This is a genomic window from Noviherbaspirillum agri (genome assembly GCF_054780595.1).
In genome coordinates this window covers 513555-625758 of record NZ_BAAGWA010000001.1, presented here as the reverse complement: position 1 = coordinate 625758, position 112204 = coordinate 513555, and the positions used below count along the sequence as shown (strand labels likewise).

The window sequence follows — 112204 nt, the reverse complement described above, 5'->3', positions numbered from 1 at the left end:
AGAGCCTGTTCAGTATCTTTTTGGCATGCGCGTTCGAGCGAGAAGGGATGCAGTGCAAGGCGCGGCGCGCCGCTCAAGGTCGTCCCTTGAGCAAGCGACGCAACGCCGCAATGCGCACTTCTCGCTCGAACCCTTCGGGCAACCCCGGAAACCGGCCGCCTGCGGTGTTGCGACTCCTTGCCGTGGCCCGGGGGCGCCGAGCCCGCCACGACGCGTCGCCACGCCTTGCATTCGACCGGTTTCCGGGGTTGCGCGCATGTCAAAAAGATACTGAACAGGCTCTTAGTTCACAGGTCTTGTATTTCGCCCTGCCCGCATGGGCAGCCTGGCGCGTGCCGTGCAGGCTCGAGGCGATGATGTACACGCGGGATGAAGCACATCCCTGCGCATGGCCGAAATGAGAATCAGGCCTTGGGCGGAGGTTCCAGCCCGGGGAGATCAATGGATGCCAGGCGAGCCGGCAGGAATGACGACACGGCAGCCTGGAAGCGGCTTGCAGATGCCGGAAACTCGAAGGGTACGTAGTCGGACAGCTCTTCGATCGTCGGAACGACGTCGGACTCACCAGCATCACTGCATTCCGTAGACGCAGCCTGGTCCTGGAACTGCAAGGACTGTGCACGTGCAACGGTATCGTCGCCCAGAACGGCGACAGTCGCCTGGGCGGTAAAGATTGCAAGCAGGAATGCGATGAGGAGCTTTTTCATCGTTACATGAAGGTCGCGGTTCTTGGACGCCCGCGATGCAATGACCCCGTCATTAGACCACAAAGAGGGAATAAAGAGACCGCCGAGTGAGGCGGCATCCCTCCCGCCAAGCGCGTCAAGCACTCGAATGACCGAAACCTCGCGCCCTGGACTGCCGACGGCCGTATCGCCAAGCCACCAAGCGGATGCCCCGAGCCGCGACACTGTTCGCGCCCGACCGCACATCGGTTTCTCTGCCTTCCGTTATGTCTGACTTCCGTTGCCCCGAACCCTCACGCGCCGTTCCTGTCTATCTTGACAATCAGGCAGCGGCCGCTCCATGCCCGAAATGAACACCGGCACTGTTGCGGCGCGGGTGGATGCTGCCGTCTGCAACAGGAGTCACGCAATCAAGAACAAGGAGCATATGCATGCACTTCGATCCCGGACCCGCCAGCCTACCGTTGATTGCAGTCATCCCTCCCTTCCGGCGGGCTATCCATGTTTTGCGAGAGCACGCAGGACCCGCCCTCGTCCTGCATGCGCATCGCTGCGCAGGTGGCGTCAAGGCAACGCGCCCGCAATGAAGACGCGCGCATTTTTCCTGCGCGCGCTTTTTTATGGCGCCGTCTGGTGGGTGCTGACGGAAGGCGCACCGGATGCATGGGCGCTTGGCATCGTCTGCGCCACACTCGCTGCCCTGCTGAGCCTTTACCTGCATCCGCCGACACCACGCCGCGTCATGCTCGCGGGAATACCCGGCTTTGTCCGGTTCTTCCTCACGCACTCGCTCCGTGGCGGAGTGCAAGTGGCCGCGGTAGCGCTCAGGCCGCGCCTTGCGTTGCGGCCCGCCATCGTCGACATCCCGCTGCGCCTGCGCGACGAACCTGATCAACTCTTTCTCGCCGGCGTGCTCAACCTCATGCCGGGCACGCTCTCAGCCGGCCTGGACGGCGGACACCTGCAGTTGCATGTGCTGGACCGGCGCATGCCGATCGAGGAAGAGGTGCGCAATGCGGAGGCGAGTGTTGCACGACTGTTCGGAGTGCCATTGCAATGAGCGCGCTGAGCCTGATGCTGGCGCTGTTCCTCCTCGCCAACCTGCTCGTCGCGCTGGTGCTGGTGGTGCGCGGCCCGACCTCGGCCGACCGGCTTCTGGCAGCGCTACTGTTCGGCACGACCGGGGTGGCAGTGCTCTTGCTGCTGGCACAGGGAAACGGACCGCTGGTGGATGTGGCGCTGGTATTCGCACTGCTGGCAGCCATCACCGGGGCGGCCTTTGCGCAACGTGCTTGGCGCCGGGAATCGGGAGCAAATGAGGATGAGCGTCATTGACTGGATCAGTGCGGCCTGCCTGCTGGCGGGCGCCGCCTTCTTTTTCGCCGGAACCGTGGCGCTGCTGCGTTTCCCGGATGTCTACACCCGCCTGCACGCGCTTGCCAAGGCAGACAACCTCGGACTCGGTTTCATGCTGCTCGGGCTGCTTCCGCGTGCAGACGGTGCGGCAGAGGCACTCAAGCTCGTGCTGGTCTGGCTGCTGGTGCTGGCCGCCAGCGCCTCGGTCGGCTTCCTCGTCGCCCGGCGAGCGCGGCGGCGCAAGATACCTCCATGGACCGGCAAGGAGCATGCATGATTGCACTCGCATTTGACCTGATGCTGGCGGCGTCGCTGCTCTGGGCAGCGTTCCGTGCCCTGACCACACCGGACCTGTTTCGGGCAGTGGTGATGTTCATCGTCTTCGGGCTACTCATGGCGCTGGCCTGGGCGCGGCTGGATGCGCCGGACCTTGCGCTGGCCGAAGCCGCCATCGGCGCGGGGCTTTCCGGTGCGCTCCTGTTCGATTCGGTCGGCCACTTGCGCGCACGTTCCCGGAGGCGGCAATGACGGCCGGGCAGAAGCGGATTCGCAACCTGCTTGTGCTTGTCCCCTGCGCCTTGTTCGCCTGGTTTGCCGTGGATGCCGTGCTGGCGCTGCCGGAGCCTGCCATCCGGCTCGCCGGCCTGGTCGATGCCGCAATGGACAGGAGCGGCGTGAAGCATCCCGTCACCGCGGTCCTGCTCAACTTTCGCGGTTACGACACGCTGCTCGAGATCGCGGTCCTGCTGCTCGCCCTGCTGGGCGTGATTGCCGCCTCCGGCAGCGACAGCAGTCACAGCAGCGACGGCAACGACGGGAGCGGAAATGCAGGACTGCGCCGGCTGCCGTCGCCGGCGCACTCCTTTCTGCAATCGCTCACGCGGCTGATGGCGCCGCTGATGGTCCTTGCCGCCGGCTACCTGCTATGGGCGGGCGCGCATCGCCCGGGCGGCGCCTTTCAAGCCGCTGCCGTTCTTGCCGCCGGCATCGTGCTGCTCTATCTCGCCGGCTTGCTGCCCCGGCCACCGGGATCGGGACGGCTGCTCCGGGTCGGGGTCATTGGTGGTTTCCTCATCTTCCTGGCCGTGGCGGCTTTTCCCCTTGCCGGCGGCGCCCTGCTCCAGTATCCACCACAGCTTGCCGGCGCACTGATCCTGCTGATCGAATGCGGGCTGACGATCTCGCTGGCGCTGATCCTCTCCGGCCTCTTCCTGCGCCTGCCGGATGAATTCGAAGAGGAGGAAGAGTGACGCCCGGACTGCTCTTTGCGCTGACAGGAATCGCGTTGTTCTCCGCCGGTGCTGCCGGCCTCGTCCTGCAAACGCATCTGCTGCGCAAGGTCATTGCCTTCAACGTGATGGGCAGCGGCGCCTTCCTGGTCCTGGTCGGCCTGGGCCAGCGCAGCGGGCAAGCTGATCCCGTCTCGCAAGCGATGGTGCTCACGGGAATCGTCGTGTCGATCGCGGCAACCGCACTGGCACTCGCCCTCGCGCGCCGCCTGCTCAACCTGACAGGCGAAATGCGTTTCCCGGCGGAGAACCGGGATGATTGAGCTCATTCCTCTGCTCATCCTCGTGCCGCTGGCGTGGGCCAGCCTGGCGTTTCTCCTGCGGCCGGCGCACGGCTGGATACTGGCGCTGGGCGGCGTGAGCCTGCAGCTGGTCCTGGCCTGGCGGCTTGCCGCGCAGGTGACGGGCGGCGCACTGCTGCAGCACGCACCGGGAGGCTGGGACGCGCCGCTGGGCATCGCGCTCTCGGCCGACGGGCTGTCCGCGACAATGCTGCTGCTGGCGCAAGGCGTTGCCTTGCCGCTGGTGCTGTATGCCCGCGCCTATTTCGGCTGCCATCCCGAGGGCGTGCGCACGTTCTGGCCGCTGATGGGTTTCCTGCTGGCTGCGATGAACGCACTCTTCCTGTCGGCCGACATCTTCAACCTGTATGTCACGCTGGAACTGGTCGGGCTGGCAGCCGTCGGCCTGGTGGCATCGGGCGGCCCCGGATCCATCGCCGCGGCATTGCGATATCTGCTCGTGACGCTGCTCGGATCGGGCGCCTATTTGTTCGGCGTCGCGCTGCTTTATGGCTCCTACGGCACCGTCACGCTGTCGGAGCTGGCACCCTTGCTCGAGGAGTCGTCGCCGCCGACAGTCGCACTGGCCGCCGGGCTGATGCTGGCCGGCATGGCGATCAAGACGGCGCTGTTTCCCTTCCACTTCTGGCTGCCGCCTGCGCACGGCGGCGCTCCCTCGCCCGTGTCGGCCCTGCTCTCTGCGCTGGTGATCAAGTCTTCCTTCTATCTCGCGGCCAGGCTGTGGCTGTCGCTATTCCTGCCGATGGCCGCACCGGCGTGGGGACAGCTGATCGGCGTGCTTGGGGCCGCGGCCATCTTCTGGGGTTCGGCCATGGCCTTGCGGCAAGCCAGATTGAAAATGCTGATTGTGTATTCCACCGTCGCGCAGGTGGGCTACCTGTTCCTGTTCTTTCCGCTCGCCGCGCAGACAGAACCGTCGGCCGCGCAGAGCGCGCTCCAGGGCGTGACGCTGCAAGCCCTGGCCCATGGCCTGGCGAAAGCGGCGATGTTCGCGGCGGCAGGTGCTGTCATCCTGTCCACCGGGCATGATCGCATCATGCAGCTCGGCGGCATCACGGGCCGTATGCCGATGACGGTTTTCACGCTGGCGATGGCCGGCGTATCGCTCATGGGCTTGCCGCCCTCGGCAGGCTTTCTTGCCAAGTGGCTGCTGATCGACAGCGCCATCACGAGCGGCCAGTGGTGGTGGATCGTCGTCCTGATTGCTGGCGGCCTGCTGACGGCTGCCTATGTGTTCAAGATCTTGCGCTACGCCTTCGTGCGCGCGGAACAAAGCGAGGTCTACAAGCCCGTGCCGCGCCTCGTCGAGTGGCCGGGCTTCCTGCTGGCCGTGGCGAGCCTGGTGCTGGGCCTGCGTGCGACGGAACTGATGAACGTGCTGGGGGCGCCATGACCTGGAATGAAGCGCTCCCCCTGCTGGTGCTGTGCAGTTCCCTGGTTCCCGGCTTCATCATCTTCACGCTACCCGAGGAGCGCCGGGGCCTGCGTACCGCCCTCAACCTGGCAGGTGCCGGCCTCAAGCTGGTTTTCATTGCCTTCATGCTGTGGGGCGTCGCGCGCGGCGAGCGCTACGAATTCCGCCACACCATTGTGCCGGGACTGGAACTGGTGCTGCATGCCGACGCGCTGGCAATGCTGTTTGTCACCCTGTCCGCTGCGCTGTGGTTCCTGACGACGCTGTATGCGATCGGCTACCTCGAGGGATCGCCGCACCGCAGCCGCTTTTTCGGCTTCTTCAGCCTGTGCGTGACGGCGACGGTGGGTGTGGCCATGGCCGGCAACCTGTTCAGCTTTTTCTTTTTCTACGAGCTGCTGACGCTGTCAACCTATCCGCTCGTCGTCCATCGCGGCAAGGAGTCGACGATGAAGGCGGGGAACATTTATCTCGCATACACCCTGACCGGCGGCGCGGTGCTGCTGACAGGCGTGGTCTGGCTGTACGGCCTGCTTGGGCGCGTGGAGTTCGTCCCGGGCGGATCCGTCTCCGTGCTCGGCCCCGCCTATGCGGACCAGCTTCGGCTGGTGTTCGTACTGCTCGTAGCCGGGCTGGGCGTCAAGGCGGCACTGGTGCCGCTGCATGGCTGGCTGCCGAAGGCAATGGTCGCGCCGGCTCCGGTGTCGGCGCTGCTGCACGCGGTCGCCGTCGTGAAAGCCGGCGCCTTCGGCATCGTGCGTATCGTGTACGAGGTCTACGGCGCCGACTTCGCGCATGGTCTGGGTGTGTCCACGCCGCTTGCGGTGCTTGCCTGCATCACCATTCTGTGGGGTTCGCTGCGCGCGCTTTTCCAGGATGACCTTAAGCGCCGGCTGGCCTATTCGACAGTAAGCCAAGTGTCCTACATCGTGCTGGGGGTTGCGCTTGTCGGTCCGGTGGGAACGATCGGCGGACTGGTTCATCTCGTCCACCAGGGCATCATGAAGATCACCTTGTTCTTCTGCGCCGGCAATTACGCGGAAACGCTCGGCATTCACAAGGTCAGCGAAATGAACGGTGCCGGCCGGCGCATGCCGCTGACGACACTCGCTTTCAGCATTGGGGCGCTCGGCATGATGAGCGCCCCGCTCACCGCCGGCTACGTCAGCAAGCATTATCTGTCCGAGGGCGCGGCGGCCGCGAACGCGCCTTGGGCGGGATGGGTCCTGCTGGTGTCGAGCGTGCTGAACGCCGCCTACTTCCTGCCCATCCTGTACCGCGCGTGGTTCAGGCGCCCCGAGGCTGGCTGGCCGGAAGAGTCGATCCCGCGGCGCGGGTGGCTGGAAACAAACGGCTTGCTGCTTGCCCCGCCGCTGGTCAGTGCCATTGCGGTACTCGTTGCCGGCACCTTCGCCGAGCACTCGTGGAGCCCGTTATCGTGGGCAAAGCTGATTGCCGAGCGGCAGTATCTGAAGGTGGAAGACTGACGCGAATCGCCGCAGCGACGAGGGTCGGCCCGCACAGTAATTTTTGCAAAAGTTGGCTAAAAACCGATCTTTCGCCTGCCCGGCTCCTGCTTCACGCGCAGGTCTTCCGGCGCGAGCGCGCTGCGCCCGGCCGCAACGGCGAATCCCAGCCCGTCGAGCAAGGCCTTGCGCATCTCTCGCGGCGAAACACTTGACAGCTTGTCGAGCACACCCTCGGAAAGCGTGTCGTCCATGTTCTGCAGCTTGAGCTCCCGTAACAGCCCTAAATACACATTCTTCGCAATGCCTGCCGCCTGGTCCGGCGACGGCGCGGGCACTTCATACACTGCCATGCGCGACAGCAATGCCGGCGGAATGCCGTCGAGGCTGTTCGCCGTCAGCACCCAGAAGACATGGCTGGCGTCGAGATCGACATCGATGAACTCGTCATGGAATGCGCGCGATGTTTCCGGCTCCAGCAACTGGTACAGCGCCGCCATCGGATCGGACTGCGTGGAGCCTGTGGCCTTCTCGACTTCATCGAGCAAGACGACGGGATTGGCGAACTTGCCGCGCACCAGCCGCTCCGCCACCTTGCCGCATTTCGCGCCTCTCCAGGTGGAAGAACTGCCGGTGATGACAAAGCCCGCCGACAGCGCATTCATGCTGATGAATTCAAACTCGGTGCCGAGCACCGCCGCCAGCCGTTTGCCAAAATGCGTCTTGCCCACGCCCGGATCACCGAGCAACAGGATCGGCATCACATTGAAGCCGGCACCACCGATGATCGACAGCCCGAGGTACCGCGTCAGGTCGTCCAGCACCTCGTCGAAGTTCGGACAATCGTCGTAGAGCGGCTTGAGCGCTTCGGTGCTGGAAGGTGTCGTGACGAAGCGTTCCGCACCAAATTCCAGCATGTCGTCATAGAAGGCTTCCAGCTCGGGGGATTTCAGTGCACGCGCTTTTTCCTGCGCGTTTTCCACTGCTTGCATGCTGTAAATAGGATGAGAGCGGGCCAGCGTAAGCGTCATTTGTAGGTCTCCTCCAATGCATACTTTGTGACATCGGTATTGATGCAAAGTTTATTCCACGCATTAGGGATTGCCAGCAATTCATGACGCGGTGTTGCGTAAATGTCGCTGTAGAAATATCTAACCGTTAATTGGCAATATGGCCATCAGCTCCACCGCCGCAACAGCGACCTCATCACTGAGGTCGATGTGATTGCTCGCGTGCGCAATGGTATTGCAGCTCACGATGCGATCAACACCGGCCGCCTGCAGATCCTCGTAGGCATTTCCGGCAAAGATCGGATGCACGGTCACGCATACCGGTGGCGGCAGGCCGGCTTCCTTCAAGCGCTTCACCGCCGCAATCATCGTCTGCGCAGTCGATGTAATGTCGTCCACGAGCACCGGCGTGCCGCCCTTCCATGCGCTGGTATCGGGCTTCGACACCGACACGCTGCGGTCGCCGGTGCGGGTCTTGTCGAGTATCGTGTACGGGCAACCGACGGACTTTGCGACCTTCGCAGCCCACTGTTCACTCTCTGAGTCGGGGCCGACGATCACCGGCTGCTCGACATTGGCAGCGATCCAGTCCCCGATGACCGGCGCCGCGCGCACCACTTTGGTCGGGATGCTGTAGATCTCGTTGAGTTTGTGGTGGCGGTGCAGGTGCGGATCGACCGTCACAAGCCAGTCGCAGAAATCGGACACGAAGCGTGCAAAGTGCGCCGACGTCACGCCCTCGCCTTCCCGGAAGCGCGCATCCTGTCGCATGTACGCAAGATACGGCGCCACCAGCCCGACGCGGCGCGCGCCCAGCTCGCGCGCAATGCTGGCGGCCAGGTACAGCGACATCATCTTTTCGTCGGGGCGGTCCAGCGTGCAGACAAAGATCACATCCCGCCCGTGTACCGGCGACAACAGACGGATGTAGGACTCGCCGTCGGGAAAGCGGCGCGTTTCCATCTGTCCCACCTCGCAGGAAATGGCACGGTCGAGATGCAGCGCGAAGGCTTCATTGCCGGGCATCGGAAAAAGAATCGGGATCATCGTTGCACTCCAGGTTTGTTTCTTCGAGATTGGTTCAAGGGTTGTATCGTGCAGCAATCGTGGTTATGCAAAGACGCCTGTCCACTCGTAGTGTGCGGCAAGCGCCGTGCGACGTTGATTTGCCCTGCGTCATTCACTGTCATGCCAGTCATGGGCAAAGCCGTTTGCCTGCACCAGGATCAGGTCTTCCTGCGCATCCGCGTAGGTGCGTGCATAGGCAAGTTCGCCGGGTGACTCCGCATGGATGGTCAGCAGCGGCTGGCCGACCTCGACAATCGTTCCCAGCGGCGCGTGGAACACGATGCCCGCAGCGGTGGCCTTCGGCGCGCCGGCGAGTTTTGCAATCCGGGCAAGACGCCGGTTGTCGATACTCATCACCCGCCCTTTGTGCTTGGACGTCACCACATGCGTATGGGCGGCGCGCGGCGGAACGCGCATGCCGCCTTGGGCATCGCAAATCGCCTGGAACTTGTTCCACGCCAGTCCGCTGTCGAGAATACCGCGCGCCATGGCAAGCCCCGCCCCCTGCTGCGCCTTGCCACCGATTTCCAGCACGCGGCCGGCGAGCATCAGCGCCCGCTCGCGCAAATCAACCGGGGCATCCGGCGCATTCTGCAGCACGGAGAGCACATCCAGCGCTTCCAGCGCGGGGCCAACGCCGCGCCCGATCGGCTGTCTGCCGTCCGTGATCACGGTCTGCAGCGTAATGCCCAGGTCGCGGCCGACCGTGACGAGCCGATCGCTGAGCGACTGCGCCGCTTCCTGCGAGCGCACCTTGGCCGTCGGCCCCACCGGGATGTCGATCAATACATGGGTCGAACCTGCCGCCACTTTTTTTGACAGCACCGATGCGACCAGCTGCCCGTCGCTGTCGAGCCCGAGCGGGCGCTCCACGCGGATCAGGATATCGTCGGCCGGGCTCAGGCTCACCCCGCCGCCCCAGGCAATGCAGCCATGCTCGCGTTCAACCACCTTGCGTATCTGGGGAATATCGAGCGCTACCGGCGCCAGCGTCTCCATCGTATCCGCGCTGCCTGCAGGCGACGTGATTGCGCGCGACGAGGTCTTGGGAATCGTGAGGCCGGCTGCGGCAACGATCGGCACGACGATCAGTGTCGTGCGGTTGCCCGGCAGGCCGCCCACGCAGTGCTTGTCGACCACGGGATGCGTGCTCCACTGCAGGCGCTTGCCGACATGGATCATGGCGCGGGTAAATGCCGTGGTTTCCGCCACGTCCATGCGGTTGCCGGCGCAGGTGGAGACAAAGGCCGCCATCTCGATGTCCGAATAGCGGCCGTCGACGATGTCGCGCATGATTTCGTTTGCGCCCTCCGAGGTGATCGGCTTGCCATAGATCTTTGCCCGCACATGCGAGAACGACTGCACCGGCGCCGGATGAAACACCTTGATGTGGTCGCCATCCTGCCCGCCCAACGCATGCCATGCAGCTTCCGACAAGCCCGCTTCGTCATGCCTGATCAGGGGCGTATCGACGACGTTGAGCGTGGCGATGATGCGTTTCTTGCCGCGCCACACCTCAACACGGGAGTACGCTTCGAAACCTTCGGATCGGCAGATGTGGCAATCGCTGCGCATGTAGATGACCGGCTCCAGATAGGTATCGATGCCGATGCGCCGCATGCGCAGCTGGTTGGCGTGTCCGTTAGCTGGCGTTGCCGGATGGCCTGCGTGCTTGCTCATGTTATTTCAGCTCCACGGTTTCCAGATAATCCGGCACGGTGCAGCGCCACTTCATGCCTTCTTCGATGCGCCTGCGCAAGGCGTCGGCGGCATCCGGTTCGCCATGGGTGATGAAGGTACGGCGCGGTGGCGACTTGAAATGCGACAGCCAGTCCATGATCTCGTCGCCATCCGCATGGGCGGAAAGGTTTTCGATCTGCACTACTTGCGCGCGTACCGGCACGTACTCGCCATGGATCTTGATGGCGTCCACGCCGGCCAGCATGGCCGCACCGCGTGTACCACCTGCCTGGAACCCGGCAAACAGGATCGTGTTGCGCGAGTCGGATGCAAACGCCTTGAGATGGTGCAGCACACGCCCGCCGGTGGCCATGCCGCTGGCCGCAATAATGACCATCGGCATGCGTTGCTGGTTGAGCGCCTTGGACTCTTCCACCGAGTTGACGAATCTCGCCGCATGGCACATCGCCCTGCACTGCTCGTCATCGAGCCTGTGGTCCTTGCGGTGCTCGCGGTACAACGCTGTCGCGTCGGCCGCCATCGGGCTGTTGAGATACACCGGAAGCACCTGCGAAATCGCGCCGCTTTCTTTCAGCAGGTGCATGTAATACAGGAGATTCTGCGCACGACCGACGGCAAATGAGGGAATCACCACGATGCCGCCGCGATTGACCGTCTCCTGGATCGTCTTGCCGAGGAGGATCATCGGGTCGGCCGGATCATGGCGGCGATTGCCATAGGTCGATTCCACGACAAGATAGTCTGTGCGCTCGATCTGCGCCGGCGGCAGCATCACCGGGTCTTCGCTGCGGCCGAGGTCGCCGGAGAACGTCAGCGTGGTTTCGGTGTCGTCGATCGACACAATCGCCGCGCCGAGGATATGACCGGCATGTGCCAGCTGCGCATGCAGTGTTCCGGCAACTTTGAAGCGCTTGCCGAACTTGACCGGCACAAACTGCCTGAGCGACGCAATCGCTTCCTCTTCGGTATACAAAGGCAGCGCCGGGCTGTGCTTGGAAAATCCATGGCGGTTGGCGTATCCGGCCTCTTCCTCCAGCAGATGCCCGCTGTCCGGCAAAAGAATCTTGCACAAGTCGAAGGTCGCTTCGCTGCAGTAAATTTTTCCGCGGAAGCCGTTCTTTACCAACAGTGGGATATAGCCACTATGGTCGAGATGCGCATGCGTCAGCACGATGGCGTCGACTGCGGACGGATGCAGCGGCAAGGTCGACCAGTTGCGCAGGCGAAGCTGTTTGTACCCCTGGAACAGTCCGCAGTCCACCAGTATCCGGGTGCGTCCTGCCGTGACGAGGTACTTCGATCCGGTGACCGTTCCTGTGGCTCCTAAAAACTGCAGATGCATGTCAGTCGTCCTTCCTTGGTGCAAAGCCATATTATGAGCCTTCCGCCGGAGAATTAAACGGTGGAAATACTTGGCCCACTATCGCGAATATTCCTTTCTTCGCCAATGATGCAGGTCAATCATTCCGGACAGCGCGACAGTAGAGATTTGGCAGACGTTGCATAGATATCCGCAGAGTGCCAAACCACGGCCGCAAAGCGACTACGCGTCGTCAAACGACGGGCTCCGTGTTGCTCACTGTGCCGTCTTGCATCCGCTGTAAATTTTTCAAAAACGCATTTTTGCAGCACGGCAGCGTCGTCTCTGCCGCGATACCAACCTGCTTGCCTGGTATCCGGAAGCACCATCACGCTGATTTGTTCCATGCACTCTGGTCTGCGCACGCACGGATTCGACGCAACGGCTCGTCACACGTACGCAAAAGCCTCAACCGCTCCCCGCCCCGACAACGCTCCGCCGAAGGCACGCCATGCTTGCATGCATCTTGCTATCACTCCGTGCATGCGCATGAATCGTGCATGCATGCGCAGACGAGACGACATTCGTTCATTGACCGGCCTCATCATTCGCTTTTTTTTGAGCGCCCTATACTTAACTTGAGCGTGCGAGAAACGTAATCTCAAATCGAATGTCCATCATGTACATCGATAACCCGAGGGGGAGCAAACGCAATGAGCACTCAGAGCGACATCAATCGTACCGAGAAGCAAGAGGACCTTCTGAGAAGCCTGGAGGCCTTCACCAAGGATCATCGCGCCGTCTATTGGTCCGGGACACTGTCGCAATTCCTTGAGAGAGTGATGACGGCTGACCCTCAGGGTGCCGCACGTACTTCGCATCAATACATGTGGGACATGATCCGCTGGATGGGATGCGAAGACGGCGACGGCAAGTTCCGTTGCAAGCTCTTCGACCAGGAACTGTTCGGTGTCGACGAGGCGATCGATCGCGTCGTGGATTACTTCAAGGCAGCAGCAGCCGGCTCGGAAGTCGGACGCCGCCTGCTCCTGCTGCTCGGTCCACCGTCCGGCGGCAAATCGACGCTCGTCATCCTGTTGAAGCGTGGCCTCGAGGAATACAGCCACACCGATGCCGGTGCCATCTATGCTATCCAGGGCTGCCCGGTGCACGAATCGCCGCTGCACCTTGTTCCGCATTCACTGCGCCCGCGCTTCCGTGAAACCTATGGGGTCGAGATCACCGGCGAGGTCTGCCCGCACTGCCGCGTGCGCCTCGAGAACGAGCACAACGGCGACTTCCTGCGCATGCCGGTGGAGCGCGTGTTCATCTCCGAAGCAGGACGTGTCGGCATCGGCACTTATGCGCCGCACGATCCGACCACGGCAGACCTTGCCGATCTCGTGGGTTCCGTCGACCTGTCCAAGGTGGCCGAGTACGGCGACGAAGGCGACCCGCGCGCATGGTCCTGGTCAGGTGCCGTGTATGCGGCTTCCCGCGGCATGCTGGAGATGATCGAGATCCTGAAGGTCAAGCGCGAATTCCTTTACCTGCTGCTGACGCTAACGCAGGAAAAGAACGTGAAGGTGTCGCGCTTCCCGCTGATCTATCTCGACGAGACCATCCTCGCGCACACCAATCTTGCCGAATTCCGCAAGTTCCTGCAGGAGAGCGAGAACGAAGCGCTGCTCGACCGGATGGTGATCATCCAGGTGCCTTATACGCTGAATTACAAGGACGAGGCGCGAATTTACAAGAAACTGATTTCGTCAGCCGCGCCCGCCTTCCGTGAAGTGCACCTCGACCCACACGTCCTGCACGCCGCAGCAGTGTTCGCGATCTTCACCCGCCTGCATGAAGGCGAGGACAAGGATCTGGAACTAAGCAAGAAAGTGCGTCTCTACGCCAACGAAGAGGTAGAAGGCTATTCCCATGTCGAAGCCGACCGGATGAAGCAGCGGATGCCCGACGAAGGACTGGCCGGCATTTCGCCCCGCTTTGTGATCAATGCGTTGTCGAATGCCATCATCCAGACCAACGTGAAGAGCCTGACCACGATGGATGTGCTGCTCGCGCTCAAGGATGCGATCGACAACGATGCGCGCATCGACCCGAAGCGCAAGCGTAAGTGGATCGATTACCTGGTGCTCTCGCGCAAGGATTTCTACAACCGCTGGGTCAAGGAAGACGTGCACAAGGCACTGTTCGTTTCTTTCGAACAGGAAGCGCAGGACCTTCTGGACAAGTATCTGGACGAAGTCGAAGCAACGCTCGACAACCGTCAGATCAAGGATCCGATCACCAACGAGGAACGCAAGCCGGACGAACGCTTCCTGCGCGCGGTGGAAGAAAAGATCCACATCTCCGACTCCGGCAAGCAGTCCTTCCGCCAGGAGGTGGTGCGCAAGGCGATGGGTGCGTTCAAGCGTGGCGAGAAATTTACGCTGGACAGCCATGCGCAATTGCACAACGCGGTGCAACAGTATTTGTTCGAGCAGCGGCGCGAAGTCCTGCGAATGGTGAGTTCCACCACCCGCCCGGATGAAGACGTCCGTCAGAAGATCTCGGTGGTCGAAAAACGCCTGGTCGACGAATACGGATATGACAGCCACAGCGCACGCGAGGCACTCAATTACGTGACTACGCTGATGGCACAGGAATGAGGCGACTAGCTATATGACTGAGCACATTACGATTTCTGCTGAAACACCCTGGTACGACCTGTTCTCACGAGGGTCGCGCGATTGGCTTCGCCACAATGAAAAGGTGCGCGAGGCGGTGCAGCAGAATCTGCCCAACCTGGTGGCCGGCCCGGATGTCATCACCGGCCCACAGGACCGCACCGTGCAGGTGCCGGTGCGCCTGCTCGAACATGCCCGGTTCCGCCTGGCCGATTCGCCCTCGCAGACTTACACCAGCGCCGGCCAGGGCAAGGGCAAGCCGGGCGATGTATTGCGCCAAGCCCAACCGGATATGGGCGGCGACGAAGGCGAAGGCGGCAACAACGAGGGCGAAGTCAAGCTGCTGCTGGAGTTCAAGGTCGAAGACATCATCGACTGGCTGTGGGAAGAATTGCAGTTGCCGGACCTGCAGCCCAAGCGCAATACCGCCGTCACTGACGACGAATATGTGCGCGAGGGCTGGGACAAGCATGGCGCACGCGCACGGCTCGACCGCCGGCGCACCGTAAAGGAAGCGGTCAAGCGGCGTGCGACGCAGGAGAAGACGACTGACAACCCGATCCCGTTCACCAATGAGGATCTGCGCTTCAAGCAACTCGTGCAGCGTCGCAAGCCGGCAACGAATGCGGTGGTCATCTTCGCGCTGGACGTGTCGGCCAGCATGACCGATGCGGAGCGCAAGCTGGCGAAGAGCTTTTTCTTCTTCGTGCTGCAAGGCATACGGCGCCGCTACGGCAAGGTCGAAACGCGCTTCATCGCGCACACGACGCAGGCATGGGAATTCTCCGAGCATGAATTCTTCAATGTCAGCGGCTCCGGCGGCACCGGTGCATCGACGGCGTTCAAGCTGGCGCTGGAACTGGTCGAGACGGAGTACGACCCGTCGCAGTACAACGGCTACCTGTTCTATGCATCGGACGGCGAGAACTTCACCGAGGACCGCGCGGCAGCGACTGACTATCTGTCCCGCCTCGGCAAGCTGCTGAACTACATCGGCTATGTCGAAACCGTGCCGGGCTCGCCGCGCACCAGCGAGACGGAAATGAAGATGCTTTGCGGCGAAATCGAGCGCACCGGCGCGCCGATCGGCAGCAGCATCCTGACACGCCATGAAGATGTGTGGAAGGCAATCCGCAAGTTCTTCGTCGCGCAACAGACCGAGTAACAGTCGGAATAAGGGAAGGCCAATGTGCACCACCACCAACTCCGCAGAAGCCATTGAAAATCTGAAGCAGTACTCGACGCGGATCGAGAAGCTCGCGCGCGACCTCGGCCTCGACTACTATCCGGTCGATTTCGAGCTGGTGCCGAACAACTTCATGATGGAGATCTCCGTCTACGGCCTGCCGGTTCGGATGCACCACTGGTCCTTCGGCGTGCGCTACATCCACCAGTTGATCCGCCAGGGCATGGGCCATTCGCGCATCTTCGAGGTGATGTTCCCGGGTGATCCCTGCCGCGCTTATCTGGTCAACGGCAACACACTGCCGGAAAACACGCTGGTCACCGCGCACGTGCTCGGCCACGCCGATTTTGCGAAGAACAACCACCTGTTCGCGCACTTCATGGAGATGGCCGGCGGCCACATTCTGGAGCAGGCAGCCGCGCGCGCTCACCGCATCGAAACCGCGATCCAGGAACACGGCCAGGAACGCGTTGAAGCCGTGCTCGATGCAGCACTCGCGCTGGAGCCGCACATCGACATCAACCGCGAGCTGCATCGCCCGCTCTATCCCGAACATGCACCGAAGGTGGAGGAAGAGCTTCCACCCGCGGACTCGTTCCTGCAGCGCTTCCGCGCCCTGCCCGGCGAAAAACCGCCTCCCGAGGTTTCGCATGGCCCCTTAAAGCGCGCACCGATCCCCCCACAACCGGAATACGACCTGCTCTGGTTCATCGCCCACTACGCGCCCGAACTGGAAGACTGGGAGCGCGACATCTTCCTTGCCGTGCGCGAAGAGTCCTACTATTTTTATCCGGTATTCGCCTGCCAGATTATGAACGAAGGCTGGGCGTCGTACTGGCATGCACGCCTGCTGCGCGAGGCGGACTTCCTGCCGCAGGACCTGTATCTGTCTGCGATCAAGGCGCATTCCGACGTGGTGCGTCCCTACGCCGCCGAGCGCCAGCTGGCCCTTGCCGTCAACCCATACCACCTCGGCTTCTCGATGTGGGAAGACATCATCGAGAAGCATGGCCTGGAAGCGGCCCGCCGCATTGTCAAGGAAGAGGACGACTTCGGCTTCATCCGCAACTACCTGACGCGGGAGCTGATCGACAAGCTGGAACTCTTCGTCTACGAAGCGCGCGACGACGGCGATATCCGGATCGCGGAGAACAATGTGCACGCCGTGCACGAAGCCATCCTTGCACCGAAATTCAACTACGGCGCACCGCGCATCGCCGCAAACAACTTGCATGTGGACGGCAGCCTGCAACTGGTGCACGACCATCAGAGTGATGGTCGAGGCGTCGACCTGAGCCGCGCCGAACGCGTTCTGGAATACATCGGAAAGATCTGGCGCCGTCCGGTAACACTGCACACCGTCGGCGACCGGGGCGAGGCCCGGGTAGTGACCAGTAAGCGCCTCTAAAAAAGCGGCTTCTGGAAAAACAGCGCGGCATACTCTCCGCGATTGACGAACCTCGGCCGGAGCTCACACGTCTCCGCCGCGGGCCCCGGGATGCGTTTGGCAGGTATACAGCCTGGCCGGGTCCCGCGCGGAGGAGCACGCGCAAATACATGGCACGCCAAGTACCACGGTTGCCGATACCTCCTGCGCCCTGACCTTTCACACAGCTTTTCAAACGCAAGCTAGCTGAACATCCAGGGAAGGATGGGTATGGCTGCTTCACTGAATATCGTCAGCAGCAGGTACGCGCAGATCAGCGCATAAAGAACCAGAATCGCTGCAACCCAAACCGGATGTTTCATCATTCTGACTGACTTGCCTGAATGACAAGCCAGCCTCACCTCATGACACTCGCGTTACTCCCTGTTAGAAAAAGATTAGACGACGTCCGAGTGCAGGTAAAGAAGCGACGTTCTGTTTCCCGGCACCCGGCGGCCTATTGCAATTTTCGTTATCGTCTGCACAAAGGTGTCCATCGCTCGTCATAACATATATAATGGGTCGATCTTATTGGCTTTGGACATCAAGGCTCATTTCAAGTTGACGTGGATCGAACCACCATGCGCCTGACCGACTACACCGACTATTCCTTGCGCACTCTCATGTATTTGGGCATGCAAGGGGACCGCCTGGTAACGATCCAGGATATTGCCGATGCATATAGCATCTCGAAGAGTCACTTGATGAAGGTGGTGCACCAGCTCGGCTTGGCCGGCTTGGTAGAAACAATCCGTGGCCGCAGCGGCGGCTTGCGTCTTGGCAAAAAACCGGAAGAGATCAACATCGGTGACGTCGTGCGCCGCACGGAACCCGACTTCATGATGGTCGAGTGCTTCAATCGGGAGGTCAACGACTGTGTGCTCGCCCCTTCCTGCGCACTGCAAGGCGTACTCGCCAAGGCTACTCAGGCTTACCTGAACGAGCTTAGCAAGGCGACGCTGGCCGACCTCCTGCAGAACAGTCATAGCCTGCACAAGATCATCAAGGTCAACCTCCCATCGAAGGAAAAACCAAAGGCCGCCTGAACATTGCCGCATCGGCAAACAGGACACGACAACGGCTCAATATGGCACACAAAAAAAGCGGTCTTCATTGACCGCTTTTTTATTTATCTCGGTCGTTTGTACCGAGATCAGATCAGCTCGCACCGGATCGTCGCCGGCTCGCTCCGCAACTGGTCCAGCAAGTCCTTCGAAATCACCGCATCCACGTCGGTGATCACGTAACCGATCGGCCCGCGCGTCTGCAGGTGCTGGGCCACGATATTGAGCCCGGCCTGCGCGAAATCCGCATTCATCCGGGCGATCACGCCCGGCTCGTTCCGGTGCACATGCAGGATCCGGCTTTTCGCCTCCTTCTCGACATGAGAAATCTCCGGGAAGTTCACCGCCCAGCGGGTCGTCCCGGCCTTGAGGAAGCGCGCCAGTTTCTCCGCCACTTCCCGCCCGATATTCTCCTGCGCTTCTTCCGTACTGCCGCCGATATGCGGTGTGAGGATCACGTTATCGAGGTCGCGCAACGGTGACACGAATTCCTCCTTGTCGTTTTTCGGCTCGACCGGGAAGACGTCCAGCGCCGCGCCGGCCAGGCGCTTCTCACGCAACGCTGCATTGAGTGCATCAATGTCAACCACGCCACCGCGCGACGCATTGATCAGCACGGCAGTCGGCTTCATCAGTGCAAGGCGTTCTGCTGTCATCATGTTGGTGGTTGCGCTCCCGCCCGGCACATGCAAGGTCACCACGTCCGACTGCTCGAGCAGCGCTTCGAGCGACGGCATGGGTTTCGCATTTCCGAGAGGTAGCTTGCTCTCCACATCGAAGTAGCAGACGCGCATGCCGACGCTTTCGGACAGGATGCCAACCTGTGCGCCGATATTGCCGTAGCCGATAATGCCCAGTACCTTGTTGCGCACCTCGTATGCGCCCTGCGCAGTCTTGTCCCATTTTCCACGGTGCGTGCGCGCATTTTTCTCGGGGATGCGCCGCAATAGCAGGATTGCCTGGGCAATGACCAGTTCAGCGACGGAGCGCGTATTCGAGAACGGAGCGTTAAAAACCGGGATACCCAGAGCCTGCGCCGCAGTCAAATCGATCTGGTTGGTCCCGATGCAGAAAGCGCCGATCGCCTTGAGTTTCGGCAATGCCTTCAGCGCCTCGCCGGAAATTTGCGTCGCCGAGCGAATGCCGACCGCATCCGCGTCGGCCAGCGCCACTTTCAGTTCATCCGGTTTTAAAGCCGTCGGGAGTTGAACGATGTCGTTAAATCCTTCTGCCTTCAGGAGCTCTGTAGCGCTTGCGTGTATCTTTTCGAGAAGAACGATCTTTGCCATTGCCGATCCTTATTTAAAGATTCATCTACAATATATATTAATTCACCCGTCCTTGCCGAAAGCCACGCGGGACATCACCCAGATGGATGCCACATGCTGACAGATCCGAAACTTGCCGAAAAAGCGACCCTGGAAACTATCATCCGGATTCGCTGGTGGAACGAGAAGCTGCTGACGTTTACGACCACACGGCCGTCGAATTATTCCTTCGTTGCCGGCCAGTACGCCCGACTTGGACTCCCCGACGGCGACAGCGTGATCTGGCGCGCCTATTCGATGACATCCGCTCCGTCGCAACAGGAACTGGAGTTCTACGGCATCATCGTGCCCGGCGGCTTATTCACGACACGCCTGCAGTCGATCAAGCCGGGTGACAGCCTGCTGCTGGACAAGCAGAGCTTCGGCTTCATGACGCCGGACCGATTCAAGGATGGTGAAGACTTGTGGATGCTATCGACAGGCACCGGCATTGGCCCGTACATCTCGATGCTGCGGGACGCGTACGTCTGGCAAAAATTCCGCAACCTGATACTCGTCCATTGCGTCCGCCATGCAGACGAGTTCGCCTATACGGACGAACTGGAGCAGCTGTCCCGCCAATCGTTTGCCCCTTCGTCGGCGCGACTGCAAGTGATTCGCTCGACAACGCGGGAAGCTGCTACCGCAAGCAGCACTGCGCACCTGAACGGACGAATCACAACCCTGCTGGAAAACGGCGAACTTGAAAGAGCCGCCGGACTCCCTTTGAATGAAACTACCTCTCGAATCATGATGTGCGGAAATCCCGACATGATCGAGGACATGCGAAAACTCCTGCACCAGCGGGGCTTGCGGCCGGATCGCCGCGCCAATCCGGGCCAGTTTGTGACGGAGAACTACTGGTAACGGCATAAAGCGCGCAAGAACAGCCACCACCAAAACCAAAAAGCCCGGGCAATTCCGGGCTTTTTCCATGGACGTCTGATCAGTTGAAGGTCTTGCCTTCCGCCGCCAGCTTCGCCAGCAGCGGGGCCGGCTTCCATGCATCGCCATGACGGCCCTTGGCGTACTTTTCCATTGCCATCACGACGTTCTGCAGGCCGATAGTATCGGCATAGAACATCGGGCCACCTCGGAACAGCGGGAAGCCGTAGCCGGTCAGGTACACCATGTCGATGTCCGAAGCACGCATCGCGATGCCTTCTTCCAGGATGTAGGCGGCTTCGTTCACCAGTGCATACACCAGGCGCTCGACGATTTCCTGGTCGCTGATCTTGCGGCGCTCGATGCCAAGATCGGCGGAGTGTTTGATGATCATGTCGTTGACGACTTGCGACGGATACGGCTTGCGGTCGCCCAGTTTGTAGTCGTACCAGCCGGCGGAGGTCTTCTGGCCGAAGCGCCCCATTTCGCACAGCAGGTCGGCCGTCTTCGAATAGGTCACATCCGGCTTCTCGACATAGCGGCGCTTGCGGATGTACCAGCCGATGTCGTTGCCTGCGAGGTCGCCCATGCGGAACGGGCCCATTGCAAAACCGAACTTCTCGATCGCCTTGTCGACCTGCTCCGGCAGGCAGCCCTCTTCCAGCAGGAAGCCGGCCTGGCGGCTGTATTGCTCGATCATGCGGTTGCCGATAAAGCCGTCGCACACGCCGGACACGACACCGGTCTTCTTGATCTTTTTCGACAGTGCCATCGCGGTTGCCAGTACGTCCTTGGCGGTCTTCTCGCCGCGCACGATCTCCAGCAGCTTCATCACGTTGGCCGGGCTGAAGAAGTGAAGGCCGATCACATCCTGTGGACGCTTGGTGAAGCTGGCGATCTTGTTCAGGTCCAGTGTCGATGTATTCGATGCCAGGATCGCGCCCTGCTTCATCACTTCGTCGAGCTTCTTGAACACCTGCTCCTTCACGCCGATATCTTCGAACACGGCTTCGATGACGATGTCAGCTTGGCCGATCTCCTCGTATGACAACGTGCCCTTGATCAGGCCGACGCGCTGCTCGAACTTCTCGGGCGTGAGCTTGCCCTTCTTCATCGTGTTTTCGTAGTTCTTGCGGATCGTGGCCAAACCCTTGTCCAGCGCTTCCTGCTTCATTTCCAGGATCGTGACCGGGATGCCGGCGTTAGCGAAGTTCATCGCAATGCCGCCGCCCATCGTGCCCGCGCCGATGACTGCTGCAGACTTGATCGCGCGTGTCGGGGTATCTTCCGGCACATCCGGGATCTTGCTGGCTGCGCGTTCGCCAAAGAACGCATGGCGCAATGCCTTGGACTCGGTGGTCTGCACCAGTTCCACAAACAGCTCGCGCTCAAACTTGATGCCGTCGTCGAACTTCTTGGTCACGGCAGCACCAACGGCTTCCACGCACTTCAACGGTGCCGGGAACGGGCCGGCCATTGCCTTGACGGTATTGCGAGAGAACTGCAGGAAGGCTTCGTAGTTCGGGTAATCGATCTTGATGTCGCGCACCTTCGGCAACGGGCGCGCATCGGCCACCTTGTTCGCAAATGCGATGGCTGCTTCCATCAGGTCGCCGTCCACCACTTCGTTGAACAGCGCGGTTTTTGCCAGTTTTTCGGACGGAACCGGATTGCCGGAAACGATCATGTTCAGCCCCATCTCCAGCCCGAGCACGCGCGGCAGACGCTGCGTACCGCCGGCGCCAGGCAGGATGCCCAGCTTTACTTCGGGCAGGGCAATCTGCGCGCCCTTCGAGGCAATACGGTAGTTGCAGCCGAGCGCGAGCTCAAGGCCGCCGCCCATGCACACCGAGTGAATCGCCGCGATGACCGGCTTGGTCGAATTCTCGACGACGTTGATGACCGTATGGAGCGTCGGCTCCTGCATTGCCTTCGGCGAATTGAATTCCTTGATATCGGCACCGCCGGAAAAGGCCTTGCCGGCACCTGTGATCACGACTGCCTTGACGGCGGCGTCGTCCAGCGCCTTCTTCATTCCTTCGACAATCGCCGCGCGGGTGGAATGGCCCAAACCATTCACTGGCGGATTATTGAGCGTAATGACGGCAACCGCGCCGTTGACCTTGTATTCGGCAGTCATATCTCTTCCTTTTAAATTAGATGTCCTTGGGGGAGCTTGAAACCACTTTCTTGTTCTGGAGCCGCGACTCTTTTCCTGTTTCATCAACGCCCGCATGCACAAGTTGAGCGACGAAGCAGCCGGTATAGTGCAATGCTACCTGCCACCGCGCATCCAGGCGCGAATTGATAAAACAAGCACCTACTATATCGCAAAATAGAACGGTCGTATTATTTTCAAGCAAAAAAATGCGGCAGGCCGTTTCGCGCCTGCCGCTGGGCACATTGCAATAATGTCTACCGCGATTTCAAGCGGAGCAAGGCACCCCGTTTCTGGTCCTCTGCATAGGCATAATCGACCCGCCCATTCGCCACAACGCCCATCAGCAGCATGTTATGCGTGATGGCATCATGGTCTTCCCGGGAAAAAGGGCGGTGATAGCTGGTAATAACGCCCTGATACCTGCTTTTCAGGTTCTCGAACGCCTCCCTGATCCTGGGGCCATCGTCGGAATTGGCCTGACGAAGTGCCAGATACAGCAGGTGCATGCCGTCATAGCCTTGTGCTGCGCTCATCGGCGATGCGATCCGGTCGGTATTGAACGCCCGCTTGTAGGCCAGCAGGAAGCTGTTCTTGCTGCTGGAACCCACATCCTGGATGAAGGTCTGCGGCATCAGCGCCCCCTCCCCGGCGCGGCCGGCACCCTCAATGAAGTTGCGCATGGAAAAAGTCCAGCTGCCGAGCATCGGCACCTTCCACCCGAGCGCGGCCTTGTTCTTCGCAATCACCGCCAGTTCAGGCCCAATCCCCCATACGACGAGCGCTTGCGCTCCGCTTGCCTTTGCCTTACCCACTTGCGATGCCATGTCCTGGTCGCCGATATTGAAACGCTCGCCCGAACTCACCTCCAGCCCGGCGAGCCTGCACTGTTCCTCAAAGGCCTTCAGACCCGCCTCTCCATAAGCGGTCGTGTCGGCAAGAATCGCGACCTTGGTCAGTCCCTTGCGCTTCAGATCGGCAACAACGACTTTTGCCTCCAGGTCAAGCGTTGGCGAGATGCGGAAGATGTAGTTTTCCGAGGCGGCCGGCGGCGCGTACTTTCTCGTCAGCGATGTGCCCGTCGACACGGCAACAACGAGAGGCATTTTGGCTTTCTGATACGCATCGATTGACGCCAGGCCGACCCCGGTGTTCACGATGCCGATCGCCGCAACCAGTTTCATTTGCGTAAACTCTTCCGCGATCTTCGCACCGACGTCATTCTTCGCTTCGTCATCACGCTCGATCAGCTCGATTTTCCGACCGTTGATGCCACCGATGTTATTGATCTCGTCTACCGCGAGGCGAATGCCGTTGCGCATGCTCAACCCCATTGGACTCGATCCCCCGGTGAACGGGCCTGAGACGCCGATCCGGATTGTTTCGTTATTGATGTTCTGTGCCAGTGCGAACGACTGCACAAAGGAAAGCGCGCCGACCAGCAGCGCGCAACGGCCATGCCGAATCCACATGAGTTGTCTCCTCGAAGGACTGTGTATTTACCGCAGTAGCTTCCTCTGATGAAGGAAAACCGCCTGCGAATATCCGTTTTGTTATTTCGACTACCGGGCCGCCCTAGTGTAACGAGGCAACAAGATTCATTAAGGAAATAAATTGATTCACGTCATGAATATTTTTCAGACGGCTTGACTTAATCGCCATCCGAAAGCTGCGCACTCAGCCGCTGCATTTCGGCCATCATCTCAGCCGGGAAGTTGGACGCATCCCACGCACGAAAGCTGCCGGCCGCATAAGCGAGCGCATTTTGAAAGTAGGCGTAGGCATTCAGGCGATTGCGTACAAAGTTGTTCTGCGTGCGAATGACTTTTCCGGGTGTGCCGATCACCACGGAGTTGGGCGGGATGATTGTCCCTTCCTTCAGGTAGGTATGCGCACCGATGATGCAGTTGTCGCCGACGACACACCCGTCGGCGATCGTGGAATTAATCCCGATCAGGCAGTTGTCGCCGATGGTGCAGCCATGGATCGTGCAGTGGTGGGTGATCGAGCAATGGCTGCCGATGATGGTATCGGTCCGGTCACCGATGTGCAGCATCACGAAATCCTGGATATTCGTGTACGGACCGATCACGATTTGCTTGTGCTCGGCCCGCGCAACGACATTCACCCAGATCGACGCGTTCTCCCCGACAAGCACCTTGCCGTAGAGATGCGCCGTTTCATGGACATATGCAGGCTTGTCGAGAACGACATCCGGACCGATGAATGGCATCAGACCTCCAGCCACTCTTTGCGAATGCCGGCGTTTGCCTTCAGGTCTTGCGGCGTTCCCTCGAAGACGATGGAGCCATGGCCCATCACATAGACACGCTGCGAGATTTCCAGTGCGATGGCAAGCTTCTGTTCCACCAACAGCACCGAGATGCCGCGGTTCTTCAGTTCCTTGAGGTACTCGCCCACCAGTTCGACGATCTTTGGTGCCAAGCCCTCCGTCGGTTCATCGATCATGATCAAGTCAGGATCGCCCATCAACGTGCGGCAGAGCGTGAGCATCTGCTGCTCGCCGCCGGACAGCACACCCGCCGCGGTATGCTGCCGCTCCTTCAGGCGCGGGAACATCCGGTACATGTCGCCAATGTTCCAGCGCGATTTCTTGCCTTTTTTCTCGCCGAGAATGAGGTTCTGCTCCACTGTCAGCGTCGGAAAGATGTCGCGGTTCTCGGGCACGTATCCCAGGCCCTTGTGCGCGATCTCGAAGGCTTTCAACCCGCTGATTTCCTGCCCCTTGAAGCGGATGGAGCCCGTGACATCCACCTGTCCCATGGCGGCCTTCACCGTTGTCGAGCGCCCTACGCCGTTACGGCCCAGGAGGCTGACAATCTCGCCCTCCTTGACGTTGAGGTCGACGCCATGCAGCACATGGCTTTTGCCGTAGAAAGCATTGAGATCCTTAATCTCGAGTAATGCCGATGTCGTCATCCTTATGCCACCTCTGCCGGCGCATGGCCGCCCAAATACGCTTCCTGAACTTTTTGGTTGCCGCGAATATTCGCCGGCGTATCGCATGCGATCACTTCTCCGTACACAACCACTGCAATTTTGTCGGCCAGGCCGAATACGACACTCATGTCGTGCTCAACCATCAGCAACGTCTTGCCGACTGTCACCTTACGAATCAATTCGACCGCGGCATCGGATTCCGAACGGCTCATGCCGGCTGTCGGTTCGTCGAGCAGAACGACATCCGCACCGCCGGCAATGGTGATGCCGATTTCGAGTGCGCGCTGCTCCGCATAGGTCAACAGGCCGGCGACCGTATCGCGACGTCGCTTGAGTCCGATCTGCTCCAGCACCTGCTCAGCACGCTCGTGCGCATCCTTGAGCCCGTTCAGGCGATGCCAGAACGAGTACTTGTAGCCGAGTGACCACAGCACCGCACAGCGCAGGTTCTCGTACACCGACAGGCGGTGGAAGATATTGGTGATCTGAAAGCTGCGCGACAAGCCGCGGCGGTTGATCTCGAACGGACGGAGCCCGACGATACTTTCACCATTGAGCAAAATGTCGCCGGACGTGATCGGGAAGCGCCCCGACACCAGATTGAACAACGTCGATTTACCGGCACCGTTCGGCCCGATGATGGCAAACCGTTCGCCCTTCGGCACCCTCAGGCTTGCACCGCGAATGATTTCGGCGCGGCCAAAGCTCTTGCGCACATCCTTGAGTTCCAGTGACAGTTCGCTCATGCGCCAGCCCTCCTGATCTGTTCTTCGATTTCAGCATTCGCTTCGCCCCACACCTGGGAGAACCCCCTTTTCATCCGCCAGAATGCGATGCCGCCGACTACCAGCAGTGCCGCGGCAACCAGCCAACCGGACGGCGCTGCGGTATCCACCATGAATCCGAACAGCTTCATCGTCGTGCCGTTGACTGCCTCTAGTGTGAGGTGATAAAGCATTTCGATCATCATCACGATACCCACCAATGCGACAAGCGCCGACAAGCATGTCTTCCACAAATGCGGCCATACGCGACTGAACTTGCCGTATTTGGCCACACGCAGGTTCAACATGATCAGGCTCGCGATCCCGCCCGGTGCATACATGACCATGAGAATGAAGAAGACGCCGAGATAAAGCTGCCATGCCTTGGTAAAGTCGGACAGCATGACTGTCAGGAAGACGCCGATGATCGCGCCGATCATCGGACCAAAGAAGAAGCCGACGCCGCCGATGAAGGTGAACAGCAGCACGCCGCCGGAGCGCAGTGCGCTGACGTTTTCCGCAGTGACGATTTCAAAGTTGATGGCCGACAGTCCGCCCGAAATCCCGGCAAAAAAGCCGGAAAGGATCAACGTGAGGTAACGCGCCCATTGCGTGTCGTAGCCGACAAACTCTACTCGCTCCGGGTTGTCGCGCACCGCATTGATGATCCTCCCCAGCGGCGTCTGGGTGAAGGCATACATCCCGATCGTGCTGACGAACAGCCAGAAGGCGATCAGGTAATACACCTCGATCTGCGGGCCGTATGTGATACCGAAGAGCGGCTCGCCGTATACGCGGTTCGTCGAAATACCTCCCTCGCCACCGAAGAATTCCGGGAACATCAGCGAGCAGGCAAACACCAGTTCGACGATGCCCAGCGTGATCATCGCGAATGTCGTGCCCGACTTTTTGGTCGTGACATAGCCGAACAGCACGCCAAAGAACATTCCGGCGACGCCGCCCACCAGGGGAATCATCGCCACCGGCATCCACATACTTCCTGCACTCGCCAGATTCATTGCATGGATTGCAAAGAATGCGCCCAGCCCTGAATACACCGCGTGACCGAAAGACAGCATGCCCCCCTGCCCCAGCAGCATGTTGTAGGACAGGCCGAAGATCATCACGGTGCCGATTTGCGAAAGGATCGACAACGATGCCCCCTTGTTGAAGATCATCGGTGCAACGATCAGGACCAGGGCAAACACGCCCCAGATGATCCATCGGGCAAGGTTGATCGGCTTGTAACGCAGTGTAGTTTGCATAGTCATGGTATTCATCCGGTCAGCCCTCCCTCGTACCCATCAAACCACGCGGCCTGAAGATCAAAATTAGCACCAGCAGCATGTAGGGCAGGATTGGTGCTACCTGGGAAATCGTAAGCTTCAGCACCGGATAACCAAAGGTATCCGGCTCGATGCTGGTGCCGAGCCCGGCGAACAAGGTTACGAACGAATAGTCCAGCGCAACGGCGAAAGTCTGCAGCACGCCGATCAGCAGGGACGCGAGCAGTGCCCCCACCAATGAACCCATGCCGCCGACGACGACCACCACGAAGATGATGCTGCCCACGGTTGCTGCCATCCCTGGCTCCGTCACGAACGCATTGCCGCCGATGACGCCGGCTAGGCCGGCCAATGCGCATCCGCCGCCAAAGACCAGCATGAAAACACGCGGGACGTTATGGCCCAGCGCCTCCACCATCTCCGGATGGGTCAACGCGGCCTGGATCACGAGGCCGATTCGGGTCCTGGTCAACACAAGGAAAATCGACACCAGCATCAGCACCGCGATCAGCATCATGAATCCGCGATAGATCGGAAAGGTTGTCGTAAACAAGGTGAACAGCGGCCCGTCAAGTTCGGGTGGAATCGGATATGGCACGGCAGCGCGGCCCCATATCAGTTGCACCAGCTCGACCATCACATAGGACAGACCGAAGGTAAACAGCAATTCGGGAATATGGCCGTATTTATGCACGGAGCGTAGCCCGTAGCGCTCCACAAATGCCCCGATGACGCCGACAAGCAGCGGTGCGATGAACAATGCCGGCCAGAAGCCGAGTTTGCCGCTGACGGCATAGGCGAAATATGCGCCGAGCATGTAGAAACTCGCATGGGCAAAATTGAGCACGCCCATCATGCTGAAGATAAGCGTCAGGCCGGACGACAGCATGAACAGCAGAAGTCCGTAGCTCAATCCGTTCAGCAAGGTAATTAACGTAAACTCCACGAGGCAACCCCTATCTTGAAATCAATGTACGACCGTACTTTTTTCTGCGGGTAAAAAAGCAGCGTGACGTTTCGAAGCTCACGCTGCAGGGGGAACTGCTATCGCGACGGCCGCTTCATCTGGCACGACGTCGGCTGCGTAGCGACATACGAATCAAACTTCTGGTCGGTCTTCCATCCATATCCTGTGTTCTCCTGGTCAAATTTCACATCCTTGCCGTTGACCTTCGTCCAAGTCGCGATATACAGCGGCTGCTGCAACTGGTGGTCCGTCTTGCGCATCTCGACTTCGCCATTGAGACTCTGCGCCTTCATGCCTTCCAGCGCAAAAGCGACCTTGGCGGGATCTGTCGACTTCGCATCCTTGATCGCCTTGCCCATCATGGCGATCCCGGTGTATGTCGCCATCGCGTAGTAATCATCGTTGTACTTCTTCTTGAAGCCTTCGACGATTTCCTTGCCGACGAACTTTTCGTTATTGACGTTCCAGTAACCCGCATATTTCACACGGTCCGCGCCGGCCGCACCCATCGCGGTCGGCACACCGGTCGTGCTGCCATAGTAGGTATAGAAATTGGCGCGCAGGTCTGCATCCTTGGCGGCCTTGATCAGTAGCGCAAGGTCTGCGCCCCAATTGCCGGTGATGACCGTATCCGCACCGGAGGCCTTGATCTTTGCAACGTAAGGCGAAAAATCTTTCACCTGCCCGATCGGATGCAGGTCATCGCCGACAATTTCGATATCGGGCCGCTTGCGCTTGAGATACTCCTTCGCCGCGCGGCTAACCTGGTGCCCGTGCGCGTAATTCTGGCCAATGATGTAGACCTTCTTGATGTTCGGATCCTTGGCCAGGAATGTGGTCATGGCCTCCATCTTCTGGTCGGAATTGGCGTCAAAACGGAAATGCCAGAAGCTGCACTTGCTGTTGGTGAGATCCGGATCGACCGCCGCGTAGTTCAGGAACAGGACTTCCTTGCCCGGATTGCGCTCATTGTGCTTGTTGATTGCATCGATCAGCGCCAGTGCGACGCCCGAGCCGTTACCCTGAATGATGTACCGATACCCTTGGTCGATTGCGCTCTTGAGTTGCGACAGCGACTCCTGCGGGCTCGCCTTGTTGTCGAAGCCGACAATCTCGAAGGTGTGCTCACCAGCCCATTTTTCTGCGTTTGCCATATCGGCGATGTACTGCCAGCTTTTCAGGATGCCCTGCCCGACCGGCGCAAACGGGCCTGATAGAGGATCGATGAATGCCATCTTTACCACCTCCGCATTTGCCGTCAATGGCATGGCAAATGCGGCGGCGACAGAAAGCGGGATGAGAAGTGTCTTGAATCGGGTAGCCATGTTCTTCCTTATACGTATAGTTTTTCCTTACTGCGTATAGATGCTCAGATCCTGCGCAAAGCGCAGGAAGCGAAGGATTTTCAGCCGGTATTTGACATGTCCTTTTCCTTTCACGATAAAAGTAAAAATCAGTGAATGGCAATGACGTGAATCGTTTCGAGCGGATGTCGTCGACTCGCCCAGCGGCTGTCTATTTTTTATGCGATGCAGTGCGGTGCGGTGACGCGTCGACCGCATGCAACGCATGCAATATAAGGTTTGATCGGCTTTGAAGGAGCGGTATGGCGCGCTTATTGCCATACCGCCGGTACTTCAGGTTAAGACGGACGTGCCGGGCGCTTCATCTCGCAAGAGGTCGGCTGGGTGGCAACATAGCTGTCGATCTTCTGATCCATGCTCCAGCCATAACCGGTATTTTCCTGGTCATACTTGACCTTCTTGCCGTCGACTTTCTGCCAGGTGGCGATATACAGCGGCTGCTGCAGCTGATGGTCGGCCGCACGCATTTCCACTTCACCGTTGATTGCCTTGGTTTTCATGCCTTCAAGGGCGAAGGCAATCTTCACCGGATCAACGGAGTTCGTGTCCTTGGCAGCCTTTGTCACCATCTGGACGACGGTGTAGATGTCCTGCACATAGAAGTCGTCGTTGTACTTCTTCTTGAAGGCTTCGACGATGTCTTTTCCGGAGAAGGATTCATTGTTCGGAATCCAGTAGGCAACCTGCTTTACCTGGCCGGCAACGGAGCCGCCCATTGCGGTCGGCACGCCGGAGGTGCCGCCGTAATACGTGTAGAACTTGGCATCGAGGCCGGCGTCCTTGCCCGCCTTCACGAGCAGCGCCAGGTCGGCGCCCCAGTTACCGGTGATGACGGTGTCGGCGCCCGATGCCTTGATCTTGGCGATATAGGGCGAGAAGTCTTTCACAGTAGCAATAGGATGCAGGTCGTCACCGACGATCTGGACATCCGGGCGTTTGCGCTTCAGATACTCCTTCGCTGCACGCGTGACCTGGTGTCCGTGCGCGTAGTTCTGCCCGATGATGTAGACCTTCTTGATGTTCGGATCCTTGGCCATGTACGTGGTCATGGCCTCCATCTTCATGTCGGAGTTGGCATCGAAGCGGAAATGCCAGAAGCTGCACTTGCTGTTGGTCAGGTCCGGGTCAATCGCCGAGTAGTTCAGGAACACCAGTTCCTTTCCGGGATTGCGTTGATTATGCTTGTTGATCGCATCGATGAGTGCAAGCGCCACGCCGGAGCCGTTACCCTGTGCAATATAGCGATAACCCTGGTCGATTGCGGTCTTGAGCTGGTTCAGCGACTCCTGCGGGCTGCCCTTGCCGTCAAATGCAGTGACCTCGATCGTATGGTTGCCGGCCCACTTCTTCTCGTTCGCCATTTCAGTGAACATGCGGAAGGTGTTCAACTGGTTTTGCCCGATCGGTGCAAATGCGCCCGACATGGTTTCGATCATGGCGATCTTGATGGTATCGGCGTGGACGGACGGTGCGGAGAATGCAGCGGCAACCGAAAATGCCAGCACGAGGGGGCGAATCTTTTTCATCATTGGTCTCTTCCTTATTTATATATGTGCTTCTGATGGAAAAAATGCAGATTTGCTTCTCACTTGCAGGCGCCCGGTGCGGGCGCCTTTATTTCAATTCACTCATGCAGTCGGCAGTTTGTACTCCTTGAATTGTTCACGAATCCTGTTTTTCAACACCTTGCCGGTTGCACCGATCGGCAGTGCATCGACGAAGGTCACGTCATCCGGTGTCCACCACTTGGCGATCTTGCCGTCATAGAACTTGATCAGTTCTTCCTTCGACACTTCGACGCCCGGCTTCTTCACCACAACCAGCAAGGGACGCTCGTCCCACTTGGGATGGAAGACGCCGATGCAGGCAGCCTGTTGTACGGAAGGATGCGCCATCGCGATATTCTCGAGATCGATGGTTCCGATCCACTCGCCACCCGATTTGATCACGTCCTTGCTGCGGTCCGTGATCTGCATGTAACCATCCGGGCTGATGGTCGCAACATCACCAGTGGGGAACCAGCCGTCCTGCAGCACGTCGCCGCCTTCGCCCTTGAAGTAGCTGTTGATGATCCACGGCCCTTTGACGAGCAGGTTACCGTACGTCTTGCCGTCCCACGGCAATTCCTTGCCGTCGTCGCCGACGATCTTCATGTCCACGCCAAAGATCGCATGTCCCTGCTTCTCGAGTATGGCCTGCTTCTGTTCTTCCGGCAGCATCATGTGGCGCGTTTGCAGCGTACATGCGGTCCCGAGCGGAGACATTTCTGTCATGCCCCACGCATGGACCACGTCGACGCCGTATTGATGACGGAATGCCTTCATCATGGCTGGCGGGCATGCCGAGCCGCCGATGACGGTCCGTTTGAACGTGGAGAACTGAAGATTGTTCTGGCCGACGTAGGTCAACAAGCCAAGCCATACTGTCGGCACGCCTGCGGAGAAGGTCACGCCCTCCTGCTCGAACAACTCATACAGCGACTTGCCGTCGAGCGCCGCGCCGGGAAACACCATCTTTGCGCCGACGAGAGGCACGGAGTACGGCAGGCCCCACGCATTAACGTGAAACATCGGCACTACCGGCAGCACGGCATCACGCGCAGACACGTTCAAGGCATCGGGCATCGCGGATGCGTAGGAATGGAGCACCGTCGAGCGATGTGAATACAGCGCCCCTTTCGGGTTGCCGGTCGTGCCCGAGGTGTAGCAAAGGCTTGATGCCGAGTTTTCGTCGAACAACGGCCATTCATACTGATCGGAATTCTTGTCGATCAGATCTTCATAGCACATCAGGTTGGCAATCTTGGTTTCCTGCGGCATGCGATCACGATCGCACATCATCACGAAACCCTTGGTCGTCTTGCAGTGAGCTGCGAATGCCTCGACCAGCGGCAGGAAAGTCATGTCGAAAAACAGATACTGGTCTTCGGCGTGATTGACGATATAGGCAATCTGCTCGGGATGCAGGCGAGGATTGATGGTATGCATCACTGCACCGGAGCCGGAGATTGCGTAATACAACTCCATGTGGCGATAACCGTTCCAGGCCAGCGTCGCAACGCGATCTCCCATCTTTACGCCGAGTCCAGCAAGCGCATTGGCCATCTGACGAGCGCGCTTGTGGCATTCGCGGTAGGTGTATCGGTGAATATCTCCCTCGACGCGGCGCGAGACAATTTCGTTCTCACCGAAATAGCGGTCCGCGTGCTGAATGATGCTGGAGATGAGCAAAGGCTGGCTCATCATCTGGCCCATCAATGGGCTCTTGGGATACTGCGACATCGTGCCTCCTGTGCGTGTTATGAAGAGTCGTTGCCGAGAGCCCGTGTTGAAATTGCTTTTTGGTTCCCGACACGCTCTAGAGCCTTGCTTCTAAATTACAGCATGATTTTTGAACGACCGTACTAAAACCGTCAATGACTTTCGATGACGCATTGCACCAATGTCGAAGTGGCGACTTTTACTTCGCCTGCGTTCTCTGTTTCAACCATATATCCGCAACCAATTATGCGATGCAAGCAATAGCACCTGTACGTCACAGAGCTTGAAAACGGTGGCATCGTCCGAACTTTTCTCTGCATTACCGGAGAACCGTAACACCCACCTCGAATATATACACTCGGGCAAGAAGTCCGCAATTGTCTTGCCTACGGTAATTAAATTTTGATTGCGTAACATCAAACGCACGCTGCACGCTCCGGCTGCACGAATGCAGTTTGATTTTCTCTGTCAGAATAAGCAGCGCACACAATGACTCGCATGTACTCAGGGTCTAGCGTGCATAGTTGCACATATCGCTTGGCGAAACTGTCCTCTATTTCACATTTGTCGCCTCAGTTTCAATCCTCCTTCAAGATCATCGTTTGATGACGGCCCATCAAGGAATCAACATGTCTGCACGCTTAGCGGCCGGCGAGCGTCATCGTCTCGATGCGCTCCCGCTAGATAACTCGTTTGCCTCCCTACCCGCGACGTTCTACACGCGCCTGCACCCCACACCTGTGCCGGCACCCTATCTCGTGTGCACGAGCGAGTCCGCTGCGGAATTGATCAACCTGGATCCGGGGGAGTTTGATAAAGAGGAATGCATCCAGACCTTTGCCGGTAACCGGACGCTGCCGGGGTCAGTGCCGCTAGCCTCCGTCTATTCCGGGCATCAGTTTGGCGTGTGGGCAGGCCAGCTCGGCGACGGTCGTGCGATCCTGCTGGGCGATGTCCCTGCCAACAAAGTATCGTTCAGCGAATCACCGGATTCACATGGCCGCATTGAGCTGCAATTGAAGGGCTCGGGACTGACACCCTATTCCCGCATGGGCGACGGGCGGGCTGTTCTGCGGTCGTCGATTCGGGAATTCCTGTGTTCAGAAGCTATGGCTGCACTGGGTATTCCGACTTCCCGGGCGCTATGCGTAATCGGTTCCGACATGCGCGTCATGCGCGAAACGCCGGAGACCAGCGCGATCGCGACGCGCATGGCACCGAGTTTTATCCGTTTCGGTTCTTTCGAACACTGGTCCTACAACGACCGAAAAGAGGAGTTGAAGACGCTTGCGGATTTCGTAATCGATCGATTTTATCCAGGTCTTCGCTCTGTGCCGAACCCTTATCAGGCGATGCTGGCCGAGGTAACCCGCCGCACCGCAGAGCTGATGGCGCAATGGCAGGCGGTAGGTTTCATGCATGGCGTCATGAATACGGACAATATGTCCATCCTTGGCCTTACCATCGATTATGGTCCGTTCGGATTCATGGAAGCGTTCAATGCCACACACATCTGCAACCATACCGACAGACAGGGCCGCTACGCGTATCACATGCAGCCACAGATCGGCCAGTGGAACTGTTTTGCCCTCGGCCAGGCGCTGCTGCCCTTGATCGGCGAAGTCGACGATGCCCAGGCGGCGCTCGAAGGATACAAGAGCGCATACGAGAACAAGCTCGACGCACTGCTTCACGCCAAGCTCGGATTGCAGACGAAGCAGCCGGAAGACGCCAAACTGATTGATGACATGTTCGCGCTTCTCCAGAAGAACCACGCGGACTTCACCCTGTTCTTCCGCCGGCTCGGAGACCTGCAACTCGACAATCCGTCGGCAGACTCGCCTCTGCGCGACTTGTTCATCGATCGCCCTGCATTCGATGCGTGGGCACGACAATACCGTGCACGGTTACAGCAGGAGAATAGCCAAGATCTGGCGCGCAAGCATGTAATGCATGCCGTCAACCCGAAATATGTACTTCGCAACTACCTGGCACAAATCGCTATCGAAAGAGCGCAAAATAAGGACTTCACCGAAGTTGCAAAACTGCTCAGCATTCTCGAACATCCGTTCGACGAGCAGCCGGAAAATGATAAATACGCGGCACTACCGCCCGACTGGGCGAGCGAACTGGAAGTGAGTTGCTCATCATGACAAACAAGGTTGTCAAAAGCGACGCCGACTGGCGTGCGAGACTGGATCCGATCGAATACCAGGTGACGCGGCACGGCGCGACCGAACGCGCATTTACGGGCCGTTACTGGGATCACCATGAGCACGGCATCTATACATGCGTATGCTGCGGCACGCCCCTCTTCGAATCGGATGCAAAATTCGACTCGGGCTGCGGCTGGCCGAGTTACTTCCGGCCGCTTGATCCGGAAAATGTTACTGAGCGCATCGACCGCAGTCATGGCATGATACGCACCGAAATTCTGTGCAACGTATGCGATGCGCACCTTGGCCACGTGTTTCCGGATGGCCCTCCACCGACGGGATTACGGTATTGCATCAATTCCGCATCATTACGCTTTGAACCCAAGTAGACAAGGACAACCGCCAATATGAAGTTTTTGTTCGACCTGTTCCCGGTCATTCTGTTTTTTGCGATGTTCAAGTGGGGGGAAGGCAACCCGGAAGCTGCACAGGCGCTCGCCCAGCAATACATGTCCGGCCTCGTATCAGGCGGAGTCGTGACAGGAGCCCAGGCGCCGATCATGCTTGCCACGGCAATCGCCATCCTCGCCACGTTCGGGCAGATTGCCTACCTGAAGATCAGGGGACGCAAGGTGGACACCATGCTGTGGATCTCGCTGGCGATCATTACGCTGTTTGGCGGCGCCACGATCTATTTCCATAACGAGACCTTCATCAAGTGGAAGCCGACAGTGCTTTACTGGTGCTTCGGGGCTGCACTGCTCGTCAGCCAGGCGCTGATCGGGAAAAACCTGATTCGCCTGATGATGGAAAAACAGATTGCGCTGCCCGATGCGGTGTGGCAGCGCCTGAGCCTGTCGTGGGCCGGCTTCTTTGGAGCAATGGGCTTAATCAACCTGTACGTCGCCTACAATTTCCCCACGGCGTTCTGGGTCAACTTCAAACTGTTTGGCTTCATGGGATTGATGTTTGCCTTCGTGATCGGGCAAAGCCTGTTTCTGTCGAAATATGTAAAGGACTCGCAATGACTGACCGTGTTAAACAGATCCGCGCCCGGCTGACTGCAACTTTCGCACCGGTGGAATGTCAACTCGTGGACGACTCCCATCTGCATGCAGGCCATGCAGGCGCCGCTTCGGGCGCCGGACACTTCAGCGTACGCCTGGTTTCCGATCGATTCGATGGGCTAAATCGGCTTGCCCGGCATCGGCTGGTGTATGATTGCCTTCGCGACATGATGCACAGCGATATACACGCTCTTAACATCGTCGCGCTAGCACCGTCTGAAGTCATGTAACAGACGGGCCCGGTATTTATTTTTATCCCTTCGCAATCTAGGAATACATAATGATTCTAAAACCCGCTCGCTTGTTGATGGCACTTATCGCTGCTGCCGCGCTGCCCGCGATGGCGCAAAACCTCGCTGTCGTGAATGGCAAGCCCGTTCCTTCATCGCGCGCTGATGTCATGATCAAACAATTGGCGGCACAGGGTCAGCCGGACACGCCGCAACTGCGTGCAATGGTCAAGGAAGAGCTGATCAACCGCGAAATCCTGATCCAGGAAGCGGACAAGCGCGGCCTGAGCAACACTCCCGATGTCAAGAACCAGGTTGAGATTGCCCGTCAGTCGATCACCATTCGGGCACTGGTTCAAGACTACCTGAAGAAGAACCCGGTTTCAGACGCCGAGATTCAGGCCGAGTACGACAAGTTCAAGGCCCAGGCTGGTGACAAGGAATACCACGCACGCCACATCCTCGTGGACAAGGAAGATGAAGCCAAGGCAATCATCACCAAGCTGAAAGGCGGCGCCAAGTTTGAGGAGCTGGCCAAGCAGTCCAAGGATCCAGGATCGGCTCAGAATGGCGGCGACCTCGACTGGGCTTCCCCGGCTTCCTTCGTAAAGCCATTCTCCGATGCGATGGTTGGCCTGCAAAAAGGCCAGATCACGGAAACTCCGGTCAAGACGCAGTTCGGTTACCACGTGATCAAGCTAGAGGACGTCCGCGCCGCCAAGATCCCGTCGCTGGAAGAAGTGAAACCGCAGATTGCCGAGTCGCTGCAGCAGAAGAAACTGCAGGCATTCCAGGAAGACCTGCGCAAAAAGGCGAAGATTCAGTAATCCCGAATCAGGCTACCAATGAAAAAGCGCTCCGTTTGGAGCGCTTTTTTTATACTTGTGATTCGACGACGGCGCGGAGGGACGTAACGCCCCTCCCTGCTGCGATCAGCCAACCCACTTGCGTGCGTTACGGAACATGCGCATCCATGGTGAATACTCTCCCCACGAATCCGGTGCCCAGGAATGCTGCACCGTACGGAACACCCGTTCTGCATGGGGCATCAGCACAGTAAAGCGGCCATCCGCCGTCGTCACTGAAGTGATACCTTGCGGTGATCCATTCGGGTTGTACGGATAAGCTTCCGTCACCTGCCCCTTGTTGTCGATCCAGCGCATTGCCACGATCGCGTCCTTGAAGTCGCCCGTCTGCGAGAAGTCAGCATGCCCTTCGCCATGCGCCACCGCGATCGGGCTCTGCGTCCCAGCCATGTCGCTGAAGAAGATCGACGGCGAATCAGCCACCTCCACCATGGCAAAACGCGCCTCGAACTGTTCCGACTTGTTGCGCGTGAACTTCGGCCATGCGTGCGCGCCTGGAATGATCGACTTCAGGTTGCTCATCATCTGGCAGCCGTTGCAGATGCCAAGCGCGAAGGTGTCGTTGCGATTGAAGAAACCGGCAAACTGCTCAGCCAGCTTGGCGTTGAACAGAATCGTCTTCGCCCATCCTTCCCCTGCGCCCAGCACGTCGCCATAGGAGAAGCCTCCGACAGCGATAAAACCCGTGAAGTCGTCGAGCCGCGCTCGTCCCGTAATCAAGTCGCTCATGTGGACATCCACCGCGGCAAAACCCGACTTGTGCATCACATATGCGGTTTCAATGTGCGAGTTGACGCCCTGCTCACGCAAAATCGCCACTTTTGGACGAGCCCCTGTTGCAATGAACGGCGCTGCCACGTCGATCTGCGGATCAAAGGTCAGCTTGGGCGTAATACCAGGGTCGGCAACATCAAGAATACGGTCGTACTCTGCATCCGCGCACGCAGGATTGTCACGCAAGCGCGCGATACGCCAGCTCGTCTCGCTCCACAGGCGCTGCAGCTCGATGCGCGGCTGGTTATAAATCACCCTTGCATCACGCGTAAATTCAATAACGTCACGGTCGTTCAGCTTGCCGATGATATGGCTGCAGGCGCCGAGGTTATGCGAGCGCAGCACATTCATGACGTCCGACCTTTCCTCTGCTCGCACCTGGATCACCGCACCGAGTTCTTCATTGAACAGTGCGCGCAGGGTCATGTCATTGCGCCGTTCGGCAATCTGGCGAGCCCAGTATTTCGCCTCGCCGGAGTCGGAGGCATGCTCGCCTTCCATCGTTAGGATATCGAGGTTCACCGACACGCCACTGCGGCCGGCGAATGCCATTTCACACAGCGTTGCATACAGGCCGCCGTCGGAACGGTCATGGTAGGCGAGCAACTTGCGTTCGATATTCAGTTGCTGGATCGCGGAGAAGAATGCCTTCAGGTCTTCCGGATTATCGACGTCCGGTGTGCTGTCACCGATCTGCTGCATGACTTGTGTCAACGCAGAAGCGCCCATACGGTTTTTGCCCCGGCCAAGATCGATCAGGATCAGCGCAGTATCACCGCAATCCTTACGCAGCTGCGGCGTCAGTGACAGGCGCACGTCCTGCACCGGCGCAAAAGCCGACACGATCAGCGACACGGGCGAAGTAACTTCCTTGCTCCCTTCCGCATCCTTCCAGGTGGTACGCATCGACAAGGAGTCTTTTCCGACCGGGATGCTGATGCCCAGCGCCGGGCAAAGCTCCATGCCGACCGCCTTCACCGTGTCGAACAGTGCCGCATCCTGCCCCGGCTGCCCGCATGCCGCCATCCAGTTCGCGGAAAGCTTGATATCCGAGATATCCGCGATCGGGGCTGCAACGATGTTCGTTAACACCTCGCCGACCGCCATGCGGCCAGAAGCTGGTGCATCGATCACCGCCAACGGCGTACGCTCGCCCATTGCCATCGCCTCGCCGCGATAGCCTTCCAGGCTCATTGCGGTCACGGCACAATCCGCAACCGGCACCTGCCACGGACCGACCATCTGGTCGCGCACTGTCATCGCGCCGACAGAACGGTCGCCGATGGTGATCAGGAAGGACTTGTCGGCCACTGTCGGCAGGCGCAAAACGCGCTGTGCGACGTCAACAAGGTCCATGCCGGTGAGGTCAACGGGCGGATACTCGTTCTTCACATGCTGTACATCGCGATGCATCTTCGGCGGTTTGCCGAGCAACACATCCATCGGCATATCCACCGGATTGTTCCCGTGTTCCGGGTCAATGACTTTCAGCTGACGCTCTTCGGTTGCGGTACCGACCACTGCAAACGGTGCGCGTTCGCGGTCGCATAGGTATTGGAATAACGGAAGGCTTTCCGGTGCGATCGCCAGGACGTAGCGCTCCTGCGATTCATTGCTCCAGATTTCTTTCGGCGCCATGCCACTTTCTTCGAGCGGGACTTTGCGCAGATCGAAAATTGCGCCGCGCTTTGCATCATTAGTCAGTTCCGGGAAGGCATTCGACAAGCCGCCGGCACCGACGTCGTGGATGGACAGGATGGGATTGTCGTCCCCCATGGCCCAGCACGCATTGATGACTTCCTGCGCACGTCGCTCCATCTCCGGATTGCCACGCTGAACCGAATCGAAATCCAGGTCGGCGGTGTTGGTGCCGGTCGCCATCGAGGAAGCAGCACCGCCGCCCATACCAATGCGCATGCCGGGACCACCCAACTGAATCAACAGGCTGCCAACGGGCAGGTCATTCTTCTTGGTGTGCTTGGCGGAGATATTGCCCATGCCGCCGGCGATCATGATCGGCTTGTGATATCCCCAAACCTTGTCGGCAATCTTTTGCTCGTAGGTTCGGAAATAACCGCCGAGGTTGGGCCGGCCGAATTCATTATTGAAGGCCGCTCCACCGATCGGGCCATCGATCATGATCTGCAATGGTGATGCAATGCGGTCCGGCTTGCCGTAAATGCCGCACTGGCCGTGCGATACGCGTTGTTCCATCGGCTCGGTTGCATCCCGCGCATTCTCCCAAGGCTGGACGGAATGCGTGAGCATCAGGTTTGAAACGGTGAAGCCGGTAAGGCCTGCCTTCGGCTTGGCGCCGCGACCGGTAGCACCCTCGTCGCGGATTTCACCGCCCGCGCCGGTGGATGCGCCGGGGAACGGCGAGATGGCGGTCGGATGGTTGTGCGTTTCCACCTTCATCAGGATGTGCGTCAGCTCGTCCGATGCTTCGTACACATTGCCGCTTGCTGCGCCACGCGGATAGAAGCGCGACACGGTCGCACCTTCGATGACCGACGAGTTGTCGCTGTATGCGACCACCGTACCCTTCGGCTGCAACTGGTGCGTGTTTTTGATCATCGCAAACAGCGACTTGTCCTGTGTCACGCCATCGATCGTCCAGTCGGCGTTGAAAATCTTGTGGCGGCAGTGCTCGCTGTTTGCCTGTGCAAACATCATCAGTTCGACATCGGTGGGGTTGCGCTTCGCTTGCGTGAAAGCGTTGTGGAGATAGTCGATTTCATCCTCGGAAAGCGCCAGGCCCAATTCACCGTTCGCGCGTACGAGAGCCTCTTTGCCGCCACCCAGGATATCGACAAACTCCAGTGGTTTCGCATCGAGCTCGCGGAACAGACCGGAAGCATCGTTCGCACTCCGCAAAACGGTTTCCGTCATCCGGTCATGCAGGAGCGCCGCGACTTCCTGTGCGGCGGCATCGCTGAGCTTCTTGCTCCCGCCAAGCAGGCCCGACTTCAGTTGTACGTGATAGGAGATTCCGCGTTCGACGCGCTTGATATGCGTCATTCCGCAATTGTGGACGATGTCAGTTGCCTTGCTCGCCCATGGAGAAATCGTGCCGAAACGCGGAATGACTACGAACTTTTCGCCGTCGGCCGCGCCGCTAAATGGCTCGCCATAGGTCAGGAGTGCATTCAACCGGCCCCGCTCGTCATCGCTTGGAGTGGCAGCCGCATCGATGAAATGCAAGAAGCGTCCTGTTACGCCGACAACGGCGGGCTCGACTGCTTGCAATTGTGACAAAAGACGTTGGGTGCGGAAGGCAGACAGGGCATTGGAGCCCGGCAAAATCAACATGGCGACGAGAGGTGTGAAGCAGCATCACTGCCGTCCAGGACAGTTCAACTGCAGGTTAAATCGGAAACCGTGATTATACCGCGACGCCGCATCATGGCAGCTTGTCAATCACGCCAAGTCTCCACACTCGCAACCCGCGATCTCGGTGCTTCCAGATGAAACCGGAAAGAGCAATCTGGCAGCAGACTGCTGGCCATCCCGACTCGTCGTGAGGTGCGTAATCCCTGGTCGGTATGCTATTTTGCTACCTCCAAACACCTACGGTCCTCCCGCACATGACACTGCCGATTTCTCAACCAATCCATCATCTTGCCGGTCAATCCCGTCGTGCACTGGTCGACACGTGCTTGGATGAGGCGGCGCGGTCACGATCTGTCTTCACCCGGCTATCTCCTGTATCCGCACGTGCGGCGGCCGATTACGCAGATGCGCTGCACTCCGCAGGCGCGGCTTTACCCGCAATTGCGGGCTTGCCGGTTTCGGTCAAAGACCTCTTTGATACTGCTGGCGAATCGACATGGGCCGGCTCCGTTGTCCTCAAGTCTGCCCCTCCGGCTCTTGCAGACGCTCCCGCAGTGCAGAGGCTACGCGAGGCAGGAGCCGCAATCATCGGCAAAACCAACATGACGGAATTCGCTTTCTCGGGAGTTGGACTCAATCCGCACTTTGGCACACCGGCCAATCCGGCGGACCAAGCCGTTGCACGCATTCCCGGCGGCTCCTCGTCGGGCGCCGCTGTCTCGGTTGCTGCGGGCATGTGCGTCGCCGGGCTGGGATCGGATACCGGAGGCTCGATCCGAATTCCCGCCGCGCTTTGCGGCCTGGTCGGTTTCAAGCCGACAGCTCGCCGCGTACCGACAACGGGTGCAATTCCCCTGTCAACCACGCTCGACTCGATTGGCGCCATTACGCGCTCGGTCGATGACTGCATCCTGATCGACAGCATCATTGCAGATGAACCGCTTTCAATTCCGGATCTGCCCGTCAGGGATCTGCGCCTAGCCGTCCCGCAGACCTTGATGCTCGATGCGCTGGAGCCGCATGTGGCAGCATCCTTTTCGTCTGCACTGTCGCGCCTGTCCAAAGCCGGTGCGCGGATCAGCGATGCGCCCTTCACCATGCTTGCCGAGAGTGCCGCTCTCAACAAGTTCTCGGGAGCGGAAGCGTTTGCCTGGCATCGGAGGCTGCTGGCTGCTCATGAATCCTCCTACGATCCGCGGGTTGCAAAACGCATCATGCTTGGCGCGGTCATGAGCGCGGCAGATTACATCGATCTGCATCGCGCCCGGCGCGACTGGATCAGCAGGATGGAAAAGGAGATGGAACGATTCGATGCCCTGCTCATGCCGACAGTGCCGATCGTTGCTCCTCCGATTGCAGAACTGGAAGCATCGGACGACACCTTCTTCAAAGTCAACGCTCAACTCCTCAGGAATCCGTCCACAATCAACCTGCTCGACGGCTGCGCCGTCTCGCTTCCGTGTCATGCAGCGGGTACCCTGCCTGTAGGCCTAATGATCGCTGGCGCTGCAATGACAGACCATCACGTCCTTGCCATCGCGCGCGCTATCGAAAGGACAATGCAAAGTGCATAACGTCGCAATCCGGCATCAGTCGATTTTTGCTGCGAAGTTCAAGCGGACACCGGTAACCGCAACGACTAGAATGATGCCCTCGAACTGGAAATGTTTCGTATGGTCTACCACTCCGTATCGTTTCCTGAGTAATGCATTGACAGGTTAAATAAGTGACACAGAAGCAGATTGCGGTAGTCGGCGGAGGCGTTGTAGGCGTTTGCACGGCCTATTTCCTTGCAGCCGCGGGACATGAGGTCGTCGTCATCGAACGGCATCAGAACGTGGCCCAGGAGGCCAGCTTTGCCAATGCTGGCATCGTCGCCCCGGGATATGCGACACCATGGGCTGCTCCTGGCATGCCGCGCAAGATCCTCTCCCGCCTCCTCCGTTCGGAGGCTCCTGTGATGCTGAAGCCGACCATGGATCGTGCGACCTGGCGCTGGGTGCGCAGATGGCTGTCGGAATGCGAGCTCGACCGCTACCGCATCAACAAGGCCAGGATGCAGCGCATTGCTTTCTACAGTCGCGATGTCCTCCGCGAGTTGCGGGAGTTTCATCAGATCGAATACGAGCAAACCCAGGGTGTGCTTCAATTGTTTCGCACCGAAAAAGACAAGCGGATGGCGTCCCACAGCATTGCGCTGCTTGAGGAGAATGGCGTTCCGCATCAGGTTCTCGACGCTGACGGCGCGCGCGCCATTGAACCCGCATTGTCTTCGCATTCCTCTTTAGCGGGTGCGCTGTATCTGCCGCAGGATGAAGCCGGCAATTGCCCGCTATTCGCAAAGCGGCTGAAGCAGATTGCGAGCTCCCTCGGCGTGCAGTTCCATTTCGCCTCTACCGTCCATGCCATCGAGCCCGAAACGCATGGTGTGGGACTGCGCATTGACAACAACCGTTTTTCTGCAGACGCCGTTGTTGTGGCCGCAGGCGTAGAGAGTGCTCAACTGCTCAGGCCATTGGGAATTGACATTCCCCTCTATCCTGTCAAAGGTTACTCAGCTACGGCATCGCTCAGGAACTTCGAGCATGCGCCTCAGGCGGCCCTTCTTGATGAAGCATACAAAGTCGCGATTACGCGGCTGGGCAGCCGGATCCGGATTGCAGGCACGGCGGAGATCGGCTCCTCCGGCACAGAGTTGAATGAACGCGCGATACGCACACTGATCAAGGTCGGCAGCGACTGGTTTCCCGATGCGGCAAATTACGCGAAAGCGAACTTCTGGTGCGGTGCACGCCCCATGTTGCCGGACGGTGCGCCACTGCTGGGCGCGACACCGGTGCGCAACGTCTATGTCAACATCGGCCACGGTTCGAACGGCTGGGCGATGGCAGCCGGCTCTGGCAAAGTGGTCGCAGACATCGTTTCCGGTGTGACGCCCGAAATCGACATGGATGGACTGACGATGTCGCGCTATGGATAAGGTCGACTGCGTGGTCATCGGCGCGGGCGTGGTCGGCCTCGCCGTCGCTCGCTCCCTTGCCCTCGCTGGGCGCGAAGTGCTCGTTCTCGAAAAACATCCCGCGATCGGTATGGAGACCAGCTCCCGCAATAGCGAAGTGATCCATGCCGGACTCTACTATCCGGCGGGAAGCCTGAAGGCGAAGCTTTGTATAAAGGGGCGCGATGCCCTCTACGATTACTGCGAGCGGAGAGCGATCTCCTATCGTCGTTGCGGCAAACTCATCGTCGCCACATCGGATTCGCAGCTGGACAAGCTGTCAGCCATTCATGCACAAGCACTGACAAACGGTTGCCATGAAGTGAGTTGGATCAGCGGGCAGGAGGCAAAAGCACTGGAACCCGCCCTCAACTGCGTTGCCGCGCTCCACTCCCCGAATACCGGCATTTTCGACACTCACGCCTACATGCTCGCGTTGCAGTCCGATGCGGAGCATGTCGGCGCCCTCTTCGCTTTTAACAGCGAGGTGGGTGAAGGGTGCGTAACTGTGGAAGGGCTCGCCATGCAGGTACGATCACCTGATGGGAGCGAGACGGAAGTATTGGCAAACACTGTCATCAATTGCGGCGGATTGTGGGCACCGCAGCTTGCCGCGGCAATTCGGGGCCTGGACCGGAAGAGTATTCCGACGCCACATTTCGTGAAGGGCAACTATTACACACTCGCAGGCAAGGCGCCCTTTTCGCACCTTGTGTACCCGGTGCCCGAAGTCGGTGGTCTTGGCGTACATCTCACACTCGATCTTGGCGGGCAGGCTCGTTTTGGCCCTGACGTCGAGTGGCTGAAGCATGACGGCGGCGAGCTTGACTACACCGTCGATCCGCGACGTGCTGACAGGTTTTACCAGGAGATACGTGCCTATTGGCCGGACTTGGCCGACGGTGCATTGCAGCCGGCTTATTCCGGCGTACGCCCGAAAATCAGCGGCCCGGATTCACCAGCTGCCGATTTCCTGTTTTCCTCACATGGAACGCACCATTACCTCGGCTTGTATGGAATCGAATCCCCCGGCCTGACGGCTTCCCTCGCTATCGCCGAACATGCTACGGCGATGGTAATTCCAGAATAAAAACGGGCACACCATTATTTGGCATGCCCGCAATACTACGAACTCAATTGTTAGCTGGACGGCTTAAGCTGTAACCAGGAAGTCGATCACGATTTCACCCGGCTCACGCTGCACGTAGGCGATCTTCACGCGAGAACCGAAGTAACCATTGATCTGTGAAAGCAACGGGAGTGGATCATGGTCGTTGCAGAACCGCATTGTCTCACCCGGCTCAAGCGCATCAAGGGCGCCGAAGATCGCGGCATGCCTGAACCGTTTCGCGATTCCGCGCGCATCGAACGGGTAAATTCCGCCTGCCATCTGTGGATGAGAACAATCATGTGCCATGTCAAAAGCTCCTTCGCATAAAAAACGTCGTGGGATCGCAGGTCGTTCTGCCGAATCCAGTGGTATCGGATCCGCAACCAACTTAAGATTCATTTTAAATGAAGCTTTTAATTGATGCAAACCAAATCCATCTTTGGCGCAAGTCGTGGCATTGGTCGCAACAGCTCGCATATATTCGCGGTGAATGAGTTGGCATAGAATGCAATACCATTGCGCCAACACTTCTGCATATGGAATCCGCCTCGATGCTCTCCTCTACCACGCTATATCAGGTTGCCGAAATTCGTGCGATTGAAGAGTCAGCACGGGTACAGCTACCTGCAGGTACATTGATGCAGCGAGCGGGAGACGCTGCTGCTCGTGTTGCGTTGAAGTTGCATTCCGAGTCGCGACAAGGAGCGCCGGTGCTCGTACTCGCCGGCCCGGGCAATAACGGCGGCGATGCGCTGGAAACGGCCTTTCATCTCGCGAATTCCGGCGTGGAGGTCGTAATCCTGTTATGTGCAGACGCGAAGCGTCAGCCGGAGGACTTGCAGCGCGCGCTTGCCAGGGCGAGAAGCACTACCGCTCGCTTTCTTGAACCGACCATCGACGCAGTAAATGCTCAACAGTGGTCCCTCGTCATCGACGGCCTTTTCGGGATTGGTCTTGCGCGCCCCATCTCCGGGGAGATCCGCTCTTTGGTCACAACCATCAATCGCCTATCCTGCCCTGTCCTTGCGCTTGATGTCCCGAGCGGGCTCGATGCCGATACGGGGAACATCGTAGGAGACGCAGGTGTGGGGGTTCGTGCGACACATACGATCACATTCATCGGCGACAAGCCTGGTTTGCATACTTGCAATGGGCGTGATTACGCGGGAGAGGTTGAAGTCGCTGATCTGGAAATCGCCCCAGAGCTGCTCCCATCAGCGACGGCATTTTTGAACAGTCCGGACGCCTTTTCTCCTTTTTTGCGCCGTCGTCCGCACAATTCCCACAAGGGCAGCTTCGGAGACATCATCATTGTCGGCGGTGCGCATGGCATGGCCGGTGCGCCGATTCTGGCGGCACGTGCGGCCGCAATGAGCGGCGCAGGACGGGTATTTGCAGCGTTTATCGATCAGCCCCCGCCCTATGACAGCGCCCAGCCGGAACTGATGTGCCGCTATGCGCCCGACATGGAATTCTCTGGCGCAACAATCGCCGCCGGCCCGGGGCTCGGCACCTCACAGATGGCCCGTGACATCCTCTCGAAGGTTTTGCATACGCTTTCGCCGATTGTGCTGGATGCTGACGCCCTAAACCTGATTGCGGTCGATCCTGGACTTCAGCAGGAACTTGTGCAACGTCGCGCTGAAACGATCATTACGCCGCATCCACTTGAAGCGGCACGACTGCTGGGTGCGACATCCAAAGAGGTACAGGCGAACCGGCCTCGTGCAGCGGTGAATCTAGCACGTAGATTGAATGCAATCACTGTATTAAAAGGATCGGGAAGCATCATCGCAAAACCCGATGGCACCATATACATCAACCCCACGGGCAATCCGGCATTGGCAACCGCCGGCACCGGCGACGTTCTTGCCGGTATTTGCGGTGCCTTGGTTGCGCAATCATTTCCTGCCTGGAACGCCGCACTCGCAGCTACCTGGCTACACGGACAAGCTGCGGACACATTGACGGCTCAAGGAACAGGCCCAATCGGCATGACCGCCAGCGAACTCCTCCCCTGTGTCAGGACGATTTTGAACCAGCTCACATCGCGATACGCGCCGTACCGGCCACTACCTGACTGACCTGCGCCCTCACGACTTGGCCGGCATAACAGCAATTCTCCACACGAGGTCGAAGCGCTCACCATAGTTCTGGATCAGACCTCAGGCCATCAGGCGACCCGCGGCAATCGTAATAACACGCTTGCAGCGGGCTGCAATGGAAGAATCATGGGTGACGAGCACCAAGGTTGAGCTACGTTCCTCATTCAGCTCAAACATTAGTTTGATAACCGCCTCCCCGGTAGCCGCATCAAGGCTGCCAGTCGGTTCGTCGGCAAACAGCAGCGGAGGTTCCGTCACAAACGCGCGCGCCAGGGCGACCCGCTGCTGCTCCCCGCCTGAGAGGTATTTGGGGTAGTGCCGCAGGCGACTGGAAAGACCAACGCGGCCGAGCATTGCCTCCGCCTTCTCCCTGGCCCGCTCGTCTCGCCTTAATTCGAGCGGGAGCATGACGTTCTCCAGAGCGGTCAGGTGTGCAAGCAACTGAAAGGACTGAAACACAAAACCAAGCTTCGCTTGACGCAAACCGGCGCGGCCGTCTTCATCCAGTGCAAAAATATCGACTCCATCGAGCTTCACCGTGCCCTCGGAAGGAGTATCAAGGCCAGCGAGAAGGCCTAGCAAGGTTGATTTGCCCGAGCCCGATGCACCGACAACTGCAAGCGTCTCGCCGGGCTGCACGGTAAAATCAATGTCACGCAAAATCGTCAGTTCACCGGTCGCATCCGCAACGCGTTTACTCAGGTGAATGACTTCAATGGCCGCTGGTAAGGAGGAAGGTGAACTCATGCAGAATGACGTTAAGCGATCGACAAAGGGATCTTGGTACTGGAGGCGAATGCTGCGGCAGCTGACGGCGTTCACGCTCTTCTTGTTAGCAACAACCGCCTATTCTGCATCAAATACAGTGCTTGTGCTCGGCGACAGCCTTTCCGCGGAATACGGCCTTACCCGGGGAAGCGGATGGGTTCCTCTTCTCGAAAAGCGCCTGAAAGACGAAAGAATCAATGCATCGATCGTCAACGCCAGCATCAGCGGTGAAACGACTGGTGGCGGCAGGGTCCGCCTCCCCGCGCTGTTGGAGCGCCATCAGCCCGATGTGGTGATCATCGAGCTTGGGGCAAACGACGGCCTGCGCGGTCTGCCGCTTAGTGCAGCGGAGGCCAATCTCCGCACCATGATTACGGAATCACGTAGCGCGAAAGCCAAGGTCCTCCTTGTTGGAATGCAACTTCCTCCAAACTACGGAAAGGAATATACCGAGAAGTTCATTACCCTCTTTTCGAGCCTTGCCCGCTCAACCGGGACGCCTTTAGTACCTTTTCTCCTGCATGGAATCGCTGACCAGCCACACATGTTTCAGTCTGATCGGATTCATCCCGCTGCGGAAGCGCAGCCAATCATGCTGGAGAACATCTGGCCGTTCCTGAAACCACTCTTGGCCAAATAAAAGCAGGAACAGATTGACCCGTCCTGCTATAGGTTGACGGTTAAGCAGGGTAAATTGTCTGTCTGATCGCTCCTTTGAAACGCCCGATGCACTGCATCGGGCGTTTTGTATTGGAGGGCCAGGTGCGGACGCTCCCGGTTGTAAATCTGTACCGACTGGCTCACCATTAGCCGGGCCTGCTCCAGGTTATCAGGACGGTGGAGCAGGAACTCACCCTTGAGAATGCCGTTGACCCGCTCTGCCAGCGCATTCTGATAGCAGTCGTAGCCATCGGTCATGGAACAGGTCAGCCCGTGCTGCGCATGCAATCGCTGATACGCGCTCGCGCAGTACTGAATGCCGCGGTCGGAATGATGGATGAGCTGCGCCCGGCTCTGCCTGGCGCGCAAAGCCATTTTCAATGCCCGCGCCACTTCCTCGGTTTGCAGGGTTGCGTGCACATGGTAGCCGACGATCTTTCGAGAGTACGCGTCAGTGACCAAACTCAGATACACGCATTTCTCGCGGGTAGGCAGATAGGTGATGTCGGCCACCCAGACCTGCTCAGGACGTTGCGCCACGGATTTGCACGACTTCAAGAGATTGGGGTGCTTGTGGAATCGATGGAAGCTGTTGCGGAACCAGCAGATGAGCCCGCTTGAGAACCCGGAACAGCGCATCCCGGCCCATCTTGATTCCCGCGCAGGCCAATGGCTGCTTGAGCAAATAGTGTAATTTGCGACCGCCAATGCGGGGTTGACGCCGCCGCGTCTGGCGCACCAACTCAACCTGCCGATCCCGCGCCTGCTGGGCGGCCTCTGCCTGACACTGCTGATAATAGGCTGACGGCTCATACCAATGTAACGACACGCTGTGGCGAGACTCAAGCCGGCTATCTGCCTTTGCTCGATGACCCGTCGGAATGCTTTTTTGGCAACTTCACCCCATATTCTTTGCGAATGACGTCGAGCATGGCTTCCAGCAACTGGGCCTTCTCGTTGGCTTGCTTGAGCTCCGTTTCCAGCTGCTTGATTCGCTGCTCCGGGCTCATCGGCTGCTCTGGCTTGCTCATCGGATCACTCCTGCGCTTGCTGGTTCCTGCCAGCCTACTCCAGTCTTGCCGTCCGTGCTTGCGCAACCAGACCAATACCGTCGAGCGGCCTTGAATTCCGTACCGCCGCTGCGCCTGCTTGTACGTCAGCTCGCCTTTTTCCACCTCGTCAACTACCGCCAACTTAAAAGCCAGCGCGTAGTCCCGCTGCGTACGCTTGATCCCTCTGTCCATTTGACACCTCCAAAAAAGTGTCAACGCATTTCAGGACGGGTCACGTCCATGGAAAAAGCCCGGAATTGCCCGGGCTTTTTTCTGCATCCCAATCAAACAAGCGGGAGAAGCTCGATTTATTTCTCGCCAGGCTCCGACTCGGGCTTAGTCGCAATTGGCTTGACGATCTCTACCTTGGCCTTCTTCTTCAACGCATCGAGATATGCGGCAGTCTCCAGCTGGGCCAGTGCATCGGCAATCTGCTGCTGTTCTGCCTGGCGACGCGCCAAATCAGGATCTGCTGGCTGACCAACCTTATTGATCCGATAAATGGCATATCCTTGCTCACCGAGATCAACCCCGACAAGACCTGGCAACTTATTTACATCGGCCTTCATCACCGCGAGCAGAGCTTCCCGCTGAAGTCCCTGATTCTTCGTGCGTGAGACGGTTTTCGGTGCACCGAACTCAGCAGCCTCACCGTTTGATTGGAGAGCAGCCAGTTTTGCCTTGCCAGCCTGTTTCGCGAGTTTTGCCGCCTCAATCCTGGTTACGCGCTCTGCAATAATCGCTTTAACCTCGTCGAACGGGCGCTTTGTCACAGGTTTGTACTCGATAACCCGGCCTGAAATCAACGTGCTCGGCGCAACCTCAACTGCCTCCGTATTGCGTTTGTTCTTGATTGCATCATCCGAAAACAGAGCACTCAGGAATTTCGGATGGTTGAATGGAGCGTTCGGCGACACGTCCGGGTTTGGCGTGCGGGTCAAACCGCCGGCCGTCTCAACTTTCAGACCGAGTTTTTCTGCAGCTGGTTTCAGGCTCTCGGATTGCTCATAGACCAAGTTTGTAAACTGTTCGGCCATTTCGGCAAACTTCTTTGCCGCCAGCTGCTTCTTGATCTCCGCAGCAATTTGTCCTTTGACTTCCTCCAGGTTTTTTGCTGTCGCAGGTTTAATTCCGGTCAATTGAATGATATGGAAACCGAAGTCCGACTCTACGACATTGCTGATCTCGCCTTCTTTTAGCGCAAACGCAGCGTCTTCGAATGGCTTGACCATCATTCCTCGTCCAAAGAAATCAAGATCACCACCTCGTTCTGCCGAACCAGGATCATCTGAATTCTCCTTCGCGACCTTGGCAAAGTCTGCGGGATTCTTCCGCACTTGGGTCAGCAATTTTTCCGCCTTTTCCTTGGCTGCGGCCTTTTCGGCGGCTGATGCATCCTTTCCAGCCTTGATCAGGATATGGCTTGCACGACGTTGCTCCTCCTCGGCAAACCGCTTTGCATTCTGCTCATAGTAGGATTTGATGTCGGCGTCACTCACAGAAATCTGGGCCGCAACCACATCGCTACTCAGCACCACATACTCAGCCCTGACCTGCTCAGGGATTTCGAACTGACTACTCTGCTTCTCGTAATACGCGCGCAGCATCTCCTCCGTGACTTTCACTTGAGGCACATAGTCAGCCGACTTGAACGGGAGCTCCTGAATGTCCCTCTCCTGGTCGTTCAGCTCCGAGAGTCGCAGTGCCACACTTTTCGGAGCAAACGCTGTTGTCTGCACCGCCTCGCTAACCTGCTGCAACGCCAAGTCGTGCCGCAACCGGGCCTCATACATTGCGGGAGTCATGCCCTGCGCTGCGAGTAGTGATTTATAGCGCTCGACATCGAATTTCCCATCCGGGCCAACCAGGCCAGGCACATTAAGAATTGTTTGCTGCAAGGCCTGATCACTGACCGAAAGCCGGTTACGTGCTGCCTCAAGCGCAACGGCACGCTGTGTAATCAAACCGTCGAGAATGCTCTGCTTGGCTTCCGGCGTATCAAGCATTGCCGGATCAAACTGACCGCCGAACATCTGACGAAAACGTTCCATTTGCTCGCGCTGTGCGGCATCCAACTCTTGTTGCGTAATGGACTGCCCCGCAACTTTTGCGACGGCATTGTCCCCTTCCCGAAATCGGGTATAGCCCTCAAGCCCAAAGAATGCAAATGAAGGAAAAATGAACAGCAGTAGCAAGAACTGCATCAAGCGACGATGCGTGCGGATAAATTCAAACATGGTCAGTCCACAGAATTACAAATTGCGAGAACGCAGTTTCAGCATTGTCTTTCTCAGAGCAGCTAGCTCATCAATTTAGCCGCGCCTGAAGCGAAAAACGTCGCCACATATGAAAAAAGGCGAACTTACGTTCGCCTTTTTCGTTTTTTGGCGGAGTGGACGGGACTCGAACCCGCGACCCCCGGCGTGACAGGCCGGTATTCTAACCGACTGAACTACCACTCCTGAAACTTCACCTGCATGCTTGGCTGCTTGGTGGGTGCTGAGAGGCTCGAACTCCCGACCTACGCCTTGTAAGGGCGCCGCTCTACCAACTGAGCTAAGCACCCTGATCCACACTTAGTCAGCCAAACTTTACGGCGTTTGTCACCACGCCGTAAAAAATATGATTCTACAACATCCTCCTAAAAGATGCACTAGCTAACTGCATCTTTTAGCACCTTGTCCGGTCGGAATATGACCACCTTCACGGCCTTGACTTGGGTTGCATCGCCGGTACGCGAATTACCGTCTGCGCGCGTGGCATACATACGAAGAGAAAATGTGCCGAAACTGACAAGCATCACCGTTCCTTTCTGCGTTAATGCCGCCTTCACAGCCCCTGTCAACGATGCAAGTGCCGGAGGAACCGCAGCACTGGAAACTTCCTTTGCATTGGCAATGTGTTCAACCAAATCATTTTTGTTCAGTAGCGCATGCTCTTCCACAGAATTGGATTGAACAACCGGCATTATCACCTTTACAGTCCATGTCCGTTGAAAAATGCTGACAAAACGTTTCTTCAGCCGGTATTGGACAGGCCGGATAGACCAGGGTGAAGCGCTCATCAGTGGTACAAGAAGGAAGTCAGTCGACGGGCACTCCTATTAGCACCGCCCCTTTCAGATTGGCACACCGAAAAAAATGTAAAAAAAGCGCCCGAACAGTCTGTGTAAAAAGTCTGTAAACAGGCGCCCAACAAATTGCCCCGCGTGTGCGGGGCAATTTTTGTTTGGGAGGGCAAAAAGGAGCAGGCGCGCATCGCCTGCAGGAATTGGCGGGCTCTGATCATATTTATGACCCGTTTGACAAGTATCTCTCCAGCCACTTCCTGCTGGTGCTTGCGCAGCCGCTCGATGGCGCGTGTGACGGCCCCTGCGGCAGGGCCATCCTGCCCATCCTCCCTGTCGACCTCATCGAGTCGTTGCAGGTAAGCCGTTATTTCCTGCTCCATCCGCTGCTGCTCGGCAGCCAGTCCCGGCGGCTCGCCTACCACCTTGCGCGATGATCCGATGACATTCGCGCTCCAGCTCCCGAGACGACCTTATCCCGCTTAGAGCCTGTTTGAAAACTGTAGCGAGCGGTCCGAGTTTGGTTGGAGAAGCGCAGTCGTACGTGAGGTACGACGAGCATCGCAGAGCCAAAATCGGGCTGCGCAGTAAGTTTTCAAACAGGCTCTTAGATAACCGCAGAGACACAGCTTGAGCAGATCGGCCGGATCGTACGGCGGGCGGCCAAGCCTTGCCGCCTTGGCCTTGCCAAAGACCAGTTCGAACAAGTCCAGCTACTCTACCCAGGCGTCAATGACGCCCACTTCCGTCTCTTGAGCCATCAGATCATCCAGCATCACTGGAAACAATGTCGACTGCCCTGACTCTCTCCTCGCCGATGCCCCATCCCTCATCCTCCACAAAGGAAAATCCCCGCCCAACTCAAGCCCCTCGCTTAACCTGTTGAAGGTTTTGGGATAGCCAAAGGCTGATTGAAGGGCCGCATTCGCAAGGATGCGGCCTTTTTTCATTGGTCGGGGTCGCCAAGGTGCTGCGGCGAATGCAGGGGTATAAGCGAACTGCAGGAACCTTCCGACCGGCCAAAACGATAATCTGTGCCTTGGAAATCAGCGGGGCTCGCTGAACTTTATCCGCAACAGACGCCGTGCGCCTGCTGTGAGTTCAGCGTCGACCCTTTTGAGCACCATTGGAGCCGGGCTAGGTTCAGCATCCTCTGGCGTGATTGAGTTCGACAAACAGAAAGCCCCGTAAGTCGTTGAACTTACGGGGCTATTTGCCCGGTCAATCAACCGCTTTCAACAGGTTAAGCGAGAGGCTTGCGCCCAACTCTCATTGGACGGGGATTTCTTGCTTTGGTTTACCACGATGGCCTGTTTTTACACAGCCTGCGAAGGGCGCTTTTCAATCCACGGATTCCCGTTAATGCTTTACGACATTCGGGTCGGCTTGAGGAGTGGCTTGCGCAACCGCCGTGTCAACAGGTGAATCCACATCGGTTAGAGGGGTGGGCTGCCGCTCCAATGCCACCTCCAGTACCTTGTCGATCCACCGCACCGGGATAATTTCCAGTTTGTTCTTCACGTTATCCGGAATCTCCGCAAGGTCCTTGACGTTCTGCTCAGGTATCAAGGCAGTCTTGATTCCGCCACGATGCGCTGCCAGCAGCTTTTCCTTCAAGCCTCCGATCGGCAGGACCTCACCACGAAGGGTGATCTCGCCAGTCATCGCCACGTCAGCCCGCACCGGAATACCCGTCAGTACCGACACGAGAGCAGTAGTCATCGCGATACCGGCAGAAGGACCATCCTTCGGCGTCGCACCTTCCGGTACGTGGATGTGGATATCGGTCTTTGAAAAGAGTTCAGTCTTGATGCCCAAACGCTTCGCACGGCTGCGCACCACGGTGCGGGCTGCCTCGATCGACTCCTTCATCACATCACCCAAGGTGCCCGTACGGATGATGTCGCCTTTGCCCGGCATGGTCATGGCCTCAATGGTGAGGAGATCACCACCAACTTCCGTCCATGCCAATCCGACGACCTGGCCGATCTGATTCTCTTTTTCCGCCATCCCGAAATCGTAACGACGCACACCAAGGAACTTGTCAAGGTTCTTCGGCGTGACGGCAATCTTGCGATCCTGCTTCTTCAACAAAAGCATCTTCACGACCTTACGGCAAATCTTGGAGATTTCCCGCTCCAGCGAACGCACACCAGCTTCACGCGTGTAATAGCGAATGATGTCGCGAATCGCGGATTCCGAGACGGCAATTTCATCCTCTTTCAATCCGTTGTTCGCAATCTGCTTCGGCAACAGGTAGCGCAATGCGATATTCGTCTTTTCGTCCTCCGTGTAACCGGACAAGCGGATAACCTCCATCCGGTCCAACAGTGCCGGCGGGATGTTGTACGAGTTCGACGTCGCGACAAACATCACATCAGACAAGTCAAAGTCAACCTCGATGTAATGATCCGAAAAGGTATGGTTCTGCTCGGGGTCGAGCACCTCAAGCAAGGCAGACGCAGGATCACCCCGGAAATCCATGCCGAGTTTGTCGACCTCATCTAGCAGGAATAGCGGATTGCGCACACCTGTCTTTGCCAAGCTCTGCAGTATCTTGCCGGGCATCGAGCCAATATAAGTCCTGCGGTGACCACGTATCTCGGCTTCATCACGTACACCACCCAACGCCATGCGAACGAACTTACGGTTTGTGGCGCGAGCAATCGACTGACCTAGCGAGGTTTTACCAACACCGGGCGGGCCAACGAGGCACAAGATCGGTGCCTTTACCTTGTCCACACGCTGCTGCACGGCGAGATACTCGAGAATACGTTCTTTGACCTTCTCCAGGCCGTAGTGCTCATCTTCCAGCACCTTCTCGGCATTGGTGAGGTCGTTGTTGATCTTGGACTTCTTTCTCCATGGGAGGCTCAACAACGTATCGATATAATTTCGCACCACTGTCGCCTCGGCAGACATCGGAGACATGAGCTTGAGCTTCTTGAGTTCCGACTGAGCCTTCTCGCGCGCCTCTTTCGGCATCTTTGCCGCAATGATTTTCTTTTCCAGCTCTTCGAGGTCCGCTCCCTCTTCGCCCTCGCCGAGTTCCTTCTGGATTGCTTTCACCTGTTCATTCAGATAGTACTCGCGTTGCGATTTCTCCATCTGCCGCTTTACACGTCCGCGGATGCGTTTCTCTACTTGGAGAATATCTAGTTCACCTTCAAGCTGACCGAGGAGATGCTCATGGCGCTTCGCGACATTGAAGATTTCGAGAATCACCTGTTTTTGCTCAAGCTTCAATGGCAGGTGCGCTGCTATGGTGTCGGCTAGGCGCCCTGCATCATCAATACCGGCCAACGAAGTGAGAATCTCCGGCGGGATTTTCTTGTTCAGTTTTACGTACTGGTCAAACTGCTGAACAATCGCGCGCCGCATCGCCTCGACCTCGGACTCATCCCCTGGCTCGGACTCCACCGGAGTCAGTTCGGCGACAAAGTGCGTCTCCAGTTCGCTGATGTGGTGAATGCGCGCGCGTTGAGCGCCTTCAACCAGCACTTTAACGGTGCCGTCAGGTAGCTTTAGCATCTGCAAAATATTGGCAACACAACCGATTTCGTAAATATCGGATGCGGAGGGCTCGTCCTTGGCAGCTGCTTTCTGCGCAGCGAGCATAATGCTCTTGCCTTGCTCCATTGCGGCCTCAAGAGCCTTGATCGACTTAGGTCTGCCGACGAATAACGGAATCACCATATGCGGGAAGACAACAACGTCCCGCAACGGCAACAACGGCAACTGGGTTTGTTCAGAAAGTGTTGTAGAAGTCGTCATGGCGAACCTTATTTAAGAGCTTGTTAATGATGTAGGCACGGCAGCCTAAAACTCAAGTCCAAGCAGAAACAAAATCACTGCTGCAAGCTTTGCAATAAAAAAAGCCACACACGAAGTCGCCCTCGGGTGGCTTTGCACTGGAAGCCTGAAGTGATTCCTGTAATTCAAATTGTAATGCTGTTGGGAAAAAAGACGTCTGTATCCATGTTCATCAAATGCAATCACCAATCAGCCACCTTGAGCTACTTTGCACCAGACACCTTCGGCTGCTCATGATAAATCAAAAGGGGTTTTGCCCCATTGATAATCGTATTCTCGTCTATCACGACCTTTGCGACGTTCTGCTGGCTCGGCAACTCGAACATTACTTCTAGCAAGGCGTGTTCCAAAATCGAACGCAAACCGCGGGCACCAGTTTTTCGTTCAAGAGCTTTTCTGGCGATTGCATGCAATGCTGCGGGCCGAACTTCCAGTTCAGCGCCTTCCATTTGAAGCAGTTTTGCATACTGCTTGATCAGCGCATTCTTGGGTTCAAGCAAGATTTGGATCAAGGCCTCTTCGTTTAGTTCACTCAGGGTCGCGACCACAGGCAAGCGTCCGACCAGCTCTGGAATCAAGCCGAATTTAATTAAATCCTCAGGCTCGGCATCCAATAATACTTCGCTGGCATTACGCTCCTGTTGACTCTTCACGCTGGCCGAAAACCCGATACCACTCTTCTCTGAGCGATTGGAGATAATCTTGGCAAGGCCGTCGAAAGCACCACCACAAATAAACATGATATTGGTGGTGTCGATCTGGACGAAATCCTGGTTTGGATGTTTGCGCCCACCTTGAGGTGGCACCGACGCCATCGTTCCCTCGATAAGCTTCAGCAAGGCCTGCTGCACACCCTCGCCCGACACATCACGTGTAATTGAAGGGTTGTCGGATTTCCGAGAGATCTTGTCGATCTCGTCAATATAGACGATGCCTTTCTGTGCCTTCTCAACCTCGTAATTACAGTTTTGCAATAGCTTCTGGATGATGTTTTCAACGTCCTCTCCTACGTAGCCCGCTTCTGTCAACGTCGTGGCATCAGCGATGACGAATGGAACGTTCAGCATCCGCGCAAGCGTTTGTGCGAGCAGCGTTTTGCCAGAACCGGTCGGACCGACGAGCAAGATATTGCTCTTTGCCAATTCAACGTCATCTTTCTTTCCCAAGTGTTTCAACCGCTTGTAGTGGTTGTACACAGCGACCGACAAGATACGCTTGGCAGTCTCCTGTCCAATGACATATTGCCCGAGGAGCTCGAAGATTTCTTGCGGCGTCGGAAGGTCGGATTTCGGCCCTGAAACCGGCTCAGCGCTCGATGCTTCGTCACGAATAATATCGTTGCACAAATCGATACACTCGTCGCAGATGAACACGGATGGTCCTGCGATAAGCTTTTTTACCTCGTGCTGGCTCTTTCCGCAAAAGGAGCAGTAAAGAAGTTTTTCGCCGCTGGAGGATTTTTTGTCAGACATAGAGCAAAGTATGGATAGAGATTGAGTTGATCTTACCTGCGAAATTCAGATTCGTCACGACACCGCTCAAGAAACGCGGCAAACGGCCAAGAATCGTCGTCCGAAAACAAACGCCCGGACGGGCGAACGTCCGGGCGTTTTTCCGCTTGGACAGCCCATTAAACGCGGGAGGTCAGCACCTTGTCAATCATGCCATATTCGGCAGCTTCCGCAGCAGACATGAAATTATCTCTGTCTGTATCCCTGCTGATTTGTTCCACGGTCCGCCCAGTTTTTTCTGCGAGGATGTGGTTCAGGCGATCGCGTAAGTAGAGGATCTCGCGTGCCTGGATCTCAATGTCCGCAGCCTGGCCCTGGGCCCCACCCAGAGGCTGATGAATCATGATGCGCGAGTTCGGCAACGAGAAGCGCTTCCCTTTTGCTCCTGCTGCAAGCAGGAAGGCGCCCATCGATGCAGCCAAGCCAGTGCACAAAGTTGAGACGTCGGGCTTAATAAACTGCATCGTGTCATAGATTGCCATCCCCGCAGAAACCGATCCACCCGGGGAATTGATGTACAGAGATATATCCTTGTCCGGATTTTCGCTCTCGAGGAAAAGCAACTGCGCAACAATCAGGTTGGCGGAATGGTCATTAACCGGGCCGACCAGAAAAATGACGCGCTCCTTCAGCAAACGCGAGTAAATATCGTACGCTCGCTCACCACGGCCACTCTGTTCAATCACCATCGGCACCATACCGAGCATTTCGGTATCGAGTGCTGCATTTCTAATCATGCCTGACATGTGCTTTCCTTAAGGATGACGCACTCGCGACTTAGGCTTGTGCGTTGTTGCCCATCAACTCGTCAAACGAAACCGCCTTTTCAGCGACCTTGGCCTTGTCCAGAACATACTTAACGACGTTTTCTTCCAATACAAGTGCTTCCACCTCCGCCAGACGACGACGATCGCTGTAGTAATACTTCATCACTTGCTGAGGATCTTCATAGCTCTGTGCAAACTCCTCGATCTGTGCCTTCACCTGCTCCGGGGTTGCTTCAAGGTTGTTTGCCTTCACTACTTCTGCAAGGATCAAGCCAAGGCGAACGCGGCGCTCTGCCTGCGCGGTAAAGAGCTCAGGCGGGAACGGCATATCCTTCACGTTCATGCCACGCTGAGCCATGTCCTGACGGGCCATTTCGGTGAGACGCTCGACGTCCTGATCAATCAGCGCTTTCGGCACATCCAGTTCCGACGCTTTGATCAATGCGTTCATCACGCCGTCTTTGGTCTTGGCTTTGACGCGACCGTTGACTTCGCGTTCCAGATTGACCTTGATGTCTTGACGCATCTTGACGAGATCACCATCGGCGATGCCGAGCGACTTCGCAAACTCTGCGTCCACTTCCGGCATGTGTGCCCATTCGATCTTCTTCATCGTGATCGTGAACTCTGCCGTTTTGCCGGCGACATCCTTTCCGTGGTAATCAGCCGGGAACGGCAACGGGAAGGTTTTGGATTCACCAACCTTCAACCCGATTGCCGCAGCCTCGAATTCTGGCAGCATACGGCCCTCGCCGAGTACGAACGGATAGTTCTCTGCTTTACCGCCCTGGAATTCGACGCCGTCGATCTTGCCGACGAAATCGACAGTTACGCGATCGCCGTTCTGCGCAGCCTGATCGGCGCCGCCGTCACCGTGAGCACTCTGCTCGCCTTTGACGTGATAATGCACGCGCTGCTTGCGCAGGATATCGATCGTCTTGTCGATCTCGGCTTCGGTGACGTCGCACTTGACCTTTTCGACTTCTGCACCGGACAGGTCGCCGATCTTAACTTCCGGATAAACTTCAAACGTCGCATCAAATGTGACTACATCTTCCGCCACACCGTCGCCGCTCTTCGGCTCGATCTTCGGATAGCCGGCAACACGAAGATTGTTTTCACTGGCAGCCTCGCTGAATGCACGGCCAACCTTGTCATTCAATACCTCGTTCTCGACCTGAAAGCCATACTGCTGAGCGACCATCTTCATCGGCACTTTACCCGGACGGAAGCCCGGAGCTTTAGCGGTGCGCGCACGAATCTTCAAGCGCTTTTCAACTTCCGCTTTCACATCTGCCAGCGGCACAGTAATGGTGATGCGGCGCTCGAGTTTTTCCAAGGTTTCGACTGCAGTTGCCATGTGAATCGTCCAAAAAATTAAGTATTCTATGGTGCGAGGAGGGGGACTCGAACCCCCACACCATTGCTGGCGTCAGGACCTAAACCTGGTGCGTCTACCAATTTCGCCATCCTCGCGGGAATGTAGCATTGCTCTTTTACGTTGATTTTGCACAAAAGCAAAGGGCGACCATGAAGTGAATATTTGGTCGCCCTACAAAGCTCTTGTTAGTAGCTCTTCAACTTCAACCTGGCATTTTACTGGATTTTTATTTCAGCTGTCCCGCTTTTTATGCATGGGAGCCTCTCGTCCGATGAAGCGGAGAAGCCCCCACTCCTGCTACGGGATGGTCGCCACTTCCGGCCCCGGCTTCTTGACGCGGAACCACGCGGCATAGAGCGCGGGCAGAAATAACAGCGTCAAGGCCGTCGCAATGACTAGACCGCCCATGATTGCAACGGCCATCGGCCCCCAGAACACCGACCGGGACAGCGGAATCATCGCTAGCACCGCTGCAGCGGCTGTGAGAATGATCGGCCGGAAGCGGCGCACTGCCGATTCGACAATCGCATTCCACGGTGCGGCTCCCTCGCGAATATCGTGCTCGATCTGGTCGACGAGAATCACCGAATTCCGGATGATCATGCCGAACAGCGCAATCACGCCAAGCTGGGCGACGAAGCCGAAGGGCCGTTGCAGAAGCAGGAGTGCAAGCGCTGCTCCTGCAATACCCAGCGGCCCGGTGAGGAACACCATCAACGCTCGCGAGAAGCTGTGAAGCTGAAGCATCAGCAAGGTGAAGATGATGAATATCACCAACGGCACGTTTGCGGCAATCGATTGCTGCGCCTTGCCGCTGTCGGCTGCTGCTCCGGCCAGCTCGATCTTGTATCCAGCGGGCAGACTTGCACGCAGCTTGTCCAACTGCGGACTGATCTGGCTCGACACCGTCGGCCCCTGGATACCGTCCGCGACATCCGACTGGACCGTCACTGCCCATTCCCGCCTTTCACGCCAGATTACGCCGGGCTCCCAGACAAACTGGGCGCGGGCGACCTGTGCCATGGGAACGGCCCTGCCACTCGATGTCTGAATATTCGCCTCGTTCAATGCAGTGATGGTAGATCGCTCTTCCACCGGTTGGCGCATCACGATATCAATAAGCTTGTTGTTGTCGCGGTACTGGCCAATCGTTGTCCCGGTCAGGATCGTATTCGCGGTACGCATGACGGTTTGCGAGCTGATGCCAAGAGCACGCAACTTGTCCTGATCCAAATCCAGACGTAGCACTTTGATAGACTCGTTCCAGTTGTCGTTGACGCCGACCGTGTTGGGATTGGTGCGCATGATTTCTTTTACCTCATCGGCAATCGCACGCACCTTCTCCACTTCGTATCCTGTCACACGGAACTGGACCGGGTACGGTACGGGCGGCCCGTTGGGCAGGAGTTTTACCCTCCCCCTGACCTCAGGAAAATCGTTCTTGAACGCGTCGATGATCTTCAGGCGCAATGCTTCCCGCGCGTTCAGGTCGGACGGCAAGATCACGAATTGTGCAACGTTACTTTGAGGGAAAATCTGATCAAGTGGCAAATAAAAGCGAGGACTGCCAGTTCCCACATAGCTGGTGATGCTTTCGACGCCCTCGTGTTTGCGTACGAACGTTTCAAACTTCTTGGCTTGCGCTTCAGTGGCCGCGAAGGCAGTCCCTTCCGGCATCCAGAGTTCCACCATCAACTCTGGCCGGCTAGAGTCCGGAAAGAACTGCTGCTCGATAAAGCGGAAGCCGATCACACCAAGCACAAAGACAGCCAAGGTCAACGCAATCGTGGTCTTGCGCCACTCCACACACCAGTTCACGAGGGAACGGAAGCGTGAATAGAACGGCCCATCGAAAAGCTCATGGTGGCCATCAGCGTTCGCCGCAGGTTTCACCTTGAGCAAAACATAGCCAATATAGGGAGTGAACAATACGGCCACGAACCAAGAAATAACCAATGCCAGCGCATTCACCGAGAACATCGAGAATGTGTACTCGCCTGCAGCGGACTTGGCGAGCCCGATCGGGAGGAAACCCGCAGCCGTGATCAGCGTCCCGGTCAGCATTGGCATTGCCGTCGACGTATAAGCAAAGGTCGCCGCATCAAATCGCGAAAAGCCTTCTTCCATCTTCCGCACCATCATCTCTACGGCGATGATTGCGTCGTCGACAAGCAGGCCGAGCGCAATAATCAGCGCGCCGAGCGAGATCTTATGCAAGTCGATATTCAAGATCCGCATGAAGAGGAAGGTCACTGCCAGCACCAACGGAATCGTCAGCGCGACGACCAGCCCCGGCCAGATATCCAGGCGAAAGGGTTTGGTGTGAAGACCGAGCGAAAGAAAACTCACGGCGAGCACGATGAGCACGGCTTCTGCAAGCGTCTTCAGGAATTCGTTGACCGATGAAGCGACGGCTTTGGGCTGGTCCGAGACGCGCTCAAGCTCGATGCCGACGGGGAGTTTGCTCTTGATATCGCTGACCGTTGCTTCGAGGTTGCGCCCCATCTGGATGATGTCGCCACCCTTTTCCATGGAAATCCCCAAGCCAATGACTTCCTTGCCATTGAAGCGCATCTTGTCTTGTGGGGGATCCTTGTATTCGCGCTTGACTGCCGCAAAATCTCCGAGGCGGAAGGTCGTGTTATTGGCTCGCAATTCCAGGTTCTCGAGGTCTTTTACGGAGCGCATCGCACCGGTTACCCGGACCTGCAGATTGTCGGTGGCAGTCACCAGCACACCGGTCGACTCAACCGTGTTCTGTGCGTTGAGCTGTGCGACGATTGCCTCGAACGGTATCCCTAGCTGTGCGAACTTCTTGTTCGAAAACTCGATATTGATCTTCTCGTCTTGCACACCAAATAGTTCGACCTTGGCCACTGAAGGTACCTGCAGGAGCTGCTGGCGCACCAGATCGGCATAGTCCTTCACTTCCGCCGGAGTGAATCCATCCCCGGACAGTGCGAAGATCGATCCGTACGTATCGCCGAATTCATCATTGAAGAACGGCCCGATGACCCCGGCAGGCAACGTGCCACGGATATCCCCGATCTTCTTGCGCACCTGGTACCACGCTTGAGGCGTTTCCTTCGGCGGGGTTGATTCGCGCAACTGAAGGATGATGACGGTCTCGCCCGGCTTGGAATAGCTGCGGATCTTGTCGATGTACGGCGTTTCCTGCAGCTTCTTTTCCAGCTTGTCTGTTACCTGTTCGGCCATCTGCAATGCGGTCGCCCCGGGCCACACTGCCCGCACAACCATCGCACGGAAGGTGAATGGCGGATCTTCGTCCTGGCCAAGCTGGCTATAACTCAGCACGCCGCCAATCAGCAAAGCAACAATCAGGTAACGAGTCAGCGGGATATGTTCGAGTGCCCAGCGGGAAAGGTTAAAGCCGCCCTTCATTTGACCGCCCCATTAACGGGCCCGGCATTCATCGCCTGGGCCGCAATGTCCGCTCCCGGCGTCGGCGCGCCATCGGTATTGGCAAGGGTTTCGCCGCCGAGAATTTTCACTTTTTGACCATCTTTAAGCAGGTTGACGCCAGCAGTAACGATCGTCTGACCGGGAGACAAGCCATTGGCGACCAGGATGTCGTTGCCGGTCGCACCTGCTATCTGGACAGGAACGAGCTTTACCTTGTCGTTTTCCACCACCCAGACTGAAGTCGACGACTTTTGCTGGAACAATGCGTTCAGCGGAAGCTTGATCATGGCATCGGAGGTTTTGGCCACGAACGTGACATAGGCAGTCATTCCCAGCTTCACGCTCTCCGGCGCGTCGGGGATGGAAATCTTTGCCGTATAAGTGCGGGTCGCCGGGTCCGCAACGGGAGATACTTCGCGCAGCTTGCCCGGAATACTCTCGTTCGGGCGCGCCCAGGTCCGTACGCGTACGTCCTTCATGCGGCGCAAGGTATCAACCTTGTCCTCCGGGAGACCGATGACGATCTCCTTTTCTCCCGCCCGGGCAACGCGGACGACTGGACTTCCGGCCCCGACCACCTGGCCCACCTCTGCATCCACGCTGGTAACCACGCCGTCGATATCGGCGACCAGTGTCGTATAGCCGGCCTGATTCGATTGATTCCGGTAGGCGGCAAGCGCCTGTTCATAACTCGCCTGGGCGGCCTTGAAAGCTGTTTCCTTGCCGTCAAGGACCGCCTGGCTGACGAAGTTTTTCTCGCGCAGCTCCTGGTAGCGCTTCATTTCTGCATTGGCAAGGTCGCGGTTGCTTTCAGCCGCTTTCAGCCCCGCATTTGCCTGCGCCTGAGCCAGTTGAAGGTCTTGGGGATCGAGTTGCATCAGCACCTGGCCGCGTTTCACGATAGAGCCGACATCAACTTTTCTTGAAACGATTTTTCCGCCGACACGAAAACCGAGCCGGGATTCGACCCTTGCACGAACCTCACCTGAGAATTCGGCGGCTACATCGACATTGTCCGCGGCGAGGCGAATGACACGAACCGGACGGATCTCTTCCACCTTCTCGGCCGGTTTGGAACACGCGGCAAGCATCAATGGCGCCACAATAGCCAAAGTAGCAACAAGGCGGAAGCGTATTTCGTTTGGCACATTCATACGGGAAACTATCAGGGCGGTCACTTTTTTTCCTTTACTATGCGATCTGACAACGCGCGCCCTTGGCTCTTTTTACGAGCCCGGCGACAGTTACTGACTGACTGGTTAGTAATTATAAGCAGCCTATCTGTGAATTGCATATGACTTTTTGGTCATTAACAAACAATGTCAGTTGATCACTACGAAAATTTCCCGGTAGCCTCGATTCTCCTGCCCGCCCGGCTGCGGCCGGCGGTAGAGGCAATCTATGCCTTTGCGCGAAGTGCCGATGACCTGGCCGATGAAGGAAATGCGGCGCCATCGGAGCGCCTACAGGCGCTCGCAGCGTATGAAGAACAGCTAAGCAGGATTGAGCACGCCGCCGCCACGGACGGATCGATGTTTGCCTCGCTCGCCAAAGTCATCGCTGTCTATCGCCTCCCGCTCCAGCCGCTGCGGGACCTGCTCTCGGCTTTCAAGCAGGATGTAGTGAAAAAGCGTTACGCCACGTTCGATCAGCTGCTGGATTACTGCCGCCGCTCCGCCAATCCGGTTGGCGCGATGATGCTCCACCTTTATGGCTCGGCCGACGATCGGAATACGCGCGATTCGGACGCCATTTGTTCCGCACTTCAGTTGATCAACTTCTGGCAGGACGTGGCCATCGACTGGAGGAAGGAGCGGATCTACCTTCCCCAGGAAGATCTGGGGCACTTCGGCGTTACCGAACTCCATCTGACAAGCGAATGCGCTGATGACGCCTGGCGCAACCTGATGCGCTTTCAGATTGAGCGGGCGCGGAACATGATGCTGTCCGGGGCTCCGCTGGCACTGCGCCTGCCCGGCCGCATCGGCTGGGAGTTGCGACTGGTGATCCACGGCGGGCTGCGCATACTGGAGAAAATCGAGCGCGTCGACTACGACGTATTCCGTCGCCGCCCTACGCTCGGACCAGTGGACTGGCTCGTCCTTCTTTACCGTGCTGCGACAATGAAATACAGTTTGGCGCGCCCCGCGCATGTCGGCTAGCATAGCGGCTTTGCCTCAACCCCGACGTCCCCTTCCATGTCGCCCGACGAATACTGCCAACAAAAAGCCGTCCAAAGCGGCTCGAGTTTCTATTACAGCTTCCTGTTCCTGCCTGCCGAGCGCCGCAGGGCGATTACCGCACTCTATGCGTTTTGTCGTGAAGTGGATGACACCGTCGACGAATGCATCGATCCCACCGTTGCGCGCAACAAATTGAATTGGTGGCGGAAAGAAATCAACGCGATGATCGCCGGAGCTCCCACCCATCCGGTCACACAGGCGCTTCAGCCGCATGTCACCACCTACGGCCTCGAAGCCACGCACCTGCAGGCCATCATCGACGGCATGGAGATGGACCTCGACCAGACGCGCTACCTTGATTTTGTGGGTCTGAAGAAATACTGCTGGCATGTCGCCAGCGTCGTCGGGATCCTGTCGGCAAGCATCTTTGGCGTGACCCGTGCCGAAACCCTGCAATACGCTGAAAAGCTCGGCCTGGCGTTTCAGCTCACAAACATTATTCGTGACGTGGGCGAGGATGCGCGCAAGGGACGCATCTACTTGCCGGTCAATGAGTTACAACAGTTCAACGTTACCGCCGCGGATATCCTGAATGCCCGCCACAGCGACAGGTTCGAGGCATTGATGCGCTTCCAGACCGAGCGCGCGCAAGCGATGTATGACGAAGCATTTGCGCTGCTGCCCAAAGAGGATCGCCGCGCCCAACGTCCCGGGCTGATGATGGCTGCCATCTACCGCGCACTCCTGGACGAAATCCAGCGCGATGGTTTTCATGTCCTCAACCACAAGGTCTCACTGACGCCGATCCGCAAGCTCTGGCTTGCATGGAAGACCTACATCCGCGGATAGGAAATGCCATTCTCAGTGCATCAGTCGTTTCGCAGGGAAGCGTGCTCGTGACAGCATCTGCAAGAAGAGTGGCTGTCATTGGCGGCGGCTGGGCCGGCTGTGCAGCGGCAGTGGAACTCGCGCAGCGAGGTGACGTGGTCACGCTCTTTGAGGCTGCCCGGACGCTGGGGGGGCGTGCGCGCAGAGTAGAACTGGCTGGGAAGCTTCTCGACAACGGCCAGCATATCCTGCTGGGCGCATACAGCGAGACATTGCGCCTGATGCAGGCGGTCGGCATTCGTCCTGAAGATGCCCTCCTTCGGCTGCCGTTGCAGATGCGCTATCCAGGCACCGACGGAATGGATTTTGTCACGCCACGTTTGCCTGCCCCCCTTCACATGCTGGTCGGCCTCATGCGCGCCAAGGGACTGTCGCGGGAAGACAAACTCTCGCTGGCCCGGTTTAGCACCACGGCCCGCTGGATGGACTGGCAACTGAACAACGACTGCAGCGTGACCGAATTGCTGGAACACTTCGACCAGACGCAGCGTCTGATCCGTCTGATGTGGCGACCACTCTGCATTGCGGCGCTCAATACACCACCGGAGCGTGCGTCTGCCAAGGTATTTCTTAACGTACTGCGTGACAGCCTCGGTGCACGGCGCCATGCTTCCGACATGCTGCTGCCACGCGTCGACCTTTCGATGCTCTTTCCGGACCATGCGGGCCACTTCATCCAGCAACGTGGCGGTGAAGTCCGGTTAGGCACCTCGGTGAAATCCATCCATACTGCGTCATCCGGCTGGGACGTCTTGTGCAAGAGCGATCGTGAAGACGCCGCCGAGCGCTTCGATGCGGTCATCGTGGCAACCTCGCCTGCGCATGCGGCGAATGTACTGGAGGGACTTGGCAATGCCGCGCAGATCCCGGCGTTTACTTTCGAGCCGATCACCACCTGTTACCTGCAGTACGACGCGTCGGTACGGCTATCCAACCCGTTCTTTGCACTGAACGACAATGGTAATAACCGCGAATGGGGGCAGTTCGTTTTTGACCGCGGCTGGCTCGACAAAGAACAAGCCGGGCTCCTGGCGGTCGTCGTCAGCGCAGCCAAAGAATTGCTGGCGAGCTCGCATGATGAATTGACCTTTGCTATCGGCGCCCAGCTCGCACGCGCACTTCAACGGCCGGACCTGACGACGCCGCACTGGACCAAGGTCATCACCGAAAAGCGCGCAACCTTCTCATGCACGCCGGGCCTGCTCCGGCCGGCGAACGCCACGGCCCTTCCCGGCCTCGCACTCGCCGGCGACTACACAGAATGCGACTATCCGGCCACGCTGGAATCAGCCACAAGAAGCGGCGTACTTGCGGCGCGATGCATCTGATCTGTCAGGCTGCTGAAGACTTAATGAGCAGCCCAAGTCTTGTTGGGGCCTCCAGTCCGAGAGTCACAATCGGGCCGCGTGGCAAGTCTTCAGACAGGCTCTCAGAATCGACCTGTGCAACGCTCTTTCAATAGCGAGCTAGGGCGGCGATGCCTCGTAAGGCACCTCCACAGCATCGGCACCGATGAAGCCGCCATTGTCGTCATGGTAAGCAATGACACATTGCAGTTTCTGCCACGCGGCAATGTCGAGTGCGGACAACCCGCACTGCTGGGACAGTTCCTTGGGGCTTACCGGCTCTGCGGAAGAACGTCGATGCTTGTTATGAAAGCGCAAGTACTCCGATAAAGCCCATAGCAGCAGGATGCTGCCGAGTGCGGCGACGACGATCGAGTACACGCCTAGGAGCCGTTTGAGCTCCGCGACCTGTTGATCCCAGTGGAATTGCGCATGGGCCTGGTAGAGACCAAAGCTCCATGCCGCGAGCGTGATCAGCGGCAGCCAGAGGTAAAACCAGATCGCCCAGAACGCTGTGGTAATCGCTCCCCAGCCAAGACGGCTGACCATGGGAACCAGTGATGGCTCGTCGATGATCAATGGCAGTTTCTTCTTTTCGCTCATGACTCAATGCTCCATGTAGCCCCCGGCGTTGCGGTCGTCACTGTCTTTACGCCACGCGGTTGTGCCGTTGCCGCGGCACTCTCGTACTCGATTTCCACTGCGCGTATCCCACGGTCCGGGCTGACCCAGACGGCTCGCTTTCCCGGCCGGCGGAGGAAGGCCTTGGGCACGGCAACAACTGACGTCACCATATTGAGCACCCAGTACGCGAGCGGATACCAGATCATCCAGTAGAACTGCCGCAGCATCGGCCGGTCATACGAACGGTCCAGCATCATCGCCACGAGAACCTGGATGAGGCAGGTCGTCCCGATCAGGACACCATGCCAACCGGGCACGATCGACACTTGCCAACGCTCCGGGAGCGGAAATGCGAGGCCGAGAAGCCACGCCCCGAACACAACGGCCATCGAATACGCCCAGCAGACCGAAGCGATGTACTCGAGATAGATCACCCACATGCGCCGGGAATGCCAGTGTCCGAAGATGAAGGCGTATTTGCGCAGCGCCTGGCAGCCCCCCATCGCCCAGCGAAGGCGTTGCTTCCAGAGCCCCTTCAGGGTTTCCGGCATGAGAATCCAGCATAGCGCGTGCGGCTCGAAGCGGATGTCCCAATGGTTGATCTGCAACTTCCAGCTGATGTCGATGTCTTCCGTCAGCATGTCCGGACTCCAGAAGCCGCACTGAACGATCGCGCGGCGGCGGAACATGGTCGCCACACCGGAGACGGTAAAGAGGCGTCCGTACACCCGCTGCGCACGCTTGATCACACCGATGATCGACGAAAATTCGCCAACTTGCAGCCTGCCGAGCAGCGTGGAGCGGGTGCGGATGCGGGGATTTCCTGTCACGGCACCAACACGCGGACTTGCTTCGAAATGACGCAGCATCCACGAAATCGCATCGCGATCAAGGATGGCATCGCCGTCGATACACAGCAGGAACTCCCCAGCCGCCATCAGCGCTGCGGTATTCAGCGCAACCGCCTTGCCCTGGTTCTTCGCCTGATGCACGACCCGCAGTCGGGTATGGCTCGTCAGCAGCGCGTTGAGAATCTTCCCGGTGTCATCCGTACTGCCGTCATTGACGCAAATGATTTCATAGTTCGGATAGTTCAGCTCCGACAAGGCGTCCACCACGTCGCGGATATTGTCTGCCTCGTTAAAGCACGGCACGACGATGGTCACCATTGGCGTGGACGACAGCAGGCTCATCGGATCCTTGGTCTTGAGACCCTTCCGCTCGTAGTGGAAGTAGTACGCGATCGCGCCGATCATCCACACATACGCCATGAACAGCGGATAGTAGAAAGTGAAATCGAACAAGAACGTATCGAATCGCATTTAGCGCCTCACTGGGAAGGTCTCTACCGAAATCGCGGGCTTGATCACCGCCTCGTCCGGCTGGTTCTGGTGGAAATCGTCCGGGTAATATCCCCAATGGCGAGCGCCGGACAAGCGCAGCTGACGCGAATGTGCGACAAGCGTCTTTGCCGGAATCGGTTTGCCCGTCTTCCAGTCGCGGCTCTGCAGTTCGAAGATCGTCTTCCGCAGCCCGTCAGGCTGCGCCTTCACCTTGGCCAACAACTGTGCGTACCACTTCGCGGGATTGGGTGCGCCCTCCATGAACGGCATTGCCATGACGGCCGTGTAGTCATATGCCGCAAGAAAATCCCGCAGGCGCTGGGCATACCACTCTTCCGAGGCGGGTTCCAGGACCGGTTGTGCATACAGGTTGCGTGCGGTCAGCAGCTGCGGCTGGTATTCGCGCAACACGCGCGCCAGTTCCAATGTGAAGTCGGTCAGATATTCAGCTTTCTTTTCCGTCCACAAACGGCGTCTGGCCGGATCGCTGCGCAAGGTTTCGAGCGGCTCGGCCATCTGCCATTGCTCCCGATAATGCTGCAAGGCGGCCGTGCTGCTGTCTTCATAGTCGGAGAGCGTGGCGTCATCGTGGAACAGGACGCCGTCGAACCGGGCATGCTTGCCGAGGTCCTCATAGATCTCGGTAACTGTCTGGCGCGCCAGCGCGTCAAACGGCGATAGGCGGTGATAGCGGCCGTCGCTTGCGGCAGCAGGTGCACCCGGCATGACCTGCACCAGGCGCCCGGATGCCGGGTGCTGCTTGTCCAGTCTGAATGCGAGCACCGGCATCCACGCATACACCCTCACTGCAGCGCGAGTCGAAAGCTGCCAGGCGACGCGAGAGAACAAGTCGGCGCGCATGGGCAGGTGCCGGCTCGGAAAATACAACTCCTCGGCCACGCCGTCCCCATCCGGATCGGCATATGCCTGCAGATAGACGGTGCTCGGGCGCAGGCGGACTATCCGGTCAAGCAGCAAGGAGAGATTTGCTTCCTGCTTTTGCGGATCCGCGTCATAGATATAGTCGAGGTCGACATGGATGACCCGCTCCGGGCGGACTTGGGTACCGGCTTGCGGCGCAGGTTCACGCAGCAGCCGTGCAAGATCGGAGATCTTCGTGTCGTAGGTAATCAGTGCGCGCCGTACGCGCTGCAGTGAGTCGGACGGCGCATTTGGCCCCGGTTCCAGGTTGAACGCAACCGGCATGCCGGCTTCTGCCGCAAACCTGACAACGGGATGGTTGTATGCGCCATACGGCCAGACCATGACGCGTGGCTTGAGAGACAGTTCGCGCAGGAGCAGCTCGTTATTTTTCTGCAAGTCGCCCCTGACACGCGCAGCATACTGATCGTCGCTTTCGTAGCCCTGCCCCGAATAGGGACGCGAAACTGCCGCAGGAATCTCGTTGCCCTGCGGATTGGCCTTGATCCCCTTGTGCAATGCATAGGAATGCGACGCAATCTCCACGAGGCCGGACGCAGCGATCTCCCGCACCTCGTCCCAGCTCATGAACTCCGTGCGAGGCATCAGGCGCTCGCCGTATTGAACCTGCTCCCCCGGCTGCGCGTCCATCCATTCCCCGACCAGCGCCACGACTGCCGGGTAATTGAACAGTTTCAACAAAGGAAAGACCTTGGTGTAGAAGCTCTTGTATCCGTCGTCGAAAGTCAGCAGGACAGCCTTGTCGGGAAGCACCGCACCTCCGGCACGTGCATCAATGACTTGCTGGAGGCTGACAGGTTGGTAGCCGTTTTCGGCAAGCCAGGAAAAGTGCTCAACCAGGTCGCGCGTATCGATCGCAGTTGGTTCGGGCCAGGTACGGAAGGATTCACGCACATTGTCGCGAACGTCGTGGTAGCACAGCGCGCGGAAGCTCTGTGGGGGATCGACCACCTCCTTTGCCATTACGGGCAACACCAAGGCGCCGGTAGGTTCCCGCGCGATCGCAGCACTGGAAGTCACTGCGAGCACGAGCCAGACGCAGGTCATGCCGAACGCCGCGACAAGCCGCTGCAACGACAGCCAGCCCTTCCGTTTTTCAATTGCTGAATTCGCGTGCATGCTCATTTCATCCGCCAATAGAGACTCAGGTACGCATAGTTGCGATGTTCGCGCTCGCCGTCATAGGGATGGAGCGCGTGCCCGATTCCGTAAAGCAGATACAGGGCCGGATCCATGCGCCACTCATGCTCGTAGCGCAGGTCTCCCACCGCTCCGCCGGAAAAGCCTTTTTGCGAATAATGTCCGGCTGTCAGCGAGACACGCTGCCGGAAGGCGTTCTCATAACGCCGCCAGCCCAGCCACTCGCCAACGACTGTCACAGCCGCCTCGCGATCGCGCTCCGGGTTGAAGTAACTGGTGCCGGCCTCGCTGTTTCGCGAAGCCGAAAGTGCAGCGGTGGTCGACAATTTGAAGGATGGGCCGGAGATCCAGCGCTCGGTCCACCAAATGCGGGTGGCTTCGCGCCGGTTATCGTCGGAAAAGCGTGTTTGCGCGATCTCGGCACCGACCATGCGCGACTCGTGTTCCGTCCAGGTCGAACCGAGGGCTAATGAACGCCCAGTGATGTCGTCACGGTACGCCGCAGCGGCAAGATCGTTCACATTGCTGTCGAACTCGGCGTAGCTGCGCCACTGATCGGACCAGCCGATGGAAACATTGGCAGCAACACCGTTGCGATCCGCGTCGCCGGCAGCATGATTCAACTCCACTGCTGCACCGATGCCGTTCAACCTGTAATCGATACCGACGCCATATCGCGTGCGCGACACCGACTCCTCGTCCGCGTCGCCTTCCGCACGATTCAGTCGCACAAATCCACGGTACGGCGTGCCAATCGATTGAGTCAGCGGCGGTGAGTACAGGACGGCATCGAACACGGATTCGGCCCCGGCAGTTTCTGCTCCTCGCCCGATCACGGTATCGACCTGCAGGTGATATGTGTTTTGACTGTCCAGCTCACGCTTGAAACCCTGCACCGCCATTCGATCCGGATAGTTCGTCAGCAGTGGTGCGAACACCGTGCCGGCATCATCCAGCCTGTTCATTGCCATCAAGGCTTCCGCATACCCGAGGCCAGCCTCGGCAGACTCGGGATAATCCGCCTGCAGCAATCCATATTCCTCCAGCGAAGCGCGCGGGTGCGCCCTCCTCAACTGCAGCAATGCCCAGGCGGAACGGATGTCGTGATTGAATGGCGCCAGTCGGCGTAATTCTGCAAGGCGCTGCTCTGCAAGTTCGGTGCGGTCGGAATACAAACGGACGAGTGCAGCCATCAAGGCGGCACGCGAATATTCGTTGTTCGGTGTCTCGACAGCGGCTGTCCCCTTGTTCACATAGGTAGGGATACCGGCAAGAAGACGGTCTGCCAGCTTATCCGCTTCGTGATACTGTTCCGCCTCGCCGTAGGCGTAAATGAGTGCGATCTGCCAATCGAATGCCTCGGCCATCTTTGCGCTTTGTGCATCGTTCAATACCTCCAGATACAGGTCTCGCGCACGCTCCGGCTGCCTCTGTTCCAGATACGCATCGGCCGCTGCCGCTTTGACATACGGTGGTACTGCTTCCTTCTTCCCGGGCAACGCTTCGTAAAGCTCAACCGCTTCACGTGTGCGAGCGCGGTTGCGCAATGCGACAACCCGGTCGAATGCGGTCCGGCTCGCAGGCCCGAATTGTCTTTCATTGGTTTCGTTCTGTTGCAGGGCGAGGTCCGCAGTGAAGAAGCGGCCAGGCGTGTCATCCGCATCCAGTTGCGCCTTCCCGAACAGCACGGTGCGCGCGGCAGCGTCATCCGCGAGTCGACGACGCTCTTCGGAGGTAAATGCATCGGGGTGACTTTCTGCCAGCCGACGGGCCAGGTGGAAAGCGCCTGCGTTATTCAGTGCGAATACGCGACCACGCAACGCGTAGCGGAAGTTCGGCGCAACCCGCAGCACCTCCTGATATGCAGCTGCAGCAGGAATCCACTCCTTGCGCGCCTCATGCATCTCGGCCAATGCTACGATCAGCGGCGCGTCCTGCCGCGTATAAGCAGAAGGTGCTGTCGGCAGCCGGGATCTGATGTGATCAAGCGCTGCTTGCTCCTGCCCCTGTGCCAGCAAGGAATACGCGAGGCCGGCGTGCGCTTCCGCGTCGTCGGGTGTCTTGGTGAGGAGTAGTCGATATGCGGACTCGGCGTCTTTTGCCTTTCCCGCGATCCGTGCCGAGCGTGCTACGGACTTGATGGCGTACGCCGGCGCTTCCGGATTGACGATCTGCTCGTAGTAGCCCAGCGCGGCCTCATGTTGACCCGCCATGTCGTGTACGGCCGCAAGGTCATAGACAATCCTGAGGTCTCTGGAGTCGTCGCGATGCCATTCATTGAGTCTGGCAAGGGCGCTCGCTGTGTCGCCCCTACGTGCGGCCTGGATTGCGGCATCGTATTCTGCAGCAGGCACGGCTGCATGCGCCGAGGCCATGAGCAGCCACGCACCCGATGCAATATAGATGGAATACGGCCGACAAAAACGCATTGCGGTTCCCCCTGAGGACGAAAAGTGCCAAAGAACACTTTGCCGCAACGCCAATTTCTACTTGGAACTTAATGCACCACGGCATGTTTCCAAAGTAGCATTTCCATCAATCCACTGTAAGAATTTGTAAAGACGGTTGAGTTGCATCAACTACAATTTCTCTAGAGAAATTTTCCTATTCCTGATCCCGGACGCGATTCAATGCTTCATCAATCCGTTCGACGCCAATCACCGTCAGTCCCTCGATCTTCTGCTTCGGCGCATTCGATTTGGGGATAAGTGCAATTGAAAAGCCGAGCTTGGCCGCTTCGCGAAGCCGTTCCTGCCCACGCGGCGCTGGCCGGATTTCACCAGCCAGCCCGACCTCCCCGAACACAACTAGTCCGCGAGGAAGCGGCTTGTTTCGCATCGATGAGTGAATGGCCAGCAACACCGCAAGGTCCGCGGCGGGCTCGCTGATTTTTACCCCGCCCACCGCATTGATGAAGACATCCTGATCGAATGCTGCAATCGCCGCATGTCGGTGCAATACGGCAAGCAACATAGCCAGCCGGTTCTGCTCCAAGCCGACCGAAAGCCGCCTGGCGTTCGGAACGTGAGAAGTATCCACAAGCGCCTGGATCTCCACGAGCAATGGACGTGTTCCCTCCTGTGTCACCATCACGCAGGAACCTGGAACCTGGCTGTCGTGCTGCGACAGGAACAAGGCGGAAGGATTGGACACGCCTTTCAAACCCTTCTCTGTCATGGCGAACACGCCAAGTTCGTTCACAGCGCCGAAACGGTTCTTGAAGGCGCGCACCAGCCGGAAACTGGAATGGGTATCGCCTTCGAAATACAGCACCGTATCAACGATGTGTTCCAGCACACGCGGTCCGGCCAGCGCCCCCTCCTTCGTCACATGGCCGACCATGATGATGGTGATGCCGGATTGTTTTGCAACGCGCGTCAGTTGTGCGGCGCATTCGCGCACCTGCGCCACGGAGCCCGGGGCCGAAGTCAGCGCCTCTGAATAGACCGTCTGGATGGAATCAATCACCGCTACCTGCGGTTTGTGCTCGGCAAGCGTATTGAGGATCTTTTCGAGCTGGATTTCTGCCTGGAGCTGGAGCTCCTTCGCATCAATCGCCAGGCGTTTTGCACGCAGGGCAATCTGTGCGCCGGATTCCTCACCGCTGACATAAAGCACTTTCTTGACACGCGACATGTTTGCCAAGGCTTGCAACAGCAAGGTCGATTTGCCGATGCCCGGGTCGCCGCCGATCAGGACGACACCGCCAGCAACCAGTCCGCCGCCCAACACACGGTCGAATTCTTCTATACCCGTGCCGAAGCGCGGCACATCGATCGCTTCGATATCCGCAAGGCTCAGCACTGGAGCAGTTTGGGCCAAACCTTGATATTGCGTAGAGAAGCGGTTAGCTGCCGGTTCGATGACGGTTTCAACCAGTGTATTCCACTGCCCGCACGAAGGGCATTGTCCCGCCCACTTGCTCACAACGCCACCGCATTCGGTGCAGGTGTAATTTGTCTTCTGTTTTGCCATGAGAGTTAAATATCTGAGTGCCGCATGAAGACCGGGCTGTCAGCGCTCCACGATCGCGACGCGCGGCGCAAGCGCGCACATCAGTTCATAGCCGATGGTACCGGCAGCGCTCGCCACCTCGTCGATCGGGAGACCTTCACCCCATAGAACAACTTTGCTGCCGACATGGGCGTTGGGCACCTCCGTGAGGTCGACCGTGATCATGTCCATTGAAACCCTGCCAACAATCCGGGTCTTGATGCCGTGAACAATCACGGGCGTACCGTTGGGCGCATGACGGGGATAACCATCGGCATATCCGCAGGCGACCACGCCCGTCGTCATTGGCCGATCGGCAATGAAGCGGCTGCCGTATCCGACCGCATCACCTGCCCGGACATGCTGCATGCCGATGATTTCGCTGGCAAGCGTCATGGCAGGCTTCAGCCCAAATTCGTCCGCCGTGCGTCCCCCCGGTGTGCCGCCGTACAGCATGATCCCCGGACGCACCCAGTCAGACAAGATATCCGGACGCGTCAGGACAGCTGCCGAATTGGATACGCTGCGTACGCCCGGCAGCCCCTCGGTCGCAGCATGAAAGCGATGAAGCTGCTCCGCCATCGGCATGCCGGCATTGCTCGGGTCATCGGCATTGGCGAAATGGGTCATCATTGAAATGCTTGCGACCGAAGCAGTCGCACGCAGGCGCTCGTAGGCCGCCCGGAACTCTTCCGGCCGGAATCCCAGCCGGTTCATACCGCTGTTCATCTTCAGATGGACGTCGATCCGCAAACCTGGCTTTGCCTGCGCGAGCATGTCAATCTGTTCATTGCAATGCACCGCGACCTGGATATCATGCGCGGCGACTACCGGCAGATCCGCCTGATCAAAGAAACCCTCGAGCAAAAGGATAGGTTTTTGCCAACCCATTTCACGCAGCCTTACCGCACTGTCAACCTCGATCAGCGCCAAGCCATCCGCATCGGAGAAGGCACGCATTCCACGCGCCAGTCCATGGCCGTACGCATTTGCCTTCACCACTGCCCAGACATTTGAGCGGGGCGTAGCGGCTCTTGCAATGTTGAGGTTGTGCCGCATTGCGGCGATGTTGACGGTAGCAACAAGGGGTCTAGGCATGAAACAAAGTAGATGGTGGACAACAATAAGGAGCCGTTCATTTTACCGGACGCAGTACTTTCGCTCTTGGCAAAACCTGCGGTTACCCCAACTTTTCATGGTATAAAGCAAGCCGGATACAGATGAGAGACATTGGTACGGCTCAATATGCGGATGAATCGCGGTTTTTATACCATTATGGCGGCGCAGTTCTTTTCGTCGCTCGCAGACAATGCTCTCCTCATCGCAGCCATCGCACTCTTGACCACAATGCAGGCACCAGCGTGGATGACCCCGCTGCTCAAGCTGTTCTTCGTGCTGTCTTATGTGCTACTGGCTGCATTTGTCGGCGCCTTTGCAGATTCGCTGCCCAAGGGCCGCGTCATGTTCATCACCAACCTGATCAAGATAGCCGGTTGCGTGATGATGTTTGTCAGCGTCCACCCCCTCATCGCCTATGGCGTCGTCGGCTTTGGTGCTGCAGCGTATTCTCCTGCCAAGTACGGCATCCTCACCGAACTGCTTCCCCCGGAAAAACTGGTCGCGGCAAATGGATGGATCGAAGGACTGACAGTAATTTCAATTATCCTTGGCACCGTGATGGGGGGCGCCCTCGTCAATTCACAGGTGGCGGCGACATTGCTGAGCTTCGATTTCCCGGTTATTGACCTGGGCATTGATACGCCGGCCGAAGCGGCACTCTCCGTCATCATGCTCGCCTATTTCGCCGCGTCCGCATTCAACCTGCGAATTCCGGACACAGGTGCCCGATATCCTCACCAGGAACGCAATCCGATCAAGCTGGTTGCTGATTTCGCCGGTTGTTTCACCACGCTGTGGAAGGACAAGCTGGGCCAGATTTCACTCGCCGTCACCACACTGTTCTGGGGTGCCGGCGCGACGCTGCAGTTCATCGTGCTCAAGTGGGCAGAGAAATCGCTCAATATGCCGCTCGACAAGGCTGCAATCCTGCAAGGGGTCTTTGCCGTCGGTGTGGCAGTTGGTGCAACTGCTGCAGCGCGCTTCGTCCCCTTGAAGAAGGCGCTGACCGTGATGCCGCTCGGGGTCGGAATGGGCCTGATCGTGACCACCATGACCATGGTGCATACCGTCTGGCTTGCTTATGTGCTGCTGATATTGATCGGCGCCCTCGCCGGCTATTTTGTCGTACCAATGAATGCCTTGCTCCAGCATCGCGGCCATGTGCTGCTTTCTGCAGGCCACTCGATCGCGGTCCAGAACTTCAACGAGAATCTTTCAGTGTTGACCATGCTGATGCTGTATGCACTGATGGTCAAAATGAACCTGGACATCAATGTCGTTATCATCCTGTTCGGTCTGTTCGTCGCCGGCACCATGATTCTTGCCATGCGCAAGCATGCTGCCAACCAGCGTGTATATGACTCGTTGTCGTTGATCGGCGAGCACAAGCACTGATGCCATAGCGGCAACACGTTCGCTGAATAAAAGCCGTCAGCCGTGAGCCCGTCTCAAGCAGAATATGTGATGCTCGACTCGGCGCGGCTGCGCCAATCGTCAGGCACGATAAAGCCGCGATCCGTCTCCAGCATGTCGTTTCCGTGTCGCTCGACAATTGCGATCAGCACCGGGGTATGGTGTTGCTCAAAATGATTCGTCAGTGACGAATTCAAAGCAGCGGCGTCCAAGGCGTTCTCGATCGATGTTTTGGCAGGAGCCAGCCAACTGAGTCGCGGCAGCATCACAAATCGCCCTGCTCCGCTTTCACTGAGTCTCCCGAACTCCTTTTGCTCCAGCCAGAAGCCGCGGCAATGCGCAAGCGCAACTCCCTGCGGCAGCTCAGGCACGGGCGTTCGTCCGTGATAAAACAGCCAACCTTTGACAAGGGCTTGTGCACGCGCGATCTGCTCGGTAAGGAGTTGCTGCGCAGCCGGATGCTGTGACAAGGACAACTGGCGGTCCATGATCTTCCGGATTTTTGCTCCCAAGGTATCGGCCAGGTTCGGACCGACGAAATAGTCGGCATGGCGCCCGTGGCCGCTCGACTCCAGCAGATAGAGCTTCGTTGCGAACTCCCAATGCACAAGGTCTTGTCCATGACGCACCAGGAAATCGAATTCGCCGACGGTTTCGTTCTTCCCGGCGCGCACCTGCACTCCATGGGCGACAAGGGTGCCGCAATGCTCGAGGTAGAACGCCATCAGTTTTTCAGCATAGCGGCCGAGGCGGGTGAAGGGTTGCAGGTCGAGGAAGGCGTGCAGATCGGCCGGTGCACGGTCAATCGCGTTTAGCCAGACTAGCGCATCGTCATCAAGCGGACCAAGTGTGGCAATGCGGCCACGCCACAGCTCGGCAGAAGAATCAAGCAAGTCCGGCGCATCGAGCAGCCATGCCAGGGTCCGGACGTGCGGGTCGATCAGGTGATTCCAGCGCCGGTGGAACTGTGCCTGAAACGACTGGAGCGTGTTGTCACTCGGCGCCTGCATAGGTCGCCATCGCGAGGCACAGATCGGCCCACGTTTTCTTTTTGTCGACCAGATTGCGCAGCAGATAAGCTGGGTGGTAGGTAACGACCAGCGGTTTTCCGGCATAGCGATGCACCGTCCCGCGCAATTTGGAAACCGGCGTCTCGGCATCGAGTCCCAGCAACGAAATGGCGGCCGTCTTGCCAAGCGCGACAAGAACAGTCGGCTGGATCAGATCGATCTGCCGTCGCAGATACGGCAGGCATGCCGCGGCTTCGGCCGGTGTCGGCGGACGATCGCGTCCGCTGTCATCAGTGGGGCGGCATTTGACGATGTTGGCGATATAGGCGTTCTCTCCGCGTTTGACGCCCATCGCGAGCAGCATGTTATCGAGCAGCTTGCCCGCCGGGCCAACGAAAGGCTCGCCCTTGAGGTCCTCATTGCGCCCCGGTCCCTCGCCAATGAAGAGCCACTTTGCCGTCTCGTCGCCAACGCCGAACACCGTATTGGTTCTGCCACGGCACAGTCCGCACCTGGTGCAGCTGGCCACGGTCTTCCTGAGTTGCTCCCAGCCCATTCCGGCGACCTCATCCTGCGCCATCCCATCGTCAAGAACAAGACTGTCTTGCGGGAAGAACGGTTCCGGCATGTCGATCGGTGGCGCATCAGCTGCGGCACCAGCCTGCGTGGATTCATTCGCAACCGTTTCGACAGTGAAGGTGTCCGGGGTTGCTGGAGTGGCGCGGCGCTGCCATACAGGCCCGATACCGATCTCCTGCAGAAATGCAAGCCGGCGTTCATCCATCGACATCGTCATATATGAAACCTCATCACGATTGCGTCCTCCCGGGTGTTGCCGACGGCCGGGTAATAGCCCTTGCGTACCCCGATCTGCATGAAGCCGTAGCGCTGGTACACAGCTAGCGCGCGGATATTGGATGGCCGCACCTCAAGCAGCACTGAGCTCATGCCGTTTTCCTTGGCAATGGCAACGATCCTGTCCAGCTGCAGTCGCCCGACTCCATGCCCATGCAGGTCGCGCCGAACGCTGATATTCAGCAGGTGCGCCTCGTCCACTGCAAGCATCAACAGGAAATATCCAGCCAGCGCACCGGACGTCTCGCGCACAGTCCAGGCCTGGTATCCGCTATACAGCGAGTCGAGGAAATTGCCGCGCGTCCACGGATGCGGATAGACGCTGTTCTCGATATTCATTACTTCCGGCAGATCGTTGACCTGCATCGGCGCAAAACGCAGCCCGGACGACTCTCCCGCGCATGCGATGTCCTGGTACACAGCACTCACGCAGCCACCTTGGCCAAACGCTCGACCGTCGTGAGCGCCACCTTGTTGCGCAGGTAAATCGGCTGCGCCTCGCGTGCGCTGACCGTCCGCCCGCTTGCCAGTGCGTGTTGTGCAAGCTGGGCCACCTGGCGCGCATGCGGCATCACGTCCGTTTTTGCATCCTTTGCGAACGGCATGGCATCAAACGTCGAGGCGTAGGAAATCAATCCATTGCCGCAGGCGACTACCGGTCCGCGGGCGACGACCTCTTCGGGAGAGGACAACGCAGGTGGCGTCACCACTTGCCATCCGTCTTCATAACGGTACTGCGCCCAGTACACTTCTTCCATGCGGGCGTCGAGGACAACCAAAACGTCGGTCGCAGTACAACGATCGCGGCAAGCCTGGGCCATTGCCTCAAGCGTAACGACCGGTACAACGGGCAAATCAAGGCCGAACGCCAGCCCTTGCGCCGCACCGCAGGCCGTGCGCACTCCGGTGAATGCTCCCGGCCCGGCGCCAAACGCGATGGCGTCGCATTGTGCCAATCCTATCCCCGCTTGGGCAAGCAAGGCCTGCACCATCGGCAACAATGTCTGGGAATGGGTTTGCACGCCCTCCGCTTCATGCGCAATGAGGTCTCCGCGATGCAGCAGCGCGACGGAGGCAAGTTCGGAGGAGGTTTCAATGGCGAGAATCGTAGGCATGCCGATATTTTACCGTGCCCTCTCCGTTGGGCGTGATGACAAATTACGGGAGAAACCGTGCATGTCGGCTTGGCAAGCGAGGCCGAACTGTCAAGGCTGCGAGGAGAGTTGCAGGCACAGAAGCAATTGGCATCCCGTACAATATGCACCCACGCCAACCTGATGCTTACCATGCAACAATCCGCGATCACACTGGAAAGCCATAACATGGCACAACTGGCCGAGTGGCTCGACGAAGACACCTGGGTCGTTGCCTGCCTTTGTGCCGCTTGGTGCGACACATGCCGCGCCTACCGCAGCAGCTTTGACAATTTGGCCACCCAACATCCGGACAAGCGCTTTGTGTGGATCGATATCGAGGACCAGGCGGACTTCATCGGCGATATCGACGTCGAGAACTTCCCGACCTTGTTGATACAGCGCCGAGACCGTGTGGCGTTCTTCGGTACCGTGTTGCCAGAAGCAAAACTTGCTGACCGCCTGATTCAGGCACAGGCAGAAAAAAGCGATGCTGAATTGCGTTCCGAGGCAGCCAGCTCGCCGGAGCGTGCCGCGTGGCAGCGCGACTGTAATTTGCGCAGCTTGCTGGATGAAGCCGGCATTTAGCTCAAGCCAGGCGTAACGGCAAGCTGCGCAGGCGTTTGCCGGTCAGTGTAAACACTGCATTTGCCACTGCAGGCGCAATTGGAGGCGTGCCCGGCTCTCCGACGCCTTCTGGCGGCTCCGCATTCCTGATCATGACCGTCTCTACCACCGGTGCCTGGTTCATTCGCAATACCGGGTAGTCGTGGAAATTCTGCTGCTGTACCTTGCCATCCTTGAGCGTCACTTCGCCGAACAAGGCTGCACTCAGGCCGAAAATCACGGAGGACTCCATCTGCTGGGCGATGATGTTGGGATTGACCGCAATTCCGCAGTCAATGGCGCACGTCACCTTGTGCACGCGGATTTCGCTACCCTCCAGAGACACTTCTGCGACCTGGGCGACAATGGAACCGAACGACTGGTGCAGCGCGACACCATGCGCGTGTCCGGACGCCGGCTTTCCCGCCTTTGCCACTGCAGCGTCGAGCACCGCACGATGGCGTGGATGCTTCTTGAGGTAGCTGCGTCGAAACTCGACCGGATCCTTGCCCGCGGCATGCGCCATCTCGTCGATGAAGCTTTCCTTGAAAAATGCGTTGTGCGAATGCCCCACGGAGCGCCAGTAACCGAGCGGTACCGGCGTCGGCACCGTCACATGCGCAATGCGCTGGTGCGCAAATTCGTAAGGCATGTCGAATGCCCCCTCGGCCGTCGTCTTGTCCGGCCCCGCACCCATCAACCCGAATGTGCGCTCCAGGACCTGATGCGTAATGGAGCCTGACGCAAGCTTGTTGTCATAGGCGACAACGTTGCCCTCTGCGTCCACCGATGCGGTGAAGCGCGCCACCGCGGCAGGTCGGTACATGTCATGCTGCATGTCCTCCTCGCGGCTCCAGATCACCTGCACCGGTGCGCCGCCGGTCGTCATCGCGATGGCCACAGCCTGCGCCACCATGTCGATTTCCAGCCTCCGCCCGAATCCGCCGCCGAGGTAGGTGACATGCAGTGTCACATCCTCCGCATTGACATTCGCGACCTTGGCTGCCGTGTCGGCTGCGATGCTGGGGACCTGCGTCGGAACCCACACTGTCACCTTGCCATCCCTGACCTGGGCGGTGCAGTTGATCGGCTCCATCGTCGCATGTGCGAGGAAAGGCGCCGTGTATTCCGCTTTCAGGTCTTTCGCCACCTTTTCTGCTTGCGGCTCGCCTACGTGGTAATAGGTAAATCCGGATTCGGTATCCAGTTTTGCACGCAGCTCTTCAAACACAGCCGCGGTGGACAGCTTTGCGTGCAGACCATCGTTCCACGTCACCGGCAAGGCCGTTACCGCCTGCTTGGCCTGCCAATAGAACTTTGCCAGCACGGCGACGCCCGTCATGCCGGGTGCAGCACCCGAGAAATCCACGATGCGGATCACACCCGGCATCGCCTTGACGGCATCGGCCTCGAATGCCCGCACCGTGCCGCCAATCGTCGGTGACATCCTGACGGCGGCATAGACGAGGCCGTCAGGGCGCGCATCCAGACCGAAACCCGCTGTGCCGTTCACCTTGGCAGCGGAATCGCGCCGCGGTTGCGACGTGCCGATCAGCTTGAAGTCTTTCGGGTCCTTCAGGCGGATGGCGTCGGGTGCGCTGTCAATCGCCTTTGCAGCCAGTTGGCCGTACGCAGCGCGCTTGCCGCTCGCATGCAGGACCGAACCGTTTGCGGTCGTGCATTCCGACGCAGGGACATTCCACTCTTTCGCAGCGGCTGCGACCAGCATCGCACGGGCCGTGGCACCGGCTTCGCGCATCGGATGCCATGTGTCCTTGACCGAGGAAGAACCGCCGGTGACCATCAATCCGAGTTCGCGCGCCGTCTTGCCGGTCAGCCAGCGCGCCACTTCCTTGAATGTACCCGCGCCATCCGGATGAAACGGCAATCCATCCTGCAGCATGGCGACATTGCCGAAGATCTTGTCGAGCGGAGCACGCTCGATCTGTACCATCGACAGCGGTACATCAAGCTCCTCCGCCACCAGCATCGGCAGCGCGCTATACACGCCCTGCCCCATCTCGCACTGCGGCATCGCAACGGTCACGATCCCGTCCCTGGCGATCTTGACCCAGCCGTTCAATGCAACTTCACCTTCCTTCGTCGGCAGGCTCTTTGCGGTGTACAGACGCTGACGGGTGGGCATCACGCCCCAGCCAACGATCAAAGCGCCGGCAGTGCCCAGGCCGCCGAGGATAAATCGACGGCGCGAACGCTTTTCGGGTTTGGTCGACTGCATGGCTCCTCCGTATTTAGTTTTGTGGTGTTTGTGGCATGCTACTTGAATCCCCCACCCCTTTGCTCGGGGAGAACCGAGCACATCCTCTACATCCTTTTCAACCCAAAACAAGATGACCCAGAGTTTTTTTCAGTCCTTCATCATTCTGCTGCTGGTGACGGATCCGTTCGGCAATGTGCCATTGTTCGCGAGCGCATTGGCCAATGTGCCGCCCGAACGACGCGGGCGCGTAATCGTGCGGGAATGCGCGATCGCTTTCCTGCTCCTGCTCCTGTTCATGTTCTTCGGGCGCCACTTCCTGACGGCGCTGCAACTGAGTGACATCGCGTTGCGCATCGGCGGCGGCGTGATCCTGTTCCTGATTGCGCTGCGCATGGTTTTTCCGCAACCCGGCGGCGTTTTTGGCGACCCGGAGACTGCGGGCGAACCGTTTATCGTCCCCTTGGCCATTCCGGCACTGGCCGGCCCGTCCGCGCTGGTGACGGTGCTGCTGTTTTCTTCGACGAATGCGGCGAAAACCCTGCTCCATGTCGCTGTGCTGTCCCTGGTTGCGGTAGTGTGGCTGATCGTGCTCCTCAGTGCGGAACGCATGCAGCGCGTCGCGGGGCCGAGAGTGATGACGGCATTCGAACGCCTGATGGGGCTGATACTGACGGCGATGGCTGTAGAGATGCTGCTGGCCGGAATCAGGGCGTATGTGCAGTCGCTCCAGGCCTGATATCAAGGTCCGTTACAGCTTGCTCCGGACCCAGTTTGCGAGCTCGTCCACGTCGAGTTCGGCGATGCTCCCCTGCCGTATCACATGCGCAGCTTCTTCTGAAGAAGCATTCAACTGCCAGTTATTCAGGTACAAAAACAGCCCCATCGCCAGTAATGCAGCATGCTCATTGCCGACTACGAAGGGACGGTATTTCAGGATGCCTGCCGCATAGGCTGCGGCGAGGTCAGCGACATCGGCACGCTGCTCGACTGCCTGGTGCAATGGATAGGCGAAGGCCTGAGCGAGAAGCGTCGTGTCCGGTGTATCGCGTTTACCGGGAAGATCGCCCAGGCATTCCCGCTGCAACAGCAGCAGCGCTTCGGGATCGATGGAGCGCAGGTTCATTTGCTTAACAAGCGCAATGCATCGCGGTAATCGCGGATAAATGCACGCCCTGCCTCAAGCTGGTCCTGTATCGCGGGATTATCGGTAGTCAACAACAAGCCGCCTGCCGTTTCGGTCAGGAATACGGTTGAACCCACATTGCATTTCAGCCTGGCCACCACCTCCTGGGGCAAGGCCAGGCCGACCGACTCGCCGACCTGTATCAGTTTGATTGCATGCATGAACATTCCTGTCGCATCCGAATGCTCTCCATGGTATTCATGGCGCGTGAAAAATCAACGCGATACGTCAACAAGCGAGATGTGTGTCGAGCGCTGCCGTTCAGATCGTCTTGTAGAAATAGAAGATGGTCAGGGTAAAGCCGACAGTGATGATGAACCGGCGAAGCCATAGTGCGGGGATCTTCCGCGCGACGGTCGCCCCCCAGTAACCGCCCAGCGTCGCCGTGACCAGCATGGTGAACGTATGCGGCCAGCTCACAGCACCGGCGATGACGAAAGTGAGGACAGTGACGCTGTAAATTACCGCCGACAGCAGATTCTTGATCGCATTGATCTCATGCACGTCATCATGGCCTGACATGGCGAGGCTGGCGAGCATCAGGATGCCCATGCCCGCGCCGAAGAAGCCACCATACACCGATACGACCGCATGGCCGGCAAGCGAGGTTGCCGTATTCCCCGGCTGATGCGTCTTCGCACGGCGCAGCAACGTCGAAAGCTGCCCGGAAAAGGCGAACAGCACTGTGGCAAACAGCAGCAGCCACGGTATCAGCTTGGAAAATGTGTTGTCCTTCGTCGCCAGCAGCAGCAGGCCGCCGGCAATGCCGCCGAGAAAAGAAATAATCCCCAGCGGGATGAGGTAACGCTTGTATCGCGCGAGCTCCTGCCGATAAGCCCATGCACCGGACAGGCTCGCCGGCCAAAGTGCGACCGAGTTGCTGGCATTGGCAGCGACCGGCGGCACACCAACCGCCAGCAACGCAGGAAAGGAAAGGAAGGTGCCGCCCCCTGCCACCGAGTTCATTGCGCCCGCACAGAATGCGGCAATGCCAACCAGCGCGATTTCAAAAATGCTCATTTCTCCCCTCCGATCCTGTTTTCGATCCTGTTTTTTGCGTACGGTGCAAACGCTGTCGCACCAACGACTGCAGACAACGACAATTCACGCCGAGTATATTTCAATATAAATATGCACAAACTAAACGTTTAATCACTTTATTATTGCGTTTAAGTATCAACTGAATTAGCGTGCACCAATGGATCACTTCAAACAGATTTCGACTTTTGTTGATGTCGCCGCCAAAGGCAGCCTGTCCGCCGCCGCACGGGCCGAAGGCATCGCACCCGCAATGATTGGCCGGCGACTCGACGCGCTCGAAGAGCGGCTTGGCGTAAAACTATTGCAAAGAACCACCCGGAAGATCGCCCTCACCAATGAAGGTATTGCCTTCCTCGAAGACTGCCAGCGCATCCTGACCGAACTCGAGAATGCCGAGGCGGCGGTATCCGAGCGCAGTGCCCGTGCCAGCGGACACCTTCTGATTTCGGCACCCGCCGGCTTTGGCCGCCAGCACGTGGCACCGCTCATTCCTTCTTTCGTCGCCCAGCACCGCGATGTCACGGTCACCCTCAACCTGAACGACCGCGTCGTAGACCTCATCGGCGAAGGCATCGACGTCGCGATCCGTATCGCTGCCTTGTCGGACTCGAGCTTGATTGGCGTGAAGCTTGCCGACAACAAGCGCGTCGTGGTCGCCTCGCCGGACTACATCAAGCGTCATGGTGTACCGACGACGCTCGACGAGCTGGTCAAACATAACTGCCTTGCCATCAGCAGCGCCGGCAGCCAGCGCGGCTGGACCTTTCGCCAGCATGGCAAAAACGTCACCTTGCGGGTCACCGGCAACATGGTCTGCAATGATGGTGCCGTACTGCACGATTGGGCCTTGGCTGGCAAGGGCCTGGCATGGCGCTCGATGTGGGAGGTCGGCACCGAGATCGAGTCCGGCAAGCTCGTCACCGTGCTGGATGAATTCGCCGCCCCCGGCAACGATATCTACGCCGTCTTTGCGCAGCGTCGCCACCTCCCTTTGCGCATCCGCGCCTTTGTTGATTTTCTGCGCCATGCCTACGCCCAGGCGGACTACTGGCGGCGCCGATAATTTCAAAAACCCTCGGCGTCGGCAAGTGAAAACAATTCATGCGAGAAAGCGCGCAGCGTCCAAGAATGGCTTCCGAGAAGCGACTAGAATCACCATTGCCTTACAGCAACGAATTGCTGATTGAACGAGGCGAATGGACTATCGCTGACGCAGCACGAGCGCAAGAAAACCGAAGGAGACCCCATGAATTCCATCCTCAAGCAACTTACATTGACTTTGTGTGCAGCCTTCATCGGCACCGCGGCCTGTGCTGCCGAGCGCGGAACTGCCGACGAAGCCAGCACACTGGTAAAGAAGGCCGTCGCGTATCTGAAGGCAAACGGCAAGGACAAAGCGTATGCCGCCTTTAACGATCCGAAGGGACAGTTCGTTGATCGCGACTTGTACATCTTCGTGTACGACATCAAAGGATTCAATCAAGCGATTGGCAACGGCAACGCCACCAGGATGGTCGGCAAGAATCTTCTCGAGATGCGAGACGCCCATGGCAAGTACATCATCAAGAGTTTTATTGAACTGGCCGACAGCAAAGGCAAAGGCTGGGTCGACTACAAATGGCCGAATCCGGTGACCAAGTCCGTGGAATCGAAATCGAGCTACATTGAAAAGGTCGATGACGTCATTGTGGGCGCCGGCATTTACAAGCAATAGATCCAGAATCGATCTGCAACCAAGCGGCCTTCACGGCCGCATCTTTTTGCTCCATCACGCTGCGGAAATGCGACTGAAAGCCTGTTGAGATCTGGATTACGCCCAGAGCGATCTGTTCGATGCGATTGCAAACGGCGACATCCACGCTGGACCGCTTACATCGAGGCGATGACGGACGAGGAGCGGCTGGCATGAGAAGCGCGTACCGGCTGGAATGCATTCGACCTGACCAAGGTTTGGCCGCATAAGGTAGCGTGCCGGCGGAGATCAAGGAACGGCAACTGGTCCACTTTGACAAGGCAGACCCGGCCTACGGCAATGCAGTGCACGAAAACTGAAGGCATAAAACCAGCGGGCAGCCGAGAACGGTTGCCCATGGCTTTTTCGGTGGCAATCGGCAATGCGGCAGCGGTACGCATTTACCGTGTCCGGCAAGTGGCCTTACTTCCTCGTCACCACGCTGATTTGGCCGTCTGCTTCCAGCACGGCCTGCTCGACCAACGCAGGATCGCTGATGCCTTGCTTGCGCAAGCCGGCCCACAGCTCCTCTTCCGTCAGCTTTTCCTTCTTCAAATTGGCACGAATGACCTCGCCCCGGTGGATCAACAGCGTGGGCGTGTCCTGGGCGATCCGCCGCCAGCGCGGGAAGTAGTACTCGACGAGATTGAACACATAATCCCAGCCGATCACGACGGCGACGAGCAGCAGCAGATCCGGCGCTCTCGACGCATCCCCGGCGATCGCACGGCTCACCAGGTCGCCCACAATGACAAGTGCAATCACGTCGTTCGGCGCCAGGTTTCCCGTCTGCCGTTTCGGTAGCACACGCAACAGGACGGCAATCAGAAAATAGATCGCTGTGCCGCGTGCCACCGTTTCCCACCACGGATACTCGAATTGAAAAAGGACGTCCATGTGTCATCTCGCTGGGCCGCGCATGCCAACGGCTTTCGCCAGCCTCCCGAAGTTCCAGTCATCGGCCAGCAGGATCATTCTTGTGTGCAGGTCTTCCTGTACATGCGCGTCGACGGTACGGCCAAGATAGATCAATTCCTTGTTGCGCAATTCGACGTAAAACAAGTCGCGGTCCCTGGCCATTGCATGCCACAGTGCATTTGCGCCTGTTGACTGCCGCGCACCAGTGATCAGGCAGCCGCCCGTGCCCAGCCACCAAGCATAGATCGCGCTGGCGATGCCACGCCGCTGGTACGGCGGCGCGTATCTGGAATGCGGTGCGCGCAGATGGCGATCGGCACGCCGGCTCACCTCGATGAGTCGATTGAAGACGGTGTAGCCGGCCAGACGTTGCTCGAACGGATCCTCCACGTAAATGTAATGCTCCCCGTCAGCCACGCGGTAACGGAAGAGCAGGCCCGGCATGCCGGCGATATCCAAGACAGGCAGATCGAACAGCACACTGTTCCGGCAATGCAGCCGCTCGTACAGCCGGGACAGTTCCTCCTGCAGATCTGTCGGCGGAACTTGCACATCAATGCGCAGCGCCTTGGGACGCTGCCACGGAATAAACGGGAATGAAAAAGGGACGAAAAAAGAGTACATGCGCATCTCCTGTTGCAAACGACAAAACGCGGACACTCCCGTTCGTCAGCCATGCGGCAAAATGCCGCCACGCCAACGATGTGAGGAGGAACAAGCGCGTCGGACGGAAGTGTTATGCAGCAGCGGCGAGCATCAGGCTCGCACGCAGCCAACGGACAATGGAAACCTCAGAGAGGGTTTGGAAAGTGGCTCGGGAGGCGGGGAAGTGCTGCTTGATCCTGACGCTCACCGAGCTCAGGAAAGCCGGGCGAGGTTTCGAGCAGAAAGTTGTGCGCGCACGCACACAGAGGAAGATGCAGTCGACACGACGACCGAGTCGCTTCCTTCACGGAAGCGCAGGGACTGAGGTTTCCGGCACATGCAAACCTGGTTCACGTCGCTGACTTATATGAGAGTGTTTAACGCTCCCGAGTATATTGTTTCTGCGTTTTTAGTCAATTCAGCCGCGAGTGATGCGCGCGTTGCTCGGCGCATTCCAAGACAGATCTTTCATGTCATAGCGCGCCCCCGTGAGGCGGTCGCCTCTTGCAGAACTGCTCATGCATTCGGAGCCGGAACGGGGCACCCATCCGGTTGTATGCAACTCTCCATGTGTGCCAAGACACACCGGATGACTCGCTCGAAATTTTCAACAACCGGCTAAAACTGGTAACCGACTCGCAGCGCGCCCCAGTGCCTTCCATTTACCCAGATCGGAATGGACAGATCCTTCATCACCACGTGGTTTCCGCCTCCCATATCACGCCGGTATGTCTGCAACAGGAACTTGCGTTCGTTGTTGACTGCCGCCGTCTCGGTCCGCCCGCGGAAAAAGCGGCGATTGCGGCAATTGGCCTGATTCCATACCGGGTCCGGCCCCTGCGGCTTGGAGCATTTGCGATTGTGCGTCGGGATATAGCAGTGCATGTCCGTGGCAATGCCGTAGGCGATCTTGGGCGACCACGTCAGGATATCTTCGAGGATCGGCGGCAGTGCCCGGTCGGTGAATTCCGTGAAGCGGGTCATGTATTGTTCCGGACTCGTGCCGGGGATCAGCTGATGCTTGCTGTCGAACAGATCCGCCATGCTGATCACGCCTTTGTGCACGGACTCCTCGAACAGTTTGCTGATCTTCGCGCCCGCTTCGACCGCTGCGTCGATGAATGGCGTGTCCTCAGTACGCACGCCGCTTTCCGCCACCATCTCGATCAATGCCTCGGACAAGGAAAGGAAACTGTCCGTCCGTTTGCTCGCCTGCTGCAACGCGCTCGCGGTTTCTGCCACCTGCCCCGACAGGCCCCGTACCGATTCCAGCACACCGGCGCAACCCGCCAGGTTCTGCTGGGCTGTGATCGCAATGCCGCCCACACTGCGTTCGACCTCGGACACGGCCGCGTCGAAGGAGTTCTTTCTTTCCGTTCCCTTGCAGTCGCCATCCCTGGCACGGATATCGTCCGCCAGCAGCTTGATGCGCGCGTCGAGCTGGGTGACGGTGCTCATGATCTGTTTCGAGGATTGTTCGACTTTGGCTGCCAGCTCCCGCACTGCATCGGCGACCACGCCGAAACCACGGCCTGCTTCGCCGGCGCGCTTCGCCTCCACCGAGGCGTTGAATGCGACCAGTCGGGTCTGCAGCGCGATTTTCGTGATCTCGCTTGCAGCATCGGCGACGTCGGCCAGATTGTCGGTGACGCCGATCACGCCCTGCCCGATCTGCTCCACTGTCTGTCGGGCACGCTGCACCGACTCGCTGCTTGCTTTTGTCGCCTCTTCAATTGCCTAGTTGGCGCGAATCATCGCATCAATTTCAGCCGCCAGCGCATTGAAGGTTTCCGCCTGCCTGCTGCTCGTGACGGCGAGATCATCGATCAGGCCATTGAGCGTTGCGGACTCCTTGCCCAATCCGGATGCCTGATGTGCGACCCGCCCGACCACATCTTCCATCTCCGTGCCGGCGGCGGGCGCCGCAGGCACCATTTCCGGCTCTACCCGGCTCTTGCCAAATTGAAAAAACATTCTGTTGTCTCCTGTAAATTTTTTTGCCCATCGTATAGCCGCGTTTGACGGCGGTCAATTCAATGCTGTCGCATGGTTGCGGGAGTATCATCAAAGCGATTGCATCGCCACATGAAGGGGAATGCAGAATGCAGACACCGCCTCTCTCCTCAACGCCGGACCGAACCATGCGCGCCATGTTGCTTGATGCCCCGCACGCGCCGCTGCGCCTTGCCTCGGTTCCCATACCTCGCCCGTCCGCGCACGAAGTCCTGATCCGCGTCACGGCATGCGGCGTATGCCGTACCGATTTGCATATCGCCGACGGGGAATTGCGGCCGCACAAGACGCCATTAATCATGGGACATGAGGTCGTCGGTATCGTTGTCGACAAGGGAGAACTGGTTCAGAACATCTCAGTCGACGCGCGCATCGGTGTGCCGTGGCTCGGAGGAAGCTGCCGCCACTGCGGATTCTGTGCAGCGCAGCGGGAGAACTTGTGCGACAACGCACACTTTACGGGATACGACCGCGACGGCGGATATGCGCAATACACCGTTGCAGACGCACGCTATTGCTTCCTTATACCGGATCGTTACGACGACTTGCGGGCCGCGCCTTTGCTGTGCGCGGGACTGATCGGCTACCGGGCGTATGCAATGACGGGAGACGCAAAAAGACTGGGCTTGTACGGTTTTGGTGCAGCCGCACACATCATTGCGCAAGTCGCGAGGCAGCAAGGCCGTGAGGTCTACGCATTTACGCGCCCGGGTGATATCCGCTCGCAGGAATTCGCTCGCACGCTCGGCGCTGTGTGGGCCGGAGGATCCGACGCCTCGCCGCCGTTGCCGCTCGATGCGGCAATCATTTTCGCTCCGCTAGGAGCGTTGGTGCCGCAGGCGCTCTCGGTTACCGGCAAAGGAGCAATCGTCGTCTGCGCCGGCATCCATATGAGCGACATCCCTGCGTTTCCGTATTCCCTGCTATGGGGCGAACGCTGCGTACGTTCAGTCGCGAATCTGACACGCGCAGACGGCGATGCATTCTTTAGGCTTGCCGGCCAAATGGAGATCCGGACGTCTCCGGTGGCATTCCCGCTGGAACGGGCCAACCAGGCACTGGCCGCCCTGCGTGCCGGTGAATTCGATGGAGCGGCGGTGCTTGTTCCGGAAATGACAGGCTGATGTCATGCCACGAATTTACATGTACGCCATGTAAATAATTGCCAACTGAAAGATCCGGCACGCAGAAAAACGGCGAAAAAAAATCCCCGGCAAGCCGGGGATTTTTAGTTTCTTGATTCAGCGGGCTGGATTACAGCGGCTGAATTGCGGAAGCCTGTTTGCCCTTCGGGCCGGTGGTGACTTCAAAAGAAACGCGCTGATTTTCCTTCAACGACTTGAAGCCGTTGGATTGAATCGCGGAGAAGTGTGCGAACAAATCTTCGCCGCCTTCGTCCGGGGTAATAAAACCAAAACCTTTAGCGTCGTTGAACCACTTGACAGTACCTGTTGCCATTACATTTCCTATTACAGTTAAAAGGGCTTTCGCCCGGTGGATCCTTTGAAGCAAGAAAGAATGACAGACAAATACTGCACTACTAGCTCGAACTTCAATCGGTGGCCGATTATACGCACAAATTCGGGAAGTTGGCAAAGGATTCTCAAGGCAGTGTTTTCTTCCTGCGGCAGGACCGTGCAAACTCTTCGATAGCAACATCATCCCGAGTCGCTTCCCTGCATTGGCATGGTTGGTGCATAGAGGTATTTCAATTCCTCTTCCCTTCATGCCCCGCCATGCAAACAGTATTTACAAGCATTAAATCGCCTAGCGGCAAATCCGTCGGTGCGACGCGCTCTGCGGCATCAACAAGCCGCAAGCCGACTGTACAGTCAAACAGCCTTCAAAAAACGATGCGCGAAACGTTCGGGATCGCGCATTTGCGGCCCGGGCAGCAGGAGGTCATCGATCATGTGCTAAAGGGTCATGACACGCTGGCGATCATGCCAACCGGAGCCGGCAAGTCGCTCTGTTATCAATTGCCCTCTCTCAAGATTCCCGGCGTGACGGTCGTTGTCTCCCCACTGATTTCACTGATGAAGGATCAGGCAGAAAAACTGGAAACAGCCGGCGTGGCAGCAGCCGAAGTCAATAGCACGCTGACCAGCCGCGAAGAGGCAGTGGTATTGGAAAGCATCAAGCAGTCCGATAACGAATTCGTGTTCGCCACACCGGAACGAATGTCTGATCCGGAATTTCTCGCCACGTTAAAGCAGGGCAAAGTCAGCCTGTTTGTCATCGACGAAGCGCATTGCATCTCACAGTGGGGACACGATTTCCGCCCGGCCTATCTGGAACTGGGCCACGCAATCAAGGCGCTTGGCAATCCGCCCGTGCTTGCATTGACGGCCACCGCAACGGATGAAGTGATTGATGACATCGGCAAGCAACTTGAGCTACCCGACCTGCGCATTATCAATACCGGCATTTACCGCCCGAACCTGCACTACCGAGTCGAACCTGCGACTGATGAAAACGAGAAGCTGCTGCAGGTGACGCGCATTGCGCGAGAAACATCTGGCTCCGGCATCGTCTATGTGGCGACAGTAAAAGCGGTGGATGAGGTGTACCGGGCATTGCAGCAAGCGGGTGAGAGCGTGACTTTCTATCACGGCCAGTTGTCCGCAAAGGTGCGTGCGCAGAACCAGGACGCATTCATGAGCGGAGCGAGCCGCCTCATGGTCGCGACCAACGCCTTCGGCATGGGAATCGACAAGCGGGACATTCGCTTCGTCGTCCATTACCAGCTGCCGGCCAATCTCGAAGCGTATTATCAGGAATCGGGGCGCGCGGGCCGCGATGGCCATGCAGCAGAGTGCATTCTGATCTACTACCCGAAGGACAAGCAGGTACAGCAGTTCTTTCTTGCGCGCCGCTATCCGGGCGTTGACGATCTCGGGGATGTTTATGGTGCGCTGCAGACGCTTGCTGCCGAAAATCCTCACATATCTCCCGCCCGCTTGCATGCGGCACTGGAACATGTATCCGACAGCCGCCTGCAGGTCGCCGTCAAGCTGCTGAAGGACGGCGGGATCGTGGCGCAGGGAGAGGATCTCGGCTACCGGCTTTTGCGCGAGAAGGTCAAGGCCAGCGAACTCGCCAGCCTGGTCGAGGTGTATCGCGAAAAGAGCGCGCGGGATCACGAAGCGCTGGAACGCATGGTGTTCTATGCACAGACGGGCTTTTGCCGCTGGAAGATTCTGCTGGAGTACTTCAGCGAACATGCCGACTGGTCACACTGCCATGTTTGCGACAATTGCCGCCAGCCTCCGGAGCAGGCGCTCAGCCCGGAACATGTGCGCAATCACGCCCCGCCGGCCAGCCGTGCCGCGCGGCCGCGCCTGCCGGATGTCGGCAGCCCGGTGAAGGTGGCGAAGTACGGCGAAGGACGTGTGGTCTCGTCGGCAGGCGACAAGATCACGATCACTTTCCCTGACAGGCAGACCCGAACTTTCCTGCGCGATTACGTCCAGCCAGCGTAATTCACCCCTCCGCCCCTTCCCGCCCGCTCCCTTCGGGGGGCGGCGGGACACCCGTTTTATCCCGCCTGTGACGCTATTGACTTAGAGCAACCTTTCTAGGATAGTGGTCAGTAGCTATCTCATTAAGAATCAAGATCAACAAAAACTAGAGTTTTGGCCTGACTGTATGTAAGCCAAAGTCCGACAGGGATGCCGGACCCAAGAAGCATACGCGACCTGAAGAGACATCGACCATCCTGCACTCAGGATTGGTTGCTGGCGGCCAAGTACGGCCAGCCAGGTGCTTGTGCTCAGGGCGGAATTCTAGAAGGCGGACAAACGATATCGCCCCTGTTGCCGAGAGATCCTCGTTCTTCGCGGTCCGGGGGCACACTTGGGCACCAATTGCACGTAAAGACGGACATGACGGAAAAGCTGCTGCCACGCCTGCTGCCCAACAACGGCTATCCTGCCGCCCCGCGCTTCACGATCAGCAAGAAAATCGGGCTGGCATTCCTGCTGCTCCTGCTGCTTGGCATCGCCAATGTCGTCGTCGTGCGCAGCATCCTGCAGGACTTCAACGGTGTCGCTGCCACCGTCAATATTGCGGGCAAACTCCGCTTCCTTAGTCAGAAAATTGCGCTGAATACCAGCAATACGCTCAATGGCTGGACACCCGGCAAGAATGCGGCAGAGGTGGACATTGACGAATACGAAATTGCACTTCATGCACTCGCAGTTGGCGGAATCGCCTATGGTTACGAGCTCCGCCCCCTCTCGCCCCACCAACAGGCGGAACTGGAAACGCTTCGGCAGAACTGGCTCCGCTACCGTGCCTATATCGAATCCACGCTTCAGAGCACCAGCGCCACTACCGCAGAGGCAGCCCAGTTCGGCGAAATTACCGAAGGCTCGGCACGCATGCTCAAGGGGGCCGAAGACCTGATGCAGTCGCTGACGATGGAAGCGCAACGCAGACAGGACCGCGCGCTGCATACCACCTACCTGTTGCTGGTAGTCGACGCGCTGGTGCTGATGGTCATGTTCATGCTGGTCCGCCTGCGTATCGTGCAACCGCTGCGCGGCCTTGTCCGTCACAGTCGCGACCTCGCTGAAGGTAATTACCATGTCCGCGTCGGCTACCACTCCAATGACGAGATGGGCCAGTTGACCGATGCATTCAATTATTCCGCGCGCCGCATCGGCAGCCTGATCAGCCGTCTTGAGGAAGAGCGCTTGGCCCTGTCGCAGGCGGAGTCGATGTTCCGCGGCGTTGCAGAAAACTCCGTGGTCGGCGTCTATGTCGCACAGGATGGCAGGTTCAGGTTCGTGAACGAAAAAATGGCGAAGATGTTCAATTACGAACCCGCCGCCATGATCGAGTCCGTCGGTGTCTACGACCTCGTTCCGGAAGGCGACCGCGAGCTGGTCGAGACCAACGTGCAGAGGCGATTGAGCGGCGATCTGCTCGGGGTGCATTACGAACGCCGGGCGCGCAAGAAGGACGGCACCCTGTTCGATGTCGAAGTGTTCGGTTCCAGCATGAATCTGGACGGGCATCCGGCAACCATCGGCATCATGCTGGACATCACCGAGCGCAAGCAGGCGGAATCGACCATGCGCATGGCGACCATGGTGTATCAGAGCAGCAGCGAAGCGATGACCATCACCAACGCCGACGGCATCGTCATCGAGACCAACCCGGCCTTCACCAAGATCACCGGATACCGGCGGGAGGAAGTGATCGGCCGGCACATCAAGATACTGCGCTCCGGCCGGCAAGACCAGGCTTTCTATGACGCCATGTGGCAGGCGCTGAATACCTCCGGCCATTGGCAAGGCGAAATCTGGAATCGCAGGAAAAACGGCGAGGTGTATGCGGAATGGCTGACCATTAACACTTCCTACAATACGGACGGCTCGGTCAACTGCAGGATCGCGCTGTTCTCGGACATCACGCACAAGAAGAGGACGGATGACCTCGTCTGGCGCCAGGCCAACTTCGACTCGCTGACCGGCCTGCCCAACCGCCTGATGTTCCGCGACCGTCTGGAACAGGAAATCCGCAAATCGCACCGTGCCGGCTTGCCGATGGCGCTGATGTTCATCGACCTCGACCGTTTCAAGGAGATCAACGACACCCTTGGCCACGCCGTCGGCGACTCTCTCCTCAAGCAGGCTGCGGAACGCCTGAGCGGCTGCGTGCGGGAGTCCGATACCGTTGCGCGGCTCGGCGGCGACGAGTTCACCATCATCCTCGGCGAATTGACGGCGGCCACCAATGTCGAACGCATCGTGCAGGAAGTGCTGAAGAACATGGCCGAGCCCTTCATCCTCGGCGATGAAGTCGCGTATGTCTCCGCAAGCATCGGCATCACCTTCTACCCTGACGACGCCACCGAGGTCGAAGGCCTGCTAAAGAATGCGGACCAGGCGATGTACGCTGCGAAGAACCTGGGACGCAACCGCTTCCATTACTTCACCCCCTGCATGCAGGAGCAGGCGCAAGCACGACGGCACCTGGTCGCCGATATGCGGCTGGCGCTGTCCCAGAACCAGTTCTGCGTGCATTACCAGCCGATTGTGGACATGGCCAGCGGAAGGATCCGCAAGGCCGAGGCACTGATCCGCTGGCAGCACCCGAAGCGTGGCCTGGTGAGTCCGGCGGAGTTTATTCCGGTTGCGGAAGACACCGGCCTGATCGTAGAGATCGGCGACTGGATATTCCGTGAAGCGACACGGCAGGTGGCACGCTGGCGCGAACTCCAGCCCGATTTCGAGATCAGCGTGAACACCTCACCCGTGCAGTACCGCAGCGGCGGCATCGGCCATGACAGCTGGTTTGCCCACCTCGACGAGCTTGGCGTGCCCGGTGATGGCATCGCGGTGGAGATTACGGAAGGATTGCTGCTCGATACCAGCTCGGCAATCACGTCACAGCTGCTGAAGTTCAGGGAAGCCGGCATCAAGGTGTCGCTGGATGACTTCGGAACCGGCTACTCCTCCATGTCGTACCTGAACCGGCTGGATATCGATTATCTGAAGATCGACCGCTCCTTCATCGTCGACCTCGCTCCCGGCTCCGAGAATGTCGCGCTGTACGAGGCGATGATCGAGATGGCGCACAAGCTCGGCATCAAGGTCGTGGCCGAAGGCGTGGAAACGCCCGAACAATACGAGATCCTTGCCGCTGCGGGCTGCGATTTCGCCCAAGGTTTCCTGTTCTCGAAACCGGTGCCACCGGAACAGTTCGAAGCGCTCTTCATGCAGGAGAGCCTCCTTCCGATTCCATCGCCCTGCTGAACCGGCACTGAGGGCCCCTTTCGCGCCCGGAAGCACCGGTTTCGCGTCATCCTTGCACTGACAGCTCCTACAGCAGAAGGCGGCATTGTCGCTTTGCCGAAATACGTCAGGCATGGGCGTTATTTCTGAAGCGCACGAGAAAATTCTCCGCGTGCGGCGTCCTCTCTTTCCCCCGCTCAATGACGTGATGCAAATTTCCTTCGGCCGTCACTGAGTCTTTATTGTTTTCATTGAAAAAAATATATGGTGTCTGACATTTATCAAAGTTTCAGCAGGCACTTAACGCGAACCGTTTTTCTCAAATAAGCCGAGCACTCATTTACAACTATATTTCTGAGAGGATCCTATATGAAATACTCCGTATTGCTCGCGGCCTTGGTCGCCACTCTGACATTAGGCGCATGTGGAAAAGAAGAAGCTAGCACGCCCGATAGCGGTGCCAGCAGCTCCGGCGCGACGGGAAGCACCGGCGGCACCACAAGCGGTACGACAGGCAGTGCCGGTAGCACCAGCAGCAGTAGCAGCACTGAAAGCCCGAGCGCGACCCCGAGCACTGGTGGCATGACACCACCAGCAGGTGGAGCTGGAGGCACTGACAGCAGCTCCGGCAGCGCGACGACGCCTCCTCCGGGTGGCGCAGGCGGTACCAGCGGCAGCACCACTCCGTCCGATAGCGGCGCAGGCGGTACCAGTGGCAGCACCACTACGCCTCCGGGTAGTGCAGGTGGCACCAGCGGCAGCACCTCTACCCCGTCAGGCGGTGCTGGCGGAACCAGTGGCAGCAGCTCCATGCCTTCTGATAGCTCCAGCAGCGGCAGTAGCAGCGGTAGCAGCAGCGATAGCAGCTCCTCCTCGCCGTCGGACAGCTCGAGCAGCGGGTCGGGCAGCACTGGTGGCACCAGCGGCAGCAGCACGACCACGCCTGGCAGCAGCAGCTCCTCGGGCTCGCAACAATAAGTTTTTCTTTTTTGATGTGCAGAGCCGCACCGTTGGCGCCGCCAGCGGTGCGGTTTTATCGTTATGCAATGCGTTTAGCGCATTTTTCCTGATCCTGCGCACCTCACGTACGGCGGTACTTCTCGAACGTGGGATTCACCTCCGGCATTAGCTTACTCAGCAATGCTGAGAATGCCTTAACGCACCTTGCGAGTCTTCATGCGTACCGGTTCGATCCGCAGCTCGCCGCGCAGCATCGGCTTGACTAGGATTTTGTAGGTATCGACATCGAATGTCCGCCGTGCCGGAATGCGCACGGGAGGCGCACCGGATAGATGGTCGATGGAGCCGACATAGAACCAGTGGTCGATGACATGCATCTGCTTCCAGCCGTCACACTCCTCGACGATGCCCATCGGGCCTGCATAAGGCCACATCATGATCCGCATTTCCTGCAGCGCAGCCTGCAACCGGCGGTGATGCGTCTCGGCGGGCTCCTCGCCGATACAGGCGCCGAGGCAGCGCGATATCTGGCGCGCAAAACAGGCACGCCCGCGCATCGGCGTTTCCAGCCCGGTCAGCGCCGGACATAGCCTTTCCGTATCCACGATCTCCCGCAGCTTTTCCAGCGCCGCCCTGCGTGTGGCGAACAGGCCGTACAGGTCTTCGGTCTTTGCAAAATCATGGTCACGCGCATACACGATTTCTGGCATCGCCACAGCCCCGGGCAGCAGGCGCAGTGTGCACATCTCGCGCGTGCGGCGCAGTTTCTTGTTATGCAGCGGCTGCATTTCCTTGATCAGGCGGGATTCCAGCAGCAGTGCACCGATCTCGCCGGCCGTGCGCCGAAACTCGACATGGCGGCTTTGCTGCAGCAGGCGCGCCTCTTCCGGCGTGCGCAGATGGGACAGCACGCGACTGCGGATGTTGACGCTCTTTCCGATGTAGAGCGGCTGATCCTGCTCGCCGCGAAAAATGTAGATGCCCGGCTTGGATGGCAAGGCAGCGAGGCTGGCGCGATCGATGTGATGCGGATATTCGAAGCTATCGGCGGGCTCGGGCCGGATCACTAATCCAACCGAGGTGATGCGGGCTTGCATGGAAGGCAAAACAGCTTTTAAAAAATATAAGGAGGGCGCAAATCCATAACCAATCTGGCTAAACGGATTCGCATGTTTACTGTATATTTATACAGTATAAATTGATTAACGGCATGCAGCCGAAAAGCATAAGAGGCCTCGATGTCCGCATTAGTTTCCACCATATCGTCACTACCCCATACCGTCTGGCGTGCGAACCAGATGGGATCGCACCACACTACGGTCGTGCCGACCGGCCATGGCGCGCTCGACAAGGAATTGCCCAATGGCGGCTGGCCGAGCGCGGCACTGATCGAACTGCTGCTGCAGCAGGCCGGCATCGGCGAAATGCGGCTGCTGCGCCCTGCGTTGAACAGGATCGCCAGCCACCACCGCATTGCGCTGGTCCAGCCGCCCCACCTGCCGCAGATCGCTGCCTGGACGGCATGGGGCCTGCCGGCCGAACGCATCCTGTGGATCAACACGCAACGCAGCGCCGATGCGCTGTGGGCGGCGGAACAGGTACTGCGCAATGGCAGCTGCGGCGCCTTGCTGCTGTGGCAATCGCAAATTCGCAGCGAGTCGCTGCGCCGCCTGCACCTGGCGGCGCAAAGCGCGCAGACGCTGTTCTGGATGCTGCGGCCACTGGCGAGCGTGCAGGATGCCTCCCCTGCGCCCTTGCGGCTGGCGCTGCGCCCGGCTAGCGGCGGCATCGGACTCGACATCGTCAAGCGGCGCGGTCCGCAGCGCGATGAAATGCTTTTCCTGCCGCTGCAGGATGCGCCTGCGGCACCTTCCCAATCACTCACACGCACACTGACAGCACCCCATGCGCACCTGGATCGGCGTTTACCTGCCACACCTGCCGCTCGAAGCATTCCGGCCGAACTGGTCTGAAGCAGGCCGACATGTGGTTGTCGACCGCACGCAGGTGCTGGCCATCAGCGAACAGGCAGCCGATGCGGGTGTGCGCTTCGGCATGCGCCGCGGCGGCGTGCAGGCCTTGTGTCCCGATGCCGTCCTGCACGAACGCGATGGCGCGCGCGAACAGGAAGCATTGGACAATATCGCCCTCGCCTTGCTGCAGTACACGCCGGAAGTCGCTTATGCGGAAAAAGCAAGCCTGCTGCTCGATGTCAGCGCCAGCCTGCGCGCATTCCGCGGGCGGCTCGCCTTGAGCCGGCTGGTGCGCGCCAGCGTCTTCGCGCTTGGCTTCACGCCGCAGATCGGCATGGCACCGACGGCACAAGGCGCATGGCTGCTTGCGCGCTGCCAGCCGCACCATGGACGTGCGGCAGTGCGCCGCGTGATCCGCATGGAGAGCATGATGCGCCGGCTGGATGCCCTGCCCTGCATGCTGCTGCCCGCTGCCCGCCCCTACGAGGAATGGCTGACCGGCATCGGCTGCCATAGCCTGCGCGACCTGCGCCGCTTGCCGCGCGCGGGTTTGCAGCGGCGCAGCGATAAGCATCTGCTGGACGCACTCGACCGCGCTTATGGCCAGGCGCCGGAATTGTTCGAATGGGTGCAAGCACCCAAGGCCTTCTCTGCGCGCCTGGAACTGCCGGATCGGATCGAACATGCGGAAGCCGTGCTGTTTGGCGCGCGCCGCCTGCTGCTGCAAATGACTGGCTGGCTGGTCGCGCAGCAGCTGGCGGTGCGACGCTTTGTGTTGCAACTCGAGCATGAACGCGGGCGCCATGCGATCGCGCCAACGCCGATTGAGATCGCACTGGCCGACGCGGTCTGGCAGGAGGAGCACCTGACCCGCCTGCTCAAGGAGCGCCTCGGCCGGATTGAGCTGGTGGCCCCGGTGATTGCGGTGCGGCTGGAAGCCCATCAGCTGGAGGCGATGCAAGCCCCCTCCGAGTCGTTGTTTCCGGAACCGGGCGGCACGCCGGCCGACTATCACCGCCTGCTGGAGCTGCTGACCGCGCGCCTTGGCAACCAGAGTGTGCTGACACCTTCGCCCCGTGCCGACTACCGGCCCGAGGTGTGCAATGCCTGGGCGCCTGCCGCGACTGTCAGCCGGCCCGCGCCGCCGACGCTGCATCAGGTCGAACGACCGTTCTGGATATTGGAAAAACCGGTGGCATTGATCATGCGGGAAAACCGGCCGTTCTATGGAACGCCGCTGCGGCTGGTGAAAGGACCGGAGCGGATCGAATGCGGCTGGTGGGACGGCGGGCTGGTAGTGCGGGATTATTTCATCGCCCAGGGGGAAACTTCGACCTGCTACTGGATTTATCGGGAGCGCAGCGGAGATGAAATTTGCTGGTATCTGCATGGGTTATTCGCATGACATCTTCTTCCATGCATGGCACCGGTACGGCAAAGCTGGAGAAGTTCGAGGCACAATTTGGGTTGTGAAACGACTGCGTGCATGGCTGCGGGAATGCACGTTTATCAACCCTTTTCTTGACCTAGCTCATTTATCAAGGGATTGACTGCGGCATATGATGGGTCAGACCTTGTCTGCGAGGCATTGCAAGTCAGTGTTGCTCGCCAAGGTTGTTTTTCCTTTTTTGAATATTTGGAGTCATTGCATGAACCTGACGATCACCGGCCAGCACCTCGAAATCACCCCTGCGATCCGCCAATATGTGGAGAGCAAACTGGAGCGGGTGGTCCGCCATTTCGACCAGATCATCGACATCGCGGTCATCCTCGGCGTGGAAAAGCTCTCCGAAAAGGGCAAGTCCCAGCGCGCTGAAGTCAACCTGCGCATGAAGGGAAATGTCATCCACGTCGACAACGTCGCCGACGACCTCTATGCCGCTATCGACGGCCTCGTCGACAAGCTGGATCGCCAGGTCCTGAAGCACAAGGAGAAGATCCAGGAACACCAGCACGAAGGCATCAAGCGCGTCAGCGAAGACCTCTGACGTTCTTTCCGGCAGCGGCAACATCGCCATCGCTGCTGCCGGAACATTTTCTTCGCGTCAATAAAATGGAAGGCCGGCGCTTGCCGGCTTCCTTGCTGTGTTCTCCCTCCAACCCATGCCGATTGCGGCTTGCGAACAGCAACCTGCTTCGCCATAATGCTTCGGCATGACGGCTTTCCCAAAGCCATCGCAGTCTGGCAATCCTTTCCTCCCTCATTTCCGCGCATCCCGCGCAAGCGCCGCAAAGCCCCTGCCGCACGCATTAACGAATTACCAAGATGATCAGGACGCTCGAAAACCGCTTTTACTATCTCGATAACTTCCATCGGGTGGTCGAGTGGATCCGCGACCGTTACAGCGACCTGCTGACCGCCGAGGAACAGGTATTCATCGACCGTTTCTGCACGCTGCCGCAGCCATCCCGCGCACTGCTGGTGCGCATGGTGATGCGCAAGGGCGAGCTGTTCCGTGCGAGCAAACTGAATTACGAAGAAATCGGCGCCACGCGCGAAGCCATGCACGAAGCCGCACAAGCGCTGGTGGAACTCGGCTGGATCGACGACCGTCCCCTGCTGACGCTGGAACAGCTGTTCAGCCTGCTGACGAAGACCGAGATCGTCGCCCTCTTCCGCGCCTCCTTGCCCAATGCGCAGGCGAGGAAGGATGAACTGCTCGAAGCGCTCCTGGCTGAGTTTTCCGATGCACGCCATTTCGACGGCTGGCATCCGGCAGCCACAGAGTGTGTCTACCAGGTGCGCATCAACCCTTTGTGCGACCGCCTGAAGCTGCTCTTCTTCGGCAACTGCCGGCAGGACTGGCCGGAGTTCGTGCTGTCGGACCTTGGTATCTACAAGTACGAGAAGGTCGAGTTCTCCGCCTCGTCACGCGGCTTTCGTACGCGTGAGGATGTCGACAGCTACCTGCACCTGCACCAATGCCGGGAACGTTTCGAGCAAGGCGAACTGCTGAACGAGATCATGAAGGACATCCCGGCCACGCCGCTGGCCAACGACTGGCTGGAGGGCCGCCGCGCCAGGCTGCTGTTCCAGGTGGCGCAGCAATACGAGCGCTGTGGCGAGTTCGACACTGCGCTCTGCATTTACACCGCGTGCGCCTATCCGGAGGCGCGCGTGCGTGCGATCCGCGTGATGGAACGCAGCGAGCAGTTCGAGCCAGCCTTCGCGTTGGCTCAAGCGGCGTTGGAAGCACCCGAGAACGAAACCGAACGGCAGCAGCTCCTGCGCATCCTGCCACGCCTGCACCGCAAGTTAGGGCTGCCCAAAATTCCAGCGCAAGCTGCGACACCAGTGCCGCGCATCGACTTGCTGCTACCGCAACCGGATACCGACTACTCGGTTGAAGTGGTCGCAGCACATCACCTGGCCGAACCCGGCGCGCCGGTGTACTACGTCGAGAACACGCTGATCACGTCGCTGTTCGGCTTGTTGTGCTGGACAGCGATCTTCGCCGCCGTGCCGGGCGCGTTCTTCCATCCTTTCCATATTGGCCCAGCCGACCTGCACAACCCGGATTTTCGTCGCCGGCGCGAGCAGGAGTTTGCGGCGTGTTTATCGCAACTCGACACCGGGCAATACATCGACACCATCAACCGCAACTTCACCGACAAGATGGGCACGCAATCACCCTTTGTGGCATGGCAGGTGTTAAGCGAAGAGCTGAAGGACATCGCCCTGCAATGCATTCCGGCCGAGCACCTGAAGAAATGGTTTGAACGCATCCTGCAGGACATCGCTTCCAACCGCGCCGGCCTCCCGGACCTGATCCAGTTCTGGCCCGCCGAGAAACGCTACCGCATGATCGAGGTGAAAGGCCCAGGCGACCGCCTGCAGGACAACCAGATCCGCTGGCTCGACTACTGCCTTGCGCACGGCATGCCGGTGTCCGTCTGCTATGTGCAATGGGCGGAGACCAACGCGTGACCTCCGGCGCGAAATACCTCGTCGCCGTGCGCGCACTGGCGGAGTTCACCGCCAAGGAAGGCGACCTCGACCTGCGCTTTACGCCGTCTCCATCGGCGCAGGAAGGCATTGCCGGTCATGCGGTCGTCACCGCCCGCCGCGGCGCCGGATACCAGGCCGAAGTTACCTTGTCGGGCGAATACAAGCACCTGCAGGTACGCGGCCGCGCCGACGGCTACGACCCGGTGCGCAACCGCCTCGAGGAAATCAAGACCTTCCGTGGCGACATCGACGCGATACCGGACAACCATCGCAAACTGCACTGGGCGCAGGCAAAGATGTACGGCTGGCTGCTGTGCGAAAAACTCGGCTTGCAGGAAGTGGAATTGGCGCTGGTGTATTTCGATATCGTCAAGCAGAAGGAAACGGTGCTGCATGAATCGCATTCCGCCGAGTCCCTGCATGCCTACTTCGACCAGCAGTGCGAACGCTTTCTCGCATGGGCAGAACAGGAACTGGCGCATCGCACTGCACGCGACACGGCATTGACGGTATTGCGCTTTCCCCATGCGGATTTCCGCCCGGGCCAGCGGCAACTGGCGGAAGCGGTATACCGTGCGGCGACCACCGGGCGCTGCCTGATGGCGGAGGCGCCAACTGGGATCGGCAAGACGGTGGGTGCCCTGTTCCCGTTGCTAAAAGCCTGTCCCGGCCAGGACCTCGACAAGGTGTTTTTTCTTGCAGCGAAAACGCCGGGCCGCGGACTGGCGCTGGAAGCACTTGGCCTGATCAAGCGTAGCAAACCGGCGCTACCGCTACGCGTGCTCGAACTTGTCGCGCGCGACAAGGCTTGCGAGCATCCGGACAAGGCCTGCCATGGCGAATCCTGCCCGCTTGCGCAAGGCTTCTACGACCGGCTGCCGCAGGCACGGCAGGCTGCAGTCAACAGCGCCCAACTGGACAAAAACACCTTGCGCGAGATCGCCCTCGCGCACGACATCTGCCCCTACTACCTCAGCCAGGATCTCGTGCGCTGGAGCGATGTGGTCGTGGGCGACTACAACTACTATTTCGACACGAGCGCGCTGCTGCATAGCCTGACCACATCCAACCAATGGCGCGTCGGCGTGCTGGTGGACGAGGCGCATAACCTGATCGAGCGCGCGCGGAAGATGTACACCGCAGAGCTGGACCAGACTTCATTCCATTTCCTGCGCCAGTCCGCACCGGCCGCGCTGAAGAAGGACCTGGACCGACTCAACCGCAGCTGGAATGCCTTGAACAAGGAACAGGAAGAGCCTTATCGCGTCCATGCCGACATTCCCGACAGCTTTTCCGGTGCGTTGCTGAAGGCGATCGCCACCATCACCGACTTCATGGCGGAGAACCCGACCTATGTCGACAACGACCTGCAACGCTTTTACTTCGATGCGCTGCACTTCTCGCGCATGCTGGAAGTATTCGGCACGCACTCACTGTTCGATGTGACGAAGACTGCATGGCAGGGAAAAACCCGTTCGGTGCTATGCATCCGCAACATCATCCCTGCTCCGTTCCTTGCACCGCGTTTTGCCGATGCGCGCACTACCACGCTGTTCTCTGCCACGTTGAGTCCGTGGCACTTCTACAGCGACACGCTCGGCCTGCCGGAAGACATGGTGTGCGTGCAGGTGGAGTCGCCGTTCAAGGCAGAACAGTTGTCGGTGCGCGTAGTCGGCGATATCTCCACCCGCTACCAGCATCGCGAGGATTCGCTGTCGCCGATTGTCGACCTGATGGCGCGGCAGTATGCGGAGAGGCCGGGCAATTACCTTGCGTTCTTCAGCAGCTACGACTACCTGCAGAAGGTCACTGCGCTGTTTGCCGCGCGCTATCAGGACATTCCAATGTGGGAACAGTCGCGCCGCATGGAGGAAGCCGAGCGCGACCAGTTTCTCGCGCGGTTTACACCGGAGGGCAACGGCATCGGTTTTGCCGTGCTGGGCGGCCCCTTCGCTGAAGGCATCGACCTGCCGGGCGAGCGACTGGTCGGCGCGTTCATCGCGACGCTGGGCCTGCCGCAACTCAATCCCGTCAATGAGCAAATCAGAGAGCGCATGGATACGACGTTCGGCGCAGGCTACGATTACACCTACCTGTTCCCCGGCATACAGAAAGTCGTGCAGGCCGCGGGGCGCGTCATCCGTACGCAACAGGATCGTGGCGTGGTGTACCTGATCGATGACCGGTTTGCGCGTGCCAATGTGCTGCGGCTGCTGCCGGCATGGTGGAAAGTCGATGTGCGGTCAGGCAGGCATCGTTAGGAGCTGTCGGTAAGGCGAAGATCCGTCACCGCATGCGCGGGTCGTACAGCCATTTGCGGAGTTTGGTCGCGGTGATCTTGGCCGCATCCGGATGAGCCGGATTGATGAGGATGTTGGATTCTTCCGGGACAATTGCCGAGGGCACGATCATTAGCGCCGATGCCCTGCCCGCAGCCCATTGCTCGCCGATGTCGAGGCTGACTTTTCCGTGTGGCATGGCGTCCCAGCCGACATGGCTGCGCGAAAGGATGTCCGGCCTCGTTGCGGCCTGCCACAGCGTGTCGGGGATGGCGACTTGCACCAGATAACGGTTCAGCGGCAGTCCGCCGGAATTCAAATGGACAAAGGTTTCGAGGCAGGCCAGCGCGACGTTTTCCGCGCAGTACAGCATCGGCGTGCCGATACGGTTCCAGCGGCCGCCGGTGAGCTTGGCACCGGTGCCGGACAAATCATCCGCGGTGTAATCTGGTGTGTCGGTGGCAATGCGCCATACCAACCGGCTCAAGCGTAAGCTCCGCTCTGCATCATGGCCAGCAGGTTGGAGATCATCCTCTGTCCTTCGATGGTGTCCAGGTATTCGGCCGGACGCTGTCCGTTCAATGCCGGCAGCGGCGACTCCAGCCATTGCGCGACCCATTTGGCAGCATCGAAGCCTTCGGGGTTGCCGGACTGCGCCACCATGGTTTCCACCTGCCCGATGAGCTGCGACATGCCGACCACGCGCTCGCTGTCATCGGTGGAAAGCCGCCCTTTCGCCTGTACCTTGCGGTTCACCGTCGCTGGCGACAGGCGCAGGAAACGGTAAATCTTGTCCTGCGACACATCCATCTTGCGCACGAGATCCCTCACCTCGGCGGCATTGACGCCGCGCTTGATGATCTGCACCCGCACATCTGGCGTGGAGGTGTACAGGGCGCGGGAATCGGTCACGGAAACCTCGGCCGGGCGGCTTTGGGCCGCAGCCCGGGCCACCGGCTTGTCAGCCTTGGGGGCTTTTTCCCTGCGGGGTGCTTTGGCGATGGCTGCTGTCATATTGCGCTCCTTTGATAACAAAGCTTATATCAAATGAGCGGATATATCCAGTTGTTCAAGTTTGACTATTGCCAGTCCGGAACTGGCGAGGCAAATATCGGGCAAATACTGAATGCGCCCTGCCGGCATGCGCATTGCGCGCGGAATCGGCGAAACAACTGCCGATCCCGCTACCGTTGCCCTACGATTTAGAACTCGTCCCACTCATCACCGTTGGCTTCCACCTTCGGTTTTGCTGCGCGAGCCCGGGTGGCGATTACGGCCGAGGGCTGGGATTTTCCTCCTGCCCGCACTGGCGCAAGACTGGTGCGCGCAGGCGTAGAAGAGGATGCACGCCCCGGCTTGCTCGCGCCGGTGCTAGCCGCAACGGCGTTCCCGATCTTGAATACGCTAACGACCTGCAACAACTGGGCCGCCTGATTCTTCAGCGCCTCGGACGCAGCCGCGGCCTCCTCCACCAGTGAGGCGTTTTGCTGTGTCACTTGATCCATCTGCGTAACCGCCTGATTGATTTGCTCAATGCCGGAAGTCTGCTCCTGACTGGCCGAGGTGATCTCGCCCATGATGTCGGTGACGCGCTTGATGCTTTCGACAATCTGCTCCATTGTCTTGCCGGCGTCGTTGACCAGCGCCGTTCCTGCCCCCACCTTATCGACCGAATCATCGATCAGCGTCTTGATTTCCTTCGCTGCGGCGGCCGCGCGCTGGGCAAGCGTGCGCACTTCTCCCGCGACAACCGCGAAGCCGCGTCCTTGCTCGCCGGCGCGTGCTGCCTCCACTGCCGCATTCAGGGCAAGGATATTGGTCTGGAAAGCGATACCGTCGATGACAGTGATGATGTCGACGATCTTGTTTGCCGACGCGTTGATTGCCCCCATCGTGTCGACCACCTTGTTGACGGCTTCGCCGCCCTTGGCTGCAACGTCCGAGGCAGACGCCGCAAGTGTGTTTGCCTGCCGCGCATTTGCCGCATTTTGCTGCACGGTGGATGTCAGCTCTTCCATCGAGGAGGCCGTTTCCTCGAGCGAACTTGCCTGTTCCTCGGTGCGCGAGGACAAATCCAAGTTACCGGTCGCGATTTGTGATGAGGCGGAAGCAATGTTGTCGGTACCGGTCCGCACCTGCGTCACGATATTGACCAGGCTGTCACGCATGGCCTTCATCGCAGCCAGAAGGCTTGTCGTATCCCCGCGTTCAACGCGCACCTCGACGGTCAGATCGCCCGATGCGATCTTTCCTGCGACTTCCGCTGCATAGGACGGCTCTCCACCAAGTTGCCTGAGAATGCCGCGTGTGAGGATGACCGCGATGGCCGCACCAATGGCAACAACAAGGCCGAGAACCATGAAAATCCCGAGGCGTGCGCTTGCGTACAGCTCGTCTCCTTGCCGGCTTGCATTCGCGCCGCCCTCGATGTTGAGAACGACCAGTTTGCCCAGGTCGGCTGTCGCTTCATCGAACTGCTTCTTCGATTCACCCCGAATCAACATCTTCGCCTCGTCAGGCTTGTTGTCGCGCGACAGTGCGACCACCTTCTTGCTTTCGGCGAGATATTCATCCCAGCTCTTCACGAAGGCGTCGTGCAGCCTCCTGTCTTCGGGGCTGGAAATCAGCTTTTCATACGCAGATCTGCTCTTGTCGATCTGCGCAATGCCGTCGGCCAGCAGCTTTTCATAGCCAGCCATTTCTGCCTCCTCAGTTGAGAGGATATGCTGCAGCTCGTTACGTCGATAGCCTGAGATGCCGGCAGTAATTTCACCCGCCAAGCGTGTGCTTGGCAGCCAGTTCACCTCCATATCGGTAGAAGTCTGGTTGACCTGCGCCATCTTCGTTACGGAGAAGATACCGAGAAACGCTGTCAGTACGAGGATGACGGTAAAGGACAGTGTCAGCTTTGTGCCGACCTTCATATTGTTAAACCAGTTCATGAAAAGCTCTCAGAAAGAATGTGTTCAGACGGCGATGTGCCCAAGAAGGCCTATCTCGTCCGAGGAGAGGAGTTGTGCGATGTCGACGACAATCAGCATCCGGTCGTCGACCGGCGCGATGCCGATGATGTAGGCGGTATCGACCACCGTGCCCATGCCGGGCGCCGGTTTGATGTCATTTGCATCGAGCGTGACGACATCCGACACGCTGTCGACCACCATCCCGATCGTGCGTTGTGCGACGTTCAGTACGATGACGACCGTGAACCGGTCATAGGTCGCCTGACTGCACTTGAATTTGAGCCGCATGTCGATGATGGGAACGATGACGCCGCGCAGGTTGATGACTCCCTTGATGAAGTCCGGCGCTTTGGCAAGCGCTGTTACCGCGTCATACCCACGCAGTTCCTGCACCTTGCCAATCTCCAGTGCGTAGTCTTCATTTCCCAGCCGAAAGGCCAGAATTTCCATTGTGGGTACTGCGTGAATTTCTGACACGACAACAACTCTCTCATCAACGCCGCTATGCGGGTACGCGTCAAAGACTAAAGAAATGCCTCATGGAAAGAAATGGCGAAAGTATATTTTTGATGCCCAAGAGCAACAAAACTGTATTCGCTTGATCTGGATTAAGCAGAGTTCGCCCTTCAGGACGGACGACGATCACGCGAGAACCGAAATGAAAAACGTGCGTCCTCTCCTCCATATCGTCACGGCCTGCCCACGAGAAGCAAGCCGCACTCGGCACTGAAGTCGGAGCTTGGTAAAACGCTTACGACCTCTCCCCCGCCCGCTCCGGCGGCAAGGGGCAAAAATACCCGAGTCCGAGGAAGCCCAAACCCACCAGCAGGAAAACAGTCACTTTCGCCGTCAACGTCAACGCTGCCAAATCGACCAGCAGCATTTTCGCCACCAGCACGGCAAGGGCAATGCCGCCGCCCATCCACATCTCGCGCAAATGACGCCTTGACGCGATTACGACGACAGCCAGGCCGCCAGCGGCCCACATGATCGAGATCCACGGCTG

The 112204-nt window shown here is 58.5% G+C and carries 96 protein-coding genes, 3 tRNA genes and 1 pseudogene (1 of these 100 running past the window's edge); 41 read left to right on the top strand and 59 right to left on the bottom strand.

What is annotated here, in order from left to right; genetic code table 11:
• On the top strand, positions 1-401 hold a 401-nt coding region (locus ACYVIA_RS02685; RefSeq protein ID WP_460837609.1), incomplete at its 5' end, for a hypothetical protein.
• 3 nt (positions 402-404) lie between these two features.
• Here ACYVIA_RS02685 and ACYVIA_RS02680 read toward each other — a convergent pair.
• The gene (locus ACYVIA_RS02680) at positions 405-707 is read right to left on the bottom strand and encodes a hypothetical protein (RefSeq protein WP_460837607.1); all 303 of its coding nucleotides are present in this window, start codon (positions 705-707) and stop codon (positions 405-407) included.
• A gap of 562 nt (positions 708-1269) precedes the next feature.
• Here ACYVIA_RS02680 and ACYVIA_RS02675 point away from each other — a divergent pair.
• From ACYVIA_RS02675 to ACYVIA_RS02640, 8 genes are read left to right on the top strand one after another with little or no spacing between them, the layout of a single operon-like run.
• Positions 1270-1746, top strand: coding sequence for a Na+/H+ antiporter subunit E (locus tag ACYVIA_RS02675; protein WP_460837605.1), 477 nt, complete (start codon positions 1270-1272; stop codon positions 1744-1746).
• A complete protein-coding gene (locus tag ACYVIA_RS02670; RefSeq protein WP_460837604.1) occupies positions 1743-2021 on the top strand; it encodes a monovalent cation/H+ antiporter complex subunit F in 279 nt (92 codons plus the stop codon). The genes ACYVIA_RS02675 and ACYVIA_RS02670 overlap by 4 nt, the downstream gene beginning before the upstream one ends.
• On the top strand, positions 2008-2319 hold the full coding sequence (locus ACYVIA_RS02665) for a monovalent cation/H(+) antiporter subunit G (protein ID WP_460837601.1): 312 nt from the start codon (positions 2008-2010) through the stop codon (positions 2317-2319). Before ACYVIA_RS02670 ends, ACYVIA_RS02665 begins: the two co-directional genes overlap by 14 nt.
• Positions 2316-2570 carry a Na(+)/H(+) antiporter subunit B gene (locus tag ACYVIA_RS02660; protein WP_460837600.1) on the top strand — a complete coding sequence of 85 codons (255 nt, stop codon included), beginning with the start codon at positions 2316-2318 and terminating at the stop codon, positions 2568-2570. The genes ACYVIA_RS02665 and ACYVIA_RS02660 overlap by 4 nt, the downstream gene beginning before the upstream one ends.
• On the top strand, positions 2567-3292 hold the full coding sequence (locus tag ACYVIA_RS02655; protein WP_460837598.1) for an MnhB domain-containing protein: 726 nt from the start codon (positions 2567-2569) through the stop codon (positions 3290-3292). Before ACYVIA_RS02660 ends, ACYVIA_RS02655 begins: the two co-directional genes overlap by 4 nt.
• Complete coding sequence (locus ACYVIA_RS02650; RefSeq protein ID WP_460837597.1) at positions 3289-3594, top strand: NADH-quinone oxidoreductase subunit K; 306 nt, start codon at positions 3289-3291, stop codon at positions 3592-3594. Before ACYVIA_RS02655 ends, ACYVIA_RS02650 begins: the two co-directional genes overlap by 4 nt.
• A complete protein-coding gene (locus ACYVIA_RS02645) occupies positions 3587-5026 on the top strand; it encodes a complex I subunit 5 family protein (protein WP_460837595.1) in 1440 nt (479 codons plus the stop codon). The genes ACYVIA_RS02650 and ACYVIA_RS02645 overlap by 8 nt, the downstream gene beginning before the upstream one ends.
• Positions 5023-6534, top strand: a complete 1512-nt coding sequence (locus ACYVIA_RS02640) for a complex I subunit 5 family protein (protein ID WP_460837593.1) — start codon at positions 5023-5025, stop codon at positions 6532-6534. The genes ACYVIA_RS02645 and ACYVIA_RS02640 overlap by 4 nt, the downstream gene beginning before the upstream one ends.
• Positions 6535-6590: 56 nt before the next feature.
• Here ACYVIA_RS02640 and ACYVIA_RS02635 read toward each other — a convergent pair whose 3' ends face one another.
• The 5 genes from ACYVIA_RS02635 to ACYVIA_RS02615 form a co-directional block, all read right to left on the bottom strand.
• The gene (locus ACYVIA_RS02635; RefSeq protein WP_460837591.1) at positions 6591-7544 is read right to left on the bottom strand and encodes an AAA family ATPase; all 954 of its coding nucleotides are present in this window, start codon (positions 7542-7544) and stop codon (positions 6591-6593) included.
• Positions 7545-7664: 120 nt separating this feature from the next.
• Positions 7665-8570, bottom strand: a complete 906-nt coding sequence (locus ACYVIA_RS02630; protein WP_460837589.1) for a ribose-phosphate pyrophosphokinase — start codon at positions 8568-8570, stop codon at positions 7665-7667.
• 129 nt (positions 8571-8699) lie between these two features.
• Entirely contained in the window at positions 8700-10271 is a 1572-nt protein-coding gene (locus tag ACYVIA_RS02625; protein ID WP_460837587.1) for a thymidine phosphorylase family protein, read from the bottom strand.
• A gap of 1 nt (position 10272) precedes the next feature.
• Complete coding sequence (locus ACYVIA_RS02620) at positions 10273-11634, bottom strand: MBL fold metallo-hydrolase RNA specificity domain-containing protein (RefSeq protein ID WP_460837586.1); 1362 nt, start codon at positions 11632-11634, stop codon at positions 10273-10275.
• Positions 11635-11753: 119 nt separating this feature from the next.
• Entirely contained in the window at positions 11754-11999 is a 246-nt protein-coding gene (locus ACYVIA_RS02615; RefSeq protein WP_460837584.1) for a hypothetical protein, read from the bottom strand.
• A 306-nt stretch (positions 12000-12305) separates the two neighbouring features.
• Between ACYVIA_RS02615 and ACYVIA_RS02610 the strand changes: the two genes are divergently transcribed.
• The 4 genes from ACYVIA_RS02610 (at position 12306) to ACYVIA_RS02595 (ending at position 17931) form a co-directional block, all read left to right on the top strand.
• Positions 12306-14255 (top strand): serine protein kinase, encoded by a 1950-nt coding sequence (locus ACYVIA_RS02610; RefSeq protein ID WP_460837582.1) that lies wholly within the window; start codon positions 12306-12308, stop codon positions 14253-14255.
• A gap of 13 nt (positions 14256-14268) precedes the next feature.
• Positions 14269-15438 (top strand): DUF444 family protein, encoded by a 1170-nt coding sequence (locus tag ACYVIA_RS02605; protein ID WP_460837580.1) that lies wholly within the window; start codon positions 14269-14271, stop codon positions 15436-15438.
• A gap of 22 nt (positions 15439-15460) precedes the next feature.
• Positions 15461-16867, top strand: coding sequence for a SpoVR family protein (locus ACYVIA_RS02600; protein ID WP_460837577.1), 1407 nt, complete (start codon positions 15461-15463; stop codon positions 16865-16867).
• Positions 16868-17466: 599 nt separating this feature from the next.
• On the top strand, positions 17467-17931 hold the full coding sequence (locus ACYVIA_RS02595) for an RrF2 family transcriptional regulator (RefSeq protein ID WP_460837652.1): 465 nt from the start codon (positions 17467-17469) through the stop codon (positions 17929-17931).
• A gap of 107 nt (positions 17932-18038) precedes the next feature.
• Here the strand turns inward: ACYVIA_RS02595 and serA are convergent, their stop codons facing one another.
• Entirely contained in the window at positions 18039-19238 is a 1200-nt protein-coding gene (serA, locus tag ACYVIA_RS02590) for a phosphoglycerate dehydrogenase (RefSeq protein WP_460837574.1), read from the bottom strand.
• A gap of 93 nt (positions 19239-19331) precedes the next feature.
• On the opposite strand from serA, the gene ACYVIA_RS02585 reads away from it, so the two are divergent.
• Positions 19332-20123, top strand: a complete 792-nt coding sequence (locus ACYVIA_RS02585) for a ferredoxin--NADP reductase (RefSeq protein ID WP_460837572.1) — start codon at positions 19332-19334, stop codon at positions 20121-20123.
• A gap of 79 nt (positions 20124-20202) precedes the next feature.
• Here ACYVIA_RS02585 and ACYVIA_RS02580 read toward each other — a convergent pair whose 3' ends face one another.
• The 10 genes from ACYVIA_RS02580 to ACYVIA_RS02535 all read right to left on the bottom strand — a co-directional run bounded on the left by ACYVIA_RS02580 (position 20203) and on the right by ACYVIA_RS02535 (position 32922).
• Positions 20203-22281 carry a 3-hydroxyacyl-CoA dehydrogenase NAD-binding domain-containing protein gene (locus tag ACYVIA_RS02580; protein ID WP_460837570.1) on the bottom strand — a complete coding sequence of 693 codons (2079 nt, stop codon included), beginning with the start codon at positions 22279-22281 and terminating at the stop codon, positions 20203-20205.
• Between the two features lie 275 nt (positions 22282-22556).
• On the bottom strand, positions 22557-23771 hold the full coding sequence (locus ACYVIA_RS02575) for an ABC transporter substrate-binding protein (protein WP_460837568.1): 1215 nt from the start codon (positions 23769-23771) through the stop codon (positions 22557-22559).
• Positions 23772-23950: 179 nt separating this feature from the next.
• Positions 23951-24532 (bottom strand): gamma carbonic anhydrase family protein, encoded by a 582-nt coding sequence (locus tag ACYVIA_RS02570; protein ID WP_460837566.1) that lies wholly within the window; start codon positions 24530-24532, stop codon positions 23951-23953.
• Entirely contained in the window at positions 24532-25239 is a 708-nt protein-coding gene (locus ACYVIA_RS02565) for an ABC transporter ATP-binding protein (RefSeq protein ID WP_460837564.1), read from the bottom strand. The genes ACYVIA_RS02570 and ACYVIA_RS02565 overlap by 1 nt, the downstream gene beginning before the upstream one ends.
• A 2-nt stretch (positions 25240-25241) precedes the next feature.
• The gene (locus ACYVIA_RS02560) at positions 25242-26006 is read right to left on the bottom strand and encodes an ABC transporter ATP-binding protein (protein WP_460837562.1); all 765 of its coding nucleotides are present in this window, start codon (positions 26004-26006) and stop codon (positions 25242-25244) included.
• Complete coding sequence (locus tag ACYVIA_RS02555; RefSeq protein WP_460837560.1) at positions 26003-27295, bottom strand: branched-chain amino acid ABC transporter permease; 1293 nt, start codon at positions 27293-27295, stop codon at positions 26003-26005. The genes ACYVIA_RS02560 and ACYVIA_RS02555 overlap by 4 nt, the downstream gene beginning before the upstream one ends.
• A gap of 13 nt (positions 27296-27308) precedes the next feature.
• A complete protein-coding gene (locus tag ACYVIA_RS02550; RefSeq protein WP_460837649.1) occupies positions 27309-28199 on the bottom strand; it encodes a branched-chain amino acid ABC transporter permease in 891 nt (296 codons plus the stop codon).
• A 155-nt stretch (positions 28200-28354) separates the two neighbouring features.
• Positions 28355-29545: a branched-chain amino acid ABC transporter substrate-binding protein gene (locus ACYVIA_RS02545; protein ID WP_460837647.1), complete on the bottom strand. Its 1191-nt coding sequence runs from the start codon at positions 29543-29545 to the stop codon at positions 28355-28357.
• 374 nt (positions 29546-29919) lie between these two features.
• Complete coding sequence (locus tag ACYVIA_RS02540; RefSeq protein WP_460837645.1) at positions 29920-31167, bottom strand: branched-chain amino acid ABC transporter substrate-binding protein; 1248 nt, start codon at positions 31165-31167, stop codon at positions 29920-29922.
• Positions 31168-31269: 102 nt separating this feature from the next.
• The gene (locus ACYVIA_RS02535; protein ID WP_460837558.1) at positions 31270-32922 is read right to left on the bottom strand and encodes a 3-(methylthio)propionyl-CoA ligase; all 1653 of its coding nucleotides are present in this window, start codon (positions 32920-32922) and stop codon (positions 31270-31272) included.
• A 608-nt stretch (positions 32923-33530) separates the two neighbouring features.
• On the opposite strand from ACYVIA_RS02535, the gene ACYVIA_RS02530 reads away from it, so the two are divergent.
• The 5 genes from ACYVIA_RS02530 to ACYVIA_RS02510 are packed head-to-tail and all read left to right on the top strand — an operon-like array spanning position 33531 to position 37181.
• Positions 33531-35054, top strand: coding sequence for a protein adenylyltransferase SelO (locus ACYVIA_RS02530; protein ID WP_460837642.1), 1524 nt, complete (start codon positions 33531-33533; stop codon positions 35052-35054).
• Positions 35051-35446 (top strand): peptide-methionine (R)-S-oxide reductase MsrB, encoded by a 396-nt coding sequence (gene msrB, locus ACYVIA_RS02525; protein WP_460837556.1) that lies wholly within the window; start codon positions 35051-35053, stop codon positions 35444-35446. The genes ACYVIA_RS02530 and msrB overlap by 4 nt, the downstream gene beginning before the upstream one ends.
• 18 nt (positions 35447-35464) lie before the next feature.
• Positions 35465-36085: a septation protein A gene (locus ACYVIA_RS02520; RefSeq protein WP_460837555.1), complete on the top strand. Its 621-nt coding sequence runs from the start codon at positions 35465-35467 to the stop codon at positions 36083-36085.
• Positions 36082-36354: a BolA family protein gene (locus ACYVIA_RS02515; protein WP_460837553.1), complete on the top strand. Its 273-nt coding sequence runs from the start codon at positions 36082-36084 to the stop codon at positions 36352-36354. The genes ACYVIA_RS02520 and ACYVIA_RS02515 overlap by 4 nt, the downstream gene beginning before the upstream one ends.
• Positions 36355-36404: 50 nt before the next feature.
• On the top strand, positions 36405-37181 hold the full coding sequence (locus ACYVIA_RS02510; protein WP_460837551.1) for a peptidylprolyl isomerase: 777 nt from the start codon (positions 36405-36407) through the stop codon (positions 37179-37181).
• A gap of 105 nt (positions 37182-37286) precedes the next feature.
• Here the strand turns inward: ACYVIA_RS02510 and purL are convergent, their stop codons facing one another.
• Positions 37287-41306 carry a phosphoribosylformylglycinamidine synthase gene (purL, locus tag ACYVIA_RS02505; RefSeq protein ID WP_460837549.1) on the bottom strand — a complete coding sequence of 1340 codons (4020 nt, stop codon included), beginning with the start codon at positions 41304-41306 and terminating at the stop codon, positions 37287-37289.
• A gap of 233 nt (positions 41307-41539) precedes the next feature.
• On the opposite strand from purL, the gene ACYVIA_RS02500 reads away from it, so the two are divergent.
• The 3 genes from ACYVIA_RS02500 to ACYVIA_RS02490 all read left to right on the top strand — a co-directional run bounded on the left by ACYVIA_RS02500 (position 41540) and on the right by ACYVIA_RS02490 (position 45415).
• Positions 41540-42901, top strand: coding sequence for an amidase (locus ACYVIA_RS02500; protein ID WP_460837547.1), 1362 nt, complete (start codon positions 41540-41542; stop codon positions 42899-42901).
• Between the two features lie 152 nt (positions 42902-43053).
• Entirely contained in the window at positions 43054-44307 is a 1254-nt protein-coding gene (locus ACYVIA_RS02495) for a D-amino acid dehydrogenase (protein ID WP_460837546.1), read from the top strand.
• Positions 44300-45415 (top strand): NAD(P)/FAD-dependent oxidoreductase, encoded by a 1116-nt coding sequence (locus ACYVIA_RS02490; RefSeq protein WP_460837544.1) that lies wholly within the window; start codon positions 44300-44302, stop codon positions 45413-45415. The genes ACYVIA_RS02495 and ACYVIA_RS02490 overlap by 8 nt, the downstream gene beginning before the upstream one ends.
• A gap of 63 nt (positions 45416-45478) precedes the next feature.
• Here ACYVIA_RS02490 and ACYVIA_RS02485 read toward each other — a convergent pair whose 3' ends face one another.
• Positions 45479-45742 carry a DUF2249 domain-containing protein gene (locus ACYVIA_RS02485; protein ID WP_460837641.1) on the bottom strand — a complete coding sequence of 88 codons (264 nt, stop codon included), beginning with the start codon at positions 45740-45742 and terminating at the stop codon, positions 45479-45481.
• A gap of 245 nt (positions 45743-45987) precedes the next feature.
• Between ACYVIA_RS02485 and ACYVIA_RS02480 the strand changes: the two genes are divergently transcribed.
• Positions 45988-47520 (top strand): NAD(P)H-hydrate dehydratase, encoded by a 1533-nt coding sequence (locus tag ACYVIA_RS02480; RefSeq protein WP_460837543.1) that lies wholly within the window; start codon positions 45988-45990, stop codon positions 47518-47520.
• A gap of 81 nt (positions 47521-47601) precedes the next feature.
• Here the strand turns inward: ACYVIA_RS02480 and ACYVIA_RS02475 are convergent, their stop codons facing one another.
• Positions 47602-48288: an ABC transporter ATP-binding protein gene (locus tag ACYVIA_RS02475; protein ID WP_460837639.1), complete on the bottom strand. Its 687-nt coding sequence runs from the start codon at positions 48286-48288 to the stop codon at positions 47602-47604.
• Between the two features lie 49 nt (positions 48289-48337).
• Here ACYVIA_RS02475 and ACYVIA_RS02470 point away from each other — a divergent pair, with 49 nt between their 5' ends.
• Positions 48338-48949, top strand: a complete 612-nt coding sequence (locus ACYVIA_RS02470; protein ID WP_460837541.1) for an arylesterase — start codon at positions 48338-48340, stop codon at positions 48947-48949.
• Between the two features lie 26 nt (positions 48950-48975).
• On the opposite strand, the pseudogene ACYVIA_RS02465 reads toward ACYVIA_RS02470, so the two are convergent.
• From ACYVIA_RS02465 to ACYVIA_RS02445, 5 genes and pseudogenes are all read right to left on the bottom strand, one after another.
• A pseudogene (locus ACYVIA_RS02465) lies at positions 48976-50213 on the bottom strand (IS3 family transposase).
• Positions 50214-50329: 116 nt separating this feature from the next.
• Positions 50330-52258, bottom strand: a complete 1929-nt coding sequence (locus ACYVIA_RS02460; RefSeq protein WP_460837540.1) for a SurA N-terminal domain-containing protein — start codon at positions 52256-52258, stop codon at positions 50330-50332.
• Between the two features lie 148 nt (positions 52259-52406).
• Positions 52407-52483: transfer RNA gene (locus ACYVIA_RS02455), tRNA-Asp, on the bottom strand.
• Between the two features lie 28 nt (positions 52484-52511).
• A tRNA-Val gene (locus ACYVIA_RS02450) sits at positions 52512-52587 on the bottom strand.
• Positions 52588-52674: 87 nt separating this feature from the next.
• Entirely contained in the window at positions 52675-53085 is a 411-nt protein-coding gene (locus ACYVIA_RS02445; RefSeq protein WP_460837538.1) for an HU family DNA-binding protein, read from the bottom strand.
• Positions 53086-53291: 206 nt separating this feature from the next.
• Between ACYVIA_RS02445 and ACYVIA_RS02440 the strand changes: the two genes are divergently transcribed.
• A complete protein-coding gene (locus tag ACYVIA_RS02440; RefSeq protein ID WP_460837536.1) occupies positions 53292-53525 on the top strand; it encodes a hypothetical protein in 234 nt (77 codons plus the stop codon).
• 276 nt (positions 53526-53801) lie between these two features.
• On the opposite strand, the gene ACYVIA_RS02435 is transcribed toward ACYVIA_RS02440, so the two are convergent.
• From ACYVIA_RS02435 to ACYVIA_RS02400, 8 genes are all read right to left on the bottom strand, one after another.
• Positions 53802-54038, bottom strand: coding sequence for a hypothetical protein (locus ACYVIA_RS02435; protein WP_460837535.1), 237 nt, complete (start codon positions 54036-54038; stop codon positions 53802-53804).
• Between the two features lie 409 nt (positions 54039-54447).
• Complete coding sequence (gene lon, locus ACYVIA_RS02430; protein WP_460837532.1) at positions 54448-56862, bottom strand: endopeptidase La; 2415 nt, start codon at positions 56860-56862, stop codon at positions 54448-54450.
• A 242-nt stretch (positions 56863-57104) separates the two neighbouring features.
• Positions 57105-58373, bottom strand: coding sequence for an ATP-dependent Clp protease ATP-binding subunit ClpX (gene clpX, locus ACYVIA_RS02425; RefSeq protein WP_460837529.1), 1269 nt, complete (start codon positions 58371-58373; stop codon positions 57105-57107).
• Between the two features lie 158 nt (positions 58374-58531).
• Entirely contained in the window at positions 58532-59158 is a 627-nt protein-coding gene (gene clpP / locus ACYVIA_RS02420; protein WP_460837527.1) for an ATP-dependent Clp endopeptidase proteolytic subunit ClpP, read from the bottom strand.
• Positions 59159-59189: 31 nt separating this feature from the next.
• Entirely contained in the window at positions 59190-60539 is a 1350-nt protein-coding gene (gene tig, locus ACYVIA_RS02415; RefSeq protein ID WP_460837526.1) for a trigger factor, read from the bottom strand.
• 29 nt (positions 60540-60568) lie between these two features.
• Positions 60569-60655: transfer RNA gene (locus ACYVIA_RS02410), tRNA-Leu, on the bottom strand.
• 202 nt (positions 60656-60857) lie between these two features.
• The gene (locus ACYVIA_RS02405) at positions 60858-63962 is read right to left on the bottom strand and encodes an efflux RND transporter permease subunit (protein ID WP_460837524.1); all 3105 of its coding nucleotides are present in this window, start codon (positions 63960-63962) and stop codon (positions 60858-60860) included.
• A complete protein-coding gene (locus tag ACYVIA_RS02400) occupies positions 63959-65137 on the bottom strand; it encodes an efflux RND transporter periplasmic adaptor subunit (protein WP_460837638.1) in 1179 nt (392 codons plus the stop codon). Before ACYVIA_RS02400 ends, ACYVIA_RS02405 begins: the two co-directional genes overlap by 4 nt.
• Before the next feature lie 165 nt (positions 65138-65302).
• Here ACYVIA_RS02400 and hpnC point away from each other — a divergent pair, with 165 nt between their 5' ends.
• From hpnC to hpnE, 3 genes are read left to right on the top strand one after another with little or no spacing between them, the layout of a single operon-like run.
• Complete coding sequence (hpnC, locus tag ACYVIA_RS02395; RefSeq protein WP_460837521.1) at positions 65303-66145, top strand: squalene synthase HpnC; 843 nt, start codon at positions 65303-65305, stop codon at positions 66143-66145.
• A 36-nt stretch (positions 66146-66181) separates the two neighbouring features.
• Entirely contained in the window at positions 66182-67015 is an 834-nt protein-coding gene (hpnD, locus tag ACYVIA_RS02390; RefSeq protein WP_460837519.1) for a presqualene diphosphate synthase HpnD, read from the top strand.
• Positions 67016-67062: 47 nt separating this feature from the next.
• Positions 67063-68382: a hydroxysqualene dehydroxylase HpnE gene (gene hpnE, locus ACYVIA_RS02385; RefSeq protein ID WP_460837518.1), complete on the top strand. Its 1320-nt coding sequence runs from the start codon at positions 67063-67065 to the stop codon at positions 68380-68382.
• A 138-nt stretch (positions 68383-68520) separates the two neighbouring features.
• Here the strand turns inward: hpnE and pgaD are convergent, their stop codons facing one another.
• The 6 genes from pgaD to alr form a co-directional block, all read right to left on the bottom strand.
• The gene (gene pgaD, locus ACYVIA_RS02380) at positions 68521-69003 is read right to left on the bottom strand and encodes a poly-beta-1,6-N-acetyl-D-glucosamine biosynthesis protein PgaD (RefSeq protein WP_460837516.1); all 483 of its coding nucleotides are present in this window, start codon (positions 69001-69003) and stop codon (positions 68521-68523) included.
• Positions 69000-70346, bottom strand: coding sequence for a poly-beta-1,6-N-acetyl-D-glucosamine synthase (pgaC, locus tag ACYVIA_RS02375; protein WP_460837515.1), 1347 nt, complete (start codon positions 70344-70346; stop codon positions 69000-69002). The genes pgaD and pgaC overlap by 4 nt, the downstream gene beginning before the upstream one ends.
• The gene (gene pgaB / locus ACYVIA_RS02370) at positions 70347-72428 is read right to left on the bottom strand and encodes a poly-beta-1,6-N-acetyl-D-glucosamine N-deacetylase PgaB (protein WP_460837513.1); all 2082 of its coding nucleotides are present in this window, start codon (positions 72426-72428) and stop codon (positions 70347-70349) included. It lies immediately after the preceding gene.
• A gap of 2 nt (positions 72429-72430) precedes the next feature.
• Positions 72431-74878 carry a poly-beta-1,6 N-acetyl-D-glucosamine export porin PgaA gene (pgaA, locus tag ACYVIA_RS02365; RefSeq protein ID WP_460837511.1) on the bottom strand — a complete coding sequence of 816 codons (2448 nt, stop codon included), beginning with the start codon at positions 74876-74878 and terminating at the stop codon, positions 72431-72433.
• 175 nt (positions 74879-75053) lie between these two features.
• Positions 75054-76424: a DNA repair protein RadA gene (gene radA, locus ACYVIA_RS02360; protein ID WP_460837509.1), complete on the bottom strand. Its 1371-nt coding sequence runs from the start codon at positions 76422-76424 to the stop codon at positions 75054-75056.
• Between the two features lie 39 nt (positions 76425-76463).
• Complete coding sequence (alr, locus tag ACYVIA_RS02355) at positions 76464-77540, bottom strand: alanine racemase (RefSeq protein WP_460837508.1); 1077 nt, start codon at positions 77538-77540, stop codon at positions 76464-76466.
• Between the two features lie 153 nt (positions 77541-77693).
• On the opposite strand from alr, the gene lplT reads away from it, so the two are divergent.
• Positions 77694-78956: a lysophospholipid transporter LplT gene (gene lplT / locus ACYVIA_RS02350; RefSeq protein ID WP_460837506.1), complete on the top strand. Its 1263-nt coding sequence runs from the start codon at positions 77694-77696 to the stop codon at positions 78954-78956.
• Positions 78957-79009: 53 nt separating this feature from the next.
• On the opposite strand, the gene ACYVIA_RS02345 is transcribed toward lplT, so the two are convergent.
• Genes ACYVIA_RS02345 through tsaB form a run of 4 tightly spaced genes read right to left on the bottom strand, consistent with a single transcriptional unit; the run spans position 79010 to position 81954 of the window.
• Entirely contained in the window at positions 79010-79984 is a 975-nt protein-coding gene (locus tag ACYVIA_RS02345; protein WP_460837503.1) for a DUF1853 family protein, read from the bottom strand.
• A complete protein-coding gene (locus ACYVIA_RS02340) occupies positions 79968-80774 on the bottom strand; it encodes a uracil-DNA glycosylase (RefSeq protein ID WP_460837636.1) in 807 nt (268 codons plus the stop codon). Before ACYVIA_RS02340 ends, ACYVIA_RS02345 begins: the two co-directional genes overlap by 17 nt.
• 2 nt (positions 80775-80776) lie before the next feature.
• Positions 80777-81205, bottom strand: a complete 429-nt coding sequence (gene rimI / locus ACYVIA_RS02335; RefSeq protein WP_460837634.1) for a ribosomal protein S18-alanine N-acetyltransferase — start codon at positions 81203-81205, stop codon at positions 80777-80779.
• 59 nt (positions 81206-81264) lie between these two features.
• A complete protein-coding gene (gene tsaB / locus ACYVIA_RS02330) occupies positions 81265-81954 on the bottom strand; it encodes a tRNA (adenosine(37)-N6)-threonylcarbamoyltransferase complex dimerization subunit type 1 TsaB (RefSeq protein WP_460837500.1) in 690 nt (229 codons plus the stop codon).
• A gap of 207 nt (positions 81955-82161) precedes the next feature.
• Here tsaB and ACYVIA_RS02325 point away from each other — a divergent pair, with 207 nt between their 5' ends.
• Positions 82162-82560: a thioredoxin family protein gene (locus tag ACYVIA_RS02325; protein WP_460837498.1), complete on the top strand. Its 399-nt coding sequence runs from the start codon at positions 82162-82164 to the stop codon at positions 82558-82560.
• 1 nt (position 82561) lies between these two features.
• On the opposite strand, the gene ACYVIA_RS02320 is transcribed toward ACYVIA_RS02325, so the two are convergent.
• Complete coding sequence (locus ACYVIA_RS02320; RefSeq protein WP_460837495.1) at positions 82562-84817, bottom strand: xanthine dehydrogenase family protein molybdopterin-binding subunit; 2256 nt, start codon at positions 84815-84817, stop codon at positions 82562-82564.
• A gap of 112 nt (positions 84818-84929) precedes the next feature.
• Between ACYVIA_RS02320 and ACYVIA_RS02315 the strand changes: the two genes are divergently transcribed.
• The gene (locus tag ACYVIA_RS02315) at positions 84930-85535 is read left to right on the top strand and encodes a MarC family protein (protein WP_460837493.1); all 606 of its coding nucleotides are present in this window, start codon (positions 84930-84932) and stop codon (positions 85533-85535) included.
• A 12-nt stretch (positions 85536-85547) separates the two neighbouring features.
• Here ACYVIA_RS02315 and ACYVIA_RS02310 read toward each other — a convergent pair whose 3' ends face one another.
• The 3 genes from ACYVIA_RS02310 to ACYVIA_RS02300 form a co-directional block, all read right to left on the bottom strand.
• Complete coding sequence (locus ACYVIA_RS02310) at positions 85548-85922, bottom strand: Fic family protein (RefSeq protein WP_460837491.1); 375 nt, start codon at positions 85920-85922, stop codon at positions 85548-85550.
• On the bottom strand, positions 85919-86143 hold the full coding sequence (locus tag ACYVIA_RS02305; RefSeq protein ID WP_460837490.1) for an AbrB/MazE/SpoVT family DNA-binding domain-containing protein: 225 nt from the start codon (positions 86141-86143) through the stop codon (positions 85919-85921). Before ACYVIA_RS02305 ends, ACYVIA_RS02310 begins: the two co-directional genes overlap by 4 nt.
• A 100-nt stretch (positions 86144-86243) precedes the next feature.
• On the bottom strand, positions 86244-87002 hold the full coding sequence (locus ACYVIA_RS02300; RefSeq protein ID WP_460837488.1) for a sulfite exporter TauE/SafE family protein: 759 nt from the start codon (positions 87000-87002) through the stop codon (positions 86244-86246).
• 178 nt (positions 87003-87180) lie between these two features.
• Here ACYVIA_RS02300 and ACYVIA_RS02295 point away from each other — a divergent pair, with 178 nt between their 5' ends.
• Both ACYVIA_RS02295 and ACYVIA_RS02290 read left to right on the top strand, forming a co-directional pair.
• On the top strand, positions 87181-88086 hold the full coding sequence (locus tag ACYVIA_RS02295; RefSeq protein ID WP_460837487.1) for a LysR family transcriptional regulator: 906 nt from the start codon (positions 87181-87183) through the stop codon (positions 88084-88086).
• A gap of 183 nt (positions 88087-88269) precedes the next feature.
• Positions 88270-88737, top strand: coding sequence for a cache domain-containing protein (locus ACYVIA_RS02290; RefSeq protein ID WP_460837485.1), 468 nt, complete (start codon positions 88270-88272; stop codon positions 88735-88737).
• A gap of 441 nt (positions 88738-89178) precedes the next feature.
• Here ACYVIA_RS02290 and ACYVIA_RS02285 read toward each other — a convergent pair whose 3' ends face one another.
• From ACYVIA_RS02285 to ACYVIA_RS02270, 4 genes are all read right to left on the bottom strand, one after another.
• Positions 89179-89652: a DUF421 domain-containing protein gene (locus tag ACYVIA_RS02285; RefSeq protein WP_460837484.1), complete on the bottom strand. Its 474-nt coding sequence runs from the start codon at positions 89650-89652 to the stop codon at positions 89179-89181.
• A gap of 3 nt (positions 89653-89655) precedes the next feature.
• Positions 89656-90297 carry an N-acetyltransferase gene (locus tag ACYVIA_RS02280; protein ID WP_460837481.1) on the bottom strand — a complete coding sequence of 214 codons (642 nt, stop codon included), beginning with the start codon at positions 90295-90297 and terminating at the stop codon, positions 89656-89658.
• A 639-nt stretch (positions 90298-90936) separates the two neighbouring features.
• Entirely contained in the window at positions 90937-92052 is a 1116-nt protein-coding gene (locus ACYVIA_RS02275; protein WP_460837632.1) for a methyl-accepting chemotaxis protein, read from the bottom strand.
• A gap of 3 nt (positions 92053-92055) precedes the next feature.
• Positions 92056-92292 (bottom strand): hypothetical protein, encoded by a 237-nt coding sequence (locus ACYVIA_RS02270; protein WP_460837480.1) that lies wholly within the window; start codon positions 92290-92292, stop codon positions 92056-92058.
• Between the two features lie 167 nt (positions 92293-92459).
• On the opposite strand from ACYVIA_RS02270, the gene ACYVIA_RS02265 reads away from it, so the two are divergent.
• On the top strand, positions 92460-93455 hold the full coding sequence (locus tag ACYVIA_RS02265) for a zinc-dependent alcohol dehydrogenase family protein (protein WP_460837631.1): 996 nt from the start codon (positions 92460-92462) through the stop codon (positions 93453-93455).
• 130 nt (positions 93456-93585) lie between these two features.
• Here ACYVIA_RS02265 and ACYVIA_RS02260 read toward each other — a convergent pair whose 3' ends face one another.
• Positions 93586-93789, bottom strand: coding sequence for a cold-shock protein (locus ACYVIA_RS02260; RefSeq protein WP_088707577.1), 204 nt, complete (start codon positions 93787-93789; stop codon positions 93586-93588).
• A gap of 395 nt (positions 93790-94184) precedes the next feature.
• On the opposite strand from ACYVIA_RS02260, the gene ACYVIA_RS02255 reads away from it, so the two are divergent.
• Together ACYVIA_RS02255 and ACYVIA_RS02250 are read left to right on the top strand one after the other, a co-directional pair.
• On the top strand, positions 94185-95813 hold the full coding sequence (locus ACYVIA_RS02255) for a RecQ family ATP-dependent DNA helicase (RefSeq protein ID WP_460837478.1): 1629 nt from the start codon (positions 94185-94187) through the stop codon (positions 95811-95813).
• A gap of 402 nt (positions 95814-96215) precedes the next feature.
• Positions 96216-99095: an EAL domain-containing protein gene (locus ACYVIA_RS02250; protein ID WP_460837476.1), complete on the top strand. Its 2880-nt coding sequence runs from the start codon at positions 96216-96218 to the stop codon at positions 99093-99095.
• A 344-nt stretch (positions 99096-99439) separates the two neighbouring features.
• On the opposite strand, the gene ACYVIA_RS02245 is transcribed toward ACYVIA_RS02250, so the two are convergent.
• Both ACYVIA_RS02245 and ACYVIA_RS02240 read right to left on the bottom strand, forming a co-directional pair.
• On the bottom strand, positions 99440-100009 hold the full coding sequence (locus ACYVIA_RS02245) for a hypothetical protein (protein ID WP_460837473.1): 570 nt from the start codon (positions 100007-100009) through the stop codon (positions 99440-99442).
• 219 nt (positions 100010-100228) lie between these two features.
• Positions 100229-101131, bottom strand: a complete 903-nt coding sequence (locus tag ACYVIA_RS02240) for an endonuclease (protein WP_460837471.1) — start codon at positions 101129-101131, stop codon at positions 100229-100231.
• Positions 101132-101272: 141 nt separating this feature from the next.
• Here ACYVIA_RS02240 and imuA point away from each other — a divergent pair, with 141 nt between their 5' ends.
• From imuA to ACYVIA_RS02215, 5 genes are all read left to right on the top strand, one after another.
• Positions 101273-102007, top strand: a complete 735-nt coding sequence (gene imuA / locus ACYVIA_RS02235; RefSeq protein WP_460837469.1) for a translesion DNA synthesis-associated protein ImuA — start codon at positions 101273-101275, stop codon at positions 102005-102007.
• Positions 101940-103412 (top strand): Y-family DNA polymerase, encoded by a 1473-nt coding sequence (locus ACYVIA_RS02230; protein WP_460837468.1) that lies wholly within the window; start codon positions 101940-101942, stop codon positions 103410-103412. The genes imuA and ACYVIA_RS02230 overlap by 68 nt, the downstream gene beginning before the upstream one ends.
• Before the next feature lie 244 nt (positions 103413-103656).
• Positions 103657-103995 carry a ribosome hibernation-promoting factor, HPF/YfiA family gene (gene hpf, locus ACYVIA_RS02225; RefSeq protein WP_460837466.1) on the top strand — a complete coding sequence of 113 codons (339 nt, stop codon included), beginning with the start codon at positions 103657-103659 and terminating at the stop codon, positions 103993-103995.
• A 278-nt stretch (positions 103996-104273) separates the two neighbouring features.
• Complete coding sequence (locus tag ACYVIA_RS02220; protein WP_460837463.1) at positions 104274-105935, top strand: VRR-NUC domain-containing protein; 1662 nt, start codon at positions 104274-104276, stop codon at positions 105933-105935.
• Positions 105914-108217, top strand: a complete 2304-nt coding sequence (locus ACYVIA_RS02215) for a helicase C-terminal domain-containing protein (RefSeq protein WP_460837460.1) — start codon at positions 105914-105916, stop codon at positions 108215-108217. Before ACYVIA_RS02220 ends, ACYVIA_RS02215 begins: the two co-directional genes overlap by 22 nt.
• Before the next feature lie 25 nt (positions 108218-108242).
• Here ACYVIA_RS02215 and ACYVIA_RS02210 read toward each other — a convergent pair whose 3' ends face one another.
• The 5 genes from ACYVIA_RS02210 to ACYVIA_RS02190 all read right to left on the bottom strand — a co-directional run.
• Positions 108243-108722 (bottom strand): RES family NAD+ phosphorylase, encoded by a 480-nt coding sequence (locus ACYVIA_RS02210; RefSeq protein ID WP_460837458.1) that lies wholly within the window; start codon positions 108720-108722, stop codon positions 108243-108245.
• Positions 108719-109249 carry a type II RES/Xre toxin-antitoxin system antitoxin gene (parS, locus tag ACYVIA_RS02205; protein ID WP_460837456.1) on the bottom strand — a complete coding sequence of 177 codons (531 nt, stop codon included), beginning with the start codon at positions 109247-109249 and terminating at the stop codon, positions 108719-108721. Before parS ends, ACYVIA_RS02210 begins: the two co-directional genes overlap by 4 nt.
• A gap of 188 nt (positions 109250-109437) precedes the next feature.
• Complete coding sequence (locus tag ACYVIA_RS02200) at positions 109438-111177, bottom strand: methyl-accepting chemotaxis protein (RefSeq protein WP_460837454.1); 1740 nt, start codon at positions 111175-111177, stop codon at positions 109438-109440.
• A 24-nt stretch (positions 111178-111201) separates the two neighbouring features.
• Positions 111202-111648 (bottom strand): chemotaxis protein CheW, encoded by a 447-nt coding sequence (locus ACYVIA_RS02195; RefSeq protein ID WP_460837452.1) that lies wholly within the window; start codon positions 111646-111648, stop codon positions 111202-111204.
• 301 nt (positions 111649-111949) lie between these two features.
• Positions 111950-112204, bottom strand: partial view of a DUF2339 domain-containing protein gene (locus ACYVIA_RS02190; RefSeq protein ID WP_460837450.1) — the 3' portion only. Its footprint extends 2280 nt past the window's final position; 255 of the gene's 2535 nt are visible here — the last part of the coding sequence; the start codon falls outside the window, past its right edge — the gene reads right to left on this strand; its stop codon occupies positions 111950-111952.

What these genes read in the sequence shown, in the direction of transcription:
- ACYVIA_RS02680 (WP_460837607.1), bottom strand. Translation starts at nt 707, where the DNA reads ATGAAAAAGCTCCTCATCGCATTCCTGCTTGCAATCTTTACCGCCCAG.
- ACYVIA_RS02675 (WP_460837605.1), top strand. Translation starts at nt 1,270, where the DNA reads ATGAAGACGCGCGCATTTTTCCTGCGCGCGCTTTTTTATGGCGCCGTC.
- ACYVIA_RS02670 (WP_460837604.1), top strand. Translation starts at nt 1,743, where the DNA reads ATGAGCGCGCTGAGCCTGATGCTGGCGCTGTTCCTCCTCGCCAACCTG.
- ACYVIA_RS02665 (WP_460837601.1), top strand. Translation starts at nt 2,008, where the DNA reads ATGAGCGTCATTGACTGGATCAGTGCGGCCTGCCTGCTGGCGGGCGCC.
- ACYVIA_RS02660 (WP_460837600.1), top strand. Translation starts at nt 2,316, where the DNA reads ATGATTGCACTCGCATTTGACCTGATGCTGGCGGCGTCGCTGCTCTGG.
- ACYVIA_RS02655 (WP_460837598.1), top strand. Translation starts at nt 2,567, where the DNA reads ATGACGGCCGGGCAGAAGCGGATTCGCAACCTGCTTGTGCTTGTCCCC.
- ACYVIA_RS02645 (WP_460837595.1), top strand. Translation starts at nt 3,587, where the DNA reads ATGATTGAGCTCATTCCTCTGCTCATCCTCGTGCCGCTGGCGTGGGCC.
- ACYVIA_RS02640 (WP_460837593.1), top strand. Translation starts at nt 5,023, where the DNA reads ATGACCTGGAATGAAGCGCTCCCCCTGCTGGTGCTGTGCAGTTCCCTG.
- ACYVIA_RS02635 (WP_460837591.1), bottom strand. Translation starts at nt 7,544, where the DNA reads ATGACGCTTACGCTGGCCCGCTCTCATCCTATTTACAGCATGCAAGCA.
- ACYVIA_RS02630 (WP_460837589.1), bottom strand. Translation starts at nt 8,570, where the DNA reads ATGATCCCGATTCTTTTTCCGATGCCCGGCAATGAAGCCTTCGCGCTG.
- ACYVIA_RS02625 (WP_460837587.1), bottom strand. Translation starts at nt 10,271, where the DNA reads ATGAGCAAGCACGCAGGCCATCCGGCAACGCCAGCTAACGGACACGCC.
- ACYVIA_RS02620 (WP_460837586.1), bottom strand. Translation starts at nt 11,634, where the DNA reads ATGCATCTGCAGTTTTTAGGAGCCACAGGAACGGTCACCGGATCGAAG.
- ACYVIA_RS02615 (WP_460837584.1), bottom strand. Translation starts at nt 11,999, where the DNA reads ATGGAACAAATCAGCGTGATGGTGCTTCCGGATACCAGGCAAGCAGGT.
- ACYVIA_RS02610 (WP_460837582.1), top strand. Translation starts at nt 12,306, where the DNA reads ATGAGCACTCAGAGCGACATCAATCGTACCGAGAAGCAAGAGGACCTT.
- ACYVIA_RS02605 (WP_460837580.1), top strand. Translation starts at nt 14,269, where the DNA reads ATGACTGAGCACATTACGATTTCTGCTGAAACACCCTGGTACGACCTG.
- ACYVIA_RS02600 (WP_460837577.1), top strand. Translation starts at nt 15,461, where the DNA reads ATGTGCACCACCACCAACTCCGCAGAAGCCATTGAAAATCTGAAGCAG.
- ACYVIA_RS02595 (WP_460837652.1), top strand. Translation starts at nt 17,467, where the DNA reads ATGCGCCTGACCGACTACACCGACTATTCCTTGCGCACTCTCATGTAT.
- serA (WP_460837574.1), bottom strand. Translation starts at nt 19,238, where the DNA reads ATGGCAAAGATCGTTCTTCTCGAAAAGATACACGCAAGCGCTACAGAG.
- ACYVIA_RS02585 (WP_460837572.1), top strand. Translation starts at nt 19,332, where the DNA reads ATGCTGACAGATCCGAAACTTGCCGAAAAAGCGACCCTGGAAACTATC.
- ACYVIA_RS02580 (WP_460837570.1), bottom strand. Translation starts at nt 22,281, where the DNA reads ATGACTGCCGAATACAAGGTCAACGGCGCGGTTGCCGTCATTACGCTC.
- ACYVIA_RS02575 (WP_460837568.1), bottom strand. Translation starts at nt 23,771, where the DNA reads ATGTGGATTCGGCATGGCCGTTGCGCGCTGCTGGTCGGCGCGCTTTCC.
- ACYVIA_RS02570 (WP_460837566.1), bottom strand. Translation starts at nt 24,532, where the DNA reads ATGCCATTCATCGGTCCGGATGTCGTTCTCGACAAGCCTGCATATGTC.
- ACYVIA_RS02565 (WP_460837564.1), bottom strand. Translation starts at nt 25,239, where the DNA reads ATGACGACATCGGCATTACTCGAGATTAAGGATCTCAATGCTTTCTAC.
- ACYVIA_RS02560 (WP_460837562.1), bottom strand. Translation starts at nt 26,006, where the DNA reads ATGAGCGAACTGTCACTGGAACTCAAGGATGTGCGCAAGAGCTTTGGC.
- ACYVIA_RS02555 (WP_460837560.1), bottom strand. Translation starts at nt 27,295, where the DNA reads ATGACTATGCAAACTACACTGCGTTACAAGCCGATCAACCTTGCCCGA.
- ACYVIA_RS02550 (WP_460837649.1), bottom strand. Translation starts at nt 28,199, where the DNA reads ATGCTGTCGTCCGGCCTGACGCTTATCTTCAGCATGATGGGCGTGCTC.
- ACYVIA_RS02545 (WP_460837647.1), bottom strand. Translation starts at nt 29,545, where the DNA reads ATGCCATTGACGGCAAATGCGGAGGTGGTAAAGATGGCATTCATCGAT.
- ACYVIA_RS02540 (WP_460837645.1), bottom strand. Translation starts at nt 31,167, where the DNA reads ATGAAAAAGATTCGCCCCCTCGTGCTGGCATTTTCGGTTGCCGCTGCA.
- ACYVIA_RS02535 (WP_460837558.1), bottom strand. Translation starts at nt 32,922, where the DNA reads ATGTCGCAGTATCCCAAGAGCCCATTGATGGGCCAGATGATGAGCCAG.
- ACYVIA_RS02530 (WP_460837642.1), top strand. Translation starts at nt 33,531, where the DNA reads ATGTCTGCACGCTTAGCGGCCGGCGAGCGTCATCGTCTCGATGCGCTC.
- msrB (WP_460837556.1), top strand. Translation starts at nt 35,051, where the DNA reads ATGACAAACAAGGTTGTCAAAAGCGACGCCGACTGGCGTGCGAGACTG.
- ACYVIA_RS02520 (WP_460837555.1), top strand. Translation starts at nt 35,465, where the DNA reads ATGAAGTTTTTGTTCGACCTGTTCCCGGTCATTCTGTTTTTTGCGATG.
- ACYVIA_RS02515 (WP_460837553.1), top strand. Translation starts at nt 36,082, where the DNA reads ATGACTGACCGTGTTAAACAGATCCGCGCCCGGCTGACTGCAACTTTC.
- ACYVIA_RS02510 (WP_460837551.1), top strand. Translation starts at nt 36,405, where the DNA reads ATGATTCTAAAACCCGCTCGCTTGTTGATGGCACTTATCGCTGCTGCC.
- purL (WP_460837549.1), bottom strand. Translation starts at nt 41,306, where the DNA reads ATGTTGATTTTGCCGGGCTCCAATGCCCTGTCTGCCTTCCGCACCCAA.
- ACYVIA_RS02500 (WP_460837547.1), top strand. Translation starts at nt 41,540, where the DNA reads ATGCTATTTTGCTACCTCCAAACACCTACGGTCCTCCCGCACATGACA.
- ACYVIA_RS02490 (WP_460837544.1), top strand. Translation starts at nt 44,300, where the DNA reads ATGGATAAGGTCGACTGCGTGGTCATCGGCGCGGGCGTGGTCGGCCTC.
- ACYVIA_RS02485 (WP_460837641.1), bottom strand. Translation starts at nt 45,742, where the DNA reads ATGGCACATGATTGTTCTCATCCACAGATGGCAGGCGGAATTTACCCG.
- ACYVIA_RS02480 (WP_460837543.1), top strand. Translation starts at nt 45,988, where the DNA reads ATGCTCTCCTCTACCACGCTATATCAGGTTGCCGAAATTCGTGCGATT.
- ACYVIA_RS02475 (WP_460837639.1), bottom strand. Translation starts at nt 48,288, where the DNA reads ATGAGTTCACCTTCCTCCTTACCAGCGGCCATTGAAGTCATTCACCTG.
- ACYVIA_RS02470 (WP_460837541.1), top strand. Translation starts at nt 48,338, where the DNA reads ATGCTGCGGCAGCTGACGGCGTTCACGCTCTTCTTGTTAGCAACAACC.
- ACYVIA_RS02460 (WP_460837540.1), bottom strand. Translation starts at nt 52,258, where the DNA reads ATGTTTGAATTTATCCGCACGCATCGTCGCTTGATGCAGTTCTTGCTA.
- ACYVIA_RS02445 (WP_460837538.1), bottom strand. Translation starts at nt 53,085, where the DNA reads ATGAGCGCTTCACCCTGGTCTATCCGGCCTGTCCAATACCGGCTGAAG.
- ACYVIA_RS02435 (WP_460837535.1), bottom strand. Translation starts at nt 54,038, where the DNA reads ATGAAAAAAGGCCGCATCCTTGCGAATGCGGCCCTTCAATCAGCCTTT.
- lon (WP_460837532.1), bottom strand. Translation starts at nt 56,862, where the DNA reads ATGACGACTTCTACAACACTTTCTGAACAAACCCAGTTGCCGTTGTTG.
- clpX (WP_460837529.1), bottom strand. Translation starts at nt 58,373, where the DNA reads ATGTCTGACAAAAAATCCTCCAGCGGCGAAAAACTTCTTTACTGCTCC.
- clpP (WP_460837527.1), bottom strand. Translation starts at nt 59,158, where the DNA reads ATGTCAGGCATGATTAGAAATGCAGCACTCGATACCGAAATGCTCGGT.
- tig (WP_460837526.1), bottom strand. Translation starts at nt 60,539, where the DNA reads ATGGCAACTGCAGTCGAAACCTTGGAAAAACTCGAGCGCCGCATCACC.
- ACYVIA_RS02405 (WP_460837524.1), bottom strand. Translation starts at nt 63,962, where the DNA reads ATGAAGGGCGGCTTTAACCTTTCCCGCTGGGCACTCGAACATATCCCG.
- ACYVIA_RS02400 (WP_460837638.1), bottom strand. Translation starts at nt 65,137, where the DNA reads ATGAATGTGCCAAACGAAATACGCTTCCGCCTTGTTGCTACTTTGGCT.
- hpnC (WP_460837521.1), top strand. Translation starts at nt 65,303, where the DNA reads ATGTCAGTTGATCACTACGAAAATTTCCCGGTAGCCTCGATTCTCCTG.
- hpnD (WP_460837519.1), top strand. Translation starts at nt 66,182, where the DNA reads ATGTCGCCCGACGAATACTGCCAACAAAAAGCCGTCCAAAGCGGCTCG.
- pgaD (WP_460837516.1), bottom strand. Translation starts at nt 69,003, where the DNA reads ATGAGCGAAAAGAAGAAACTGCCATTGATCATCGACGAGCCATCACTG.
- pgaC (WP_460837515.1), bottom strand. Translation starts at nt 70,346, where the DNA reads ATGCGATTCGATACGTTCTTGTTCGATTTCACTTTCTACTATCCGCTG.
- pgaB (WP_460837513.1), bottom strand. Translation starts at nt 72,428, where the DNA reads ATGCACGCGAATTCAGCAATTGAAAAACGGAAGGGCTGGCTGTCGTTG.
- pgaA (WP_460837511.1), bottom strand. Translation starts at nt 74,878, where the DNA reads ATGCGTTTTTGTCGGCCGTATTCCATCTATATTGCATCGGGTGCGTGG.
- radA (WP_460837509.1), bottom strand. Translation starts at nt 76,424, where the DNA reads ATGGCAAAACAGAAGACAAATTACACCTGCACCGAATGCGGTGGCGTT.
- alr (WP_460837508.1), bottom strand. Translation starts at nt 77,540, where the DNA reads ATGCCTAGACCCCTTGTTGCTACCGTCAACATCGCCGCAATGCGGCAC.
- lplT (WP_460837506.1), top strand. Translation starts at nt 77,694, where the DNA reads ATGAATCGCGGTTTTTATACCATTATGGCGGCGCAGTTCTTTTCGTCG.
- ACYVIA_RS02345 (WP_460837503.1), bottom strand. Translation starts at nt 79,984, where the DNA reads ATGCAGGCGCCGAGTGACAACACGCTCCAGTCGTTTCAGGCACAGTTC.
- ACYVIA_RS02340 (WP_460837636.1), bottom strand. Translation starts at nt 80,774, where the DNA reads ATGTCGATGGATGAACGCCGGCTTGCATTTCTGCAGGAGATCGGTATC.
- rimI (WP_460837634.1), bottom strand. Translation starts at nt 81,205, where the DNA reads ATGCAGGTCAACGATCTGCCGGAAGTAATGAATATCGAGAACAGCGTC.
- tsaB (WP_460837500.1), bottom strand. Translation starts at nt 81,954, where the DNA reads ATGCCTACGATTCTCGCCATTGAAACCTCCTCCGAACTTGCCTCCGTC.
- ACYVIA_RS02325 (WP_460837498.1), top strand. Translation starts at nt 82,162, where the DNA reads ATGGCACAACTGGCCGAGTGGCTCGACGAAGACACCTGGGTCGTTGCC.
- ACYVIA_RS02320 (WP_460837495.1), bottom strand. Translation starts at nt 84,817, where the DNA reads ATGCAGTCGACCAAACCCGAAAAGCGTTCGCGCCGTCGATTTATCCTC.
- ACYVIA_RS02315 (WP_460837493.1), top strand. Translation starts at nt 84,930, where the DNA reads ATGACCCAGAGTTTTTTTCAGTCCTTCATCATTCTGCTGCTGGTGACG.
- ACYVIA_RS02310 (WP_460837491.1), bottom strand. Translation starts at nt 85,922, where the DNA reads ATGAACCTGCGCTCCATCGATCCCGAAGCGCTGCTGCTGTTGCAGCGG.
- ACYVIA_RS02305 (WP_460837490.1), bottom strand. Translation starts at nt 86,143, where the DNA reads ATGCATGCAATCAAACTGATACAGGTCGGCGAGTCGGTCGGCCTGGCC.
- ACYVIA_RS02300 (WP_460837488.1), bottom strand. Translation starts at nt 87,002, where the DNA reads ATGAGCATTTTTGAAATCGCGCTGGTTGGCATTGCCGCATTCTGTGCG.
- ACYVIA_RS02295 (WP_460837487.1), top strand. Translation starts at nt 87,181, where the DNA reads ATGGATCACTTCAAACAGATTTCGACTTTTGTTGATGTCGCCGCCAAA.
- ACYVIA_RS02290 (WP_460837485.1), top strand. Translation starts at nt 88,270, where the DNA reads ATGAATTCCATCCTCAAGCAACTTACATTGACTTTGTGTGCAGCCTTC.
- ACYVIA_RS02285 (WP_460837484.1), bottom strand. Translation starts at nt 89,652, where the DNA reads ATGGACGTCCTTTTTCAATTCGAGTATCCGTGGTGGGAAACGGTGGCA.
- ACYVIA_RS02280 (WP_460837481.1), bottom strand. Translation starts at nt 90,297, where the DNA reads ATGTACTCTTTTTTCGTCCCTTTTTCATTCCCGTTTATTCCGTGGCAG.
- ACYVIA_RS02270 (WP_460837480.1), bottom strand. Translation starts at nt 92,292, where the DNA reads ATGTTTTTTCAATTTGGCAAGAGCCGGGTAGAGCCGGAAATGGTGCCT.
- ACYVIA_RS02265 (WP_460837631.1), top strand. Translation starts at nt 92,460, where the DNA reads ATGCGCGCCATGTTGCTTGATGCCCCGCACGCGCCGCTGCGCCTTGCC.
- ACYVIA_RS02260 (WP_088707577.1), bottom strand. Translation starts at nt 93,789, where the DNA reads ATGGCAACAGGTACTGTCAAGTGGTTCAACGACGCTAAAGGTTTTGGT.
- ACYVIA_RS02255 (WP_460837478.1), top strand. Translation starts at nt 94,185, where the DNA reads ATGCGCGAAACGTTCGGGATCGCGCATTTGCGGCCCGGGCAGCAGGAG.
- ACYVIA_RS02250 (WP_460837476.1), top strand. Translation starts at nt 96,216, where the DNA reads ATGACGGAAAAGCTGCTGCCACGCCTGCTGCCCAACAACGGCTATCCT.
- ACYVIA_RS02240 (WP_460837471.1), bottom strand. Translation starts at nt 101,131, where the DNA reads ATGCAAGCCCGCATCACCTCGGTTGGATTAGTGATCCGGCCCGAGCCC.
- imuA (WP_460837469.1), top strand. Translation starts at nt 101,273, where the DNA reads ATGTCCGCATTAGTTTCCACCATATCGTCACTACCCCATACCGTCTGG.
- ACYVIA_RS02230 (WP_460837468.1), top strand. Translation starts at nt 101,940, where the DNA reads ATGCGCACCTGGATCGGCGTTTACCTGCCACACCTGCCGCTCGAAGCA.
- hpf (WP_460837466.1), top strand. Translation starts at nt 103,657, where the DNA reads ATGAACCTGACGATCACCGGCCAGCACCTCGAAATCACCCCTGCGATC.
- ACYVIA_RS02220 (WP_460837463.1), top strand. Translation starts at nt 104,274, where the DNA reads ATGATCAGGACGCTCGAAAACCGCTTTTACTATCTCGATAACTTCCAT.
- ACYVIA_RS02215 (WP_460837460.1), top strand. Translation starts at nt 105,914, where the DNA reads ATGGGCGGAGACCAACGCGTGACCTCCGGCGCGAAATACCTCGTCGCC.
- parS (WP_460837456.1), bottom strand. Translation starts at nt 109,249, where the DNA reads ATGACAGCAGCCATCGCCAAAGCACCCCGCAGGGAAAAAGCCCCCAAG.
- ACYVIA_RS02200 (WP_460837454.1), bottom strand. Translation starts at nt 111,177, where the DNA reads ATGAACTGGTTTAACAATATGAAGGTCGGCACAAAGCTGACACTGTCC.
- ACYVIA_RS02195 (WP_460837452.1), bottom strand. Translation starts at nt 111,648, where the DNA reads ATGGAAATTCTGGCCTTTCGGCTGGGAAATGAAGACTACGCACTGGAG.